This is a genomic window from Chryseobacterium sp. CH25 (assembly GCF_004119455.1).
Classification (GTDB): Bacteria; Bacteroidota; Bacteroidia; order Flavobacteriales; family Weeksellaceae; genus Chryseobacterium.
In genome coordinates, this window is record NZ_NRQT01000004.1 from 173,015 (window position 1) to 288,357 (window position 115,343).

The window sequence follows — 115,343 nt, forward strand, 5'->3', positions numbered from 1 at the left end:
TTATTTATAGAAGAAAATCTATGGGTACTTTAACCCAATTTTAACAAATAAAACTCTGTTTCTTAACATATAAAGGAATAATTTTGCAGGTAATGAATACTAAAACCATATTTTTATCGTTAATAGTTGCTTTCTCGTTCTCAGGCTTCATGTTTGGGCAGGAAAACTACAGAACTTTGGTTCATGAAGGCAATCAGAAATTTGACGGTAAAGACTATGATGGAGCGTCTTCCAAATATATGGAAGCTGTAAAATCCAATGATAAAGATTTTACGGCCCATTATAATATGGGGAATGCTCTGTATAAAAGTAAAAAGTATGAAGAAGCAAAAGCAGAGTTTGAAAAAGCACAACAGCTCTCACAGACTCTTCCAGATAAAGCGGCTGCCCTTCATAATTTAGGAAATACCTACATGCAGATGAATCAGCCGGAAAAAGCGGCAGATTATTATAAAAAATCGCTTAAACAAAATCCCTACAGCGAAGCTACCCGTAAGAATTATGAAATTGCCAAGCTAAAGGAAAAAGAAAAGCAGCAAAACAAAAACGATCAGAATAAATCCGGACAGGGCGGCGGTAGCGGTAATGATCAGAACAAAGGAGAAGATCAGAAAGGCGATAAAAAAGACCAAAAGCAGGATCAGGGAAATGGTCAGCAAAACGAAGGTAAAAGTGATCAGGGCAACCCTCAGAAGGATCAGAATAATGAAGGTAGAATGCCAAAGAATCTTGAAAATCAGCTCTTAGATAAAATAAACGAAAAAGAAAAAGAAACCGCCAGAAGAATTTTAAACAAAAATTCTTATTCGATGCCCGAAAGCAACGAGAAAGATTGGTGATGAAAGACAAATTGATTTACATATTGCTTACTTTAGCATCCGTAATTACTTACGGACAGGTAAATCTTTCTCTTGATGCTGATAAAAATGAATATGGAGGTAAGGATATTGTAAATCTTACCATTGTTCTTGAATTGAATGGAAGTGACCTTGTTCAGCAGACTGGTTTTCAGCTTCCGGACCTTTCTAAATTCAATATTATAGGTAGCGGATCTGTAACCAATACAGTGATTGATCCTGCAACCAATACGCTTATTACTCAAAAAGTATCCAGAATTGCCCTTGAACCTAAGAAAAAAGGAAAGATCAAAATTGGATCAGTACTGGTTACCGTCAATAACAAAATCTATAAAACCGAACCTTTCGACGTTAATATCCGTGATATTGTTGAGAAGAAATCCTTAGCCAGCAATACCTCCAGTGAGGTATATCTGAATATGGAAATAGAAGACAGGGATGTATATCAGGATCAGCCAACCATTGCTGTTCTGAAAGTATATTCCAGAAATATGGATAATCTCAGAAAAGTAAAGAATATCCGTCTTCCACAACAGGAAAACATCAACGTACATCCTATTAATTTCACTAAATCAGAAATTGATCCGTCTGATAACGGAAATATGGCATCCCAGGTATTGGCGATGTTTATGGTATTCCCGAATGAGGCAGGATATGTTGAGGTTCCAGGGGTATCTGCCTCTGTAAATTCCTATTCCAATAAAAATAAAATTGTTTCCAATAAAGTAAAGATTAATGTTAGAAAGCTTCCGGAAGGAGCTCCTGATGGTTTTACAAATGCAGTAGGAAATTTTAATGTAAGTGTTTATAATACCACCAAAGAAAAGCCTGAGGCGAAAAAACCATTAAATGTTGTAGTAAAGGTTACGGGAGAAGGAAACTTACCGGATTTGATACTGCCAAAAATTGCAGCCTCTCCGGATTATGAAGTTTTTGCACCAAAAATCACTTCAAAAGTTGCTCCGGGTACTTATGGAATAAAAGGAGAAGTTTTGGCCAACTATGTAGTAATTCCTAATAAATCAGGTGCAATTTCTATTAAAACGGAACCTTTTGCTTTCTTTAATCCTGAAAACAGAGAGTACGTGGATATGGGGCAGAAAATACTGGATGTAAATGCACTTTCTCATGATCAGGTAATGGAATCCCGCTCTACAGTAGAGAAGGTAAATGAATATACCAATAACCTTTTGGAGACCGTAGACACTCCGGTTTTAAAAACCACATCATTTAAAGTAAAAGAAAAAAGTAAATTCCACTGGAATATTCTTTTAGCCAATATTGCCATTCTTTTAGGCTTATTTGTTGTTTATCTGTTATTTAAGACTTGGCAAAAAAAACGTACATTAGTTAGGGAAACCGTATCTCAAAAACCTCTGGGTTCTGTGGCTGAAACAGAAAAGGAAATCAGAGAGTTGCTGAAAACGGATATCAACGATTATTTTGGTTATCTGGAAAATCTTAAAGATAATGGCGAGTATGAAAAGTTCTTTGTTACATTGGAAGAGCTGGATCAGGAAGTGAGAAACCAGTATTTTCAAGGTTCTATAGGGGAGTTTAAGACTTTTCTTGAAAAGCACAAAGGTTCTTCTGTTGCTGAACAATATGCAAGACTGCAGCAGAAAATTCAGATGGAGAAATATTCTCCTGTGAAATCTCATGATGGTATAGAAGAACTTTTGAAAACAATTGTTAATTTATATTCACAAATTAGCAAATAGTCAGTTTATTTTCATATTTTTGCGAAATTTTTAATTACAAAGAGATGGAAATTTTTGATGGTTTCTCTTTTAAAGAGATCGTTACCAGCTTTATGGTTCTTTTTGCCGTTATCGATATTATCGGCTCAGTTCCCATTATAGTAAGCCTTCAGCAGAAGTTCGGAAAGATAGAAGCGGGTAAGGCTGCTATTACTGCCGGAGCAATTATGATTGTTTTCCTGTTTGTAGGAAATAAAATTCTAAAGCTTATTGGAGTGGATGTAAATTCCTTTGCAATTGCCGGTGCATTTGTGATTTTTGTCATAGCACTGGAAATGATTTTGGGAATTGAAATCAATAAAACAACCGAAGCAAAGGCTGCGTCTATCGTACCCATCGCATTTCCACTGGTTGCAGGTGCCGGAACTTTAACAACAGCATTATCCCTCAGAGCTGAATTTCATGATATTAATATTATTTGCGGAATTATTCTTAATACAATTTTCGTATATTTGGTGCTGAAATCAGCGAAATGGTTGGAGCAGAAAATAGGAGATGCTACTTTGATGATTCTTCAGAAAGTTTTCGGTATTATCCTTTTAGCGATTTCAATTAAATTATTCACTGCAAATTTTGCCCAATTGGTGCTGAATTATGTTAATTTTAAAATTATGAAGAAGTTTTATAAAGTATTTTTAGTACTGTTCATCGTTTTCATCGCTATTAATTTATATGCTATCAACTGGCAGAATGATCTTATCGCTGATGAAGACAACATTAAGTTTGTATTTTCTGCATCAGCTGCTGCAATAGGTCTTATCCTGCTTTTTGTAATGGATACCTGGAGCCGAATTGGTGTAAAGAAGTAAATTAAATATTTATATAGATATAGCCTCTTTCTTTTTGAAGGAGGTTTTTTTATGGATAAAAGATAAAAGATAAAAGATAAAAGATAAAAGATATTGTCGTTAAATAACTATATTGATTATCTAATTATCCATTAGGACATCAACATCAATAGGGGTGGGCTTTAGCCCAGCCGGACCAATAAAACATCAAATTCTATTGGCTTTAGCCAAAACATATTATTGAAACACAAATAGCACCAATTGTTTCACAAATATCACAAAAATCAAAGCGTATAAAATGCATATTTTGTCATTCAGAACAAATCTAAATGCGATTTATCCTGTTATTTTTTCTAAATATGATAACCAAATACACTACAGAAATAGATCTGTGGTAAATAAAATCTTCTTAATTAAGAAACAACCAGGTTTTTTAAAATTGCTTCAGATTTCAGTTCCGTTTCTGTCCATTCCTTTTCCGGATTACTTTGAGCGGTAATACCACCGCCAACAAAAACATGTACGGAATCTTTATACAGTCTTGCACATCTAAGATTTACAAAATAAAGAATGCTATCTTCTGTTTCTACCTTGATATAACCGGCATAAAATTCACGGGGGAATTTCTCATATTTTCGGATATTTTCATTGCAGAAATCCTTAGGGATACCACAAACTGCCGGAGTAGGATGAAGATCCTGGATTAGGTTGTCAAGATCATCAGGTTTTATAGTTGTTTTAAAATCTGTACGGAGATGTTTGATATTCCCGGAAATATGGTCATACGTTTTAGATTGCAGCACTTTATCTGAATAGTTTTTAAGAATATTCTGAATGTAAGACGTAACAGGTTTCTGTTCTTCAATTTCTTTTTCCGTCCATTCTTCAGTTGTGGGAAGAGTTCCTGCCAGTGCCATGGTTTCAAACTCATGAGTTGTTTTATTAAACTTACCTAATACTTCCGAAAAAGCTCCCATCCACGCATTTTTCCCATCATTAAACAAGTATCTGAAAGCATTTGGATAAGTTTTACATAAGTTATCAAAACTTGCTGTATAATCTATTCTATCGAAGTCTGTAAAAATATTTCTTCTGGAATACACCAATTTGGGAAGATCATTTTCTTTAATAACTTCAATGACCTGTTGTAAAGTATTGCAATATTCTTCTTTGGTTTCAGCTCTGGAACCCGTTTTATCTTCTGTTAATGTTTCGTTGGTAATCGAAATATTATTAAACTTTGCAGGATCAATCCTGATGATATTTCCATTAAAGCTGATATGGCTCAGGCTGTCATAAGAATAAAATTTAACAGCGTTTTTATCAGTTGTTTCCTCTACAGTGTGCAATCCTTCGTTGAAGGGAAGTTTGAAATAAATCATGAGCTATGAACGGATTTTGAAAATCATTAACCTGAAATTATATAGGAAATTCCAAAGTTAATTTTCCTTTCTGCAAAGGTATTATTAGTCTTAAAGATGTCAAAATTATAGGAGCTGTTTTTTAAGGAAACATTGTTTTATAATACAGAAAATAAAAGGTTGCAGTAAGGATATAAAAAAAGCCCAAAAATTTTTTGAGCTTTTAGTTTTTATGGATGTTCAACCTATCTATTAATGATATTATTGGTCATTGTAGTATGGTTGATGAGTGTTCCTTTTTCATCTCTGATTTCAATTTCAGAAACGTGCATTGTTTTTCCTTTTCTGATGAAGCGTGCAGTAGCTGTTACTATTCCATCTTTTTTACTTCTTAGGTGATTGGAGTTGATATTGGTACCTACACCATAATATTTATCACCGTCAATAAAAATATTAGACAGGCTTGAACCAAGGGTTTCTGCCAATACGCAGCTTGCTCCTCCGTGCATGATTCCGAAAGGCTGGTGTGTTCTTGGTAATACAGGCATGGTAGCAGTAAGGGTTTCATTTTCAAGATCTATATCAATGAATTTGATTTCCATTGCTTTTGCCAGGGTTTCTCCACCCCAGTTATTGATGAATGCTAATATTTCTTCTTTTGTCTGACCTTTCATTTTTAAAATAGATAAGAGATGATTGATAAATGATGATGTAAAATATAAGTTATTTACTTTTATTATTCTCCAGTACCCATGATATTTGGATTCCAATTTTCAGGAACCTTAGGTACGATATCGTTTTTCACATAATAATCCTGAATTTCCTGCATGATTTCAGAAAACGGAACGGATGCTATTCTTTCATAAGGAATGGTATAGCCCAGGTATACGATATTTCTTTTGAAATCTCCTGCTGCCAGTACAATAGGTACTTTTGCAGCCATCGCCATATGATAGAATCCTTTTCTCCATTTCGGAACCCAGCTTCTTGTTCCTTCCGGAGTAATCACAAGACTGAAATCTTCTTTGGCAAATTGGTTGGCTACAAAATTCACAAGATCATTTTTCTGACTTCTGTCGATACCAATCCCCCCAAGTCCTTTTACAACACTGCCATACCATGCTTTGGTGTGGGCATCTTTAATGATGATCTTTAAAGGCTTATTCAGAGACCAGTAGGCAAAGTTTCCTAAAATGTATTCCATATTATGAGTATGTGGTGCTACCACCAGAATACATCTGTTCAGGACGTTAACATCGCCTTGTAGAACGACTTTCCATCCTAATAATTTTAACATCAGTTTGCCTATCAGCTTTTTCATAGATTCTTGGATTAAAAACAAAAAAGTATAACCAATTTGGTTATACTTTTACAAATATATTGAAAATATTATTGCTCTTAAAACAAACCGTTGATTAAATCTACGATTTTCATTACGAATTCCATTGCAAACTGTATCATAATAAGAGTGTTTTTAGTGTTGGTTGGTTATTAAATTTTAACGATACGAAATTAAAACAATTTTTCCATATGGGGAACTAAATGTTAAATTTTTTTCACTTTTCTGAGAGAAGAATGGTGTGAATTTCAAACGGTTGCTTTCCATTCACACCTTCTACCACTCTCTGTAGTTAATTATTTAGTTTGTATGGATATTTCGTTTTTTCCGTCTTTTATTTTGATGTCCACATCTTTGTTAATCTTTTTAATATCAGATGCTACGGAATCAATAACTTTCTTAGCCTGGTTATTAGGAACTTTTTTACCGTTAATGATAACACTGTCTTTATCATCAGAGTTGTATTCTATGCTGGAACCGTTTACTGTAATCTTATTTTTTTCGATTCTGATTCCGTTGTGGTTTTCATCTCTGTCCTGGTCGTCATCATTCATACCATCTCCGTTCAGGTCTCCGTCAAAATCAATTCTGTCTTTTTTAACAGGAATTACGATTGTACTTTGAGGAACTACAAGTTCATAATTTACTCTGTAATCTCTGAATCTGTGCTCATAAGGGTACTTAATGTAGTTTGGAAGCATTACTTTATTATCTATCACCTCTACCGGTACTGCTACCTGAATTGGGAAATTATAACCGTTTCCTTCTTTTTTGATGATTAAGTAAGGAGTCTTTACTTCCGGTTTTCTTGTTACTTCTACAGAGATATAATCTTCTTCATACACTGATTTTTTATCAGAATAAATGTCATCATCATAGGCTTTGTAACTTTGAGGAATACTTACCTGTTTTACATCTACATATACTGTATCTGATGTAGTATTGATGGCTACATTTTCAATGTCCTCCTTACTGCCTTTGTAGATCAGGTTTTTCTTAGCCATACTGATTCCGAAATAAGTTCCCAGTCCGATAAGAAGCAGGAATAATCCACCCACTACCCATCCAAGATTTCTCAGTTTTGTTTTTGGTGAGAATATCTTAATACTTAATAAGCTGAAAAGAATAGCAGGAATCAAGCTTCCTATAATCATGATGGCTGCCAGTACTTTATCCAGACCGTTGTCATCCATATAGAATCTGATCTGATTGGCTCCAGGGAAATCTGTATCCATTCCGAAAAGGGCAAATAATACAAATACTCCAATAATACTTCCTACAGCCATCAATACTGAGAATGCTCCGATAATATATTTGAATACATTCCAGATTCCACTTCCGGCATTGTCAATGTAAGGTTTGTTTTCGTTGTAGATTTCTCCGACCCTCTGAGTAGATTCATTGGCAAACTGTACCAATTTATTAGACTCATTCTTAAGATTGTCGAAGTTCATAGGCTTTCCCTGCATCTTCAGGAAATCTGAAGCGGTTTGTGCTTTTGGAAGTACCAGCCAAAGGATCAGATAAAGCAGTAGGATTACTAATGCGCTTCCTGCTGCAGGAATCATCACTAAGAAAACAACTACCCAGATAATTCTCATAGCAGTAATATCCATTCCTACGTAATGAGCTAAACCTGCACAAACACCCGCGATTTTCTGCTTTTCAGGATCACGGAATAATTGTTTTTTGTCTGAATAATTTCCACCTGTATTGGTATTCTTAGTTGTATTTTTTTCAGAAAAATAAGCTTCTTCCTGTTCTTCAATTTTCTCAGGAGTTCCGATCTGTGCGATTACCTTTTCTACATCGGTATCGTTAATTACTTCACGTTTTCCCAGTGAGTCTCTGAAGATCTCCACCATTCTTATTTCTATGTCATGCATTACCTCATCTGCTTCTGAAGCATCCAGTGAGCTTCTCAGAGCGTTCAGGTAATCGCTGAGCTTTATATATGCGTGTTCTTCTATTGTAAAAGAAAAACCTGCGAGTCCTATTGAGAGTGTCTTGTTCATAGCTTTGTTTTTTAATGTTGTTGAGTGATTTGGTTTACTGAAGCTGTAAGCTCATTCCACGTATTGAGAAGTTCATCCAGGAAAAGTTTTCCTTTTTCTGTGATCTGATAATATTTTCTGGGTGGTCCGCCTGTTGACTCTTCCCATCTGTAAGAGAGAAACTCTCCGTTTTTAAGTCTTGTGAGAAGAGGATAGAGGGTCCCTTCCACTACATCCAGTTTTCCTTTTTTCAGTTCGTCAATAAGATCAGAAACATACATTTCGCGATTATTGATGAGACTTAGAATACAGAATTCCAGAATTCCTTTTCGCATTTGCGCTTTGGTATTTTCAGTATTCATCTTTGATAAGTTTTGTTAATTAAGGTTATATTTTTAGAATGTTGCTCCTAGCTAGTTGAGCCTATTCTAATTTTACATTACAAAGATATGTAAATTAAATGGTATTATGCAATACAAAGTAGTGAAATTTTGAAAATAAAATAATTAATATATTGATAATCAGGTTAATAAATTTCAACTTAAATTTTTGATCATCTTGATTTAAGAGAAAGAAGCTTTGAAAAAGTTTAAAAAATTGATGAAATTTTGAAAATATGAGAGTAAAAAGACTAAAAATCAGGGTTCTTTTTAAAGTGAAAATTTTCAGGATGGATGGCAAAACAGAGAAAAAACATCCCGAGGCAAAATAATAGCTTAAGGCTATTGTGTTATTTGTGAAAAGCATTTGCACAATTAGTGTTTAAACCGAAAGTAGTTGGTCATAACTTCTTCTAGACTCATCATTTATTATGTTTCTAACCGCATTTGAGTTTTGAAATCGGTATTATGATTCGTATTTTTGTTTGGAAGTTTTTTATAAAACATTTGAATCCAATATTACTACGAACATGAATATTTTGAATTATTACAGGAGTTTATCCGCTTTTATATTACTAGGTCCATTATGCTTTGGGCAATATCAGTTTGAAGTGAAAGATGCCTCTAAAAATTATGATGCCATTATCAGTATAGACAATTGTTTTGATGACCAATGTATGGATAGAGGAACCGTGGAATTATTTAATAACAATAACAGCAAAGTACAGACTTTTACATCAGATAACTTGGTGCTGTATCTTGGAAAAGGACAGAGACTGGAGCGTGGGAAAGTAATCCCATTAGCAAAAGAACAGAGCCCTCTTATTTTTGGTGACTTTAATTTTGACGGAACCGAAGATCTTGCTATAAGAAACGGCAATATGGGAAATTACAGTTCCGCATCTTATGATGTGTATGTATTTAACAGTACCAGAATGGCTTTTGTTAAAAGTAAAGAACTTACAGAACTGGGATCGGATAATTTTGATTTTTTTGAAACAGATCCGGTTCGTAAACGTATTATTACTTCTGGAAAGGATGGGTGCTGCCGACTTTTCACCACAGAGTATGAAGTAATTCCTAATAAAGGACTTGATAGGGTTCTTGACAAAGAAGAAGACCTTACCAATGAAGATTATGTAAAAGTTACCATAAAAGAAAAGAAAAACAATAAATGGACAACCAGAACCAAGGTATATCCATCAGATCAATATAATAGAGAAAAGTAAGATGAAGATTCAGAAAGAGATCGATTTTATCCTGGCAGTTGATGCCCTGAAAAACGTACAGAGAAGAAATTACAATGCAGACGATTCCAGAAGAGAAAATACAGCAGAACACTCCTGGCAGATCGTTATTTTAGCTCAAATCCTTTATCCATATGCGAGAAACCGCGAGGAGATCAATTTATTGAGAGTGATTAGAATGCTTTCTATTCATGATCTTGTGGAGATTGAAGCTGGAGATACTTTCCTTTTTGATGAAGCTGCTATGGTAGGGAAGTTTGAAAGAGAAAAGATTTCTGCACAGAAGATTTTCGGAATTCTGGATGAACCATTACGTTCGGAATTTTTTAATCTATGGCTTGAATTTGAGGAAGAGGCTACTCCGGATGCTATTTTTGCGTGTTCTATCGACAGAATTATGCCATTCATTCTGAATTCTCATACTTCAGGAAAAAGCTGGACAGAAGCAGGGGTTACTGAAAAGCAGATCAGAAATATGTTGGAAAATGCCATTACCAGAGCTTCAGATGAAATGGGAGAGGCATTTGAAGAGTTGTTAAAAAGAAGCCTGGAAACTGGGAAGGTTGTAAAATAATGTAAGATATAAAGTTTCGGGCGGCCAAAGGCCGCCCGAAACTCTTCTATTTATAGTATCTGGATTGGTTTCTTGAATTCATCAATCGCTACAAAAGTAAAATCACCCACAATTGCTTTTTCTCTTTCGTAAGAGTACATTTGTTCCGTATAGATTTCAACGTTTACCTTCATACTGGTTTTTCCAACGTATGAAACTTTTCCGATCAGTTCTACGATAGTTCCTGCAGGAATAGGCTTTTTAAAATCGATTTTATCACTGCTTACTGTTACCACTCTTTTTCTTGCGAAACGGGTAGCAGCAATAAAGGCTACTTCATCCATCAGCTGCATGGCAGTACCTCCGAAAAGAGTATCGTAATGATTGGTTGTGTTAGGGAAAACCGCTTTGAAGATTCTGGTTTCGGCAGCTTCAATTCTTTCTTCTGTAGTCATATTTCATTATTAATTAAGGCGAAATGAAATAATATCAAAACAACAGAATAATGACAGGAACTTTGGAAATCCCTGAAACAATCCATCAGATCAATAAAACTTCAAATCGCGAAAGTTTCTTGTTTAAGAAATCGGCAGGTCTCCTGACTTGTAACATCTTTTACCTCCTTCCCATGCCTCGCACAGTGGATCTTTTGATAAAGACTTTAGTTACTTACAGTTGCGCGACAGTCCGTGATTTTCACACGGTTCCCTTTTAATCTGCGGTTATGCAGAACCAGTTTCTGTGATGAATAAGCGTAAACTTTTTCGGTGCAAAAATAATGAATTTATTCCGGATTATGATAAATAATCTGGCTGATTACTCTTCCCTTCTTGATCGTCCAAAGAGTAGTATATCTGTATTCCCCGGAACCATTGATCATATAAAGGAAAATGTTGTCATTGTCCAGAGAAGTTACTCCTATATTATTGAAGTCCATGGTTGGCTGGAACATATTTTTGATGGCCTCCCTCACAAAAACAGAACCTCTTCCAGGCTGCTGAAGTCTGATGGATTTAATTTCCGTCATCCCTTCAGGAAGATCATTTCCAATTCCCCAAGGTTTTACTTTATCAATGGTAAGAAGCTTTCCTTCGGCATCTTTTTCCTTTTTACGGTAACCGGCATTGGATGGATATACATCAATAACTACTTTACTTCTTTGAGCTGTAGGAATTTTAGGATCAGAATTATCTGTGAAGATAAGTGATCTTCCATTCTTAGACTTAGAAGGAGTATAGGCTGGCAGTTGATCCACAAAAGCAATACGTTCTTTATTTACCATTCCTTCTTTGTCAAGCGTTTCATAGCGTACAAATGGTTTGTCTTCATCCTGCTTTTCAGGATATTTGATCCAGATCCATTCCGTTTCTCCCGGAGCAGGTTTTACATAAACAAAAACATCTCCTTTACGCATACGGATTTTATCTACAATTTTTCTGTAATTATCTTTATGTACACGTACATTGGCATATCCTTCTTCAGCTTTTACAACCCCAAAAGGAACTTTATTCTGACCTTTAACGAAGGCTAAAGAAAAAAGACTGAATGCAGATAAGTAGAATGCTTTGTTTATTGAAATCATTATAACAGATTTTTAATCCCCCAAATATATAAATTAAATGCTTTTTGGATAAGTAAAATAAAAATGTATTTATTGAAAATTTTATGTATTCAAATCGCTGGGAATGAGAAAATGATTAAACTGAAGTTTATAAAAATAAAAAAAGAGCATTTGGATAAAACACTCTTTTTTATCTGTAAATACCTTCTTTTAAGGTTCTGTTCTTTGATTGGATGAATCATAAATTGCTCCCGGATCATTTTTAAGGTAATAAGAAAATACTCCATAAAATAAAAAGACCAGCAGGAATAAAGCACCACATACGTAAAAAGCGGTTCCAAAACCATAACTGATGGTCATGTTGCCTCCTAATCCCATTCCGACCTGATTGTTTCCTAATCCTTCCATTTTTGATTGGAAGGTTAAATAGAAAGTCAGTAAAGAGATCAGTCCTACTAAGGAAATAGCAATATGATACATGTATTTCTTTTTAATGCTTTTTATGACCTGAATGATAATCCCAACAATAGCTGCCAGAAAAGCAATGATAATAAGTGGACTTGGCGGAATATTTTCCTTGTCTTTTTTATTATTGGATTCGTTCAGTGGAGAGTATTCTGAGTCAGAATTGGAAGATTGATTGCCTGAATCATTTCCGAAAGCAGAGCCAAAAGGAGAACTCTTCTTCAGATTTTCCTTCATACGCTCATTCATGGCCTGTTTGGAAACACCTGTAACGAGATCAGTTCCTTTGATGGACATCAAAGTGGTATCACCGCATTTTATCAGGAAAAATGGGAAGAAAAAACATAGAATAATGACCGTATAACTTGGTATTGGAATAAGGTCTGATAATACTTTTAATGGTTTCATAAATTATTGTTTCTGTTAAAAATAGGAAAAATTATGATGATAATGTATAAAAGAAAAGAGAGCATCCTAAGACACTCTCTTCCATTATTGTATTCTGTTAATTTTCAAATTCTCAAATTAATCCATTTTCAAATTGATTAGATTCTCTCTAATTCATCTGCATCAATCGTCGTTTTGAAAGTTCCGTAATTAACAATCACCTTGTTTCTGGATATTTTTTCAATCGTTCCTACGCTGGTGCTTCCGGTAATTCGGACGCGTTGGCCTTCTTTCATCCAGATAGCACGGTCACTTTTACGTTTTTCTTCCAGCTTTTCATTGGTTTCAGCAATTTTTTCAATCACATCTTCCTTTTTAAGCTGTTGCGTAATTTTTCTTTTGACCACCTGAAGACGCTTGGTTTCATCCTTGTCAGCACCTAGCTTTCTGAACTTTTCCTGTTCAAGAAGTTTTACAAAATCCTTCACAACATCTTTTCTGGATTTTCCTTTCGTATAGCTGTCGATAAAAGCTTCAATCTTGTTTCCAAACTGAAGTTTACGATGTTCCTCTTCATAAAGCTTTTGGAAATTGAACAGTTTCTGCTGAAGCTGATCATTCAGTTTCTGAAGGTTATCACGTTTATCTTCTACAGATTCCTTTCTTTCTGCAAGATCGGTTTTCAGTTTTTCAACCTCAAATTTTTCCTGCTGCAGCTTTACAATTGTTTTATCCAGATTCACAATATCATGTTCTACCTTTTTCTTGGCAGAATGGATGATGAATCTTGGAATTTTGTTCTTTTCTGCAACTTCAAAAGTGAAGGAACTTCCTGCCTGTCCCACTTCCAGTTTATACATTGGTTCCAGCGTTTCTTCGTTGAAAAGCATTGCCGCATTCTGAGCGTTGGGAAGCTGTTCTATTACCAGTTTGATATTGGTGTAGTGCGTTGTAATGATTGCAAAACTCTTCTTGTCATAGAAAAACTCCATGAAACTTTCAGCCAAAGCACCTCCTAATTCAGGATCAGAACCTGTTCCGAACTCATCAATCAGTAAAAGCGTATCCGAATCAGCCTCACGAATGATTCCGGACATTTTCTTTAATCTTGATGAATAGGTGGATAGATGGTTTTCAATGGATTGATTATCACCAATATCAGTCATGATCTTCTCAAAGAAAAACATTTCAGATTTTGGATGAACAGGAACCAGAATACCGCTCTGAATCATCAGTTGCAGTAATCCTACAGTCTTCAATGTAATTGATTTTCCACCGGCATTAGGCCCAGAGATACAGATAATTCTGTTGTGCTCCGTTAAAGCCAGAGTCTGTGGGTGAATCGTTTTATTCTCTACCTTATTTCTTAACCATAACAAAGGATGGAAGGCATCTTTTAGCCTCAGTGTCTTATGACGGTTAATTTTAGGAAGAACACCATTGATAAGTTCTGCAAACTTAGCTTTAGCTCTTACAAGATCAAGGTCAAAAATATACACCTGATACCTCCAAAGCTGAGGTTGAAATTCTGCCAGCTCTGTGGTAAGCTGTCTTAAGACTTTATCAATTTCTTTTTTCTCTTCCTCTTCGTTTTCACGAAGCTTGAAATAATGCTTTACGACACTATCCGGCTGGATATAAGTGATAGAGCCGGTTTTTGAAATTCCCAGGGTTCTTCCCGGAACTCTTTTCTTAAATCCTGATTTTACCGCCAAAACCCTTTGGTCGTCAATAATGGTTTCCCGTATATCATCCAAAAAGTCGCTTTGTCCATACGTAGTCAGAGCACGGTTGAAATTTTCCTGAATGGCTTTTTTAGCATGCTGGATTTCTGTTCTTATCCCTTTTAATGCAGGAGAAGCCTCATTTTTCACCTCACCAAAACGGTTAAATACCTTATCAACCTTATCAATGATCTCTTTTCTGAATTCCAGTACGGAAACCTCTTCCAGTAAGGTAGGAAACGTTTCCGGCATGGTAGGGAAGAACTTCTGTAATCTTCCGATCTGTTCCGTGATGGTTTTTATTTTGATGAAAGCACTGTTTTCCAGACGGTAATTCTCAATCAGCATCAATTTCAGCTCACTTTCAATATCTTCATATTCATCAAACGGAATCGCATTTGAACTTTCAAAACTCGACAGATATTCTGACGTTTTTTTTAATGAAAGTTCCGCCTCGTCAATTTCCATCGGACGAAGTTGAAGAATTTTTTCTCTTGTTTTCGGAGAATACGCAAATGGGGAGATTTCCGCGAGCAATTGCGGAAACTCTAATTCGTCTAAATCTTCTTTATCTATATACACAGTGCAAATTTAGTGAGAATTTTGATTATTACGTATATTTGAGCGATTTACAAAATAGATTGATGAAAGAATTATTCCTTATTCTACATTTCTTCTCAGGGATTTAATGAAAATTTTTAATGAAAATATGAAACTGGAAACAGAAAGATTGCTCTTAAAAGAGATCAATGAAGGTCATACAGAAGATATTCTTCGTATCAGAAGCAATAAAGTTATCAATCAGTATGTAAAAAGGAATTCTCCAAAAAATAATTATGATGCCTTGGAATTTATTCTGCATATTAAAAGAAAAACCCAAGAGAAAGAGATCATTTTCTGGGGGATTTCATATAAAAACAGCTCCAGTCTTATCGGAACAATATGCTTGTGGAACTTTTCAGAAGACAGAAAAACTGCAGAAGTAGGGTATGAGCTGTTACCGGAATATCATAGAAAAGGGATTATGTCTGAAGCCTTAACAGCTGTTTTAGATTGTGGATTTAATGAGTTACAGTTGAAGGAGATTGTAGCTGTAACAAATAGGTTCAATGAAAACTCCGGACAGCTTCTTTTAAAACATCATTTTGTTCTTGAAGAAGATAAAAAAGACGAAGATTATCCGGATAATATTATTTTCAGCTTAAAAAAAGCAAATTACTGATAGATTTCCAGGTGTTTTTTCCTGACGTATTGTACCATTTTCTGATAAGTTATTCAAAAGAAAAGTGAAGATATTTCAACTGCGAATTATGCTTTTATTTTAATATTAATTACTTTTGCAGTATGACCTGGACAGAAATTTTAGCCCCGATAAAAAGTACGGAATATTTTACAACCCTTTGGGAAAAAGTAAAAAGCGAATATGCAACCACTAAGGTTTTTCCTCCGAAGAATCAAATCTTCAGAGCGTTGGAAATTACACCGTTTGATGATGTTGAAGTGGTAATTATCGGTCAGGATCCATATCATAATGATTATCAGGCTAATGGTTTGTGTTTTTCTGTATCTGAGCAGGTTACAGCGCCACCATCCCTTAAGAATATTTTCATCGAGTTAAAAGATGATCTTGGTGTAGTAAGAACTTCCAAAGAACTGGATGATTGGGGAAAACAGGGGGTTCTTCTGTTGAATGCAACTTTAACGGTTCGTGCCCATACCCCCAATTCTCATAAAGATCTTGGCTGGGAAACATTTACCAACTATATTATTAAAGAAATTTCGGATAAAAAAGAAAATGTAGTCTTCGTATTGTGGGGTGCTTTTGCCCAGAAAAAAGCCGAATTTATTGATCCGGCTAAGCATTTTATATTGAAATCGGCACACCCGTCACCATTTTCGGTGTACAGAGGTTTCTTTGGAAGTAAGCCTTTCTCAAAAATTAATGAATATCTTGTATCCAAAGGAAAGAAACCTATTTCGTGGTAGCATCTGATGAAGCTTCTGCTTTTTTGATATCAACAGCTATTTTATATTTTCCTTTTAACGCTTTGGCTCCTTCTGTTTTAGGATATGGAGTAACTTCCTTCAGTGTGATGGTGTAACCGTTGAAATCTGCAGACTGATGATAGTTTCTGCTTGGGAAGTCCATACTGGCAAGATTCAGAAGTACTGGTCTGGTTGCAATTCCCATCACTTCAACTTGAGCCATGGCAATTCCGGCCCACATGCAGTTTACGCCTTCAGGACAGCGGCTGTCTTCGGAAATTCCTTTGAAAGTAATATTCATCTGATAGTCTTTCAAAAATTTATTTTCTCCTTCACTCAGATAGATGATCCCTTTTTTCTGATCATCAGAGTTTGTATTAGTTGTCATTTCAGGAGTTTTTGATTCTGTTTTGGCTTTCTTTTGGGCATCGCATCCCGTTAATGCAAAAATTCCCAAACTGAATATGATGGCTTTATGAAGCATGATTTTTATTTTTTTTAAGTTAAATAATATCAAACATATTAAGAAGTACTACCAAAAACATTGCCACACCTACCACGAAACTGAATCCGGTACCATAAATAAACCCGATTAAAGCTCCTTTAGTAGACTGTAATGCCTTGTTCATATCTTTACTGTCATGAAGCATTTCTCCAATAAATACCCCTGCAAACATTCCGATAAGGAAACCTAATGGAATAGGAATAAAGATTCCAACAATAGTTCCTATTACTGAACCAATGCTTCCCCAACGGGTTCCACCGTATTTTCTGTTGGTTCTTGCAGGAATCACATAGCTTAAAACAACGGAAGCAGCTGTGAGGATTCCGAAAGCCCAGATATAGATCATCGGGAGATCAGCATCCGTCCCGAATTTATAGATCAGCAATCCGCAGATACTTAACAAAAGCCCCGGTAAAACGGGAAGAAATGTACCCAGTATTCCTACAAACAATAAAATAAGACAGAGAATATTAATAACAGTTGTATCCATTCTTTTAAATATAAACGAAGATATGAAACCTATATGATTCAACAAATAGGGCCAATTGTGAAAATGCAGATTTTACAGGTTTGAAAAATAAATTTATAAACAGTTTTTAAATTTGGGCTGAAAATTGATTGTGAATAGTAACATCATCATCCTTAATTTTATAAATTTGCCGTAATGAAAGATGAAATACAAGATACCAGAGATTTTCTGCAGAATATCAGTGATCAGATCCATTATTTTGTAAGGGATCATGTATATCCTGATCTGGCACTTCCGATTCAGATTATGCTGAAATTTATATTTCTGGCAGGGATGATTTATATTTTGGATTTTGTTTTTAAATTCATAGTCAATACTATTTTTAAATTCTTTTTTGATAAAGAAAAATACCCTGTTTTAAAATCAATCTATGATTCAAGAATTACCAATTCTGTAGTTCACTTAGGAGCGTTGAATTTTGCAGGATATGCATTGTTTTCGGTTTTCTATAGACATCCTAAAAGCTTTGCGTTACTGGAGATGATTGTAGGAGTAGCTACTATTTTTGTGATAGCAGGGCTGTTATTCCGAGCATTAACTGCTTTTAGAAATTATTTTGTGATTAAGCAGGATTTTTATAAGATTATGACGCTTAATGCTATTTCGGAAAGTGTAAAAATATTTGGGATTTTCGTGCTTTCTGTAATAGGAATCTGTCTGATTTTTGGAATTAAAGGGGGGACAATCTTAGGGAGCCTTGGGGCAATAACAGCAGTGTTGGTACTTGTTTTCAGAGATACCATTCTGGGATTTGTAACTGGTATTCACGTGGCTACATCTAAGAATTTGAAAGTAGGAGACTGGATCAGTATTCCAAAATATAGCATAGAAGGAAATATTACTGAAATAAGCCTTCTGACTACAAAAATCACGAATTTTGATAAAACGGTTTCTACCATTCCTACTTATGATTTTCTGACAACGGAAATCAAGAATATGCAGGTGATGTCTGAATCCAATAACAGAAGAATCAAGAAATCTATTTATTTTAATATCAATTCTTTTAAGTTTCTTACCGAAGAGGATATTGAACGTTTAAAAGAAATTAACCTTATTGCAGATTATCTTGAACAGAAAAGGGTTGAAATAAAAAGTGAAAAAGAAAGTCTGAGCAATAATGATAAAACCATTAATGGTAGACAGTTAACCAATATCGGGGTTTTCAGATATTATGCACAGAAATATATAGAAAATGATCCTGATGTAGAGAAAAATGCAACCAGAATGGTTCGCCAGCTGGAAATTACCCCGCAAGGACTTCCGCTTGAGATCTATTGTTTCGCCAATGATTCCAAATGGGAACATTTTGAACAGATTCAGGCTGATATTTTCGATCATTTGCTGGTAGCATCCAAAGAGTTTGAACTTCAGGTGATGCAGGTAAGTGTTAAAGTATAAAAAGAGAGTTAAGATCTCTAAAAAAATAAATTCAATTTAAGTGATAATGGAATTAGAACACCTTAAAGAGGTCGTAAGCCTGGATAAACTTCCAGCTTCTGCCTTCCATCTTCTAACTTCTGTTATCTAACATCTAAATATAAAAATGACAAAACTAAGCGTAAACATCAATAAGATTGCGACATTAAGAAATGCAAGAGGAAGTGAAACACCAAGTGTGACAGAAGCTGCTGTAAAGATTCAGGAATTCGGGGGACAGGGTATTACAATCCATCCAAGACCGGATGAGAGGCATATTACAAGAAAGGATGTCTATGATCTGAAGCCATTGGTGACGACTGAGTTTAATATCGAAGGAAATCCACATCAGTCCTTTATTGATATGGTACTGGAAGTAAAACCTGAGCAGGTAACTTTGGTTCCGGATGCTGATGATGCCATTACTTCCAATGCAGGATGGGATACCAAAAAACACCTGGATTATCTTACAGAAATCATTGCAGCATTTAAAAATGCAGGTATCCGTACATCTATTTTTCTTGATCCTTTACCTGAGTTGGTAGAATATGCAGCCAAGACAGGTGCAGACAGAATTGAGCTGTATACGGAAGCGTACGCAAAAAACTATTTGTCTAATAAGGAGCAGGCGATCAAACCTTACTATGATACTGCTGTTGTGGCTAATGAATTTGGTTTGGGAATCAATGCAGGACATGATCTTAGCCTTGAAAACCTTAAATATTTTGCCGATACTATTCCAAATTTATTAGAAGTGTCTATTGGGCATGCTCTAGTCTCAGAAGCTTTATATATGGGCCTAGAAAATACGGTTCAGTCTTATTTGAAGAGATTGGCAAAATGGTAAAATAGATGGCAGATGAAGGATTGGGACCTTACTGCAGTAGCTGGTCTCCATCCTCTGTAATCTGTATCTGAAATCTGTTATTTTAAAAATATGGAAATCTTAAACTCAAAAATATTTGGCGAAGGTTCAGCCGCTACGCCGCTTTTAGTATTTCACGGATTGTTTGGAATGCTTGATAACTGGGGAAGCTTCGGGAAAGATCTTGGAGAATATCTTCCGGTACACCTTATTGATCTTAGAAACCACGGAAGAAGTTTTCATTCTGATGATATGTCTCACGATGATCTTGCCGATGACATTGCCCGCTATATGGAGCATTACGGTATTCAGAAAGCTCATGTTTTAGGACATTCTCTGGGTGGGAAAGCTGTGATGCAGTTTGCTATAAAATATCCTGAGAAAGTGGAAAAGCTGATTGTCGTAGATATTTCACCAAAAGCTTATCCGCCACATCATCAGGGAATCATCAAAGCCCTTGAAACGGTAGATTTTAATACCGTAGGTTCAAGGAATGACGTGGAAGCTGTTTTGAATCAGTATATTCCTGAAAAATCAACAATACAGTTTCTAACAAAGAATCTGTATTGGGATGATAACAAAAAGCTGAACTGGAGATTCAATCTTAAAACACTGTCTGAAAAGTATAATGAATTCGTATCTAATGCTATTAAATTTGGTGTTTTTGAAGGAGAAACATTATTTATAGCAGGAGAAAAGTCTAATTATATTTTGCCGCAGGATGAATATGGGATCAAGCAGCAGTTTCCAAAAGCTAAGATTGTAACCGTTAAAAATGCAGGACATTGGGTTCAGGCTGAAAATCCTGTTGATTTTGCTGTTGTTGTTAAGCAATTCCTTGGTTTGGATTAATAATTTACTATGTGTTTTGATAATATGTTAAAATTATCTTAAAATATTGAAATATTTCTCCATAAGTTGAAAAGTTTGTATATTCGATTGTCAAATAAACAAACATATTAACTTATGGAAAACAAAAACTCAAAAAAGAAACCGTTTTTTGCAACATTTCTTGAGAAACAATTAAAAGATCCTGAAACAGTAAAAGGGGGTGGAGATATTACAATCCCAGAGAGGGATGTGATTACAAAGCCTATTTTAGACGATGCAACATCTAAATTAAATGATATGGAGCATACGATGAAATATCCGTCTGATGGTGATGATGATGCTATTTTACTATAAAATGATTATTTTAAAGTAATATATTAATAAAATTGTAACAAAAGGGGAAACTTAACATGTTAAGTTTCCTTTTTTAATAAAGTCGGCAAATGATTCTCTGTATTACTCATTCACAGGATTTTTATACCATTGATCGTTTCTTTCAGTACCTCTCTTCTAAAAATATTCCCTGTTTCAGATTGAACTCGGATCGTTTGAATCATCTTCAAAAAATAAGTATCAGTGAGAACTCATTTGAAATCACAGATGAATACGGAAATGTACTGCATTCAGATGATATTAAAGGCATATGGCACAGGAAAGCATGGCGGCTCAGTGTTCCTGAAGAATTGGACCGGGAGTATGAAAAAATATTTCTGAATGAATATGCCAGTCTCCGCTATAATCTGTTTACGCAATTAGAGCATCTTCCCTGGATTAATCCTTATGAAAATGAGAAGAAAATTGATGGAAATAAAATGCTTCAGCTGAAAATTGCCCAACAGAATCACTTGGTTATTCCACCCACAGTTTTTACGAATGACGAAGAGAAAGTAAAAGAATTTTTTGAAGAGCATTGCTCAGGAAAAGCCATTGCTAAACTTCATGGGGTAACTCGGAAAACAATGAGTGGCGAAAATCTGATTTCCACCATGGTGATTGAGCAGGAAACACTGGAGAATCTTTCTGATATTATCTATTGTCCTATGATTTTTCAGCCTTATATTGATAAAGAATATGAATTGAGGATCATGTATGTGGATGGAGAATTTTTTACAGGAAAGATTAATAACAGTGATCATGCAGATTGGAGAGTAAGTCATGAAGACTATTTTTGGACGGCGTATCAACTGCCTGATGATATCAAAATCAATCTGAGTGCTATGATGAAGGAAATGGGGTTGTACATGGGAGCTATTGATATGATCCGGGGAAAAGACGGAAAATATTATTTCCTGGAAGTTAATCCACAAGGTGAATGGGGGATGCTTCAAAAAGAGCTGGAGTTTCCTATTGCAGAAAGAATTGCCGATAATCTTATTAAAAGAACCAATACCCATGAATAAAATTCTAATTATAACACATACTGCAGATAATTTTTCCATTGAAAAAGTAACAGAATATATTAAAGAGAATAATTGTGAAGTCATTCGTTTTGACGTTGATCTGTATCCTTTACAGAATAAGCTGTCAACCGTTTTCGAGGATGGAAAATGGATGACAATGCTTGAAACATCAGAGAGGAAACACCGTTTGGATGATATTTCGGCAGTCTGGTACCGCCGGGCTTACAATATAGGAAAAGGACTGAAGGAGGAAATGGATGCTAAATTCTTTGGTGCAGCTATGGGAGAGATCCGTAATACCTTATTTGGATTTTTTGAATCTATTGATACCTATTCATTAGGGAAACCAAGTGTTTACAGAAGACTCGACAGTAAAGAAGAACAACTTAAAATAGCTCAGAAAATTGGACTTACCATTCCGGAAACCTGCCTTACTAATAATCCTGAAGAAGCAAAACAGTTTATTCTGAAACATCAGAATGTAGTTGCCAAGATGCAGACCGGTTTTGCCATCTATGAAAATGGAGTGGAAAATGTAGTCTTTACCAATGTGGTGAGTGAAGAAAAACTCGAAGAACTGGATTCATTACTGTATTGTCCGATGCAGTTTCAGAAAATGATCCAAAAGAAAAAAGAACTTCGGATAACCATTGTAGGGAGAGATGTTTATGCCTTTGAAGTAGATTCCCAACAGTTTGAAGATGCTAAAGTGGACTGGAGAAAAGATGGAGTTAATCTGCTTGATAAATGGACACAGACAGAATTACCGGCAGAGGTTGAAAAAAAGCTTCTGGAACTACTTGATATTTATAATGTAGACTATGGGGCAATAGATATGATCGTTTCTCCTGAAGATGACTATTATTTCATCGAGATCAATGCTGCAGGAGAATTTTTCTGGCTGGATAATCTTACGGAAGGAAACGTTATCTCCAAAAGTATTGCAGATGTCCTGTGCGATAAAGCTCCGAGAAGAGACAATATTGTGATGGTATAAATGATTAATTTTTTATATAGTGGCTCTGGAGGTTTTAAAGCTTTCGGGGCTTTTTTTTACCATTTCGTCAAATCTTTTAGTTGGTGTCTTTTGTGGTTAGGAGAATAAGAATCTCCGTTTGAGTTTAAAATTTTTGATTTTCAGAATGATAATATTGGTTAAATAAAGTTGAATTTTGCTTTAAAAATCGCAAATTTGCAAAAGTGGTTTTTTGGGTAACTTTTACAGGAACCTGAAGAATTGCCGGATAGAAAATATTGTCATATTTTAGTCAGCAATCAAGCAACATAATTAATGGTTTTTGTAACGGGTGCAACCGGAATTCTGGGAAGAATAATCGTGCTGGAGCTTCTTAAAAGAGGTAAAAACGTACGTGCTTCCAAAAGACCGGGCAGCAATTTAAACGAAGTAAGGCATTCATACAGCTTTTATACGGAGAATCCTGATGATTTTTTCAATAAGATCGAATGGGTTAATGTGGATTTTGATGATATTGATTCTCTAAAGGATGCACTGAGAGGAGTAGATGAGGTCTACCATTGTGCCGCAAAAGTAAGTTTTCATCCTAAAGATGAAAAAGAGATGTACCGTACCAATATTAAAGGTACCGAAAACCTGCTGTATGCCTGTGAAGGATCTGATGTTAAAAAATTTCTGCACGTAAGTTCTGTAGCCGTTTTAGATAATTATAACGAAAAAGGAGAGCTGGATGAAGAGTCTGATTTTAATCCGAAATTAGAACATTCTGCTTATGCTATTTCCAAACATTTATCCGAAATGGAAGCCTGGAGAGCCTCGGCTGAAGGAATGAACATAGTGATTATTAATCCGGGAATGATTGTAGGAAGCGGAAACTGGACACAAAGCAGTGGTGAGCTTTTTTCAACCTTTGAAGATAATAGTTTTACCTTTGCCGGAGGATCTGCTTATGTAGACGTAAGAGATGTTGCTAAAACCGCTATTGAACTGATGGAAAATAATATTTTCGGAGAACGTTTTATCATTGTTTCCGAAAATAACAGATATGCCGACCTGGCCCAACAGATCAGAACCCGATTAGGACTTAAAGAGGCAAGAATACTTTCAAGATCTATATTAAACATAGGAAAATGGGCCAATACTCTTTTCGGTTGGTTGATTCCAAAGCTGAAAATGGCTACAGAATCCAATATTGAAGCGATCTCTTCATTCAATACCATTTCCAATCACAAAGTCACGGAAAAACTGAATTATCAGTTTATTCCTATCAAAGAAAGCATAGACTTTCACCTGAACAATTATATTAACGACAAAAAGCTGAAGAAATGAATCTTGCAGAGGCAATAATCCTTAAAAATGTAGAAAAACATCCTATAAAAGCGGCTATCGGTTTTAAAAAGAAAGAAGAAGCCTGGAAAGAGCTGAGCTGGAAGAAATTCAGTGAAATTATTTTTAAAACAGCCAATGCGTTAAAAGAATCAGGTGTTCAGGAAAACGATAAAGTGGCTATTTATTCAGATAACTCTTCTGAGTGGATGATTGTTGATTTGGCTGCAATGGCGATGGGAGCAATTACGGTTCCTATTTACTCTACCAATAATGCTGAGCAGGCAGAATATATCATTAATGATTCGGGAGCTAAAGCAATCCTGGTGGGAAACCAGATGCAATATGATGCCTGTCTTGATATTTTACAAAAAGGAGATAATAGTCTTGAAACAATTATTGTTTCTAAAAAGGCTGTATGGATCAAGAAAGAATTCAGCAGCTTTTATCTAGAAGACTTTATAGCAAAAGCTTCTTCGGAGCTGGAGATTTATAAAAAAGAATATGATGATACTGCCACGTTGATCTATACTTCCGGAACTACGGGCACCCCAAAAGGAGTGATGCTTACTCATGGAAATTTCATCAAGGCATTCGATTCTCATTTTGAGTTTTTTAAATTTAAAACTTTGAAGAAGAGCTTTCACTGGCATTCTTACCCTTAAGCCATGTTTTTGAAAGAAGCTGGAGCCTATTATGTCTATATGGTGGAGCAAGAGTCTATTTTCTGGAAGATCCAAAAAATGTAGCCAAAGCATTGGAAGAAGTAAAACCTACTACCATGTGTGCGGTACCAAGGTTTTTTCAGAAAGTTTATGCCGGAGTTTTAGAAAAGGCAGAAGAAGGTTCGTCATTGAAGAAAAAAATCTTTAATTGGGCCTTAAAAACCGGATGGGAAACTGCTGAATTGAGAAGAAATGAAAGACCAATTCCTTTTGGATTAAAATTAAAAGAATCGGTTGCTGATAGCCTTGTCTTCAGTAAAATTAAAGATAAAATGGGTGGAAGATTATGGTTTCTACCTTGTGGTGGAGCATCCTTATCGCCGGAAGTAACACGATTCTTTGAGTCTGTTGGTATTCATGTTACTGTTGGGTATGGCTTAACGGAAACTACAGCTACTTTAACCCTTTTTCCTTTAACTCATTTTGAACATGCTACGAGCGGAAAGCCGTTACCGGGTGTAGAAATCCGTATCGGAGAAAGTGACGAGATCCAGGCCAGAGGAAACGGAATCATGAAAGGCTATTATAACAGACCTGAAGAAACTCAAAAAGTATTTACAGAAGATGGCTGGTTTAAAACCGGGGATGCAGGTAAATTAGATGATAAAGGCAATCTGATTATTACAGACAGGCTTAAAGACTTAATGAAAACCTCTAACGGAAAATACATTGCACCACAGCAGATTGAAAATCTTCTTACCAATAATAATTTCATTCAGCAGATTATGCTGGTAGCAGAAGGGAAACAGTTTGTATCTGCTTTAATTGTTCCAAACTTTGAGTTCTTACAGGACTACATTAAAAAGAATCATATTCCTTTCACCAATTGGGAAGAAGCAGTAAAAAATGAAAAGATAATCAGCTTTTATAAAGAAAAGATTAAAGAACTACAGAGTCACCTTGCTGACTATGAGAAAGTGAAAAAATTCACCTTAATGCCAGCCGAATTTGACATCAATACAGGAGAAATCACTCCAACATTGAAAGTAAAAAGAAACGTGGTTCTTAAAAAATATGCAGATATTATAGAGAAGATGTATTAGTTTCTAAGTCAAAGCTAATCTCAATTTACCCTATGCTTGAAATCGAATTTGAAGAACCTAATATTGGTATTTGTGACTGTTGCGGAGGAATCATAACAAAACTTATTCGGTATGTATATGCAGATAACATTGCTTATGCTGTATATTATGCAAGCTTTACGAAGGGACATGGGGAGAAAAGCGTTTTGGGGCTAATATCTCTTGGAGAATGGGGAACTGGTGATATTCCTGATTGCAGAACATCATTTCTTTTTAGATTAGGAGTTGAAAATGGTCAGTATAATGTTAGTATTTTAGATGGTAACGAATCTCCTTGGCAACATAAAATGTTAGGGAAAATACTACAAAGGGAAGAGGCTTTACAACATCCTTGGAAAGAAGATGTGTTCCATATTACAGATCATATTGTAAATGAAGATCAGGAAATAATTAAATATCTTAAGAATTAAGATTTTATAATAGAGAAATAAAATGCAACAACAATTTATAGGAAAAGAAAATTTCACGATTCATACACAAACGGTTTCAGAGAGCTGTCCGTCTAATATTGCTTTAATTAAATATTGGGGGAAATATGACAACCAGATTCCGGCCAATCCAAGTATCAGTTATACTTTAAATCATTGTAAAACGAATACGGCCATGGAGTTTTTGGCAGATGAACCATTTTCTGTGCAGACGTTTTTATCAGGAAATGAAGAGGTGAAGTTTGCTGAAAAGATTGAAAAATACTTCAAAAATATTGAACAGTATCTTCCATGGATTTTGAAGGGGAAATATATCATCAGAACAGAAAATACATTCCCACATAGTTCAGGAATTGCAAGTTCTGCTTCAGGGTTCGGAGCTATAGCCAAATGTCTGATGGCATTGGATGAAGCATTTACAGGAAAAACTTCTGATGAAGAATCCTTAAGAAAAGCTTCATTTTTAGCCAGATTAGGAAGTGGAAGTGCATGCAGAAGTTTATATAATGGATTGATCGTATGGGGAGAAACGGAAGAGGTAGAAGGAAGTTCTGATCTATTTGCAGTAGCTTATCCTGAAACTGAAATTCATGAAGTATTTAAAAGCTTCAATGATTGGGTTCTGTTAATCCATGAAGGGCAGAAAAGTGTTTCTTCAACAGTTGGGCATGGTTTGATGAATACCAATCCGTATGCAGAAAGAAGATTTCAGGAAGCAAGAGAGAATTTTGTTCCGATGAAGGAAATTCTGAAAAGTGGAGATATGGAACGTTTTATCAAATTGGTAGAACACGAGGCACTTACTCTTCATGCTATGATGATGATGAGCGATCCGGCTTTTATTCTGATGAAAACAGGAACATTAGAAGTGATCAATAAAATCTGGGATTTCAGAAGAGAAACAGGTTTACCGTTATTCTTTACTCTGGATGCAGGTGCAAACGTACACCTTTTATTCCCAAATGATGCTTCAGAAGAACAGATAAAAATATTCATCGAAGCAGAATTGCTGCAGCATACTCAAAAGAATGGTGTAGTTAAGGATGTGATGAGGTTTTAAAAACAAAGACAATATTCAAGAGAAGTAGTTTTTTGTTTGCTCAAATTAATGAAAGAATAAAATATACACAGTCATCTGTGAAAATCTGTGCAATCTGTGGTTATTTAATAATCTTAAACTACGTTTTGTCGTTAACAATATTTAATAGAGGTGGGCTAAAGCCCACCTTTTTATAATGAATAAATTCCAATGGCTTTAGCCAAAACATATTTTTCCTTATTTTTATTCTATAAATCAACCCCATGAATAAAATCTCAGCAATTCTCTTCGTATTCAGTAGTTTCTGTTTTGCACAACAGAATCAGGAAATTGAAAAGCCTATCCGAAATCTGTTCCTCGGAATGAAAAATGCTGATCCTGAGCTTGTGAAAACATCTTTTGCTGAAAATGTTGTTCTACAGACCATCACAAAAGAAGGTACAGTAAAAAGTGACAGTATACAGGAGTTCATAGCAACTGTTTCTAAGTTTAAGCAAGGTGATCTGGATGAAAGGATTATGATTGAAGCTGTTCATACAGATGGAAATCTGGCAAGTGTATTTACCCCTTATAGCTTTTATCTGAAAGGGAAATTATCCCATTGTGGTGCAAATAGCTTTCAGTTAGTTAAGCAGAATAATGAATGGAAGATTCAGTATATTATTGATACCCGAAGAAAGGAAAACTGTAAAGAAATAAAATAAAAAACAGAGTATTTAAAAGAAATGAAAATTCATCATATTGCTATTATTGGTTCAGATTACGAAGTATCAAAAAAATTCTATACAGAAGTTTTAGGTTTACAGATCGTTCGTGAGGTCTATCGCGAAGAAAGGCAGTCCTATAAACTTGATCTTGCTATTGGAGAACATTATGTGATTGAACTGTTTTCTTTCCCCAATCCACCAGCACGCCCATCGCGTCCTGAAGCTTGCGGATTAAGACATCTTGCTTTTTCAGTTGAAAATGTAACGGAAAAACGAAACGAATTAATAGGGAAGGGGTTGGATTGTGAAGAAATCCGTATAGACGAATTCACAGGGAAAGAATTTTTCTTTACCCAGGATCCAGACCAGTTGCCATTGGAGTTTTATGAAATGTAATTAGTGCGCATAACCGGCAAAGAAACTCACAGCCATAATTGCTAAAACTACTGAAGAAATGAATACATACACGTAATCTTTTTCTTTTAAATAGCCTATTAAAGCAAAGATAATCCTCATCAGAGGAGTGAAGATCAGCAAAAGGATTCCCAGCTGAATAATAGCCATTCCTTCTCCTTTGCATAAAGATTCCCAGAAGTGGCTCCATACTTTATCAGAAGAAGTTCCTACCACAAGGCTGGTATATTTTTTAGGCATTTCAAAACCTTCGGTAAACAGTTTAATAAAACCGATCAGTGAAGTAGCCACAGATAGAATGACGCCCAGTCTCAGGAGATTTCCTACGGAGCGGTTCAGATCTACATCTGTAAAATTCTTTTTCATTATCTGAAGCTTTTGTTGATACCGTTATACATCATATATACAGACAGGATTGTAATCACAATCGCAAAAAATACCTTTAGCTTTTTGGTTTTGGATACCATTAAGGTTTTAGAACCTATAAAACTTCCAATTACTACCCCAATTAATACAGGAGCAGCAATTACCGGGATAATTTCTCCTCTCTGGAAATAGATCAGTGCACTGGCAACAGCCGTTACTCCAATCATAAAATTACTGGTGGTAGTAGAAACTTTAAATGGGAGTTTCATCATATTGTCCATTGCCAATACCTTCAATGCCCCTGAACCAATTCCTAAAAGTCCGGACATTGCTCCGGCAAACATCATCATTAAAAATCCTGGAACTGTATTTCTCGCAGAATAGTTTTTTAATACCCCTTTATCCGGAAAAGTTCCATAGAGTTTCAGCTTTTCTTCCAGACTGCCATGAATTAAAGGTTCCTGATGGTCAGGTTTCCCTTTTAAATTTAAAGCAACCGTCAGAAGAAGGATACTTGCGAAAATAATTCCGATGGTATTCGGATTAAGCATTCCTGAAACCAAGGCTCCTACAATAGCTCCGGCAGTGGTGGCTATTTCGAGAAACATCCCGATTCTCATATTGGTAAAACCTTCTTTTACGAAAGCTACCGCAGCACCGGAAGAGGTACCAATTACGGAAATAAGAGAAGCACCGATGGCATAATGCATTGGAACGCCGAATCCCAGCGTTAATAAAGGAATAATGATAACCCCTCCTCCCAGCCCAGTAAGGGAACCCAAAAGGCCCGCTGAAATGGCACCAAAGAAGAGTATGATGATTTCTGACATACTACAATTAATATTACAAATATAAAATTATTGTAGTAGTCTGCCAAACATTTGAAAAAGATAAATTTAACGTATTTTTGTATGCATGAAAAGTGAAATGAAATTATTTTATGTGATCCTTGGGGCTACTCCCAAAGGTAGAAACATTGAGCAACATGACGTATTCTTTGGGATTGCTGAAAGTCTGAAGGATCTGGTTCCGGATATGAAAGCCTTTTGGAAAGAGGCTGAAGGAAAGATTCATCTGGACTGTTATCAGGAAGTGAAGTTTGCAGACGGTTATGAAGTGAAGATCGTTGAAAGGGGTGAAACTCCATCAGAAAATCAGTTGTTCTTTCTTAATTTAGGAGGGTATAAGCCTGGTTTTTTTGAAGAATTTCATGAGCAGCATCTGATGGTAGGGCAATCTATGGGTGAAATTGTAAAAAGAGCAAAAGCTACGGAATTCTATAAGACAATGGGATTTGAAGGAGCTGTAAGCCATATTGATGACAAGCATGGAGTAGATATTGATGATATCTTCAATGTAAGTGATATCCTTCCGGCAGCCATGAAAGAAAAATATTCTATTGTTCTTACAAAATCTGATGCTGAAAATCAGGTGAACCCAATGGGGCTTGGATATTTAAAAATTGATAAAGTTCAATAAGCATAAATCTAATAAAAATAAAAAATGAAAATAGGAATTCTGGGAGGCGGACAGCTGGGAAGAATGTTGATACAAAGCGCTCTGAAGTATGATGATGAGTTTTATACTCTGGATCCGGCTTCTGATGCACCATGTCATAATATCTCGTATTTTACGCAGGGAAATTTCAATGATTATGAAACCGTTCTGAATTTTGGAAAAGATAAAGACGTGGTAACCATTGAAATAGAGCACGTAAATGCAGATGCTTTGGCTGAGCTTGAAAAACAGGGAATCAGAGTGGTTCCTAATGCAAGCATCATCAAAACCATTCAGCAAAAGATCCTTCAAAAGGAATTTTATAAAGCTCACAATATTCCAAGCCCTGAATTTCAGGTGGTATGGAATAGTGATGAAAAGATTACGATGTCTTTACCTTTCGTTCAGAAAATGAATACTGGCGGATATGATGGAAAAGGAGTACAGGTTATTAAAACAGAAGAAGACTTCCAGAATCTATGGAAAGAAGCATCTGTGATCGAAAACATGGTTGATATAGATAAAGAACTTTCTGTAATTGTAGCCAGAAATGGAAAAGGAGAAACCAATACATTTCCGGTAACAGAAATGGTGGCAGATCCTAAGCTTAATCTTTTGGACTTCAATGTATGCCCGGTTTTATTAACCGAAGATGTTCAGCAGCAGATTGATGCCATTACAGAGAAATTCTTGAATGTAATAAATTCTCCGGGGCTTTTTGCTATCGAATTATTCCTGGATAAAGAAGGAAAAGTATGGGTAAATGAAACCGCTCCGAGACTGCATAATTCGGGACATCAGAGCCAGGAAGGAAATACCAATTCACAGTTTGAACAGATGTACCGTGTAGTAAAAGATCTTCCTTTGGCAGATACAGATGCTATTACCTACAGCGGAATGCTGAATCTGGTAGGTGCAGAGGGCTACTCTGGAAAGGTAGTATACGAAGGAATGGAAGACGTTCTGAAGTTACCGGAAACCTATGTACACTTATACGGAAAAACAGAAACCAAACCCGGAAGAAAAATGGGTCACATCAATGTTCTTGCAGATTGCAGGGAAGAACTGATGGAAAAGCTTATAAAAGTAAAGGGAATGGTGAGAGTGATTTCTGAATAATTCAAAAAATATAAAAAAGGTAGCTGTATAATAGCTGCCTTTTTACTTTTTTAAAAATGGGAGATCCTTTTAAAAAGGAATCTTTAAAATTCTTTCTTTATATACTCCTTTTACAATTTTAAAAAGAGCAACATAAGCACCTGCACCATCAGAATTAAGCATGGTAAGATATATTGTATCATTTTTACGATCAAAATAACATGCTGTAAACTGGTTGCTGACATTAAAAAGGTTTTCAATCTCTTTATTAGGGATCTGAACTTTTTTATCACCAATCTGTACTGTAATAGATTTGTAATGAGTTTGAGGAACTGTTCCGTCTGTTCCCCATATCTGCTGATTTTTATATCTGTCTTCTATTTTTTGCCCATTATAGTTGGATGAAGAAAAGAATTTTTTATTCTCTTTATAATTAAACTTTTCAGAAATGACATCAATTTTAATATTTCCGGATTTGAAAACAACCTTATTTTCATCCTTAGTTGCAGGAAGTATTGCTTCATAGGATTCTATAAGTTTAAGTTTTGAAGTAGAAATGTAACCGGTCGTTTTATCATCGTAATAAATATTCATCCAGTTCTTGTTCGTTTCATCAGCACCAAAACCATATACAATTTCATCAGATTTGATCTTTCCTATAATCTTACTTTTTGCATTTGCACTTTCTCTAAGATTTACATATCCGTCCTTATCTACAATTTTAGCAAACTGGGCAAAAGATAACTGTACACTTAAAAATGCTGTTAAAAGGAATATTTTCTTTGTTTTCAATAGTGTTGGGTAATTTAAATTTTAATAAAAGATTAAAAAGGGATTTCCAAAGTTCTTCCTTTGTATTCACCTTTTTCTATGGTAAAAAGAGCAACGTACGTACCAGCACCATCAGAATTTAACATGGAGATATATAAAGTATCATTAGGACGGTCGTAATAACAGGTCGTAGATTTATTATTAATTTGAAACAGGTTTTCAAACTCCTTGGCAGGAATCTGAATGGTTTTGTCCCCAATCTGTGCAGTAATAGAAAGGTAATGAGTCTTAGGAACTGTTCCATCTATTCCCCATACCTGCTGTTCTTTGTAGAAATCTCCGCTCAGTGTTGATGTAAAATCTTTTTCGTTTTCCTTAAAATTGAATTTTCCGGATACGATGTTTACCTTAATATTTCCTGATTTAAAACTTACCTTATTGGCATCCCGTACTGTGGCCGGAATTGCCTGGTAAGTCTTTATATATTTCAGTCTTGAATTATGAACATAGCCACTGCTTAGATTAGCCCAGTTTTTATGAGCAGGATCAGATTCAAATACATAAACGATCTCATCGGAATTCACTTTCCCAATGACCAAGCTGTTTTCATCTGCATTTTCCCTTATATTCACATAGCCATCTTTGTCTACAACCTTTGCAAACTGAGCTAATGATAACTGCACACTTAAAATTGCTGTTAAAAGGAATATCTTCTTTGTTTTCAATGAATTTTAATTTTGAACAAAAATAGGTAAAAAGACAGGAAGCGTAGGATGGATGAGGCTGAAAGTTATTTAAAGATGAATGACCGTGGACTGCTTTTTAAGAGAATAGATCAATTAAATTGTAGTCCTTTATCATACTCAATACCTTTCAGCTCCAGGCTTCCTGTCTTCTTTATTTAAATATTTTCTGAATTACATTTCCGATTTCCACAAAATCTCCATGATTGCCTACAGACCGTATTTCCGGGCTGTTCTTATCATACTCAGAGAATGGGAAAATCAAGAGATAGTTATTATCATTAAGGTATCTGTTTAGGAGCTCAGGAATAAGTCTCATTCTTGGAATATAGGACTGCATTCCGCGTTTAGCCATAAAAATGATAAGAGCTTCATCATCTTTCAGCTGAGTTGCTGTTCTTTCACCATCCTGCCATGTATTCATGATGATAAATTCGGCCTCTATATTGGCTTTTTTAATGATTTTCTGAAGGATGTCCAGAATGTTTTCAGGTGCATAGAAAACAACTGTAGCTCCTGAATTTCTTGCGATATTCCAAACCCTTAAAAGAGCGTGGAAGAATCCTGCTTCTTTATGAGCATTTTCAGGAATCATCACAGCATATTTCTTAATGGTAGAAAGCGGTTGGGCAGCATGATATACCAATACGTTTACATCATCGTTCTGAAGATAACCGTTATAAAGGTTGTAGACAAAAGAAGGAGAAAATCCTTTTTCATCCTCTAATCCAATGATAAGGTCTGTAATTTTCTGTTCTTTAATAACGTTGTTTACTCCATTGATAACATCGTTGTCATATCTTTTTAGCGACTGTAACTTTACATCAGCAGCGGCAGCTGTATCAGCAGCCTGATGAAGAAGTTTTTCGGCATTCTTTACAGATGATTCGTTTTTATCTTCATTGATGACGTTTAGTGCAAAAAGATCTTCCGTATTGGAATGTGCTTTAATCAGAATTCCAAGGTTTACCATTCTCTCTACAGTTTCTTCATGATTAATCGCCAGTAGAATATTTTCCTCTTCATGACTGGTTCCGGAAACCGTGTCTTCATTATCACTTTCTGCAATCTTTTGAGCGCTCGCCATGGAGATAAAGGATGAAATAGTACAGGAAATAAGAATTAATAAAATACTTCCGTTCAGCACGTGTTCATTCAATAATCTTACAGGTTCCCCGGTTTCAGTTTCGGAAAGGATAATGTTGTAACCAACCATTACAGAGGCAAGGGTTGCCGCAGCAGAGGCAGAGCTCAATCCAAAGATAAGTTTTCCTTCTTCTTTAGTCAGTCTGAAAGTCTTTTGAGTAGCTATTGCAGAGAGATATTTCCCACCAATGGACGCCACAAGCATAATTCCTGCCACTTCAAGAGTTTCCCAGCTTTTGAAAAATACTTTGAAGTCAATCAGCATTCCCACACTGATCAGGAAGAAAGGAATAAAAATCGCATTTCCTACAAATTCCACCCTGTTCATTAAGGAAGAAGTATGTGGAATCAATCTGTTTAATGCCAATCCGGCAAAGAATGCTCCAATAATGGCTTCCACTCCGGCAAGTTCGGCAAGCATAGCAGCCAGATAAATCATCACCAATACGAAAATATACTGGGAGATCTTATCATCAACTCTTTTGAAGAACCAACGGCCAATAATAGGAAAGACGATAAGTACAATTAATGCAAAAAGAATGAATGAAACAGATAATTTTACCCAGAACTCAGTTCCTACATCTCCCTGAGACATTCCCACAATGATGGCAAGGACCAATAATGCAAGAATATCCGTAATCATTGTTCCGCCAACGGTAATATTAACCGCTTTGTTTTTGGCTATTCCCAGTTTACTTACCAATGGATAGGCAATAAGAGTGTGGGATGAAAAAAGACTTGCAAATAAGATGGAAGTAAGCATTGAAAAGTGAAGGATGTAATATCCGCCCAGGTATCCCAATACAAAAGGTACAATGAAAGTATAAAGCCCGAAAGTGAGACTTTTCCATTTGTTTTTCTTAAAATCTCCCATGTCAATCTCCAGTCCTGCTAGGAACATGATGTAGAGAAGTCCGGTAGTTCCGGTTACTACAATACTGCTGTCTCTGGATAATACGTTAAATCCATTGGGACCAATAATGGCTCCGGCAATGATAAGACCCAGAAGGTGGGGAACTTTAATTTTATTTAATAATAATGGAGCCGCAAGGATGATAACCAGTACCAATAGGAACTTTAGTACCGGATCCTCTATAGGAAGGCTCAGATTGTGTATACTCAGTAAAATCATAGGTGTTTATTTGGTGGAACGTACTAATTCAACAGAAAATTTAGCTGTACAGCCATCAGAAGTAATAGTTCTTGTTCCTTTGATCTTGTTGTCAGAAATATCATTAAGCAGAACGTTCATTTCTACATTCTTTTTAGCCGTGGAATCTGTTTTGAAGGAAAGCCTGATTTCATTATTCTCAAACTTGCCGGAATATAATCTTACCAGATTGTTATTATTGATAATTTTGGTGATGGGTTGGGTAGAATCATTATCAAATTCCCAAAGGTCTGTACGCTGATCACCTACCGCATAATCACTGCAGTTGGATTCCGTACAGATGACCTTCCCGTTCCAAGGGCCGGAGATTTCTGTAGGCCATGTGGCAATCACCATTGAATCTTTTGAATCCTTTTTAGCAAAAATACTGTCTCTCATTTTTAAAAGCGACTGGTATTCAGATTCTTTTTTGGCGAATGTTTTTTCTTTTTCCAATAATTGTTTTTCTCTGTCCGTAAGGTTCTTTTCCTTTTCCTTGTAGTCACAGCTTACCAAGATAAAAGAAACCGCAAGAAGTACAAAAAATGTGTTTTTAAGCATGTTGTATAGGTTGAGTATACAATATAAGGAAAAAATAAAAACGAGGCAAATTAGGATGGTATGAAGGCTGTAGGACTGCTTACTTTTATTAATGAATTTATGAATGATTTTAAAATTTCTTTTTCATATTTTTACTATGTTTCTATCTGATAAAAAAATAAACTACATAGAAACATAGATTTTACACGTAATAAAAAATCGTGAATTTTATAGCATTTAAATATACCGTATGAAATTTTATCGCAGATAAAATTCTTGCGCCTTAAAGCATTATACATAAAACTTTATTTGCGTCTTTGCGTCATCCAACAATAAAAGAAATTATGCAACTTTCTGCCTTCTGAACATTTCCGGTTTATAGTTGATGATAAACACCCCACAAATAATTAATGCAGCCGCAAGAATAAATTTCATTGAAATCTGTTCATCCATAATCAGCCAGCCCAGGAAGATTGCAATAATGGTATTGATGTAAGCCAATATGGAAACCTGTACCGGAGAAATTTTAGTTAGCGCATAATGGAAAGCAAAAAAGGCAGCCACAGAACCGAAAACAGACAGATACAGCATTGCGGAGATACTTTTGATAGTCCAGTTTCCAAAATTATAATTCTCTGAAAACAGGAAGGCAAGGATAACCTGAACGATTCCTGCAAATAAGAACTGATAAAATAAATTCAGAGTTATATTTCCACTTTGGATATTCAGTTTCTTTGTAAAAATAGTTCCTGAAGCCCATCCCGTAATTGCACAAAACATGAAAATCATTCCCATTCTGTAATCAGGGTTGGCAAGATCCTGCAGGCCGTCCCAGAAAATAAAGAGAATTCCGCTGAAGCAGAGTAAAACACCGAGAAAGGCTCTGATACTGAATTTTTGTAAACCAACAGCCACACTTCCCAAAAATACAAGAATAGGAGAGCAGGCACTGATGAGTGATGCAAGACTGCTTGAAACCGTTTCTTCAGCAACCGTCGTCATACCGTTAGCTATCACCAACATTAAAGAGGCAAAAACAATCTGATAGCCCAGACTTTTCCAGCCAATCCATTTGAATTCCTTTCTTGAAAGAAGGATAATAAGCATAATGATGGAAGCAAGAAACTGACGGATACCGGCTACAAACCATGCCGGAATGGTTTCTACAGCCACACGGATGGCTAAAAACGTAGTTCCCCAGACAAAAGCAACGGTGAGAACAGCGAAAATAAGTTTATAATCTTTCAAAGTAAATTGAGTGTAACAAACAAATGTAGCAGTTTTTTTACAAGTTGAAAGGGTACAGTTGAGATGATTTTTGATGATACAGATGGAAAGGAGGGAAGCTGGAGAATGGAAGGGGGAAGTTATAACGGTCTTTAGAGAGATTGTAGTATGAGATATAATTAAAGAGGTGTGTTGTTGAGGTAATTGATAATATATGTGGGAGGGAAATTGAAGGATGGAAAAGAGGAGTTATGGCGGTATTTATATAGATTGCAGTATGAAATGAATAGATAGTATGTTGTTTGGAATAAACTTCCAGCTTTATTTTTTATCTTTGAACATCTAATAAAATTGAAGATGGTAGGTATTATTATGGGCAGTCAGAGTGATCTGCCGATCATGGAACAGGCTGCAAATTTCCTTAAAAGTCTGAATATTCCTTATGAATTAACTGTAGTTTCAGCACACAGAACACCGGAAAGAATGTTTGATTATGCAAAGACAGCTCAGGAGAGAGGTCTTAAAGTAATTGTTGCCGGAGCAGGTGGAGCGGCTCATCTTCCGGGAATGGTAGCAAGCTGTACAACACTTCCTGTAATTGGAGTTCCAATCTTGTCCAGTAACTCTATTGACGGATGGGATTCTGTTCTTTCAATTCTTCAGATGCCAGGTGGTATTCCAGTAGCAACTGTAGCATTAAACGGAGCTCTGAATGCAGGTATTTTAGCTGCTAAAATCATCGGAAGCGGAAATGAAGAAGTGGCGGGAAAGCTTCAACAATATCAGGATTCTCTAAAAGATAAGGTCTTGGGAACTGTGGAAGACATCAAAGCACAACATCCTAATCATTTCGATAAATAGTTTTAAACTTACATCAATATAAAGCCTCAATATTTCAGTGAGGCTTTCTTATTTTATTTTTTTATAAACTTAAAAGTATGACTTTTGCCTTGTGTAATAATGTGTAATATATAATTTCCTGAAGGTAAAGACTCAATTGAAATTGTATTGCTATGTAAAAAGTCTTTTGTAATCATTCTTCCACTGATGTCATGGATCGTATAATTTTCAGGATTTTGAATGTTTTTAAGGTAAATGATATCTGTCGCCGGATTAGGATAGATACTTATTTTGTTATCCGTTTTTATATCGGAAGTTCCAAGTTGGGATGCACATTCTCCATCATAGATATCTCCGGTAATAGTCCAGCCTTTATCGTTTATCAGATAATTTCTTGCAGTTACCGCTCCTGAGTGTGAATAAACAAGAGGGGAGACTGATGAAATATTAATGTTACTGGGCAGGGAGGTGTTCTGGCTCCAGCCATAAAGAGTGTTATCATAATTTTCACAGGTTAGCGCTGTATTTTTAAGAATATTACTGGCCAATTGTAAAGAATTAAGTCTCCATTTTCCTAAATTTTGATTGAATTTTTTGGCTCCGCTAAACATGTAGGACATATCTTTTACCTTACTTACATTCCAGTTGGAGAGATCGCCATTGAATTGCTCAGCCCCGGAAAACATATTATTCATATTTTGTACATTACCCGTATCCCAGCTGCTAATATCCTGATTGAAGTTTTTCGCATTGTTGAACATAGACATCATATCGTTAATCTGTGAGGTATTCCAATTTCCTAAGGGCTGGTTAAATTGAGTGGCATTGAAAAACATAAATTTAGATTCAATGTTACGAGACATATCCCAACTTTCTATAGGCTGATTAAATTTAGAAGCATTCAGAAACATAGAGGCTGTAGAGGTTACTTTGGAAGTATTCCAGCTGGCTAATGGCTGATTGAATTTCCTTGCAGACATAAACATAATTGCCATTGAAGTAGCATTAGAGGTATTCCAGTTTTCTAAAGGCTGGTCGAATTCATAGCAAGTGAGAAAGGTTTCTGATAAGTTGGTAACATTGGATATATTCCAGTTTCCGATAGGCTGGTTGAATAAAAAGCATCCTGCAAAAGCTCTCTTCAAATTGGTGATGTTGGAGGTGTTCCAGTTCCCTACAGGTTGGTTAAATAAATAACAGTTGTAAAAGATTCCTTCTAAGTTGGTAATATTGGATATATTCCAGTTATCGATGGTTGGATTTGAAATAAAGTTTTTACAGTCTAAAAACATATAAGACATGTCAGTTGCCTCAGAAAGGTCAGGAATATCTGTAGCAGCAACATCCAAATTAACACAAGATGAAAATGCATAATTCATAGAAGACCACTTGATATTTCCCCATTGCTCAATATTTACTATTTTATTTACATCTCCTACTATTCCTATGGGTTGATTTCCGGTATTTGTCTGCTGACTCAAAAATTGGATTTGGTGAAAATTTCCAATTCCATTACTTATTTTAACCCGATAGGTGGCATTGTTTGGAACAGGGTTTAATGGTGTTCCAAAATCTATGAGTACCTGGAAGTCAGAAGATATATTCTGCATTGTATTATGATGTGAAGGATAACCAATTTCCTCCCAATAGATGGTGTAATTCGTTCCTTTTCCCGGAAGCCAGGCCTGATGTTCATTAGAGTTATTGGGAATTCCTAAAGAAGTAGAGGAAGGAAGACTTGGTTTCCAAATAGTGATAAACTCATTTTGAGCTTTAATGATTTGAAAAAATACAATAAAAAGAATACATGGTAAAAGTTTTTTAAGCATATCAATATTTTGTGAAATAAATGTAGTAAAAATAAATTAAATGTTTATTTTATCAACTATTTATGTGAATTTGATATGTTTTATGAAGAAAAGGATTTGAAAATAAAAAACTCTCCGATTTTGGAGAGTTTCTGTATTATTCCTGAAGCATATTATCTCTGGTATTCTTTTGAACGGCAATAGCGCCAAAAAGTGCCAGAAGGAAGGCAAAGGCATAAAACCCTTTTTCACTTGGAAGGATGGTGGCATTCCAAAGCCCAATGGCAAGTAATACAATGGATGACAGGGTAGCAAACCAACAGATCCCATAGTAAATGTCAGTTACCTGAATGTTTTCCAATTTATCACGAACCGCCTTCTGTAAAGAAACAACGGCAAATAAACCATATAATAAGATTGTAAAATAGTAACCTTTCTCATTCAGCAGCATTTCTGCTCTTGCAAGACCTACAATATAACCAATCATTCCTGCTCCCAATGCGACCCAAGAGGCTGCGACAAATGCATTTGATACTCTTTGTTTTTTCATGAATTTAATGTTTTGTTTACGTGGCTAAATATATTCATTTTTTGTTAACATTATCCCCGTTATGAGAAAATATGGGTAAAATACGGAGTTGTGAAAATTGAACTATATTTTATTTATCAGCTAGAAATCAGCTTTAAAAAAATAAAACTTTCCTAACGTGGAACACTTGTATATTGTTTTTTCAAAGTAATATATTCGTAATTATACTCTATAAAAAGATTACCATTGGCGTCTTTTCCAATAATCTTAGATGGTAATTGAGCATTATTGTATTGAATTTCATAGGTTATATTTTGAATCTGAACCCAATTTCCTGCACTATCCATACGGCTTACTTTTTCTGACGTATAATTATTTTGACTTAAAAATTGTGTATCAGCTAAATACGTTCTAAAGTATGCACTGGTCAGAGAATAAGGATTGATCTTGTTATCGTAAGAAAACTCTCTTTTAATAGTAGATGGACCACCTATATTATCACTGAATAAAATTTCTGTTGAAACATTATCACCATTGTAAGTATACGAAGATGTAGAGGGTATTGTACAATTTAATGAATAACAAAGGGAAGTACCAGTGATTTTATCGTTGTTATAGGTATAAACCTTTGTTGTATTATCATTAGAATCTGGATAGATTGATTTAATTGCAGCTAGCTGGCTTCCATTATAAGTCCAGGTCGTATAAAAAGCAATTGCTCCATCCGTATTATAATAATTTGTTTTTGAAAGTTTTCCGGCAGTATCATATTCAAAACTTGTTGATCCACCTTGTGATGAAACTTTGATTAATTGTTTCTGGCTGTTGTAATTATAAGTTATTACACTTGTATTTGGATTAGTAGGATTAGAATAATAAACACTTGTAACTTTGCTTAACAATATTTTAGGTTCAGGATTATTGGTTGTATCATTTTCATCATTACCGCTGCAGCTGTTTAAGAATAAGACTGAGCTTAAGGCTCCAAGAAATAAGTAAGTTTTCATAGTATTTTTTGCGCTCAAAAATAGAAAATGTTTAATAATCCACATAAAAAAATCCCACTATTTCAAAATAGTGGGATTTTATCATGTTTTTATGAATCTTAGTATCTGTAGTATTCAGGCTTGAATGGCCCTTTTACGTCTACTCCGATGTACTCAGCCTGCTCAGGAGAAAGTGTTTCAAGCTCTACGCTTAATTTCTTAAGGTGTAAAGCTGCTACTTTTTCATCTAGGTGCTTAGGTAACATATATACTTCGTTTCCGTAAGCTGCAGAGTTGTTCCATAGTTCGATCTGAGCCAAAGTCTGGTTAGAGAAAGAGTTAGACATTACAAAACTTGGGTGACCTGTTGCACATCCAAGGTTTACCAATCTTCCTTCTGCAAGGATGATTACTTCTTTTCCTTCAATAGTATAGATATCTACCTGAGGCTTCACTTCAGATTTAGTCTGACCATAGTTTTGGTTTAACCAAGCCATATCGATTTCATTATCGAAGTGACCGATGTTACAAACGATAGCCTTATCTTTCATCTTCAGGAAGTGCTCTCCTCTTACGATATTGAAGTTACCTGTTGTAGTAATGATGATATCAGCATTATCTACTACAGTATCTAATCTTTTTACTTCATACCCGTCCATTGCAGCCTGAAGCGCACAGATTGGGTCAATTTCAGTAACAGTAACAATAGAACCAGCTCCTCTGAAAGAAGCAGCAGTACCTTTACCTACGTCTCCGTATCCGCAAACTACCACTCTTTTTCCTGCTAACATTACGTCAGTAGCTCTTCTTACAGCATCTACTGCAGATTCTTTACATCCGTATTTGTTGTCGAATTTAGATTTAGTTACAGAGTCGTTTACGTTGATAGCAGGCATTACTAAAGTTCCGTTTTTCATTCTTTCGTAAAGTCTGTGAACTCCGGTAGTGGTTTCTTCAGAAAGTCCTTTGATATCTTTTGTGAATTCAGGGTATTTATCAAAAACCATGTTTGTTAAATCTCCACCATCGTCAAGGATCATGTTCAATGGCTTTCTGTCTTCACCAAAGAATAAAGTCTGCTCAATACACCAGTCAAATTCTTCCTCATTTAAACCTTTCCAGGCATAAACAGGGATTCCAGCAGCAGCAATAGCCGCAGCAGCGTGATCCTGTGTAGAGAAAATATTACAAGATGACCAGGTAACATCAGCTCCTAAAGCTACCAAAGTCTCGATAAGCACAGCCGTTTGGATCGTCATGTGAAGACATCCTGCGATTCTTGCTCCTTTAAGCGGTTGAGATGGTCCGTACTCTTCACGGATAGCCATCAAACCTGGCATTTCTGCTTCTGCAAGGGTAATTTCTTTTCTTCCCCATTCTGCAAGGGAGATATCCTTAACTTTATAAGGAACGTATTGTGTTGTTGTACTCATATGTAATGAATATATTTAAATTCAGTTGATAACGAAAGGCAAAATTACAATTTATAATTAAGATAAAAAAACGGCAGATCAATTTCAGTTTCATGAGATTAAACATGACTTAAAATTATTTAGTCTTAATATAAATAACTACTTTTATCTAACAAATACTATATTATGAATACTACCCATACAGAGAAAAAAGCAAAGCCTGTTACGCCAAAAGTAAAGGAGTTGATTGAAAGATCAAAAAGTGTAATTCTTGCTACTGTAGATGCAGAAGGAAATCCTAATTCCAGTTATGCACCGTTTGTACAGCTTGACAATACTTTTTATATTCTGGTTTCATTTATGGCAAGGCATACTAAAAATCTTTCGGAAGGAAGAAAAACCTCATCATGTTTATAGAAGATGAGTCTGCTACGAAACAGATTTATGCAAGAGAGCGTTTAACAATGGAAGCTGCAACGTCCCAGATTGAAAGAGATTCTGAAACATGGAATACCGTGGTAGCAAAATTAAAAGAAGCTCACGGAAAAGTAGTGGATGTGATTTCTGAAATGGGCGATTTTATTTTAATTGCTTTAGAACCTACAAAAGGGTCTTATGTAAACGGATTTGGAAGTGCTTATTTTGTAGATTCTAATCTGGAAATTATTGAGCATAGAAATGATGTAAATCATCAGTCTAAATAAATAAACTGTAAGGTGATTATACCCTTGTCAAGGTTTAAAACTTTGACAAGGGTATTTTTTTGTATGGATTTTCTAAACAAGTTTGCCATTGTTTTTATCAACAAATAGAAACTTCCATCTTCCTGCTCCCATCTTCCATCCTTTTTCCTTATTTTTACCCAATAAAAAAAGAATGCCCCTTTACAGAGATTTTTCAGATGATAATGCCACGATTCTGGTTTGGAAATATGATGAAAGTGAAACACTTGATATCAATGAATTGCTGGAGCCGGAAAATGCTGAAAAAGTAAAGGATTACCATCCTAAAAAACTATTGGAAGTCCTCATGGTCCGTAAGCTCTTGAAAGGGTTAAAACCAGACTCTAAGATTCTATATAGAGAAAGAGAACCTTTTCTTTCTCCCAATGATGCGGAAATTTCCATTACTCATTCTTATCCATTTGCAGCGATTGCTATTTCTAAAAACAAAATAGGAATAGATGTTGAAAAATTCAATCCTAAGATTTTAAGAGTGATTGATAAGTTCACATATGAAAATGAAAGAGGATTTATTCCAGAGGATAAAGCAGATACTTTTTATACTATTATATGGAGTGTAAAAGAAAGTATGTATAAAATTCACCATTCCAAATATTGGTCTCTGAAGAAAAATTATGAAGTAAAGCCTTTTGAACTGAAACATCTTCATAAAATCAGCTGCCGTGTATATGACGAACAGTTTTCAGATGAATTTAAGGCCAGAGTGGAATTTTTTGATGATTACTGCTTTACGATTGTGGAGGAGTAGCATGCTTCTCACTTCTGTATTTTTCAATCACCTTTCTTTGCTCTTTTGCAACATCATAGATCAGTTCCAGAATATCATGGATATTTTTAAGCTCTGTTAAATGGGAGATTTTATCAGGATCTCTTCGGTCAATGATTTCGTTTTCCTCAATTTCTGTTTTTCTTTTCAAAAGCATGTCTTCAATGGAAGAATCTTCTGGCTCCAGACGGCTTTCCATTCTGAGGGCTTCAGTGATATCATCTCCGTTGAGTAACGTTGAGGTTTGCTGCATCTCTGCTTCAATTTTTCTGCTCCAGCTTTCAGCGTCTATTTCAGGATACTGCTCATTACTTTTAGAGTATTGAGACAAGGAAGCTGTATAAGCCGTAATAAGATGTGAGGTAGCCACAAACTGATGAACCACTTCCAGTTTTTTCTGCTGATTTTTAGGATCCGAAATCATTCTCTGAAAATTATCAGAGAGGTTAGCCAGTGAAATGATGGCATTTTTTCGTTTTACTTTATAGTCTTCAAGATCAAAATTTCCTTGTAAAAATTTAGACATTACACTTTGAAAATAGATGAGGTTATCTGCTGCAGACTTTTTCATCAGATCTAGATTCTGTGTATGTTCCCAAACTGGCAATACAATATAAGATACTGCAAATGCAATAATTCCTGCAATAGCTGTATCCAGAACTCTGTCTTTGAAAATGATATTGACTTTTCCCGGATTTAAAAAATTAAAACTCAGGAAAACATAGATCGTCATGAAAAGCACGGCCCAAAAATACCGTCCTTTCAAAAAGCTGAAACACATAATCATGCTGATGAGCAAGATCGCAAATAAAACACCATTGATGTGTATGAAATGCAGAATGATATAAGCAATCGTAGCTCCGGTTACCGTTCCGTAGAGACGCAGCAGGTTCCGTTGTTTGGTGATGGAGTAGGCCGGTTTTAGAATCGCTGTAATGGTAATTAAAATCCAGTACGTATGTCCTAATCCCAGAAAATCAAACATGGAAAAGAGATACCCTAGTAATAAAGCTGTTGTAATTCTTATCGCATGTCGGAAATGAGAAGAGGATAATGAAATATTATTCCTAAGGACCTTAGAGTTAAGTTTCGGCTCATTAGGCATAAACTTTCTTAGGTCTAGTCCGGTAGATAAACTTTTTGCCAGTTTTACGTCTTGTGAAAACACTTTATAAATCTCATTGATCTCTTTGGTGATTTCATTGATACGCATCAGAATCTGTCGCAGAACCATGAAGTTTTCCAAACTGTCAGGAGACAGTTGTTTATTTCTAAGTTCAAAATAATTAAAGTTGAGATTCTTCAATTCCAGTTCAAGATTAAACATCGGTTTTGCCCTTGTTCCACTTTGGAGCGCAATCCCGATATTGGTGATCTCTTCAGCCAATAGATTCAGATAATCGTGGATGTTAACCAGAATCATACTGTCTTCAAAGCTTTGCTGGAGCTTCTGGTAATCACTTTCAGAAGTCATTAGCTTTTCATGAAGGTCCATGGAGTTCAGGAACATCAGCATCAGTAAACGACTTGTGGTTGTGGATTCGTTAACGATGGTTCTTGTTTTAAAAACGGTTTCTCTGGTGTCTTCCTGAAGGTTTTTTATTTCAATCTGCTTGGCAATAACCTGAGTAGTCAGTTTATCAAAATCAGGATTCTTCTGATAATAATTGGCTTTGATTTTTAAAAACTCTGCCAATTGAAGATAGTTTTCACCAATCATCTGACCTGCCAGTTTGTATGGTCGAATGGTAGTTACCACAAGAAAGATAAGTAAAAACCAGATACAGCCACAAGCAAATATCAGTAAGCTTTTAAAAATATTGGCTCCTGTAAGATGCCCATCAATAAAGATGGCGAGTACAACAAGTGATAATGAACCTACTGCAGCCAGTCTCTGGCCATACACTCCAATTAAGGAGAAGAACATCCCAAAGACTATGATTTCCAATAATACCAGTAGCTTAAAATTCATCACCAGGCTGGCAATTAATGCTACAAAAACAAAACAGCAAATGGCAAATGCCAGTGCATTTCTTCTTCTGATGAAAGGTCCGGGTTGATCGGTAAGAGCTACAAAGCTGGTTCCGAGAGGGAAGAGGAAGTATTCTTTTAATATTCCAAAGTGAGCAAGAACTAAACAAGGGAGAACAGTAGCTAATGTAATTCTGATTGCAGAATACAGATACTGACTGGTTACAAATTTTTTTAGCTCCGCCGAATAGTTCATACTACAAAAATAGCTATTGAATTTAACAAAATCGCCATAAAGGATAGACTTTTGTAAACTTAAATGTTATATTTTTTTAATAGAGGCAATAGGCTGTATGGTTAGAAGTGAATTTTTGCTTCACAAAGTAAAATATGAATGTTTTCGGAGAAGAAATTAGTGATTCACCATTCGTTACTTCATCTTTTCAAATATCATATTCAATCATTCTATCCTGCCAGTCTTTTTTATACCCTATAAGTTTGTTTCCTTTGAGCTGTAATCGGAAGCCATTTAAAAAGTTACTTTCGGGAATTTTGGATGAATAGGAAAGAGTGATTTTACCTGCCGGATCTATTTTCCATTTTGCCTGGATACGGGATGTAACATTCTCACTACAGCTGTTTACATTTTTTTCAGTAAAAGCAACATCATGATCCCGGAAATTGAGAACGAGATGAATCATATGACTGGCGCAAGGATTGTACTCATTGGTTTCTGCACAAACATTTCCGATAAGGGCTTTGAAGTTTTTCCCTTCTAAAACATTCTGAGAAAAGCAGAACTGGGAGCTGGCCAGAAGGATGGGAAAACAGAGTAAGTATTTTTTCATATTTGTGTAATGGCTATTAAAAAAGCCTCACGCAAAATGGATGAGGCTTTTGTATTGTTGTTAAATATATTAACGGTCGTTGTTGGATGTTTCTTCACCAATGTTCCAGGTAAGTCCGAAACGAAGGGTATTATCTAATGCCGTATTCACTTTAGACATATTAATCAGATAAGAAAGATCCAGTCCGAAAGAACGGTATTTTAATCCGATACCTGCCGTAGCAAACTGTCTAGCTCCCTGTTCTTCACTTTCATGGAAGTAACCTCCTCTTACAGAGAATGCATTGTCATAAGAGTACTCTAAAGCACCACTGTACATGATACTGTTTGGATTTTTGAATGATTTTCCGATACCGGCAATTGGACCTACGTTTGGAATTTCATATTTAGGTCTTCTGTAAGCATCTACTCCTACATATTCAGATCCCGGAACCAAAAGTTTTGAACCTTCAAAAGAAAGCCCGATTCTGTTCAGGTCATCCAGATACATATCATAGCCAACCCCTAATCTTGCCATGGTAGGAAGATAAGATCTTGATTCTTCATTTCCTGTATAATCCAGTTTTGGACCCAGGTTCTGTATTGCTAAACCTGCATTCAATTTACCGTCATATCCTCCGAAACTTGAGAATCTTTCAGAGGTATAGTATGCTGAAATATCTACAGCAAAAGAGTTTGCTGCTTTTAATGTATTATCTGTGTTGAATCCACCGGCTAAGTCTGAACGGATAAATCTACCGGTTACCGCCATGGAATAAGAGTCAGAAAGTTTCAAACCGTAAGCTACATCAATGGAGAATTCATTAGGTTTTGATACTCCATTTGAAGTAACATCATTACCTACTAATTGAGTAAGTTCCACTTCTCCCATGTTGAAGTAATAGATACTCGCGGAAATAGTGGATCTTTCATCCTGCCCAAGAAATTTATGGAATGCTCCGTATAATAAGAATACATCATTGGTAAGTTTTCCCATATAGGGTGTATAGGTAAGACCTACGGAAGAACTTGTTCTGCTAAAAGGATATTTAGCTGCATTCCAGAATTGTGAAAATGCATCAGGAGAGGTTACTACCCCTTGATCTCCCATACCTCCCGATCTTGCGTCTGGCGCAATTCTCAGGAAGGGAGCTCCGGTAAGTACAGGGTTTGATTGTGAATAGCCCAGAAAACCAGCACTTAACCCAAGTCCTAAAAGCAGTTTAGTAGTTAAATTCATATGTTGTCTTTTATATATTATCAGTTTTTTATAATTTTTATTGTCTAATGTGTTGTTCAATTATTTCAAAAGTACCATTTTTTCTACAGCTGTGGCACTTCCTTTGCATTTTTCTTGGTTTTGACTTTTTGCAAATATCTTAAAAATATATGTACCTTTTGCAACTGTAGCTCCAAAATCATCTCTTCCATCCCATTCTATCGCCTGACGCGGGGTTCTGAAGCCCTGAAGGAACGGTTCTGCAACTACCGGCTGAGACAGTGTTTTTACCAATCTTCCGGTTATGGTATAAATCTGTACATTCACATCCAGGATATCATCACAATTGTGCTCAAACTGAATATAGGTTTTATTGGTGAATGGATTTGGCCAGTTTAACGGACGGTTGATCGTCAGATGCTGGTCAGCTTCATCTTTAACCTCAAAATTTAACGTAGCAGTTGTCGAATTATTGTTTATGTCCCAAACTTTAAATGTCAATTGGTGTTGGCCTACTGCTAAATTCTTAAAAGGGAAAGTGACATTTCCTTTTTGGTATTCAGCAAGACTAGGGTTTAAACATCCGTTTCCTTCTCCCGGATTATAGAAATCATTTAATATTTGAGTATTGATAATCTGACCATCTAAATAGGTGGTAATATCATGTCCTACACCGGATCCGGTAGAATTAATTCCTGTATCATCAGTAAGACAGGCCAGAAGCATTGGATTCTGATTGGTAATCCCACCATCTGCAAAGTTGGTGTTATTCATATACAGTTTTACCTTTGGCGGCTGGTTGTCATTAATTCCATTAGGGTTGATGTCTCCAACCTGAACAGACTGGTTATTGAATACATCAGTTGTCTTATTATCAGCATATCCTAATATTCTTCCTTCACCCACTGTATAATTGATGTCTTTAGGAACATAGAATTCTGCTGTGAAAACACCGTTTACTGCTACTCCGGAAGCTTTTACAATAGCACTTCCTTCTTCAGTATAATTTAATACAGGATATGACCAGTTATTATTATTCAGGGTCTTTTTATTCAGCCTTTTATCAAAAATATTGATGGCAACTCTTCCGTTGAAAGTAGTATTCAGAGTTCCGTTAGGATTGTTGATATGTCCTTTTACTTTAACAAAGTCAAGACCTCTTATTAATCCCGGAACAGGTGTTTCAATATTATCAATAGCCAGTAGTCTTTGAGGTCTGCTCAGTTTCATAGCCGGATCCCCCAATACATTTACTCTTAAGTGATTCGCATTTACTCCTTTTTCTTTTTTTGCATTTAAATGAGCATAACCTAAGGTGTTAAAGTCATCATTTGTTAATTTGAAAATATTTCTGGTGAAAATATCAGTGAAATCACGTCCATAATCAATTGCGATAGCACGGCTTGAGGTGATCATTGTAGCAGGACCTCCCTGTTTAAGTTTCATAAACTGCTCTCCGGCAGAATTGGTAGAAGGTTCATCCCATAATGTAAACTCGCAGGTTATTGTAGATACAAACGGAAATCTGCTGTACACATTAGAAAAGTTATTGGAATTCTGGATTTCGGTACTTGTCAGTACTCTTTCCTGGGCCCAGCCATTAATTCCTCCATGTCCAAAGTAGAACAGGTATAAACTGTTTCCTATACTGTTAGAGATAGACTGGTTTACCTGCGGGTATCTCGGTCCTCCAGCTGTACTCTGTACTGTAAAGGCATCCTGGTATGTTTTTTTACATTATACTCCTTTAATGTTGTTACTCCGGGCTGTTCAAATACATTTACCAATGCCTTGTTCATTACATTATGGAAAGGGTCTCCGTTCTCAGTATTATCATCCACCACAAAATCAAGTCTCATTCTCCAGTCTCCAAAAGGGCTGGATTGTCCTGGAAGTGCATTATAATACGCCAGAGTTTTGTCTATCATGTTAGCTGCCTCTGTACTATTGGCTGCCGGGATTCTTCCAACCGGAAGGTTAGGTAAATTATAGGTTATACTGGAGGCAGTCTGGGGCTGAGTCATTACAATATAGTCATCTGTAACAAATGACTGTACATAATCTGAAGAATGTTCACTCTGATAGGCAGAAACAACATTGCTGTTATTGGAGATTCTGTTCTTATAATCATAAGAAGCATCTCCCAGAATGAATACATATTTAAGTCTTCCTTCAGGAGTATTTAATTTGGTAACAAAATCTCTTACTGCTGTAAGGTCTTTGCTTCCGTTTCCAAATTCTTCATAAACCTTATTAACATCTACAATTTCTACCTTGTAATTATTTTTTGTCTGATGGTAGTTTGCCAGTCTTTGTGCCTGTCCCATCAGTTCTGGTACAGTAAGGATCAGATAATCTATATTGCTGATTGCTGAAAGATTCTGATTGGCAATTCTTCCTACAAACTGTGGCGTAAAGGCCGCATCTGCACGAAAAGCTACAAATTCATTGTTGAAATTCTGATCAGCAGCCGTATAGGCAAAATTAAAAGATCCGGCTCCTGCTTTATTTACTCTTCTGTTAACATTAGTAATGTCTGTAACATCCCATACCTGTTCCAGGCTGGATGCATTGGAAATACTGAATCCATAATCTGTATTACTTCCACTTACAATAGAGTAGTCTCTGAAGTTCATCTGAGAACCGTTGAAGGCAAGATTTTCTTTATACTGTACTTCAAGGTAGTCAAAGTAGAAGGCTCCATTAGGGTTTTTAGAAATGTCAGGATTATATTTCAGGGTAATCTGATTTCCTGTCTGATTGGTAATCGTTCCGTTATATCTCATAGGATAGAAGATATACGAATAAGTAGGATCATCAGTAGGAACGCTGTCATTGTACGGATTCAGTCCGTTGATTTTAATATCAATAGAATTCTGTTGTGATCTGTATCCTATTACCTGTGATCTGTATTTTATAACATCCGTTGGTTGTATAGTAGAATTAGTGGTAAGTGTGATTGTCTTTTCAGTAGTGAAAGGAGCTTCTTCCACCCAAATTCTTCCTACTTTCAATAAATTAGTCTGATCATTGTTGATGACCTGGTAACTATCATACCTTGTAATCATCTGAGCGGGTAAGTTCCCGTCTACAGTACCGACTCTTTTTCCTGTACCTTTATCAAAATTGATATAATAATAGGAAAAGTCATCATATATATTTTTGAGGTTATTACTGGTATCTGATCTCGTTTCCTTTCTTTTAAACCCCTGCCCATTATTGGTATCATAGATGTTATATCCATTCGGACCCTGTGCATAGAATAAAGCGTAGTCGTTGTCATTCCATACTCCGTCATCTTCGCCTACTACCTGAATTGCGTTTTCCTGTAAAGAATTATAGCGGGGATCCTGATTGAATTCTGGAAGCATAATTCCGCCATTTCCATAAATCCTCAGATTTTTTGGATTTACAGAACCCGGATTGATTCCGTTATCTCTTAAAAACTGTGCTGTAATTTTAAATACTCCGGATTTGTCAACTTTTATTTTGTAAAAATTTCCACTGGCAAGAGGATTGCCTGTAGTTCCTATTTTATTTACACTACCGAAAGTATTAACTGGAGTAGAGGCTTCCGAAACATTAAATGAAGACAGTCTCAGAACACCGGCTTTTGTCTTTTTAAATAAACCAACACTGATGCTGGCATATCTTTCTCCGTCTAAGGTATAATAGGTAACTTCTGCAATATCACGATCAGGAAGTCCACCTTTATCTAATTCAAATAAATCCTGGTTGGAAATTCCATCCCATGCAAGATCAGAAATTTTCAGCTCCTTTTCTCCGATTTTTTGCTTTGTTACTATAAAAACGTTATTTTGGCTGAAGGAAAAACCTTCATTTTTAAAATTGGGAAGATTTAATTTTGTATCACCAAAATCCTGAATTTTAGAACCATTCCATTCTATAGTGTTTCTTTGGGCGTAAAGTGTTGATGCAAAAGCGATTAAAGATAAAAGCGTGATTTTTCGTCTCATGTTTATTATTGAAATTGCTAAATTACAAAATAAATGAAAATTTTAGAATTAAATTGTAATACAATAAAATTAATTTGTTATCGTTGTTCAAAAAAATCAAATCTTTATTTGATTTATTGAATAATTTATTTTTCTTTGTACTCTTGAAAATATTTATATCGACTATGAAAAAACTAAAGTTGTTTTCATTAATAGCATTAAGTTCTACACTTGCATTAACCAGCTGTGGCGGATCAGGGACCAGCAAAGGTGGCGGTACCAAAAAATTTGTCAGTAAAACGGGTTGGAAACCAAACGAAAAACAGGGTTGGTTTTTTGCAGGAAAGCAACAGAAGCAGAAGGGTTGGCCGGGAATGGTATATGTAGAAGGTGGAACTTTTACAATGGGATTAGTGAAAGATGATGTTATGCACGATTGGAATAACACACCACGCAGAATGCAGGTGAGTTCATTCTTCATCGGAGAAACAGAAATTACTAACTACGAATACCGCGAATACCTTACATGGTTGAAGTATGTATTCCCACCAAGTGACCCTAGTTTTAAGGAGATCTATAACGGTGCTTTACCGGATACCTTATTATGGGACAACAAATTATCTAGAAACGATTATAATGAAACCTATCTACGTTCTCCGGAATTCGATTACTATCCGGTAGTAGGTGTTTCCTGGACACAAGCAAACAGATACTGTGAATGGTTGACAGACAGAGCCAACGAAAAAGCTTTGATGCAGGCAGGTGTTATTGCTAAGGATTTATATATCAATGAATCTAATAACCAGGGAGGAACAGCATTTAACATGGATAAATTCAAAGCGAATGATCCTGAAATGCAGGGATATATCAACGAAAAAAGATTGCAGCAGAAATCTGGTATGAAAACTACCAACCAGAGATTACTGTCTGCAAACAGAGCTCCTAATGGCGCAATGGTTCAGAAATTCAGACTTCCTACTGAAGTTGAATGGGAATATGCAGCTCTAGGAATGGCAAAAAACAGAGAATACAACCAATACCTTGGTAAAAAACCAGAGATCGAAAGATTAAGAGGTACTAAAGGAAAAGAAAGAGGAATGTTCCTTGAAAACTTTAAAATGGGTAAAGGAGATTACTCTGGTATTGCTGGATGGAAAAACGATGGATCTGCACAAACTTCAGATGTAAGACAATATCCGTCTAACGACCTTGGAATTTATGGTATGTATGGTAACGTTTCAGAATGGACAGCTGATGTTTACAGACCTATCATTGATGAAGATTATAACGACTTCAACTACTACAGAGGAAATATGCCTCAGGCTATCGTAAGAAACGGTGACGGAACTTACAAAATGATAGACGAGGGTACCATTAAGTATGATACTTTGGCTGACGGTAGATTAGTATACAAAGGACTTCCTGGACAATTCGAAAGAGAAACAATTGCTGATTACAGAAACTACAGAGATGGTGACAGACAATCTTCTTTAGAGTATAGAAGAGAATCAGACTCAGCTGCTGGATTTGATATGTATAATGCACCTAGAAAGAGCTTTGTTGTAGATGCAAGCGGTAGAGTTAAAATGCTTAAGGATACCAAAGACAGAACATCTGGAATTTCTAACGATGTTAGAGTAGTAAAAGGAGGTTCTTGGCAGGATACTGCATACTGGTTGGATCCGGGACAAAGAAGATATAAAAATCAAGGTAGAGCTTATGGCTGGATTGGTTTCCGTGTTGCACAGGATGCCAGAACTAGCGATAAGAGCAGAACAAGAAGATAATATTTATCAAAATACTTTTAAAAAACCTTCCGGATTTTCGGAAGGTTTTTTATTTTTGAACTGTGAAACCGCTTCGCTGAAAAAACTCAAAAATACTGAGGTAGACTGAGCGGTTACTATTAGAAAAAATATATATTTCCACATGAATATAGAACAGTTTTATCCTTTATTTTTACAGGCTGATAAAGTAACAATCGATAGCCGAAAAATAGCCAAAAATGACATCTTTTTTGCCTTTTCAGGCGATAACTTTAATGCCGCAACGCTGGCGGAAAAAGCCATAGAAGATGGTGCTTTGGCTGTTATTGTTGAACAGCCTGAATTTGAGAATAAGGAGAAGAATATTTTCTATGTTCCATCTACTCTTGAATTTCTGCAACAATTGGCAGTTTATCATAGAAGTCGGCTTCATATTCCTTTTATTGGTCTTACAGGAAGTAATGGGAAAACAACCACTAAAGAGTTGATTCATGCTGTACTTTCTGAAAAGTTTAATGTTCAGTATACCTATGGAAACCTGAATAATCACATCGGAGTTCCGCTGACGATTCTTTCCATTAAACCTGAGCATGAAATGGCTGTAATTGAAATGGGAGCCAATCATCAGAAAGAAATAGAATTTCTCTGTACCATTTCACAGCCGGATTTCGGATATATTACCAACTTTGGAAAAGCACACCTGGAAGGTTTCGGTGGCTTTGAAGGAGTGATTAAAGGGAAGTCTGAGCTTTATGATTACCTTAAAGGAAATCATAAGACCATTATTGTTAACGAAAATGATCCTGTTCAGGTTGAAAAAACAGAAAGCTATTCACCTAAAATTACTTTTGGAAAAGCAGAGTCAGATTACAATTTTGAAGCTTTTTCAGAAGATCATTTTGTAGGACTTATTTATCAGGGACAAAAAACCGTATCTAAGCTTACCGGAGAATATAACTTTACCAACCTTTGCGCTGCGGCAAGCCTTGGACTTCACTTCGGAATCAGTTTTGAAAAAATAAAGCATGCAGTAGAGCAGTACACCCCAACCAATATGCGTTCGCAGGTAGTGAAAAAAGAAAACAGAACACTGGTGCTGGATACTTATAATGCCAACCCAAGTTCAATGACTGCTTCATTACATAATTTTATCACATTTGAAGGCCGTAAAACCATTATAATTGGTGATATGCTGGAATTGGGTGCCGATAGTGAGAAAGAGCATCAGAACATCTTAGAATTGGCTAAAATGCTTGGGTTTGATACCATCATCACTGTTGGGAAACATTTTAAAGGAGTTAATTCCTCAGAACTTGCTTTTGAAAATACAGCTGAACTTACAGAATATTTACAGCAACATAAAATTCAGTCAGAAAATATACTGCTGAAAGGATCAAGAGGAATAGCGCTGGAAAAGGTAATCGATTTTATTTAGCCTTTAAAGCCCAGAATTCTTTTACAATAAGTTTAATATTCTTGAATGTGCTTGGGAAAACTTCATCTTCAATCTGAGTGGTGTTTTTCCAGGCAACTTCAGTAATACCTTCTTCAATCTGTGGCTTTGAAGTATCTTCACCATTGAAGTTCATTTCAAACCAATGGGTACACTTCAGTATCTTTTCGCCGTTTCTTTCAATATAGATATGATAAGTGGTGTTGATGAACTGTACAAGCTCTACATCTCTTAAACCAGTTTCTTCTTCAATTTCTCTTACTGCAGATTCTTCCCTGGATTCTCCTTTTTCCATTTTACCCTTTGGAAGATCCCATTTACCTAATCTTCTGATGAAAAGCATTTCACCTTCGGGTTTAAGAACAAGCCCACCGGCTGCTTCTATAATTCTGAACAGCTTTTGGAACTCCTGCCAGATTTCGTCAATATTTTCACCATAAACATTAAGTTCGTTTACAGAGGTGTTCTCTAAAAGATCCAATGCAATCTCTAAAGTAGTGAAACTTTCATATCCCAATTTTTTTTCAAGTTCTTCGGGATGTTTAGATATCAATAATTTTTTTCGTTCACAAAAACTTTATACATCGCAGATAGTTATAGTTAGTATTGATCCTTAGAAGGTAATGGTTTTAAAAGAGGAGAAAAAAGGTTGTTTTTATCACACTTTTTACCATAATTTATACGCAAATATATCAAATTATAGCAACAAAATAAACCAATTCATGTCCTTTATTTTTCTTAATGAGAACAATTCTTGGGTTTAGTTTACTTCGGATAATGTTCTTCCAATAAGATAATGTTGATCATTGTACCTGGTCTTATTTCTGATTTCGAAGCTTTATAGTATTGAGTATCCCTGGTAATAAATTTGTTATATCACAAAATTCATTCACGATGAATTCCCATTCAGCAAGAGAATTCAGTCTTTAAAAGTATGCTTTGGATAGCGTCTTTGTAGAATTTTTTTATAATTTTGTTGTTATCGTAAATATAAAGAACCTTATCTTTATAATAATTTAAATACAAAATAAAAAAATGAATTTAGAAGGACGAAAAATTATTGTCAATAAATCATCTAAGGAGTTAAGTGAATTGCTGAAAACTCCTGAAAATTACAAAGATTTCATGCCGGATGGTCTTCAGAAATTTGAAACAAGAGATAATGGTTTCAAATTCGGATTACAGGGAATGCCGGAAATTGCACTGAAAATAGATGAAGTAACAGATCAGAAAGCCGTATTGAAATCTGCAAGTTCAAGCTTAGATTTCTCTTTAACTGCTACATTAAACCCGATCAGTGAGAACCAGACTGAAGTTCAGATGCTGTTTGAAGGGAAATTCAATCCGTTCATCAAAATGATGGTTGAAAAACCATTACAGAACTTTATCAATACATTGACAGATAAAATCGAAGCCTACAAATAAAGCATAAAAAAAACCTTCAGAAATGAAGTTTTTTATGTTATATTCTATATACAAAACTTTAAGCAATTACTCCGGAACAATGGTCTGTGGTACTTCCTGTGGCAGAAGAAAGAACATTGATCTCATTATTCATTTTTAAAACTCCCATAAAAGCAAAGATTAAAGCTTCTTTATGTTCAATAATTTCTTTTTCAGGAATAATGATTTCGGAATCTGTTTTTGCTTTTATTTTATCAATTAAAAAGGTGTTATAAGCACCACCTCCGGTTATCAGTATGTTTTTTATATTATTCTCGTTGATAATCTTAGAGATTTGTTCGGCAATATGCTCTGTAAACGTAGCCAGAGCTTCCAGCGGAGTTATAGCTTCCAGCTTTGGAAATATATGTTTATGGCACCATTCCACACCTAATGATTTGGGATGAGCCTGTTGGTAAAATTCTAAGGAATTAAGTTCATTCAGTAAAGCTTCATTTATTTTCCCTTTTCTTGCCAGATTACCATTTCGTCAAAACTTTCATTGAGTTGCTGAGCCAGATGATTCAGAACAATATTTACAGGAGCAATATCAAAAGCAATTCTTTTATTTTTTGATTTTAAGGAAATATTTGAGAATCCACCCAGGTTAAGACAGGCATTATATTGAGAAAAAAGGAGTTCATCACCTATAGGAACAAGAGGAGCCCCGTTTCCTTTCATGAGAACATCCTGACTTCTGAAGTCATAGACTACAGGTACAGGGATTCCTGTATTTAATTTAACAGCTCTGCCATCTCCAATCTGAAGGGTAAATTTTCTTTGAGGCTGATGAAAAACGGTATGCCCGTGAGAGGCAATCAGGTCAATATTTTCAAGCTGATGTCTTTCAATAAATTCTTTAACTTTTTGCCCCAGATAAAATCCGTAATCAGAATGCAGCTCTAAAAGATCTGTCACAGAAAGATGGATGGAATTTCTAAGCTTATTTTCCCAATCAGTAGAATAGGGAAGGGTTTCCGATTTCAGGATCTTAAAATGCCATTTGTCCTTTTTCTCAAATTCAGCAAGACAGATATCCAAACCGTCTAAACTTGTTCCGGACATCAGTCCAATGGCAAGCGTTTTCATGGTAACAGAAACTATTTTTTATTCTCAGAAAGTCTTTTAGAATTAAAGTCTCCTGAGTTGTTATAGAAAGTATATTCCGAAAAATCATCCTTGGCAGTCATCCCATTGGCTCCCACTAATGTAGAACCGTCCTCCATTGTTACATACACAGTATCTTTGGTATAGATTCTTTTTTTAATCTGATCCCAATACACACTCTGCATAGCAAATTTCTGCCCTTCGTTGGTTGTAATCCTTACATTACCCTTTGCTTCGTAAAACTTTTTGTAATCGAAAAACTTAGCATACTTGGCTTTGATTGTTCCCGGCATTTTAGGCTTTTTCTTGTCAAAAAACTCAATGTCAATACCCTTTCTGGCAACAGTATAAGGACTGTCAATCAGCTCGTATTTTTCAATAATAGGAGCCTTGGCCTTAAGAATTACAAATCCAGAATCACGTTGTATGATATTCGCGTTATTAATGATCTGTGAAGGGAAGTTCTTGCTGTTATTGCCATTCTTTTTGGTAAGATCCTCTTCACAGGATGTCAATATAAAAAATATAGCACAACTAAAAAGGTATGCTATATTTTTATATACTATTTTTTTTGAAAAATTCATTCTAGTTATAAAGAGACTTTCTGAACCATTTATCAGCAAAATTGAAGCCGACTTTCAGGTTGATAAAGTTCTGGTTGATAAGATTGTTCTGAAGAGTACCTCTCTTACCTAATTCTACCCCAATTTCTAAACCACTCATTCTTGTAATGCTGCTGTTTTTGAATGGAAGCATTACCCCTGCAGAGATACCAAATTTATTGATGCTGTTACCTTCCAGTTTAAGGTTTCCTCTTTCATAGAAGGCACCGTATCTGTAGATTACTCTTGAGAAGTAGCTTCTGAAGTTATTATAGTTAGGTAAGTACCATCCACCGGCAGAAATTCTGTAGCTATCCTGTAAGTTGAAAGATTTTCCGAAATAAGCAATATCTTCTCCTTTTTTATAATCAATCTGTCCGGAAAGGAACCAGTGGTTTTCGCTTCCATATCCAACCCCTACGGATGCCTGTAATGGAATCAGGTTTTTGGATTTGGTTTCCATATGGTCAATGGTTGTGATATCTGATTTAGTCCCTGCAGCATCAACATATCTGTAAGTACTGTTGGTGTACTCAGTAGTTGTATTCCCCATATTTCCGAAAGTTGCCGTTGCTCCAATCGTTAATTTCTTATCAGTACGGGTATTCAGTTTCTGATAACTTGTACCTAAAGTAAAGTTGAAATTTCTTACTCTGTTTTTTGTTTCATAACCTGTAAGATATTCTGAATTTTTAGCACTGAATTCAGTAAGATCAAAAAGATCTCCAAAATATAAGTTAGCTCTTGCCCCTACAGAGAATTCCTGATTAATCTTATAAGATACAGCTACTGCAGCAGTATTTAAAGTACCACTACCTTTAAATTGATTTCGGTAGAGAACACTTCCGTCTGTATCTGTCTGATCACTTAGGATATCATAGCTCTTTGAGCTGTATGGCTGATAGGTAAGTCCCATTTTAACCTTTGAGGAAATAGGGAATGCTAGTGAAATATTAGAAAGATACGTAGAATGCTTTGTAGCTTTCATATCGTTATAGTTCGATTTGAAATAGTTGTTTTCGTTGGTAGCTTCCAGTTTGATACTTGTAAGTTCGAAATTAGCGTTGTTTGCAGGGTTTGCAAAATTGAAATTACTGGTGAAATCACTTATAAAAGCAGTAGAGATACCTCCCATGGAAGCAGTTTCGATCGTATTATCATATTTTACATCTCCAATTCCATATTTTGCATACGGAGAGTTACTTAGACTCTGTGCATTCAGAAAATATCCAACTGATATGAATGATACTACAAAGATTTTTTTCATTCTTTATTTTTAAAACAATGCGCAAATATCTTAAATATTAATGAATTGTAAAAATTATATGTGGTTAAAGTTTGTTAAGGGCTCTATAATGGGGAATTTTTAATCTTTATATATTATTGGTGTCAATTGTGAATCATGAGTTTACTTTGTTTAACAATTTGTATAATTATTTGTTATAATTCACTATTTACGTTGGTATGAATGATAAATAGCCTCCAAATTTGGTGCTGAATTTCTTTTATTACCTGTTCACTTTGCGAAGCAAAAATTCACCATTCATAAATTTAACTCTGAATTCTTATCCAGTTTTTTTATCTTTGAAACATGAATTGGGAGAATATCGCAGGACAGGAAAATCTGAAAAAACTTCTTAGAGAAAGCATTGCTGAAAACAGAGTGAGCCATGCCCAGCTTTTCGTAGGAAAGGAAGGTTACGGAACATTACCCATGGTATTGGCCTATGCAAAGGAAATTCTAAGTCAGGAAAATGAACATGCCGCTTCAAAAGTAGAACATCTTAATCACTTAGACCTGCATTTCAGTTTTCCCGTATTTACAGATAACAAAAATTCTTTAAGCAAAAATAAATTTGAAGAGTTCAGAGAAATGATTCAGGCTTCTCCATATGCAAGCTATGATGACTGGACTGCTTTTCTGGAGTCTGAGAATAAACAGCTTTTTATTTCTGCAGATGAAATTGATGATCAGAACCAGAAGTTTTCATTAAAAAGTTTTGAAGGCGGAACCAAAATTCTGATTGTCTGGAGAGCTGATAAAATGAATATTGCCGCTTCCAATAAATTTCTGAAATTTCTTGAAGAACCACCGGCTAAAACGATTATTCTTCTTACAGCAGAAAGTACCAATGATATTTTACCAACCATACTTTCCCGTACTCAGGTTGTAGAAATTCCCAGGGTTCATGATGAGGATATTGAAGCGTATTTAAAAAAGAATTTCTCTGTTTCTGAAGAAAAGATAAGAGAAATTGTTCACGAAGCACAAGGGAACCTTAATGAAGCGATCAAACTTCTGAATTCAGGAGACAAAAGCAATGAATTTGAAAAACTTTTTGTACAATGGGTTCGTGATGCCTTTATGGTGAAGAAAAAACCGGAATATCTGAGAAGTATAATTTCCTGGGCAAGAGAAATCGCTGGCTGGAACAGAGAAAAGCAGAAGAACTTTTTAAATTACTGTTCTGAGATTTTCAGATTGGCTCTTCTTCAGAATTATCAGTCAGAAAATCTGGTGTATAAAAAAATTGATGCCAATGGTTTCAACTGGGCAGGTTTTTCAAAATTTATCAGTGGAGCCAATATTGAAAGTATTCTGGAAGAGATTAATACTGCGGATCTGCATCTCACCCGAAACGGAAACCCTAAAATAGTCTGGACAGATCTTGGAATAAAATTGTCAAGATATATCCATAAAAGTACATAAAACAAAACTCCGGAATTTTTTCCGGAGTTTTTATTTTTAGCTGTATTATGATTTAAGCTGCCTTGTTTTCTTTTGCAGTCTTTTTATCTTTTGAAGTGTTATCAGCTGTTTTTGTTTTAGTATCACATCCTTTATGATGAGTGTCTGAACATGCTTTTTTATCCTTTACAGAACATTCTTTTTTGTCTTTTCCGGCACAGCAGCCTCCTTCTTTAGGCTTTTCCTGAGCATAGTTGAATGTAAATAAACCAATGGCAAGAATTGAGATGATTTTTTTCATGATCTAAAATTTTTAAGTGGCTAAATGTAATGCTTTTTTGCTGACTCTATATATTTTTTAAAGATGTCTGGAATTCCTGAAGTTCTTTTTCCATAAAATCTGGACTGTTGAGTTGTTTTCTCACAGATTTAATATTACCAATGGTACTTTCAAGAGCTGTTCTAAACCACGGGAATTCCTGGCTTAAAGAAGTAAGTTTTGCTAGGGCTCTCATAGGGTTTTCACTTTGGGCCAGCAGTACGGCATGCTCGTATCTGAAAACAGGACAATAATAGTATTCTTCAGCAACATAATCCCAGGTATCATTGTCTGCCTCAGCATTCATCAGGTAAAGCATAGCAAAAATAGAAGAATCTGTATAGCCTTCAGAAAATCTGAAACAATCGAAAACAGATTCTGTATCATTCCTTTGGATCTTTTTATCTAATACCTCATTAAATAGCTGGTGAGAAAGCTCTTTTTCAGAGTGATTTCCTATGATATGCAAAACAGTTGCGTATTCTACTTTTACAGCATCATCCTCAGGGTGATCGTGATAGGCTGTTTCAATATATTCCTTTGCTATAGGATTATTCAGTAATACCCTATGGAGTTTTGAAAGGGCAACCAGCTCTTCCTTGATAAAATGCCTTTTATCAGACATTTTTTCCTCAAAGTATTGTAATGCTTTTTTAGGATAACGGTCTTTTACAAACCTTTCAATCACCTGCCAATCTTCAAGCTTATCAAATTGGGACTGGTCCCAGAACTGATAGAGTAAAGACATGCGGTCCCATTTTGACTGGATACCTTGCCATTCATTGAAAAGTTCTGTGTAAGCCTGATGGGAATTAATAAGATTGCCATTGTCATCTTTGATTTCAATCTCAATACCAAGACTTGGATCAGAATGATACCTTTTGAAGGCTTCCACAATTTCAAGATCAAAACGACGGCCGTCTTCATTGATGGGTGGAGTAGTAGTTTCTTCTGCAACAGGAGTCTCTTCCTCCGGAATAATATTGGTTTCTTCGGTTATTGGAGTAAAGGTCTCTTCTAAAGGAACGGATATTTCTTCATTAACTGGAGCTATGGTCTCTTCAACTGGAGTCTCATTTTTAAAAGTTACTTCATTTGTCTGTTTTTTTTTCTTAAACAGATTAGTAAGGAAATCGAATAGGCCCATAGAATTTGTTTTTTGTAAATATAAATTAAATCTACATTAAAAAATCAATCAATCGTTTGATTTTATGAAAAACTTATGTAAATTTGCCCCCTGAAAAAATGGAAGTGATATGATTTCAAAAGAAGAAAATATATTATTTGCTGCTGAGAAACTCTTTGCTGAAAAGGGTTTCGATGGAACTTCAACCCGTGAAATCTCCAAAGCAGCGAATGTGAATATCTCGATGATCTCCTACTATTTTGGATCAAAAGAAAAGCTTTATGAGAAATTGGTTGAATACAGAATGAATGAAGGACAGTTTTTCTCAAGAGATATTGTAGAAAGAACAGATCTTAATGACTGGCAGAAGATTGAAAAAATAATAGACCAGTTTTCCAACAGAATAAGAACTCAGAAATGCTTTTACAGGATCATGCAGCGGGAGCAGCTTCATACCAGCAATCCGCAGATCGTAGAGTTTTTAAAAGAAACCAAAATGTCATTCTTATCTATGTATTCCCGAATACTGGAAAGTGGATTAAAGAGTGGTGTATTTACAAAGAATCCTCCTATTTATCTGCTTCATTCTACCATAAGCGGAACTTTATTTTATGCATTCAATGCCAAAGAAATGTATAAAGAATTCCTGAATGATACAGATGATGAGGAAGTTTTTGACGAAAAATTTTATACAGAACTTAATAGACACATAAAACATTTACTAAAAGACCTTTTAGGTTATGAAGAGAATAAATAACTCAGTGATTGCATTATCACTATTCGTAGGAATAGCAAATGCAAATGCTCAGGAGAAAAAGAATCTTTCTCTTGACGAAGCTGTGCAGCTGGGAATCCAGAACAGCAAGAATCTCAAGATCGATGCAGCCAAGATCGAGGAGGCTACCGCTGATCTTTTGGAAGCTAAAAACAGACAGCTTCCGGAATTGAAGGTTTCAGGAAGCTATATGTATCTTCCAATAAAACCGAATGTTGACATTAAACTTGGCGGCAGTGCTTCAGGAGCAGCAGGTGGTCCGGAAATTCATCAGGTAGTGTACGGTTCAGCTAACCTTAGCGTTCCGATTTACAGCGGTGGAAGAATCAAATACGGAATTCAGTCTGCAAAATATCTGGTAGAGGCATCTAAATTAAGTACAGAAAACGATAAGACGGCCATTGCTTATAATGTTGCCCAGGCTTATAATAACCTGTTTAAAGCCAACCAGTCAATCAAAGTTTTTGAAGAAAATCTGAATGCTTCCCAAAAGAGAGATGAAACTTTCCTTAAAATGGAAAATAACGGATTAATCGCCAGAAATGACAGGTTAAAAGCGAACCTTCAGACCTCCAACATCGAACTTCAGCTGCTTGAAGCTAAAAACAATTACAATATTGCCAACATCAATATGGACTTGTTATTGGGGCTTCCGGAAACTACAGAAATTGAGGTAGACCAGAACTATATTGAAGAAGGTTCAGAGGTAAAACCTGTTGATTTTTATGTAAACGAAGCCAGAGAAAACCGTAAAGATCTTCAGGCTTTGGTTCAGCAGAGAAAAGCAGCAGAATTGGGAACAAAGGCAGCTAAAGCAGAAAACCTTCCGTCAATAGCATTCACAGGAGGATATGTAGCAGCAGATATTCCGAAGTTTCTTACCGTATACAATGCGATTAATGTAGGAGTCGGAATCTCTTATAACTTATCCAATATCTGGAAAGAAAATTCATCATTAAGACAGTCTCAGGCAAGAGAAAAGCAATTGGCTGCTACAGATGAGTTACTGAATGATAATATTAAGCTTGATGTAAACAGAGAGTATCAGAATACAGACTTTTCTAAAAAGAGAATTGCTGTTTTTGAAAAATCTGCAGAACAGGCCAATGAAAACTTCAGAATTACAAAAAACAAATATGACAACGGTCTTGCAACCATGACGGAATTACTGGATGCAGACGCTGCTCAGATTGCCGCTAACGTTGGCGTAATCAATGCAAAGGCAGATGCTGCTTTGGCATACAGAAAACTATTGCAAACAACAGGAACTTTAACAATTAAATAATCAGATCGAAACCAAAATGGAAAATAATAATACACAGGCAGCTGAACCTAAAAAGAAAAAAAGTTTAGTTTTTCCTATCATTTTAGCAGCCGTAGTAATCGGAGGAGGAATCTACGGTTACAGAGCATATAGCTACGGGCAGTATCATGAAGAGACAGATGATGCTCAGATTGCTTCCAATATGGCACCGGTAATTTCTAAAATATCAGGATATGTAGCTGAGGTAAAAGTAAAAGATAACCAGTTCGTAAAGAAAGGGGATACTCTTGTGATTTTAGATAACAGAGATCAGAAAATGGCTCTGGATCAGTCGCAGGCAGCTTTAACAACAGCAAAAAGTAATATTTCTACCGCAGAAGCTACAACCACTGCTACTTCTAAGAACATCAACAGTTCTGAAGCAGCTGTAGCAACAGCTAACGCACAGATTGAAGCAGCAAAAGTAAATGTTTGGAAAACGTCTCAGGACTTAAAAAGATATGCAAATCTTGTAAAGGATCACTCTATTACAGAACAGCAATATGAGCAGGCTCTGGCAGCAAAACAATCTGCAGATAAACAACTTCAGGTATTGGTAGAGCAAAGAAACCAAATTGCTCAGCAGACTACAATTGCCTCTTCTCAGACGGCAGCAAGTTCTCAGCAGATCAGTGTTGCAAGTTCAGTAGCGAAGCAAAGAGAAGTAGATGTAGAAAATGCTAAATTAAATTTATCATACACGGTAATTCTGGCTCCGGAAGACGGATATGTTGGAAAAGTACCTACGCAGGCAGGTCAGTATCTTCAGGCAGGAGCTCAGCTATTTGCTTTGGTTAAAAATGATCAGAAATGGGTAGTGGCGAACTTTAAAGAAACGCAGGTAGATAAAATGGTAGAAGGACAGAAAGTGAAAATTGAGATTGATGCATTCCCTGATAAAGAATTTGATGGGGTAGTAAGCTCATTCTCTCCGGCTACTGGTGCTACGTTCTCTATTCTTCCTCCTGATAATGCAAGTGGAAACTTCGTAAAAGTAGTGCAGAGACTTCCTGTAAAAATCGATTTTGTAAATCTTGATAAGAACATTGCGAAAAGATTAAGAACAGGAATGAATGTGAAGGCTGAGGTTTCATTGAAATAACATTTAAAATTGTTAAAAACCAATGGTCAGTTTTGTAAACCAATTAAACAAAATTAACCATTGACTTTTTAACATCGTAAAAAACTTATGCAAGATTCATTAGTAGAATATGGAGCCCGAAGAGTGATTATTACAATCACAGCTATTCTTTGTGCTCTGCTTGAGATTGTGGACTCCACGATTGTGAATGTTGCCCTTAATGAAATGAAGGGGAACCTGGGAGCTACACTTTCAGAAGTGGGCTGGGTGATTACTGCCTATGCCATCGGAAACGTAATTATCGTGCCGATGACCAGCTGGCTTTCTCAGCAATTCGGGCGTAGAAATTACTTTGCAGCTTCCATTATCATATTTACCATCTTTTCATTCCTCTGCGGTAATGCAACGAATATCTGGGAACTGGTATTTTTCAGGCTGATGCAGGGAATTGGTGGGGGAGCCCTTCTGGTAACATCACAAACGATTATCACGGAATCTTATCCGATAGAAAAGAGAAGTATGGCTCAGGCCATCTATGGATTAGGGGTAATTATTGGTCCTACTTTGGGCCCACCATTGGGAGGATATATCGTTGACAACTACAGCTGGCCATATATTTTCTATATCAATATTCCAATCGGGATTGCGGCGACATTAATGACGCTTCAGTTTGTGAGAAGTCCAAAATATGCTGAAAAACGTAGGGTATCGGATGTAGACTGGATAGGAATTGCTTTGTTGGCCATAACAGTAGGTTCATTGCAGTTCATTCTGGAAAGAGGTCATGAAGAAGACTGGTTTGAAAGTGGAATGATTGTAGCCTTCACCGTAGCAGCCATTTTAGGATTTATATTATTCCTCTGGCGGGAGCTTACCTTCAAATATCCGATTGTGGAACTCAGGGTACTGAAAAACGGAAACCTGAGGATCGGAACCGTTATGTCCTTTGTCTTAGGATTCGGACTATATGGATCTACCTTTATTGTTCCGTTGTATACGCAGAGTATTTTGGGATGGACGGCTCTTCAGTCGGGAGCTTTAATGATCCCCGCAGCTTTAACCACTGCCTTTATGATGCCAATTATTGGAAAATTACTTACAAAAGGGGCAAAACAGCAGATATTGGTTTCCCTGGGGTTATTCATCTTCTTTATTTACAGTTTCTGGGGCTACAAAATTCTGACTCCGGATACGAGTAAAGAAGCTTTCTTCTGGATGCTGATTGTGAGAGGAGCCGGATTAGGATTATTGTTTATCCCGATTACGTCCCTGTCATTAAGTACGCTTAAAGGTCAGGAGATTGGTCAAGGGGCTGCCTTCACCGGAATGATGAGACAGTTGGGTGGATCTTTTGGGATTGCCGCTATTACTACTTTCATTGCCAATGCAGGCCAGACCTACAGGAATAATCTGATTTCCCATTTAGATGTAAACAGTTTTGATGTTCAGCAGAGACTGGCATCATTAAAGGCCAATTTCATCGCAAAAGGGATGACTCCTGATGCCGCAATGAATGCCGCTTATAAAATGCTTGACCTATCTGTCACCAAACAGGCAACAGTATTGTCTTATATGGATGTATTTCTTTACCTCGGTGTAATATTTTTAATATGTATTCCGTTTATCTTATTTATAAAAGAAAGAAAGAGTAAAGAAAAAATAGATTTGAGTGAAGCCATGCACTAAATTTTAATTAAAACCTTCGGATTTTCCGGAGGTTTTTTTGTTTAAAAGTAGAGGTGAAAAACAACACAATTGATACATTTTCTAAGGGGAATATCTCCCATGTTCAAGCCTTCAACTTCCTATCTTTTAAGTTCATTACTCATTTTGTTAAAAATAAAATCACTTATTGGAGAATTTATTTATTTTTTTTAGCTTTACACTACCAAATGAAAAAATATGAATACATTCCCTCACCTCAAGAATTCCTCTTCAGGAGGTAAAATCAGGAATACTTTTTCCTGATGCATACGGATCTGTTTCCCGCATCTTTATAGAGTTTTAATGCCTTTTGCTTTTGAAAAGCTGAAGATATGATGAATTGAACATAGATCATTGTGAAATACTTTCCCGATAATGGTTTTTAATTATCCAATCTTTTTAAAACAATAATGTATCCCATATTTACCAACTGATAACCTTAAACTTAACGTTAATATGAACCAGATACAATTGCCGGAAACCTTTATGGCATTATCAGACTTCAGGAAACATGATGTTTACCATTCTGAAATGGATCAGAATCAGATCATCACAGACTTTTTTCCTGCAACGTTTACAGAACTTACCCAACGCCTTTCAGATATTACAGGAGCTTTTTATGGCGGATTATTGAAACAGGCAGGTAAGCTTTATGGAGAAGAGAAAGTGAATGAACTTTCTACTGCTTTCATGTATGATCTTGGATCAAGAATGGCCGTGAAAAATATAGAAACCAAACCTAATCTGCAGCCAGGAATTCCGGCAGTAGCTAAAATAGTAATAGGAGCAGTTTTTACATCCAGTCCCGAATATAATTTTGATTTCAAAGAATTAAATGACCACAGAGTTGAACTACTGATTAAAGGAGTAGACCGTTACTACAAAATCACACAAAGTCTCCATATCGCAGGACTGCTGAAGTGGCCGGTTATAGAACCTTTTATCCAGGGAGTATGCGATACTATGGGACTGGATGTTTTATTTGAAATGAAAGTACTGAAACTCGATCCGGACAGCTCATGTGTATATGAAGTGGTTGTGGCGGAGAAATAAGTTTATAAAAGATAAAAGATAAAAGATAAAAGATAAAAGATAAAAGATTAAAGATTAAAGATTAAAGATTAAAGATTAAAGATTAAAGATTAAAGATTAAAGATTAAAGATTAAAGATTAAAGATTAAAGATTAAAGATTAAAGATTATTTCGTTAAACAACTATTGTGTTTATGCATATCCATCCGGATATCAACATCAATAGGGGTGGGCTTTAGCCCAGCCATTTATTAAACGCCAATTTTCCATATCAATATCAATATCAATATCAATATCAATATCAATATCAATATCAATATCAATATCAATATCAATATCAATATCAATAGGAGCGGGCTTTAGCCCGCTCTCATTATAAATAAACACTCATCTGGCTTTAGCCAAAACCTAAAAAATATTCGAAATATTCTGTTGAAAGACTATATAAAGCAGATGTATGGCCCATAAATCAATACCACGAACCTCGTATCACGTTTCCCGGTATCATGTTGCTCTAATTCATTTATTTGATACTTCCTGTCCATTCAATTCCACTAATGTCTATCAGTTTTAAAGTATGAACAGCATCCTTTTGAAGAATATCATCAATTCCAATACTGAGATCTGCTTTAGCTCCCAATGGAATAATAAGACTGTGTTTTCCTGGTTTTACTTTAGCTACATAATGATTTTGAATATGATCTTTAGAAAACTTTGAAAGCTCTTTATGATCAATTTCCTTTAAAATATTCCCGTTTTTATCCAGAATATGAATTCCGATGAGGAAAGAGCCATATACATCAGCACCTTCTGTTCTGTAAACTTCAAATTTTAAATCTGAATGAGTGTGAGAAATATTGGAAATTTCCAGTTTGGGTTTTACAGACTTGTTATGTAGAGTTCCCCAAACACCACCATGAAAATATTGATTGGTATAAAGCGTAAGTCCAAAAATAAGAAGGGAACCTGTGAGCACAAAAATCTTTGGACTGGAAACAGGTAGTACTCCGGAACCCAGCCACTGAAACCATTTTTTCTGAGTGAAATCTTTGTTTTTCTTTATAAAATAGTCATCAAGAGAGTAAGATCCGCTTCCGGTAAGGAATAGAACGAAGCCACCCGCAACTCCCAGAACTCCAATTTGCCATTCATCCAGACAGGTTGTTCCCAGCCATCCTGAACCTAGGAGAATACCTAGTGCAAGGCTGAAAATTCCTATACTCATTAATCGGGTAAAGAGTCCGAGAATGATAAATAAGCCTACAATAGCTTCAATGATCGTAAAAATCATCATTGATCTCTGTAAGGCATCTGGATGAGTAACCAGATATTCTATAATAGGCTTAATGCCTAAGGCATTCGGTAAAAAATGGTTGAATTTTTCCCCAATGTATCCTTTTTCATCAGGAATAAGTTTGTTTTCAAGGATAAGTCTGCGCCAGAAGGCTGAAAAGTAGGTCCATCCGATAACCATTCGAAGGGATAAAGTATATAATCCGGCCAGGTCATAAGACTGGCTGTTTGTAGTATGTTTCATTGAATTTATATTGTATTGTAAAAAACTGATTGTTCTGGATTAAAAAGTTTTAAACCAGATTCAGTTTCAGTCTTTTAAATAAAATATACTTCGGAGGGCTGTTTCCTGTAGTATGCCCTGAATATTCATTGAGAAATGGATTTTCTTCCTCCGCACTTCTCGAACCTACGTTAAAATCCAGAAAAGATTTTTTTTGCTTAATCTTAGCATCTGTTTTGGAAATGGAAATCTTTGAAGAAGTGGAAGATATATCGCAGTTTGTGGAAAGTCCGGATGTGGTTTTTACTTTATTTAAACCACTGATATATTGAATATCAAAAATATCAAGAACATCTCTTTTAACAGGACATGGTGATAATGAAAACACCAAAATAAGCATCGTAATGACTGCTTTATAAGTCCTGATATGGATTCCGGTGTCTGGCATTCTTACAAAACTACACTTTATTTTAATTTTAGCTCAATAAATTTTAAAAATTCAGCTTGCTGATCTACAAATAAATAGTGGGAACAGTTATCAATAAGCTTAAAATTATTTTTTCCAACGATGCTTCTAAGCTTGTTGAGTTGTTTTTCTGAGAATATTCCATCATTTTTTCCATATACAGCAAAAAGAGGAATACTTTTTCTTTTGATCTCTTTCAAAACGGCTGTATTGTCAAGATTATTCAATGGTTCATTCTGATAAAATTTAATAGGAGAGTTATGGTTTCTGATATTATTTTTATAGAATTCACTGACCTCATATTCTGCTCTAAGGTTTTTACTTTCCTGGGTAGGACTGGGCATCGTGAAGAAATTGAGTTTACTGGCCACTTCGTAACACCTTTTTCGGTAAGCAGCTGAGTTTTTATCCAAGTTTTCTATTTCAGCAATTTCCTGCAGCTGAGCAGGATCATTTTTAAAATGTTCTTTGGCTTTCTTTAAAATATGGTCATAGGTTTCCTGTTGGGTAAATAAAGCTCCGGCAAGGGTAAGGGTCTTTACTTTTCCGGAAACTTACTGGTAAACAGAGTGCCGATGATTCCACCGAAGCTGTGTGCCAGAATATGGGCTTTCTGGATATGATAAGTATGGTAAAGCTGATTCAGATCTTCAAAACTTTCTTTGAAGGTCATGGTGGCATTTTCATCTTTGGAACGTCCTTCACCGCGTCTGTCATATACAATTACGTAGAAGCCTTTATCAGCTAGTTTTTGAGCAGTAGTTCCTTCAAATAATGTAGCATTTCCACTTGGTCCGCCATGAATAAAAATCACGACAGGATTCTGTTGGTTTCCATAGTTTTTTGAATAGATGGTCTGAGCATATATGGAAACTGAAAATAAATACAACAAAAGGGAAAATATTAATTTCATGGATGTTTTTTGGATTGCTAATCTAGTTAATATTTTTAAGGTATTGAAAAGAGCTGTTGATGGGAATGTTATAAACCATCCCGTCAAAAATTATTTAAATTTTTGCCACCCCTCCAGAGGAAGTGAATTTTAGTACTTTTAATTGTGATGTTATGGATAGAGTAGATGTCTATTTGTTAAAAGACTTTGAAAGATTTTTCAAACCAAAAAACTTCCATCTTCCTTTCTTCAAAAAAATACACTACTGACTAACAGTTGTCACAACCTTGCCTTATCTTTATCCCGTTAAACCAAAACAGATACTTCAATGAGTTATTGCTTAGCCATAGACGGAATGCAGCCTGAGAGCAGAAAAGAATTGCATAAAAATTATCACGATAACTATTATGGATTCCCTATTCATGATGATAATGAATTGTTTGGGAGATTGATTCTGGAAATCAATCAGGCAGGTTTAAGCTGGGAAACGGTTTTAAAGAAAGAAGAAAGTTTCAGAAAGGCCTATGACAATTTTGATATCAAAAAATAGCATCTTATACTGAGGAAGACAGGGAAAGACTTTTAAGTGACAGTGGAATTATCCGAAATAAACTGAAAGTAAATGCAGCCATTGAAAATGCAAAAACCATCATAGAGCTGCAAAAAGAGTTTGGTTCCTTTGAGAAATGGCTGGAGCATCATCATCCTAAAACATTACCAGAATGGATGAAACTGTTTAAGAAAACATTCAAGTTTACAGGTGGTGAAATTGTAAATGAATTTCTGATGAGCACCGGTTATCTGAAAGGGTCACATCATGAAACCTGTCCCATTTATGCAAAAGTTTTAGATCAGAAACCTTTATGGAACAAAGGCGAGAAAAACTAAAAACAATTGAATCTTTAGTAAAAAATATCATGCCAACACAAATTTGTTGGCATGAAGAATTATTTTAAACTTCTTACAGTAACATCTGGTTTTTCGCCTTGAGGAACAATAAAAATGGCATTATCACTGATGATGTCGCCCGGATCGAAATAATAACTTCCGGTTACGGGAATCGTACTGGTTGTAAATTTTCCGGATTGGTCATAAGCAGAATAGGTTACATTGAGCATCTGTGCTTTCATTTTCAGTTCCATTTTTTTAGAAGTGAGTCTTGCTCCGGTAGCATTAATACAGTCCAATTCTATAAGACCAATATTGCTTACGATCTGTGGAAAAGCAGACAATCTGATGTTGTACGCTTTATCCGATTTATTTTTTACTGATGCCGAGACTTTATAACGGTCATATTGCTTCCCACCAGATTCAACACTTTCTTTATTGAGAATATTGAAGGTAACATCCATACCGTTAACTTCTAAAGTCTGACCATCAGAAATCTTTTGTGCATTTGTAAAGGAGTGACAAAGAATTGTTGTTGTGAGGGATAATAAGAATATTAGATTTTTCATGATATTATTTTGTGTATAAATTGGTAATTAAATTTACATAAAATAATAAAATGAAGTATAAATTACTTTTTAACTGTTGTTCTTGTTGAATTTATTTTATTCATTTTCAGGAGGGTTTTCGATTACCTGTCTGTGCTCTATTCCCCATTTTTCAAACTCCAGAATAATAGGTTTCAGTTTATAACCGATTTCTGTCAGTTCATATTCTACCCGTGGTGGCACTTCAGCATAAACTGTTCTCGTAATAATCTTATCTTCCTCCAGCCTGCGAAGTTGGAGCGTAAGCATACGTTCAGTAATATTCTGAAGACGTTTCTTAAGTTCGCCAAATCTCATTTTACCATTGATGAGGTAGCAGCAGATCGCAAGTGCCCATTGCCCACCGATGATATTGGATGCGTAAACCTCCGGACATTCATCCGAAAGCGCTTTTTTATTGGAGAAATTGGTTGACGTTTCCTTTATTTTAGTCATTACTTACATTTTTTATAGTACCCTACAATTGGTAGCTAATGTACGAAATGTAAGTAAAGTGTTGTATTTTTGTTATAGAAATTTAAACATAATGAAGACGTTAATTATTGTTACCCATCCTGAAATTGAAACATCTGTCATCAATAAAAGATGGATTGAAGAATTGGAAAAAAATCCCGAAAAATATACAGTACATCAATTATACAAAGCATATCCCGATGGAAAAATTAATGTAGCAAAAGAACAGGAGCTGATGGAGTCTCATGATAATATCGTATTTCAGTTTCCTTTCTACTGGTTCAGCAGCCCGCCACTTTTGAAACAATGGCTGGATGAGGTTATTTTATATGGTTGGGCATATGGAAGCAACAGTGGATTTAAACTTGCTGGGAAAAAAATGGCTTTAGCTGTTACTGCCGGAATTGATGAAGACGTATACTCTGCTTCAGGAAAATATAAATATACGATGAAGGAACTTCTCAGACCTTATGAGTTAACCTTTGAATATATTAAGGCACAATATGAAGATCCTTTTGTTTATTATGGTATAGAGCGTAATCCTTCAGAGGAATGGATTGAGAGAAGTGTTCCTATGTATCTTGAGTTTTTGGAGGCTCTTTCAGGTCAAGGTAAATTGGCCCTTGATAGCTGCCAGGACTCTCTTTAATACTTGTCAATATATTTGTTCTTGTAAATTGTAGACATGGAGCTATATTTTTGTATAGTAAGGTTATATTTAACTGATATATTTTGTATTAAATTGATCCAGATCCATGGCTTGCTCCTGAAAATATTCTTTAAATGTATTGGACAGTTTCTCGTCTTTAAATTTTACAAGAGTATATCCACTATCAAAAGCAATAATTTCCAGAATACCTTCCTGAATTAAAAAATGATTGGATTTCCAAACATTTATATCTTCTGCAGATAATGTAGAAAGTAGGGAGGTATCTGTTTCAATATGATTGGGTACAGCTGATATTATCCCCCAAATGATCTCACATATGTATTTCATTGTAATGAGCTAAGGTATGTCTTCGTAGAAATTATCTAGTTTTAAGTCTAAAATTCTCGGAAATTCTTTAACAATATTGGTGTAATTGTTTTGATCTAGTATAAATTGGTAACCAAGATTTTGATATTCCTTTTCCATTAAAACTATTTTACCCGAGTATTTTTGATCATTTTTGAGTGGAAGATAAAGTGAAATTAAATAAGGTTTATCTTTTAGCGCAAATTCTATCTGTATAAAATTAGGATTTTCACCACGATCTAGTGGCTGATTGAAAATATTTACAGATTCATATTTTGACTTAGACAGATCTGAAAAAATGTTTTCAATAATTGATTTAATGCCTGTTTTTTTTAATTTTTCAGCATCTCCTTGAATGACAAAATAACCAATCTCATTTTTAAATTTTGTTTTCTTATCTTTTCCTTCATCATAGTAAATCCTAAAGTTTTTTATATCATCAATATTAAATTGGAAACTTTCAATCTGTTTGATATTAGGTCTGTAGTTTCCTGAATTTAGAGGTTTTTCCTTAAGGTGTAATCCTATAATTTTATCAGTTCCATAATTTTTTGAAAAACTGAATATTAAAGATTTTGACGACTTGTAATTATAATTAATATTATTGAGGAAAAGTGTATCTTTTCCTTTAACACTGGCGTGCAAAGAAGGTGTGATATCTCTTTTGTCTGTTGGTATTCCTTCAGTTTTAAAAAGATTGTTAAGCTGGACTATAAGTTGCTTTATCTGTGAATCTGTGATGTTTTTCTTTATATCATCTGCAAATAAATTTTTAAAATCCTCAGATTTGCTCTCCTGAATCAATTTAATTGCTTTATTAGTAGTGATTAGCATTTTATCTTCAGAAAGGATTTCATTTTTATAATCTTCAATGTTTTTTTGAGCCTGTAAATGGTGAATTGATAATGTAACTAAAAATAGGAGTAATGAAAATTTTCTTAAAGTAATCATTAGTGTTATACTTTTTTTGCTAAAATACTTAAAAATCCTTATCCCACCGTAGGTGTGTCCTCTTCCTTTAGTATTTTTTTCTCCTTCATGGTAAGCATCATACGTTCATATTTGTACTTCTCCCAATCAAATTGGTTAAGGAAGTCAAGTGCTGCTTGAAAACCTCTGTTGAAAAGATCTTCTTTCTCTTCCTTTTTCATAAAGAAATTAAGCCAGCTGCTGTTTCCACAGTTAACAGTCTGTATACTGTAAAGACGATAAAAACTATGTTTGGTAAGAAAAACTTTGTCATTGAACCCCTGTAAAGTACTGATGATATTTCCTGCATAGCTGAAGGGGGTTTTGAGAATCTCCTCACTGGTTTTTCCCTTTTCAGAAAGAAGATCAGAATCGCTTGTTAACTGTACAGCAAAAAGAGGCATTCTCGGATAAAAAACTTCATCTGCGTGAAACAGATCAATAGGAAAATTGGAAATACTGCCACCATCAATGAAAACTCCAACAGGGTTGATGTTTTCCTTTTTGGTATTCAGCCAAAACTTCCAGGCATATTTCACTGAATCTTCATCTCTGTTAATTCTTTTCTGAAAAGGTTCAAAGAAAAATGGGACAGACATGGAAGCTCTTACAAATTCTGCCGGGCTGATGTGTTTCAGTTCCTCTTCAGACCAGTATAAATTAGCCATAGTAGGCAGTTCCACCTTTATTTTAGCATTGATATCTGTAGTAATCACAACATATTCAGACCGGAGAAGATAAAATGGGTTGTTTTTATAATAATCATTATTCACAGTGCTGTCATAGAAAATCTTATACCTTGTCTGATCGATATGTTCCAGATTTTTAGCCCTGATTTTCTCAATATTGGCCAAAGTGAGGTTGTAATATTCCTGTCCGTTTCCATAACGATAGTTGAGGTTAAGATCCCGCTCCTTTTGTATAAATTTCTCATTGAGATTGGCTACTGTTTTAATTCCAAAATTATCCAGAGCTGTTTTCATTGTATTCAGAAAAACATTTCCCGGATTAAGGCCGCTGTTTTCTTTTCTGAAATTGTTGTAGAGTTTTTTATGCATAAAAACAGGATAACTGCGGGAATCAAGGGAATTAGAAACATCAGTTTAGCATTCAGAATACTTCCTGAAGGAGCTGCAAAAGGAATACTTATGAGAATAATGAACAGAATGGCTGCAATAACAGCATTGATTTTAAAGAAATTCTTATTGTTCAACATTCCATGTAGGGTTGTCTTTACATACGTTTTCCCATCCATAAAATCTGCAAAATTCCAGCTGAACAAAATGTCTTTAATAAGTTCACTTTTCGGTTCTTCTTTTGTTTTACAAGCTGCAATAAGCATAGTATTAATGGCCCCGGCACTGGTTCCTGCCACTTTCAGGAAGCGGATTCCGAAGATTTCCAATCCATAAAGATAACCTACCAAAGCACTTCCCCAAACACCGCCGCCTTCCTGTACAAATTCTATATACTGATTGCCTTGCGCATCCAAAAGATCAGAAAATTCTTTAGCAGAAATATTCTCATGCAAAGCAATAAGCTTATCTTTAGACGCTTGTGAAAGAGAATCATCTTTCAGAACTGTATTTAGGTTTTCAGTTTTCATTGTCACTGGTTTTTTGTCATTGTGAACCGTAGGTGAAGCAATCTCTAAATTACTATTTATTCATAAACCAAAAGATTATTTTAGATTAAATATTGATAGTGTACTTAGATGTATTGCAACGACAAAAAATCAGAAACTTTCATAAGAATATTATGAGATTAATTTCTCGCAGATTTCACAGATTAAGCAGATTTTCATCATCTGTGTAATTTGTGAAATCTGTGGGAAATAAAATTAAGTAGTATCAGATTACCACTGTCTGCGCCTTACATAGATAAACGTGCTGATTACAACCAATGCCATACCGCCTATTGTAAAGTAATAGCCATATTTATGATGAAGTTCAGGCATATTATCAAAGTTCATCCCATACACTCCGGCAATAAAAGTGATCGGTAAGAAATACACAGAATAAATAGCCAAAACTTTCATCACCTGATTGGCTTTCTGATCAGAAAGAGCAAGGAACATCGAAATAAGGTTGGTAATCTGGGTATTCAGATGGTCAAAATCGGCTACTACGTCCTTATGTTTATCCTTTAAATCCACAATTTCGGAGTCCTGTAGATTCAATAATTTAAACTTATCGATGGCATCTGTGGAAATAACCAAAACTCTTGAATTCAACCCGGATTTTCTTTTCAGTTTGTAGAGTCTTCTGATTTGGCTGGTATGGTTGGTATTTTTAAGAAAAATCTCGTTTTCAATATTGTCCATAGTTTCCAGCAAGCTCACCGATTCATCATCAAAGCTTTTCATAATCAATATGGCGATCATTAAAGCTATTTTCTGGGGAGTTACTTCTTCCTGGGTAAGGGAAAGTTTTTTCTTTGTCTCGGAAATACTTCTGGTTTTCATTCTGTGGATGGTGATAATGGTTTTATCCAGAATGAAAATTGCAATCTTTGTACTGATATCGCTGATGGTATTCAGGTTTTTTCTTTCCAGTTCTGTACTTTCACGGAGAAGAAAGAATTTTACATTCCCGTCTTCTTCATATTTTGGAAGGTGATTGGGATCTATGGTGTCTTCCAGAAGAAGATTATTAATTTCGTATCGTTCATGAAGAAATTTCAGGTCTTCTGCAGTAGGAGCCTCTACATCTACCCATTCGCAGTGGGTGCTTCTGTATATCGTATCAATTGGCATAAAGTAAAAATACTAATATTTTGAAAAACTATGTGTTAAATAAGTTTTATCTTTGCCAAAATTATTAAAACTATATGATTAAAAGTACAATAAAAGGTGTGGGATTTTATGTTCCAGATAACGTTGTTACAATGATGATTTAGCCAAACTAATGACTACCAATGATGAATGGATTACAGAAAGAACAGGCATCAAGGAAAGAAGACACAGAAAAAACAGAAACGATTCTCAGGAAACTGCTGCATATTTAGGATTCAAGGCATCAGAAAAAGCTATTGAAAATGCAGGGTTAACCGCTAAAGATATTGACTATATTGTGTTTGCAACCCTTTCTCCGGATTACTATTTTCCGGGATGTGGAGTTTTACTTCAGGATATGCTTGGGTGTGATACCATAGGAGCACTAGATGTAAGAAACCAGTGTTCAGGATTTGTATATTCTATGAGTGTTGCTAATGCTTTCATTAAGTCTGGAACGTATAAGAATATCTTGGTTGTAGGAGCAGAAGTTCATTCTTTCGGACTGGATTTTTCTGATGAAGGAAGAGGGGTTTCTGTTATTTTCGGAGATGGGGCAGGAGCGGTTGTACTTTCCGCAACAGAAGATGAAAATGCAGGAGATGTTTTAGCGGTAAATATGCATTCTGAAGGAAAATACGCAGATGAATTGTGTACACAGTTCCCAGGTTCTAAATTCGGATGGAGTGACAGAATGAGAAAAGAGCCGGAAAATGTAACGAACAAAGAAGTATATCCTATCATGAACGGAAACTTCGTGTTCAAGCATGCAGTAACAAGATTCCCGGAAACGATGATGGAAGCTTTAAACAAAGCAGGAAAAACTGTAGAAGATCTTGATATGTTTATTCCTCACCAGGCTAATCTTAGAATTGCTCAGTTTGTTCAGCAGAAGTTCGGATTGCCGGATGAGAAGATCTTCAATAACATTCAGAAATACGGAAATACTACAGCAGCATCTATTCCAATTGCTTTAAGTGAAGCCATTGAACAAGGAAAAATTAAAAGAGGAGATTTAGTACTTCTTTCAGCTTTCGGAAGCGGATTTACATGGGGAAGTGTTCTTTTTGAATATTAATGATTTAAAAATTTGAATGTTTTCAACATCCATTAACAGAACAATTGAAAACGTAATCATTCCCTTCCTTCGGAGAAGTGTCAAAAATTCTTTGGGTGGTACTCATCCAATAAAAACATAAAAAAACCGCAGAACATTCTGCGGTTTTTTATTTTATATTTCTGCCTGTATATTAAAGACTTTTCAGTAATTTCTCAGTATCAGAAAAGTCCTGTCCTTCACTTTTTGCCAGTTCAATGGCTTTTTCAGCCCACATTTTTGCGTTCTTTTTATCTCCGATCTTATTGTAAAGATTAGCCAGTGTATCCGTAGTTGCAAAGCTTTCGCTCTTTTTTACAGACTCCTGAGACCATGCTACAGCCTTTTCTAGGGATGCTTTATTGCTTACATTCTCAAAAAAGTTCCATGCTGCAGAATTTAATTCATTAGCACCTGCTTTAGTGTAGTCCTGGTATACCTCTAATGTCAGTTTTTCAAAAAGGGCAATATCTTTGTTTTTTAAAGCTTTGCCTGCTTTTAGTTTTTTTAATAATCTTTCTGCATTTTCTTTGCTTACCAGTTTCTGAGCTTCTGTAATAAAATATTGGTCATTCCAGGTTTTAGTGTCAGCATTATACGCCTTTTTAGTGATCGTATTCATTTGGAAGCTCTGATTAAACCTGTCATATCTGTCATCAGGAAAAAGCTTTACAATCTCTGCTTTTTTATCCTGAAAGATCTTATATAAAGGACTTTCTGTTGTTTGTATACCGGAAATAAGCAATTGTGCATCTTCCGCATCCATTGCAGGCTTCACCTGAAAATAACGGTTCAGTACTTTTTCGGCAAACTCCCCATCGTTATAAATAGTAAGTTCAGCAAGATTTTTTAAAAATGCAGGATCTTTTTCCCCTTTTTCAAATTGTTGCTTTAAAGAAGTCAGTCTTTTGCTTGGGTCATTAGCATCCATTGCAAACTGAATGAAGTCTTTTTCTTCAACATATCCCAATGTTCTGTGTATTGCTTCCCCATTTCCATCAATAAAAAGGTAAGTAGGGAAGGCTTTTACATTGTATTTTTTTGCTAGTTCAATTCCTTCTCCTTTTTCCATATCAATTTTAGCATTGATAAAATGAGAATTATAATAATCACCCACATTTTTAAGAGGGAAAATATTTTTAACCATCAGTTTACATGGTCCGCACCAGGATGCATAAGCGTCTACAAAGATCAGTTTGTTTTCTTTTTTAGCTTTGGCAAGAATAGAGGCAAAGTTGCCATCTTCAAATTTAATGCCCTGTGCCCATGCAAGTGCACCTATAAATAGAGTGGAAAGGATCACTATCTTTTTCATAAAAAACGTTTTGTTTCCTGCAAATGTAATAAATATGATGACATTTAAGTTATTCACATTGAAAATAATTATTGGAGAACTTTATTTTTAATACAGGTATAGGCTTATATGAAAGAAAAACATCCATTGTTTTAGACTTATTATTAAAATTAATGTAAATGGTTGTTTTAGTTAAATGATTAAATTTCAATAGAATATTTTAATAAAAAGCAAAATATTACTAATTTTGTAAAAAAACAAAAAGACACCCGTGAGAAAATGATGAATTATTATAAGAATAATAATTTGTTTTTTTATGTCTAATAATCTATTGAAACTTTTGTTCTTGCTGGTAACAGCAATCTCCATATCTGCCCAGAAAAAAACGATTTCGATCAAGCGTGCGAAAGGGTTTCCGCTATAACAGCTTATAAAGATTTACCTAAAGCGATTAATACTGCCGATTCACTGTATTTGGCTGCCCATGAGCCATTAGATAAAGTAAAAAGTCTGATGATCTCTTCAGATCTGTATCATCATGGCGGAGATATTAAAAAAGCACTGTGCTATAGCGAAAATGCCCATTCATTAATTGAACAGACGGATGATAAAGAATGGATGGCCCGTGTATGTAAATTATTATCGAAACAGTATAGACAGGTAGGGTTATACGAAAGAGCTAAAAAATATATTGCTAAAGGCCTGGGAGCTTCCAGACAAATTTCCGATTTCCAGAAAAGCAATGAAGCTGAAGGAATACTGAATCAGGAAATGGCTTTCTATGAAATGGAGGTAGGCAATTATGCAAACGCTATACAATACATTGAATTTTCCCTGAAAAATTTTGAAAAAATAAACACCCAAAATGAAAACAGAACTCAGGCTATTTCATATCAATTGTTGGGAGATGTTTATTTTAAACTTAATGATTATGCCGTTTCTGAAGATTATTACAGAAAAGCTGAAAATTTGCTGAAAGCAGGAAGTTGTACACTTGGACTGGTCTATAATGGGCTTGGGGGAATCCGTATAAAGCAGAAGAACTGGAAAGATGCAGAAGTATACCTTAAAAAAGCTGAGAAAATTGCTGATACTTCCCGAAGTCTGAAACTTAAGAAAGCTGTTTACTCCAATATCAATGATTACTATGAAGGAATAGGAGATAATCTTAAAGCATCCTTATATGCTGTAAAATATGTGAAAGCCTATGATAGTATTGCTATCCGTAATCAGGGATTTTCAGGAAAAGCTAAAGATACAGTAACTAAAACCAATAAAGGAAGTGGGCAAATGAATGTGGCTAAAAATGCAGCTATTATTATATTGTTTGTTTCGCTGGTTGGTATCATTATCTTTTTCAGAACGAGGCAGAAAAAACAATTTACAAGACTGAGAAGTATTATAAGAACCCAAATGAGTGTAGCAAACAGCTATAAGGGATCTTTGCTGAGACAACCTGTAAATTCTGAATTTTCAAATATATCTGTAGAAGAAATAGATGAGAAAGATTCTGAAGCAGACCGAAAGAGAAATGATTCCTTAATGACTTCTGAAACTGAAACCAAACTTCTTGAACTTCTTGATGAGTTTGAAAAAGGAGATCTTTATAACAATAAAGGAATGTCTCTTTCATTTTTAGCAGGAGAGCTGAATACCAATACCAAATATCTTTCTTACGTTATCAATCAGCATAAAAGTTCAGACTTTAAAACTTATGTTAATAGGTTAAGAATTAATTATATTGTAGATAAACTTATCAATGATGAGAAGTACAGACAATACAAGATCAGTATTCTTGCCGATGAATGTGGCTTTTCTTCACACAGTAAATTTGCTGCAGTATTCAAAGCAGTTACAGACTTCTCACCATCAGCCTATATTAAACATCTTGATACTGAAAGTCAGTTAGATAAAGATGTTCATTTCGCGAAAATAGTTAAAGATAAATACCATTCTGTATTCTGTCTTACTATTTTCATGAAAATGGATAACCTATTGTTTTTTGGACAACTACTCCTGGTATATCTTTGCGGCAGTGTTACGGGAATGACTACAATCATATTACATCTCATCTATTTTATTTTCGAAGGCATTATCCTTTTTCTGAAATAGAATATATTCCCTGCAACAATTTAAACCATGAAACTTTAGATATGGAACACGTGTATATTTTGTTTTCATAAAATAGCCACTGTTCCTCTTTTGATCTATAAAAAGTATATTCTGATTAGAATATGATTATACAATATAATCGGGGTTGATTGCCCGGTTTTTTTTCAGTCAAGTTTTTTTAAGTGCAAATCCACAGATATTCTGTGGATTTGCGATTTTATTTAGTTTTGACACTGTCGGTTTTTACTTTTGAGGTATCCGGAGTTACCGTTGATGACTCAGAATTAGCCACAGCAGAATCACCCATTTTATTGAGTAAAGAGTCTTTGTTGTGAGCATCTTTAAATTCCTCTCTTTTTTCTTTATTTTGAGCACAGCTTCCAAGGAAAAGAAGTCCAAGAACTGCTCCAATCCATAGTTTTTTCATAATAATACCCTTTTATGATTGGTGTTACTCAAATATAATGATTTTATGGTAGATAAAAGATAAAAGATAAAAGATAAAAGATCTTTTCGTTAAACAACTATAGCTGTTACCATAGCCATTATCCATATGGATATCAACATCAATAGGGGCGGGCTTTACGGCCAAATTAAAGTTACCCTAGTTCAATGGCTTTAGCCAAAACCTAAAATCTCGAATCCCGAATCCCGAATCCCGAATCCCGAATCCCATACCTCGTAACACTCCACAAAAAAGCCCCGAAACCGAAATTCCGAGGCTATATTGAAAGAACAGGCAACAATTACTCATCACCTATTACTCATTACTTATATTACCCTAGGTATGGGTATTTGTAGTCTTTTGGAGAAACAAAAGTTTCTTTCACACTTCTTACAGATGTCCATCTAAGAAGGTTCATTTTAGAACCAGCTTTATCGTTAGTTCCTGAAGCTCTACCACCACCGAAAGGCTGTTGTCCTACTACGGCACCAGTTGGTTTGTCGTTGATGTAGAAGTTACCTGATGCATTTTCTAATGCTTTGTAAGCCTCAGCAATTGCATAACGGTCTTGTGAGAATACAGAACCTGTTAATGAATATGGAGAAGAAGAATCAACTACTTTAAGAGTTTCTTTCCAGTCTGCATCTTCGTAAACAAATACAGATAAGATTGGGCCGAAGATCTCTTCTACCATACTTTCGTATTGAGGGTTTGTAGTTTCAATTACAGTTGGGTGTACGAACCATCCTTTAGAATCATCACATGTACCACCAATTGCTACAGTAGCTTCAGAAGATTCGTTAGCTCTTGTGATATATCCTTTACATTTTTCGAAAGAATTTTTATCAATTACAGCGTTTACGAAGTTAGATGGATCTTCCGGAGAACCGATTTTGATAGTAGCCATCTGAGCTTCCATTACTTTTTTCACATCAGCCCAAAGAGACTTAGGAACATAAGCTCTTGAAGCCGCAGAACACTTCTGTCCCTGGTATTCGAAAGCACCTCTTACTAAAGCAGTAGCTACAGCTTCTACGTTTGCAGAAGGGTGAGCAATTACAAAGTCTTTACCACCAGTTTCTCCAACGATTCTTGGATATGTTCTGTAGTTGTGGATATTATCACCAATCATTTTCCACATTCCCTGGAATACTTTTGTAGAACCTGTGAAGTGAAGACCTGCAAAATCTTTGTGAGCCAATACTTTTTCAGCAGTTTCTTTACCATCTGTAAAGATCATGTTGATAACTCCAGCAGGAAGACCAGCTTCAATTAATACATCCATGATTACTTTTGCAGAATAAACCTGCTTGTCAGAAGGCTTCCATACTACAACGTTTCCTAGCATTGCCATACAAGTAGGAAGGTTTCCTGAAATTGCTGTAAAGTTGAATGGAGTTACTGCAAAGCAGAACCCTTCTAATGGTCTGTACTCTACACGGTTCCAGATTCCGTTGTCAGAAACCGGCTGCTCAGAATACATTTCAGTCATGAATTCTACGTTGAATCTTAAGAAGTCGATGAACTCACAAGCAGAATCAATTTCAGCCTGGTGAACATTCTTAGATTGTCCGATCATTGTAGCTGCATTAATAACATCTCTGTAAGGACCTGCCAATAGATCAGCTGCCTTTAAGAAAATTGCTGCACGTTGTTCCCAACCTAATGCATTCCATGCTTCTTTAGCTGCCAATGCCGCGTTGATAGCGTCATCCACATGCTGCATACCACCTTGGTAATAAAATCCGAAGTCGTGAGCATGATCCTGAGGAGACTGAAGCTGTACTTTTGTATCAGTTTTTACTTCCTTTCCGTTGATAACCATTGGAATTTCTATCTTCTCAGCCCACATCTTTTTATAAGTGTCGATAAGGCTTTTAACTTCCGGAGATCCCGGTACATAAGAATTTACCGGCTCATTTACCGCTAATGGTACTTGCGAAATTGCTTTTGACATATTACGTTTTATTATTTTTATTAAATTAAATAAGTATGTGTATACAAATTTACGATAATTATAAGGAAAGAAAAAAATCTCACCTGCTTTTATGGAATAAACCTTAGTGTCCGATAATTATTAATATATAACCTTTTTTAAGACTTAAATTTTAAAAATATTCAATGTATTGATTTAATCTTTTGTAGATAAGAAAAATATGAGTAGATCTGTTGTAATGATGATAATAAGGACAATAAAATATTTGTTATAGTTAATGAACTGTCTTTAAATATTGTAAATAAGGGTTTTATGAATAAATGTTAAATTAATATAAAATTATGTTTGTTGCGATTTTGAACATTTTAAATAATTTTTTTGATAGCCTGTTTTTTAAGATTACTCTAATTTTACATCATTATTAATCAGGTATGAAAAAAAGAGTCATATTCTTCTCTTTTGTATTGTTTTTCTCCGCTTTATGTGCAGGTCTTTTAGCGCATAAAGGGAAGACTGAATCATACTCTGATCTCTTATCAAAAATTAATCTCCTTCAGCAAAAATCGGATCAGCAGACGCAGCCTGAAATGTACAGTTTTTCAGATGTGCAGGATGCACAGGACTCCAATGATTGGGAGAAAGTAAAATTCGATTATTCAATACTTGCTCAGCAGTGGTTGCATTATTTCTTTGCAGGTTATACTTATAATACACGGGTTGCGGCCGTTCAAAACCGTATTTATATCACAGCACCACGGTACATTCTGTATCATGCCTTGCAGATAGCGGGCTGCTAATCTCGTTTTTACAATTTTTAATGATTCATTATGGTCCGTATTCTATAATACAGATCGGTAAGTATCGTTTCCCCTTTTTACATTTTTTGAACATTTCTATTTGCCTTTTCAGAAAGGTGAACAGGATATCGTTTGTCCAATTTTAACTAAAAAATACTATGCACTTAACACCGAGAGAAACGGAAAAGCTTATGCTATTTCTGGCAGGAGAACTCGCTCTAAAAAGAAAGGCGAGAGGCCTTAAATTAAACTATCCAGAATCAATCGCCTTAATCAGTCATTTTTTGCTTGAAGGTGCAAGAGATGGAAAAAAGTAGCTGAGCTGATGCAGGAAGGCGCTAATCTTTTAACTAAAGATGATGTAATGCCTGGTGTATCAGAAATGATCCACGATGTTCAGATTGAAGCTACATTCCCAGATGGAACCAAGCTTGTAACCGTACATAATCCAATCCGTTAATTCCTATTTATTATGATACCAGGAGAAATTTTTGTAAAAGAAGGCATTATTATCTGCAATGAAGGCAGAGAAACTGTCAAAATAAAAGTAACAAACACAGGAGACCGTCCGATCCAGGTAGGTTCACACTTCCACTTTTTCGAGGTAAATAAGGCAATGAGCTTTGACCGTGAAAAAGCTTTCGGAAAGAGACTGAATATTGTAGCAAGTACTGCAGTTCGTTTTGAACCAGGAGAAGAAAAAGAAGTGGAATTGGTAGAGATAGGAGGAACCAAAAAAGCAATGGGCTTCAATAATCTTGTTGATGGACAGGTAGATTCTGAAGATCAGAAAAAAGTAAGCCTTGCAAAAGTTGAAGAGTTAAACTTTAAAAATCACTAAGATGAGCTTAAACGTAGACAGAAAACAATATGCCAATATATTAGGACCTACAGCCGGAGATAAAATCAGACTGGGAGATACTGAAATTATTATTGAAATCGAAAAAGATTTCACCCATTACGGAGATGAAGCCGTTTTCGGAGGAGGAAAAACTGTACGTGATGGTATGGGACAGAACGTAACTGCAAAAAGAGACGAAGGAGTTCTTGATCTTTGCATCACAGGTGCGGTAATCATCGATCACTGGGGAATTGTAAAGGGTGATATCGGTATTAAAGATGGTAAAATCGTAGGAATTGGTAAAGCAGGAAATCCTGATACGATGGATGGGGTAACCCCTAACATGATTATCGGTGCTTCTACTGAAGTTCATGGCGGAAAAGGATATATCGTAACTGCCGGAGGAATTGATACCCACATTCACTACATCTGCCCACAACAGATTGAAACCTCTCTATACAGCGGTATTACTACAATGATTGGAGGAGGAACAGGTCCTAACGATGGAACAAATGCTACCACGGTAACTCCAGGAAAATTCAATATGCAGAAAATGCTTGAAGCAGCAGAAGAATATCCAATGAACTTAGGGTTCTTCGGAAAAGGAAACTGTTCTGCAGAAGAGCCTATCGAAGAGCAGGTTGAAGCAGGAGCATTAGGAGTAAAAATCCACGAAGACTGGGGAGCAACGCCTGCAACCATTGATGCGGCTTTAAAAGTTGCAGATAAATATGACGTTCAGGTTGCAATCCACACGGATACCTTAAATGAAGGAGGTTTCCTTGAAGATACCATGAGAGCGATCAATGGAAGAGTAATTCATACTTTCCACACGGAAGGAGCAGGTGGAGGTCATGCACCGGACATCATTAAAGCTGCGATGTATCCAAACGTATTACCAGCGTCTACCAACCCAACCCGTCCTTACACCGTAAATACAATCGACGAGCACTTGGATATGCTGATGGTTTGCCACCACTTGAGTAAAAACATCCCTGAAGACGTAGCATTTGCAGATTCACGTATCCGTCCTGAAACCATTGCTGCAGAAGATATTCTTCATGATATGGGAGTTTTCAGTATTATGAGTTCTGACTCTCAGGCAATGGGTAGACCGGGTGAAGTCATCACAAGAACTTGGCAGACAGCAAGTAAAATGAAAGAGCAGAGGGGTGATTTAGCGGAAGATCAGAATAGTGGAAACGATAACTACCGTGCTAAAAGATATGTCGCCAAATATACCATTAACCCGGCAATTGCACACGGTATATCAGAATATGTAGGATCTGTTGAAGAAGGTAAATTAGCAGATTTAGTAATCTGGAAGCCTGCTTTATTCGGAGTGAAACCTGAAATGATAGTAAAAGGAGGGTTTGTAATCGCTGCTAAAATGGGAGATCCGAATGCTTCTATTCCAACACCACAGCCAATCATCTACAGAAATATGTTTGGAGCTCACGGAAAAGCTAAGTATGGTATTTGTGCCAACTTCGTTTCTCAAATCTCTATAGATAACGGAACTATCGCTTCTTATGGATTGGAGAAAATGATTCTTCCGGTGAAAAACTGCAGAAATATTGGTAAAAAAGACCTTATTCACAATGATAAGACTCCTTTAATTGAAGTGAACCCTGAAAACTATAAAGTAACGGTAGATGGTGAGTATATCACTTGTGAACCGGCAGAAACACTTCCTTTAACACAGTTGTATTACTTGTTCTAAGATAAACCTTAAAGCAGAGTGTCAGAATGACAAAAGCCAAATAATTTGAATTTTCAGACACTCTCTTTATTCAAGATTTATCCCAATAGAATGTAAAACAATTAATTATAGAACTCAGTTTAGAATGAAATATTTAAATAAAACAGTTTTTTCTCTTGCTGTAGCCGGGATGTCTTTATTTTCCGGTAAGGTAAGCGCTCAGTTTTTGGGAGGGCACAGGCTGAAGAGTGATGAAGATGGGCCAAAAGGTCAGTTTATGATGTACGGTTCATTGGATTACTCAAAGGTTACAACTCCTACCAACAGTAGCAGTACTGTTTCCAGTGCACCATTGGGAGTAGGATATTTTATCAATAATAATGACCTTATCGGGGTTAATTATGCTTACTCCCAAAATTCTGTTAATCATAATGTGGTATACAAACAGAATGAGGCTGGAATCTGGTATAGCCCGTCATTAATGCTTGGGAAATACTTCGTATTGATCGGGCAGGTAGATGCACACTACGTTTGGGGACAACAGCAGGCTGCAACAGCCGATGCGATGCAGAATTTTAACGGATTCCGTCTTCGTGCATATCCTTTGATTGGGGTCTTATTAGGCGGAGGTTGGGCACTGAAATTCAAATTTGCTGAACTTTCAATGCTTCAGACTAAAACCAAAGAAGAGGGTTGGACAAAAAGCTATGTAGCAGGAATCAGTGGTTCAACTTTCGGGGTAGGCATTTCTAAAAACTTTGACTTCAGAAAAAAAACAGCTAAAAATGATAATTAATCAAACCATAGGCAATCTCACCGAAAATCCTACAGAGAAAACCATAGATTATCTGGATCTGGAATGGTTTGAAACCACCAAAAGAATCCAGCGCAAAAGAACCAGAAACGGGGTAGATATTGCTATCAAATTTTTAAAAGAAGGGCAGCGCTTGCGTGAAGGTGATATTCTTTTTGAGGATACAGAAAAAGTAATAGCGATCAATGTTCTGGAAACAGATGCGATTGTAATGGTTCCCGGATCTTTATTGGAAATGGGAACCGTATGCTATGAAATCGGAAACAAGCATATTCCACTTTTTATTCAGGATGATAAAGTACTGCTTCCATTTGAAATGCCCATGTTCAGATGGCTGGAAGCAAGTGGTTTTAAACCGGAAAAACAATCCGTAAAACTATTGAATCTTCTAAAATCGAATGTAGAACCTCACGGGCATGGAAGCCTTGGCTCTACCATTTTTACTAAAATTTTAAAAATGGCTGCTCCAAAAGATGAATAATACGATGAACATCAAATTTTTATCAGGGCTCCTTCATTTAGCAGATCCCACACTTCCTATTGGTGGTTATACCCATTCTAACGGACTTGAAACCTATGTGCAGGAAAGGATTGTTCATAATGTAGAAACTGCAAAGGAATTTGTGCAGAATATGCTTCAGTACAACCTTAAATTCAATGACGGAGCTTTTGTAAAACTGGCCTATCAGGCAGCAGAAAGAGGAGATTTGCAGACTCTTTTGAATCTTGACAATGAGTGTAATGCTATAAAATGTCCGAAGGAAATTCGCCAGGCAAGCCAAAAATTAGGATTAAGGCTCATCAAAATCTTCAAAAGAAGAGAAAGCTTTCCGCTGATGGAAACTTTTGAAAAAGCTATTCAGAACAAAGAAGCCAATTCTCATTACTGTATTGTCTTCGGAGTTTATGCTTATTTAATGGAGATTCCTTTATATGAAGCATTATTAGGGTTCTATTATACCTCAGTTGCCGGAATGATTACCAATGCTGTAAAGCTGGTACCATTAGGACAACTAGACGGGCAGGACATTTTATTCTCTTTATATCCTGTCATGGAAAAAACAGTTGGAGAAACAATAGAATTGGACAGAGATCTGGTAGGACTTTGTAATACAGCCTTTGACATCCGATGTATGCAGCATGAAAGATTGTATTCAAGACTTTATATGTCGTAGAAAAGTAAATAATCTAAATGAATGGAGATATCCTTGCTGAGTGTAACGCCCTTGCGAACGAAAAATCTTCACAATCAATAAAAAACCTTAGCGCTATCCGCGTTAAAAAAACAAAAACAAACAAAGCAAAATTTAGAAAAAATGGAAAACAGAAAATATATAAAAGTAGGAGTTGCAGGCCCTGTAGGATCAGGAAAAACCGCATTATTAGAACGTTTAAGCAGAAAACTATTTGGAACTTACGATCTTGGAGTAATTACCAATGATATCTATACCAAAGAAGATGCAGAATTTATGGCTAAAAACAGTCTTCTTCCTCACGACAGAATTATCGGAGTAGAAACAGGTGGCTGTCCTCACACTGCCATCCGTGAAGATGCCAGTATGAACCTTGAAGCAGTAGATGAACTGGCAGCACGTTTCCCGGAAATTGAACTGGTGCTTATCGAAAGTGGAGGTGACAACCTTTCAGCGACATTCAGCCCGGACCTTGCAGACGTTACCATTTTCATTATTGACGTTGCAGAAGGAGAGAAAATTCCAAGAAAAGGAGGTCCTGGTATTACAAGATCAGACTTATTAATTATCAATAAAATTGACCTTGCGCCTTATGTTGGAGCCAGTCTTGAAGTGATGGAAAACGATGCCAGAAGAATGAGAAAAGGAAATCCTTTTGTTTTCACCAACCTTAAAACAGATGAAGGACTGGATAAAGTAATCGGATGGATCAAAAAATATGCTCTTTTAGAAGAAATTGAAGAACCGAACTTAGTAAGATAAATGGACAGTCGTTTAAAAATTATTGCAGGATTTAAGGGAGGAGAATCATATGTGAAGGATCTTTACGTTTCACTGCCTTTCAGAGTAGTTTCTGTAGGGCAGAGAAAAAGTGATAAGAAACTGTATCAGATGGTGATGAGCTCCTCTCCTGGAATCCTGGATGGAGACCATTATCACCTGGATGTAGCCCTTGAAAAAGGATCTTCTCTTCAATTACAATCACAGTCGTATCAGAGACTTTTCAATATGGAAGATAAGGCTGTTCAGGAATTGAATGTAATCATGGATGACGAAACCTCTTTTGCTTACGTTCCGCATCCTATTGTTCCCCACGAAGATTCTAATTTTAAAAGTAAAGCGAATATTCATATCGGGAAAAACAGCCAGATCATCATCAGTGAAATCATTACCTGCGGAAGAAAGCATTATGGGGAGGTTTTTAAGCTGAGACGTTTCCAGAACCTTATGGAAATCTATCATAACAATAAGCTTGTTGTAAAAGACAATGTGGTGATTCAGCCAGATATGATTCCGATCAGTAGTATTGGCAATTTGGAGCAGTATACCCATCAGGGAACCTTGATCTTCTACAGTACAAAGGAAAATGTAGATAAAAACGGGCTGATTGAAGAGATTGTAGAAGCAGCAGCCCAGCATATTGAAGAGATGGAAGTAGGAGTTTCAGCGATGGAAGATAATGGGTTTGTAGTAAGAGCTTTAGGGCACGGCGGAGAATTGATGTACAATTTTTTCCTGTATGTTCAGGAGATTCTTTGGTCGTTGGAGTAAAAAGAGCCTTGTCAAGGCTGAGACGAAAATTTTTTCCAAAATCTCCGAGAGTAATATTCAATAGAAGTGGGCTTTGGCCCGTATAAATAAAGGAAATTTTCCAGTGGCTTTAGCCAAAATTTAAAAAAAGGAATTAAAAATAGAAAATGGACAGTACAGTTTGGGCATTACTTTTAAGTGCCGTTTCAATAAGTTTTATACATACCGCCTCAGGGCCGGATCATTACCTGCCTTTCATTGTAATTTCAAAATCCAAGAAATGGAGCGGAATGAAAACTGCAATATTAACCGTGGTTTGTGGACTTGGGCACGTTCTGAGTTCCCTTATCCTTGGCTTTATCGGGGTATTTCTGGGCTGGCAGCTGAATAAAATCTCCTGGTTTCAGGATATCAGAGGCAATTTTTCAGGATGGGCATTGCTGATCTTCGGAGGAGTTTATCTGGTATACGGTCTTATTCAGGCAATCAGAAATAAACCGCATAAACATTTTGATGTGATGGGCGACGATGTTTACGTATATGAACACAATCACAGTGAGGTGGTAATGCCTCAAACAAGAATAAAAGTAACACCGCTTGTCCTTTTTATGATCTTCGTAATGGGGCCTAGTGAACCTTTAATCCCTTTATTATTCTACTCGGGAGTAAAACATTCTATGTCTGAAATTGCAGTTCTGGTAACTTCATTCACTGTGACTACCGTCTTAACGATGCTTGGAATGGTTCTTTTAGGCCGGTATGGTTATTCAACTTTATTCAATACTGAGAAATTAGAAAGATATATGGGTGTGGTAAGTGGTGCTGTGGTAACAGTCTGCGGAGTTGGAATGGTCTTTCTGGGATGGTAGGCGAGATGCGAGATGCAGGTTTCGAGGTTAGGGAGTTTGAGTGTTAGAGAGCGAGGATGTTTAAAGTTTAAGGTTTAAAGTTGTCTACCTTTTACTAATGATTGATAAATTCATTACTATTCACTTGTGAAGCAAAACTGACTATTGAAATTCAAAACTAAAATATCTCTCATCTCTTCGTCTATTATCTCTCATCTATATGTCTTTATTTCCAATCAATATTACAATTAAAAAAACTATGAACGAATTTTTCAAAAAACTACCTTTTCTAGACAATATTTTAAAAGGAATCGGACAGATTATGCTTCAGGAAAACAGATGGACAGGGCTTCTTTTTCTGATAGGAATCTTTATGGGAAGCTGGCAGTGTGGAGTGGCTGTTTTGCTTTCAACAGCAGCCGGAACCTTTACCGCTATGAAGCTTAAGTATGATCCATCTGAAATTAATGCCGGATTGTATGGCTTCAGTGCTGCATTGGTAGGAGTAGCATTGGCTTTTCTGTTTGAAACAACAATTCTGATCTGGGTTCTTATTATATTAGGCGGAGCATTGGCTGCTGTTATTCAGCATTTCTTTATCCAGAAGAAAATTCCGGTGTTTACTTTTCCTTTTATTATCATTACATGGATATTGGTATTTGCATTACACCATTTTACTCATATTCCACCATCTGCAGTGCTGAGTGCTGAGGTTGTCCCTTCCAAATATGATGATTTTCTTACCTGTACCAATGGGTTTGGTGAAGTTATATTTCAAGGGGGAGTTCTTTCGGGAATCATTTTCTTCGTCGCTGTTTTCATCAGTTCACCAATAGCGGCTTTGTATGGATTAGCTGCTTCTATTCTTGGTGCCGGATTATCACAGTTTAATGGAGAGCCTATTAAAGAAATTCACATGGGTTTATTTGGATTCAATGCAGTACTTTCAGCTATTGTATTCTCAGGAGTTAAAAAAACAGATGGTTTATGGGTACTTATTGCTGTTCTTATAACGATTGCTATTGACGATCTTTTAATCGATAATCATTGTCTGGATGCAGTAGGTGGGGTCTTTACTTTCCCTTTTGTAGCCGGAACATGGATCACTCTTTTAATTCAAAAAATATTTATAAAAACTAAAGCGTAGACTTAAGTTTGAGAGTGGTAGAGTTTTAGAGTGGAGAGGGTGAATGTTCAAGGTTTAATGTTTAAAGTTCAAGGTTGTTGTACTTTCACTGGTGGCTGGCAATTCACTATTCACTTGCGAAGCAAAATTGACTATTGAAATTTAAAACTAAAATATCTCTCATCTCTTCGTCTATTATCTTTTCTCTCTCTTCTAATTTAATTAAAACAAAAAAATGAAAATAACTAAAATTGCCGCTGTCTTTCTGATCATGACATTCGGTGGAAAAATGATGGCGCAGGAAACAGAAAAACAGTTGTCAATTAAAGATGCTGAGGATAAATTTCCAATCGCAGACGTATTGGTAAAATATAATCATGGTAATAGCCATACTCATACAGGAGCAGACGGTACTTTTGCGATTCCTGTTCAATCACTTCCTGATACATTAGTGGTGAGCCGCCAGGGATATGATGAGGTGAAATGGGTGGTTACCAATGATGATGATAAAAACAAGGTGATCTTTTTACAGCATAAACCCTTTCAGATTTCGGAAGTAGCTATTAATCACAGTTCTTTTTTATCTGCTATTACCAAGGTTGATCTTAATAAATTCCCTGTTAATTCAGCACAGGATTTATTAAGAAAAGTGCCGGGATTATTCATAGCACAACACGCTGGAGGAGGAAAAGCAGAACAGCTTTTTTTAAGAGGATTTGATGCTGACCACGGAACAGATGTAAGCGTAAATGTAGATGGAATGCCTGTGAATATTGTATCTCATGCCCATGGACAGGGATATTCTGATCTTCACTTTGTGATCCCTGAAACGGTAAATAATATTGATTTCGGAAAAGGATCTTATTATATGGATCGTGGAGATTTCAATACGGCTGGTTATGTCGATTTTCAAACTTATGGAGGGCTGAAAAATAGTATGATTAAACTTGAAGGTGGTTCTTTCAACTCCAAAAGAGTATTGGGAATGTTCAATATTCTGCACGATGATCTGGGAAGGAAAAACGCCTATATCGCTACTGAATATAACTATACAGACGGACCTTTTGATGTAAAACAGAACTTTAACAGGGTTAATATTTTCGGAAAGTATAACCAATGGCTTACGGATAACGATTACTTCAATATCCAATTTTCAACATTTAATTCCTCATGGAATGCTTCCGGACAGATTCCTGAACGTGCAGTAGATGAAGGAATCATCGGCAGATGGGGAAGTATAGATCCTACCGAGGGTGGGAAAACTTCAAGAACCAACCTTCAGATGAATTTTAAGCATATCATTTCTTCTTCTGAACAGATTGATGCAATGGCCTTCTATTCAAAATATAATTTCAACCTGTACTCTGATTTTACGTTTTATTTAAAAGATAAAGATCACGGGGATGAAATTCAGCAGACAGACGGAAGAAATATCTATGGAGCAGAAGTAAAATATACCAAAAGTTTTTCGCTTCCTAGCAGTTCCTTAAACTGGATTTCAGGAATCGGATTAAGAAATGATGACATCAATACTTTACAACTGAATCATGTTTATCACAGAGATGTGCTGCTTGACAGGCTTTCTGATGTAAACGGAACGGAAACCAATCTTCATGCCTATTCAGGTCTGGTTTGGAAAACTGGGAAATGGACCATCAATCCGGCTGTAAGAGTAGATCATTTCATCTTTAATATGCATAATCTGCTGGATGCAGAACAATTACCTTCAGGACAATCAAAAGAAGCCACCAGAGTAAGTCCTAAACTGAATTTCTCCTATGCGCAGAGTGATAATGTAATGTGGTTCCTAAAAACCGGGATGGGATTCCATTCCAATGATATGAGGGTAGTAGTGACGAATAAGAATGAAAATACCCTTCCATATTCTATCGGAGCTGACTTTGGAGTAAGGCTACACCCATTCAAATCATTAATTATTACGCCTGCTGTATGGTATATGGATCTGCAACAGGAGTTTGTTTATGTAGGAGATGATGCTGTAGTAGAACCATCCGGAAAATCAAGACGCTTTGGAGCTGACTTGGGAATCCGTTTTCAGCCATTGGAAAACTTCTATCTGAATGCAGACATCAACTATTCTCATGCAAGATTTATTGAAGAAGAAAAAGGACAGGATTATATTCCATTAGCACCGGTAGTTACGAGTACAGGATCTGTAAACTGGGATTTCCTGAACGGATTTTCTTTAGGACTTCAGTACCGTTATCTTGGAGAAAGACCAGCTGTGGAAGATAATAGCATCAAGACGAAAGCTTACTTCGTTAATGATCTGGTATTGTCTTACAACCGTCAGAAATGGGGAGCCAATATTCAGGTTAACAACCTGTTCAATGTAAAATGGAATGAAGCTCAGTTTGCCACAGAAACTCAATTGAAAGGAGAAGCAGAACCTATCACAGATCTTACGTATACACCGGGAAGCCCGTTTGGAGTAAGAGTGGGAGTGTATTATAAGTTTTAGAGTGAGAGAATTTGAGGGTTTGAGAGCTGGGGAGTAAAGTTATTTTCAAATTAGCTCATTCTCAAATTTTCAAATTCTCTTCTTTCTACATTACAAATTTTGTCTAACTTTAATTTATCATAATATCGGATATGGAAGTATTATCCAATTTTCAGTATAAAAAACTTTTTCTGCCGAATATCACGGAGAAAATATTAGCCAATAATGCAGATATACAGCTTTACCGGATAGAGAATTACCTCAAAGGGATTTTGATGCCGGTGATTCCATACCGTACAACCTTTAACTTCATCATTTTTGTTACCAACGGACATATCAAACAGTATCTTGAAAATAAAGAATACCATGCTGAAAAAGGCGGTGTCATCTTTATTAAACAAGGAACAATTACTGCTACCGTAGAACTTTCAGATGATATTGAAGGCTTTTTCCTGGCTTATGAAAATAATATTTTGTCTGAACAGGAATTACCCAAACATAAGAGCAGTATTTTCTTTATGACTCCTTTTCTGAATTTGGATAGCCTTACTTACGGGACTATTACCCAACTTCTTCCCATCATGGAACAGGAATTATGGCTGAATAATCTGAATATAAATGATGTTGTAGTCACTATGCTGCATCTTATTCTCATCAAAATGCTGAGCACAGATTCAGATACCCATCATAAATCCGCCACACGTCCTATGGAATTATCCCTTCAGTTCCGGGATCTTTTATTTAAATATCATGTAGTGGAAAAACGGGTGGCATTCTTTGCCAATAAGTTATCTGTAACAGAAAGTTACCTGAATAAATGTGTAAAAAGTGTTACTCAAAAATCACCGAAGCAATGGATCAATGAGATTGATATTAATTACAGCAAAGCTTTGCTGCATTCCAGTAAAGATATTGCTGAAATTGCCTATGAACTGAATTTTCATACTGCATCTCATTTTACCCAGCTTTTTAAGAAAATTGCCGGAGTTACTCCTAAAGAATATAGAATACAGTTTCTGAACAACAGAACTACGGTTTAATTTGAGAATAAGTATAGGAAGATTTATCCTTCAATATTTTTTATATCCCTGTAAAAATACTTCTGTTTTTACAGGGATATTATTTTACTCATTAGATTCTAAGGTGATCAGGCTTCCATTTTTTAATAGATCTTTTGATCTCATCTCCTGAAATATTTTGGTGAAGTGCCCTGTACAAAAGCTCTTTGAATTCATCGTCATACGCAAACCACAAAGCTGCAATCTGGTCAAATCTTAATTTTTCAACCGTTTCATCAGATCTTCTGTTAAAAATCTCGAAATACCGTTGCTTAAATTCAAAGATGATCATACGGTTTTGAAGTCCCAGTGCATAATGCTGTCTGGTCATAAAAGCCAGATAGAAAAGTAGAAAAATTACAATTGAAAATAAAATCCAAACCAATTGATTACTGGAATCATCCCAGATTTTATAGATTCCTAAGATCTCCAATACAATTAATAAAGGAAGATAAATAAAATGATGAGGTGGGTAAAACTTCCTGTGGTTATTATAGTTTTGCTGTTTCATGGGAGAAATGTAGTAATAATTTTCTCAAAATTTGCATTTGTAATAATAATTAATGTTTTATGGAGTAAATTTGATCTTATTTTAGCTGAAATATTAATAATTTAAAAGTTTTTTTAGAAGATTTCAAAAGAGATATGCTATGAAAAATATTGTATTTGCTATGTGTACATTATTCTTTACAACAACCTCTCTTGTTGCTCAGAATCATAAGAAAGAGATAATGGGATATCTGAAAAGAGAGATGAAGGAGCAGAAAATTCCAGGACTACAGATTGCTGTTATTAAAAATAATAAGGTGTTATTTTCAGAATCCCTTGGAATAGCCAATGTTGAATTTACTGTTCCTGTAACTCATACAACGAAATTTTCTATCAATTCTATTGCTAAAATATTCACTGCGGTTACCATTATGCAGCTTGTTGAAAAGGGAAACCTGCGAATTGAAGATCCAATCTCAGATTATTTAGATCCTTTACCTGAAAATTGGGGCAACATTACAGTGAAACAGCTATTAAGTCATACTTCAGGTTTACCGGACATAGAAAATGAAAGAGGAGATGGATTGATTAGTGATAAAGGACAGGATTCTGCGTGGGTAAAAGTACAGACTTTACCAATGTTATCCGAACCTGGAGAGAAATTTAATTATAATGCTACTAATTATCTTCTGTTACAGAAAATCATTGAAAAAGTGAGCCAATTTCCTTTTGAAAAATTAGTAGAGATACAACAGTTGAAGCCAGCTGGAATGAGTAATACAAAATATGCCAATTCGTATGATATTCTTGGGAATAAATCTCCCACATACAGTTTTTATCATCTGGATAAAGCAACGGGAAACCATATTAAAGTTGATAAGCTGACTGAAATATATGAAGATTTTCCCACCAATTTCAGAACAGATGCCGGTGTATTTACCAATGCTGATGATATGGCTAAATGGATCATTGCATTGCAAAAAGGAATGTTCTTACAGCAGAGAGAAAGTATTACTACAATTTGGACTCCTGTCTCATTAAACAATGGTAGTTATGATGGTTTTGGGGGAATTCTAAATGCTTATGCATTAGGTTGGCCAATCATAAAAAGAACATCACATATTGCTGCTGCTGCACTTGGTGGTGGCCGTGCGTCAGTTCATATTTATCCGAATGATGATCTGGCTATTATTTTACTGACAAACCTTACCGGGGTAGAAACCTATACCATAGTGGAAAATGTTTCAAAATATTATTTTAAAGACTAGTTTTATCTTCCAGTAAAATCCGGGATTAAAAATATAAAGATTTAAAACTGTTGAAGAATACTTTTTAACCCAGATTTTTATACTTATATTGATACAGTGTTTTAAACAAAATTGATAAGCAAATATTCACTAGTATTCATACGCTTTATAAAATCGTGCATCTGTGACATTGAAAAATTCATGTTCTTTGCACCCTCTATCAGAATTCATGAAAAAATAATATATCATTAGGAAAATAGGGGCTTTATTTGATCCTCTGACTTCAAATTTTTCGTAACTTTCGGTGTTTAAAAATGAAAAGAATGACTTCAAAGGAAAAAGTTGCTGCGCTTCGTGAAGAAATGCAGAAAAATAATGTTGATGCATTTATCGTATATTCTGCAGATCCGCATATGAGTGAGTACCTTCCTGAAGAATGGCAGGAAAGAGCATGGCTGTCAGGATTTTTAGGTTCTGCCGGTTTTGTGGTAGTTACGAAAGATAAAGCAGGTCTTTGGACAGACGGAAGATACTTTACACAGGCTGCTATTGAGCTGGATGGTTCAGGAATTGACCTTTTCAAAGATGGTATAGAAGGAACTCCCAATTATATTGATTGGATCATTTCCGAAATTCCGGCTGGAGGTAAGGTAGCTGTAAATGCTTTAGCTGCTTCCAATGCCAATTGGGAACTGCTTTCTCAAAAATTTAATTCAAAAAATATTACCCTTGCAGATATTCCACTTCTAAAAGAGGTTTGGAAAGAAAGAGGAACACCGTCTGCTAACCCAATTTTTGTGCAGCCCGTAGAAAGAGCCGGGAAATCTGTAGCAGATAAACTTTCTGCGATTCGTCAGAAAATGGAAGAGCAGGAAGCAACTGTTCACATCATTTCAAGTCTTGATGATGTGGCATGGACATCTAACCTGAGAGGAAGTGATGTACAGAGCAATCCTGTATTTTTAGGATATATTGTCATTACAAAAAATGATGCTGTTCTATTCACAGGGTTAGAGAAACTTGAAGTAGAAGCAAGAAAACAAATGGATGATTCTTTCGTAAAAATGATGCCTTACGAAGAATTTTATAACTATCTGAAAGCATTCAAAAATGAAAAAGTACTGGTTTCTCCAAACAGCAACCAGCAGATTTTTGAAACCCTAAAAGCAGATAATCAATTTATCAAAGCTCCCGTACCAGGAAACCTGATGAAAGCTCAGAAAAATGAAACTGAGTTGGAAGGTTTCAGAACCGTAATGGTAAGAGACGGTGTAGCAATGGTAAAATTCCTTTACTGGCTGACTCACAACGCAGGAAAAGAAGCCATGAATGAGTATTCCATCGGTGAAAAACTGAGAGGTTTCCGTGCTGAAGGGAAGAATTTTGTAGGTGAGAGCTTTGGTTCCATCATAGGATATAAAGATAACGGAGCTATTATGCACTATTCTGCCAAAGAAGAAGGCAGCAAAGAAGTAACCAATGAAGATACAATCCTTGTAGATTCAGGAGGTCAGTATCTTGAAGGAACTACAGATATTACAAGAACTTTTGCATTAGGAACTCCTTCTGAGGAATTCAAGAGAAACTCTACATTGGTATTACAGGGATTAATCCGTTTATCAATGGTAAAATTCCCTAAAGGAACAAGAGGAGTACAGCTTGATGCTATTGCAAGACTTCCGTTGTGGATGGAAGCTAAAGACTTCAACCACGGAACAGGACATGGAGTAGGAAGCTTTATGAATGTTCACGAAGGTCCGCAAAATATCAGAAAAGACTTGAATCCTCAGGAACTTCTTCCGGGAATGGTGTTATCCAACGAACCTGGATACTATCTTGAAGGACATTACGGAATCCGTCATGAGAACCTTATTGCAGTAAAAGAAGCAGAGAAAACAATTCACGGAACATTCTATGAATTTGAAACATTAACATTCTGCCCGTTCTTTAAAGATACTGTAGTGAAGGAAATTCTTTCAGAAAATGAGATCGCATGGCTGAATGATTACCATAAAACATGCGAAGGAAAACTGGCTCCTTATTTAGAAGGAGAAGTTAAAGAATGGTTCTTAGAATTGGTAAGCCCATTATAGTAAAAATAAAGTTGATGTTGCAGAACATTACACTTTAAAATATTAAACAAAATAATTGTTAGATCAGTAAAAGTCCTGTAAGTTTTCTTGCAGGGCTTTTTTGTTTATGCAACCGTATTTTTACGGATAAAACTCTAGTGATTCTCCTGATGTAGGGGATTAAAGAGCTCTCTATATTTGCATCAGCAAACACATCATTTCATATTTCATATAATAACAATTGGTACGATCATCCCGCTCTGGGATGATTTTTTTATGATTTCCGGTTAAGGAGATTTCCAGATTCTTTTAATGCTAAGGTTTTTAATCAAGTATGAAAAGAGTTTCGTTCGCTGAGGTATTATATTTAGCAAAGACATTTTCTGCTTCCTTGCTGAGTGAAACGCCTTTGCGATCTTAAAAAAATGAACACTCCGGGAAAAACCTTGCGCACTATTGCGTGATAATAATATAAACCTTTATTTTCGCTGTATTAAGAAAACCTCCCAATGGTACATGATTTTTTTCGAAGTTTTGACTTGTTTTCAGAAAATGAAATTGAAGAATTTTTACAACTTTTTGAAATCAGAAAAGTCAGTAAGAACGAATATTTTATACAGGAAGGCGAGAAATGTAAGGAAGTGGCATTTATCCAATCCGGGATCTTTCGCTCTTTCTATCTTTCCGATGATGGAAAAGACATGACATATTGTTTCAGGTTTCCTAATACCATGATGGCGGCCTATTCATCATTCATTTCCGGATGTCTCAGCAAAGAAAGTATGCAGGCTATTACAGATGCCGAATTATTGATTTTAAAAAAGGAAAAAATGGACGCCTTAGTACAGGATAAACTTAATTGGATGAAATTTCTAAAGATCATCGCCGAACAGGAATATCTTGAATTGGAAAACAGATTTTTTCAGCTTCAGAGAGATACTGCCAGTCAGCGTTATGAAGCACTTCTTAAAAACTATCCGGATTATATTCAGAAAATTCCATTGCAGTATCTGGCTTCCTATCTTGGTATTACTCAAAGACATTTAAGCCGTATCAGAAAGGAGATTTCTTTTTAGACATTTGTCCTGTTTATTGGCTGATGGGCTCTATAATTTTGTCAAAAAAAATAAATGGAGCACAATATTCTTATTATCGGCGGCAATGGATTGGTGGGTAAAACAATTGCCCGTATTTTACAGAAGAGAAACCCTCATCTCAATATTTTTATTGGTGGACGTAGAGGAGGAAATACTGATAGAAGTTTAAAGATTGATCTTACTGATCCCAATTCTTTTCATGCGATTACAGATCACAAAATAGAACTGATTATTCTTTCAGTGAATGATAAGTCAGATCATGTTCTTCAGTTTGCTATAAAGAATCATATCGATTATCTGGATATTACAAAACCTACTCCTGACCTGATGAAGGCCTATGATATTGCAAAGAAATCAGATGTCAGCAGCCGAATTGTTTTCAGCTCCGGATGGATGGGAGGAATAGTACCTGGTCTGGTGAATGTTCTTTCAAAAGATACTGATGATATTCAGGCTGTGAAACTCTTTGTGTACTATTCGGTTAAAGATCTGGCAGGAGAAAGCTCGGCCCATTTTATGGCAGAAAATGTGGCAGTTCCTTTTCATGATTATAAAAATGATAAACCCAATCCAGTCAGACATTTTTTGAATACCGAACCTTATGAATTTTCTTTCGGAATAGGAAAAAGAGATGCCTATAATTTTGATGTTCCTGATCTGTATATCCTGAACAGAGTTGAAAGAATCCCTAATGTAAGCGTAAAAATGACTTATAATTCTAAATTTATTACCTGGCTTTTAGGAAGTTTTCAATATCTGAGAATTTACAATATTCTTTCTTTAAAAGAAAGGAAAATGATTTTCGGATCAAGCGGAAATGGGGATCAGGCCGTCTTTGAAGTACTAGTGCAGGATAAAAATGGGCACAAAAAATTAAGCCTGCAAAGTACAAAAGGGCAGGCCGAGCTTACTGCTTTATCAGCTGTTTTACATACAGAAGAATTGTTGAGAAATCCTCATGAGAACAATGTTTATTTCAGTCACCAACTGCATGAACCTTTATCGTTACTGGCTCAGCTTGATGCCTATGAAACGATTAATACCCATATAGCATCATGAAAAAAATAGCCATTATCAACGGTCATCCCAATAAAGAATCATTTAATTTTGGTATTGCAGAGGCCTATAAAAACGGAGCCATAGAGGCAGGAGCAGAAATCAAAGAAATTTTGATTGCAGATCTGAACTTTAATCCCAATTTACAGTTTGGCTATCAAAAAAGAATGGAGCTGGAACCAGATTTGTTAAAAGCGTGGGAAATGATCCAATGGGCAGATCATCTGGTTTGGATACATCCGGTCTGGTGGGGAGGATTGCCTGCTTTAATGAAAGGTTTTATAGATCGGCTTTTTCTTCCTGGATTGGCCTATAGATACCGTGAAAATTCAGTTTGGTGGGATAAACTTTTAAAAGGTAAAACAGCCCATATTATCACAACAATTGATCAACCGGGTTGGTATTATTGGCTGATGTATGGAAGGCCAAGCGTCAATCAACTTAAGAAATCAACACTGGAATTCTGTGGAATAAAACCGGTGAAAGTTACGTATCTGGGTATTATCCGGACTTCTAGCAAGGAGCAGCGGGAAATATGGCTGAAGAAAGTGAGATCATTGGGACAAAAACTAAGATAATATCAAATAAAAAGACCGGAAGTTGGAAATTCTTATAACTTATCAGTATCATTTCCAGCTTCCGGTCTTTTACAATCCTTTTTTTCCTTCTATCCAATAGGCCTGGGATCTTATACATTTGGAAGAAACTCCTTTAGCCTTTAGGTATTTCTTTATCAGTGACATTCGGTCTCCGTTTCCTGTAAGGTAAAAAACGGCATTATCATTATAAATGGCTTCCTTTTCTTCCCTCAGAAAATCAGTTAAGGCTTCTATGATTCTCATTGTACTGTTTTTGGGACTGTGATAACCATATAAATTGAGGCTTTCCAGAGTCTGAGATTCTTCCAGCTCATGAAGACAGATAAATAATGAGCCTGCCTCTTCCACAGCTTCTTTAATGGAAAGAGAGCTTCCTAATGAAGTTTCATCTCCTATAGAGAAATGAATTTTGGCTCCAGGCTCAAAGAATCGTTTGCCTCTGGGCATTAATATTTTTATAGAATCCCCAACGGATAATTGGGTCGCAAAACAGCTTCCCACAGCTGAATCATCATGAATATGAAATAAAACTTCAAACGTTCCCGCTTCTCTGTTAAAATTGAACGGAGAATAATTACGAAAATCCCTGTCGTTAATTCTTATTCCAATAGCATAAGCAGGTTCATACTGGATATCCGCTAAATCTGCTTCAAAACGTACAAGACGAAGATTTCCGGAAATAGTTTCTATATCAATAACTTTACAATCTTTGAATTTTGAGGACCATACATTTTCTACCGTATCGTTGATCCATTTAGGTAAACTTGGCATGAGTAATTTTTATTGCAAAGGAAGCTGCAAAATGTAAATGTTACGATAGCTGTTCCATGGGAATGATTGGACAATTCGTGGTTGAGAGTGTATAAGAAAAGTGAGTGTGATGGACGTTTTTATTCTGTTTTTGAACTACCTGTTTGAGTTTCTGAACTCTGAAGGCGACTGGTTTTCCTGCTTTGAAAATAAGCGGCTAAAATAAGTATGATCATTATATCCCAACTCATAGGCAATTTCCTTTACTGTAAGTTGAGTAAAAGCAAGTAAACGTTTAGCTTCAATTAAAATTTCCTGATGAATCCAATGTTGAGCAGGCTTACCAGTCACTTCACGGATAGCTTCTGTAAGATATCCTCTTGAGATGTTGAGCTTGTCAGCATATTCGGATGGACTTTTCATGGTTTTGTAGCTTTGTCTCACCATGATTTTGAACTCCCGCGTCAATTGTAAAGCACGATTTTCGCCAATAGTGTGAGAATCGTTCTCTTTTGAATAGATGAAAGCAAACATCCCTATAAAAGTATTGAGTAGAGATTGAATCACTAAGAAACCTTCTTTGGATGCCAGCATCTCCTCTGTATAAAAAGAATGGAGTATTGCAGCTGCATTATTGAATTTTTCCACCCATATTTTCTCTACTGCCAGAGGCTGTATTCCTTCCAGAGACTCCTCAAAAACTGAACGTACAGCATCCGGTACCAAATCAGATTTTATGGCAATAAACCATCCGTTCACTTTGTTCATTAAAAGCCCCTGATGAACCTGCCCTGGTAATACGCAGAAAATAGTGGGATCTTTAGCTTCTATAATATTGAAGTCAACCATCATTTTTACATGTCCGCTTTCCATGAAGGTAAATATATAATGACTGTCACGATGTATTCCTTTATCTATAAGGATTGTCTCCGTATGATAGGTACGCTGATCCATCCTTTTTATATGGAAACGATGCTTGGAAATATCACTTAAATCGTAAGTAGGAATGGTATGCTTCATCTTGTTGAAACTGCTTTTACAAAGCTACAATAATATGGAGGATCGATACATAAAAAAATCTCCTGTGGTGACAGAAGATTCTAAATTGTTATTTTGCTTTAGAAAAAGCCATTTTTACTGCCAGGTAAGTCAAAACACTTGCCATAAACCACTTTTGTACTTTAATCCAGGCAGGATTATTACTGAAAAATAGAGCAACTCTTGCAGCAGTTAATACAATTAAGAAATTAACACTGAAGCTTACCAGTACCTGAACAACCCCAAGTTCCAGACTCTGAGTTAACACAGAACCATACTCAGGTTTGATGAACTGCGGGAAAAATGACAGATAAAAAACGGCTACTTTCGGATTGAGAACATTCGTTAAAAAACCAATGGTGAATAGCTTTTTAGGACCATCGTACGTTGTATTTTTATCAACATCAAAAATATTTTTGCTGTTAGGTTTAATAGCTTGATACGCCAGATATAAAAGATATATCGTTCCCAGGGTTTTAAGAACGGTATAGGCAAATGGAACAGCCAATAACACAGCCGTTAAGCCAAAAGAAACCATAATGATGTGAAACATAAAGCCACACACAACTCCCATTAAAGAAATAAAGCCGGATTTTTTTCCCTGTGTTATTGATTTTGAAATCAGGTAAATCATATTAGGTCCCGGACTAATGACTAAGATGAGTGCTGCCAGAATAAAGAATGAAAGATCTTGAAGTGGGATCATTAATTTTTATACAAATGTCTTATTTCTTGGAGTTATATACAATACATCAATGAAAATTACTGGAAAAAGATAAATTATAGATTTTGTTTTATTGCGTTCAAATACCCACTAATTCGTGATATAAAAACAAATGTAAATACTTTTTTTTGTAAATTTCAGAAAATAAAACATTTACTATTTACAAATGATTAATGTTATGACTATTGAAGATATTTATCATGCCTTAAGAAAGTGGAAAACTTTAATTGATGCTTATATGAGCGGAAATAAAGACAGTAAGAGCGAAATTATGAAATATCTGAATCAGGGAACTCATTTTTCCGTTGATGAATCTGATATTGAAGAATGGAAAAAACTTCTGAAAGATACAGAAGATGAAAGAAAGGCCATCCATGCTTATGTGGGAATAGATGAAGATCAGCTTAAGTTTTTTCTGATTGATTCCTGCAGTGATCTGTATGCCGATTTTGAGCATATTTTTGTGAAACAGTTTTCTCATAGATCTCCGGATATTACCATAGAGAAAGTTCCGATAGTTACTTCCTATCCCCCTATTAGTTCTGAATCAGCAATCAGCAGAAATTTTACATTTAATATGTATTGCAGTGACTGGGTAGATGCTCAAAAAGGAGGTGATTTTTTTCAGTTGATTAAGATCCCCTTTAGTGATTATGATAAACTTGATCTTAAGAAAGGAGAATCCTGTGTGTGTTTTTTGGGTTTAACCAATAAAGTTCTCAATAATACACCAATTTCTGATTATCATATAGAAATTATTACAGTAAAGGATATAGGAATAGGGCAGATGAGTCAGTTTGCTGAAGACTATTCCACGCCTAGGCCACCATTTACCAATGATTCTATTGAATATCAACTTTTACAGAAAAGCAATGCTTACATATAATACTTTGTCATTTTATTTGCAATTTGTTATCAATTTGACCTTACTTACCGGTTGGGTTATACTGTTAACAAAAGATATAAGATCAAATGTATTACTAGTGGTATTTTTTTTCGGGGAACTTCTGTTGGAGCTATCCGATTTTGTAGACCGTGTTCTGGATTTGCATACCATCAATATTTTTAATTATCCACTAAGCCAGTTTTTTGGTTTACTGATGATCACGGCCATTTATGATCGGTATTTTTTTCAATAGGAAAGCTATTGAAGTTAGTGATCAGTATTTTTGCTGTTGTATTGTTGGTATTCAACCTTATGTATATGCAGAATATTCATTCAGCTACTTTTTATTCCAATGTGGTGATGAGTATTATCCTGTGCAGTTTTGCGGCCTATTATTTTCTGTATATTCTTAAAAAAGGAAATACTCATAAAATATTATTTGTGACTAATATCCTGGTCTTTCTATTTTTTTCTGTTGAATGCCTGATTTCTACAACATTTAACTTTCTGATCAATAATTATCTTAAATGGGTTGCTCCCATTTGGTTATTCAGAGGGATTTTGCTGCTTTCTTTTTACATTTCTTTTATCAATCTTGGATGCTATACCCGGAAAATGAAAGTACCATAGTATCATGGATATGGATTGGTATTGGAATCTTATTCTTAACTACAGCCTTTATTATTTTATTGGTTACACATTATTTTGAGCAGATTAGAAAGAATAAAAGAAAAATGATACAGTTGGTTCGGAATGCAGAAACTGAATGTTGGGAAAGTATTCATTATTTACAGGAAAGGGATAGAGAAAGGCTATCAGAAGAGCTTCATGATAATATAATCTCCCAGTTGAATATAATCCGGTTGAATATTAATACTAGAAATGGCAAAGAATTGAATTCTGATTTAAAAAGATCCATGCAGTTGGTAAGGGAGTTATCTCATAACCTTACTCCCCCGGATCTGAACGGAATAGAACTGTCTGATTTTATTTCCGATTATCTGGTGCAGATCAGTAAAGAGGTTGAGGTTTTGTATGTTAATCATACAGAACAGGATATTTTAATCAGCGGTACAATTAAACTGAATCTTTTCAGAATTGTACAGGAGTTGATTACTAATATCCTTAAGCATGCTTTTGCTACTGAAATTACAGTTCTTCTGAGAGTTTCAGTGAAATATCTGAGTCTGGTTGTAAAAGATAATGGACGTGGATTTCCAATGGAAAAATATAACAAAGGAATTGGCATGAAAAATATACAATCGCGAAGCAGAAAGATTAATGCGGTTTATAAATTTAAAACTAAACCAGAAAAAGGAACAAGATGTATTGTTTTTTTAACGTTAAACAACACTAAAATATAGCCCATGAAAATTAAGATAGGAATAGTAGATGATGATTTACTTTTTGTACAGCTTTTAAAAAATTATCTTGAGAATAATGCCCATTACGAGGTGGTACTCACTTCAAAAAGCGGTAATACATTTCTTCAGGAAGCTAGTGTTTTCTTAGATGTTCTTATTTTGGATTTGAGAATGAACGATGGAGATGGTTTGGAGGTTTTATCAGCATTACCTTCATTTCAGGATGAGATCAAAACCATTGTGCTTTCAAGTTTTTACAGGCGTTCTTTTATGGGGCAGATGCTGAAAATGGGAGCTCATGCTTTTTTGCCAAAAGAAATTGAACTGGAAGAGCTGTCTGTTGTCATTCATACTGTATATCATAATGGACATTATTTTTCCAGTGAGCAGATTGATGTGATGAGAGGCCAGCTGTCTAATAAACTTCCCCAGTTTCATGCTTATTCAAAGGATGATCTTACAGAAAGGGAAGTGGAAATTATCAGGTTGATCTGTCAGCAGCAAAGCACCAGGGAAATTGCTGATAATCTTTTTATTTCTCCTAAAACGGTAGAAACACATAAGACGAATCTGATGATCAAAATTAATGTGAAAAATATGGCAGGGCTGGTCATTTATGCTGTTCAGAATAATATTGTGGATGCTGCCGAGATTGTTTTGCTGGATAAATAAATTATTTTTAGAGCTTATTTTTTCTTAAAAACTTATTAATTCCATGCTCTATTAAATTTTGGAAGACAAATTTTCCCAATATATTATTTGCCATAGCGAAATTTCCTGTTCCTACTCCTTTTACTTTAACATAGATTTTATCTTCTTTTCTGAATATATTGATGGTAACTGTACCTGGATTGTCAGGATCATGCAATAAATGACCACTTTGAGTGGTATTTACAATAGTGAATGATTCTGAATAATTTTCCGTTTTTACCTTTCCCAGAATAAAAGCATTGGCAATTCCACCGTGTTCCCTGTTTGCAAAAAATACATTATCTTTTCCTTTGAAGGCTAATGGGACAGTAGCACCTACGCTTTCTTCTTCTGCAAAAAAATTAAAGACATTTTTTTCTGTGATTATTTCGGTTACACTTCCAACCAGTAAAGTAAATTCATATTCATGTTCCTGAGCATCAATTTTACAATCCATTACCATCCATATATGGCGAATCCATCGGGCTACAATAAAACCTCTTTCCTCTTCTTTATCATGGATTATGTAATGTAAAATAATATGAAGTAGATCCTGTAACAGACTCTTGAACATTTTTTTTTGTGAATAGGCTGAGCTGGATTGATCATTAATTTTTTCATACGATGCTTTTTTATGGTCAGAAATGAAGAATTGATTTTTTTTTGGAATTAAATCAGTAAGCATTTTCTTATTCTGCTCCGGAAAAAGATTAGGACGAATATCTTTTTCTTTGTCTTCAGGCGGCTGGATTCCTGTGGAAAAACCTCTTGTTATGAAAAGAGATCTATGAGTAGTACCGACGCGAGGTATAAAGGAAGATTGCTTTGAAATAATATAACGAAACATATGATAATTTTTTAGAGATGAACGTATTGGTTAATCTGAAAGAAAAAGAGGGAGAACCCTAATGTATTCTCCCATTGAAAAACTTAAAAAAAACATTAAGAAGCACTAAGCATTTTTGCAATCGCAATCGCATCGGATACGGTATCAATGCTGTAGATCTGCATCACTCCCTGGGTAGTGGCTGCCTGTCCTAAAATATTTTGTTGATTTTGTGCATTTACTGCATTTTCAAACATAATTCCTGTAGAATGGGCTGCGGATTGATAAACATTCCCTAAAGCCATTGCTGGTGACTCTGCTACTACTTTTACATTAGCTTGCGTCACTGCATCTGTGATTTGTTGGTTAACTGTTTGTGCCATGTTATTAATTTTTTTGAGGGATTTCTCCCGTTAATACTTTTATCAATAAGGTGCTGCTTTATTTTTCAAAATAATCCCGGAACTGGGTTAAGATGCTCCTAACATTTTAGCAATTGAAATTGCATCTGCAATAGTGTCAATGCTATAGATTTGCATCACTCCTTGGGTAGTGGCTGCCTGTCCTAAAATATTTTGTTGATTTTGAGCATTTACTGCATTTTCAAACATAATTCCTGTAGAGTGAGCGGCGGATTGATAAACATTTCCTAAAGCCATTGCAGGAGCTTCTCCTACCACTTTTACATTAGACTGAGTAACTGCATCTGTAATTTGTTCATTAACTGTTTGTGCCATGGTGTAAGATTTTTTAATTTATATTAACGTAATTGATTGGTTAAAAAACAATCGGGTGATTACCCGATTGTAATTCTTTGTTTTTGTTCTCAATACTGATTATGAAGCGCTGAGCATTTTTGCAATCGCAATCGCATCGGATACGGTATCAATGCTATAGATCTGCATCACTCCCTGAGTAGTAGCTGCCTGCCCTAAGATATTTTGTTGATTTTGAGCATTTACTGCATTTTCAAACATAATTCCTGTGGAATGGGCTGCGGATTGATAAACATTCCCTAAAGCCATTGCTGGTGCTTCTGCAACAACTTTTACATTGGATTGGGTAACTGCATCTGTGATTTGTTCGTTGACTGTTTGTGCCATGATTTTAATTTTTTATGATTTGATGGATAGATGGCCAGGCTTTCTGGTCACCCTTTTTTTGTAATGAAAGTATTTCTATTAAGAAGCACTTAGCATTTTAGCAATGGAAATAGCATCTGCTACGGTATCCATGCTGTAAATCTGCATGATTCCCTGGGTAGTGGCTGCCTGTCCCAATATGTTCTGCTGATTTTGAGCATTTACTGCATTTTCAAACATAATTCCTGTGGAATGGGCTGCAGATTGGTATACATTTCCTAAGGCTATTGCGGGAGCTTCTCCTACTACCTTTACGTTAGATTGTGTTACAGCATCAGTGATTTGCTGGTTAACTGTTTGTGACATAATTTTTAGTTTTTTATGAGATTATATCTCGGTTAATAAATATGTTGATCTTTATTTTGTGTTATGGTGTTTAAGAAAAGGATGTGGTTGTACCAGAAATAGATAAGCGTAATTTATTTTGGGCTTATAAAATATTGGCAAGTTCTATTTCTCCAGGTTAAGGCTAAAAGTGAAATAAGTGTGACTAAAAAACCATGTATATAGATTGTATCTGGTTTTAGAGTAGAACCACATCCATATATTATATTTTAAGGGTTGTTTTTTTATAGAATATCAAACCTGCTTTTTCTAAAAGCTACAGTTTCTTTATATCTTAATCTTTTCTCTGCCAGTTTTTTTAAACCTGCAACAGCATTACCTGTACTGATTTGAAAATCTTTTTGTTGATTCAGTACTGTCTGTTCATACATGATTCCGACAGAATGTGCATTTACTTGCATAGAAATAGCAGAAGGTACTGTTGATGACATGGTTATAACACCTGTGTTGTTGATTTCATTTTGATTGGGTTCCATAAATATCTGGTTTTTGAGGTTATTATACTCATTTACGAATGTTGGCCAACTTTGCTTGTAATTTGCTCAGCCTTTCAGCAACTTTTATTTCCTGTGCTTTCACTTTTTCCTTCGAAATCTCCTGTAGATTCTTCAGTTGTTCATCATAATTGATAACAGATGTGGTAGAAGGCTGTGATGGGGTTATCTGCTGTTGCTGTTTTACGGCTTCTTCCAGTTTCTCAAGCAGTGGTGCAAGGGATTTGAGAGTCTCTTTAGTGGCTTTATCTTTGATGTACTGAATAATTTCATCTTCGCGGGAAAGAATATCCGGAAAAGGTACCTGATTTTGTTGATCTGCATCAGAATTGGAAGCCTGTGCCTCAGCCTGAAGCTTACTTGATTCATCGTCTGTACTCATCATCTTAATTTTTTATGATTAATAATAGAATTCTTGTAGATCTGCTAAAGAAGATAGTCTATAAAAGAACTTGCTCCTATCCAGTCTTTATTCAGATTTCTGATAACATTGCTACCTACAATTTCAAGAGCAATATTTCCTGAAATAACATTGGCAGAAAGCAACTCTTTTAGTGAATTAAGGGGTAACTGCAATACATAATCTTCAGAAAGCATCGGAATTGTATTGTTGCTTGTAGAGTTTTCATTGATCACAATATCAATAATTTCCTGGCAATAATGAGCAATGAGTTTTGCTCCCTGGAACTCCAGTTCCCTTTTTAACTCTATCATTTCTGCTGAGGTAATGAGGTCTGAAATAGCATTTACATCTACTTCATGTGTAGAATACAAAGCCTCCCCTGTATTGGATGGGTTAATCGTAATATCAGTTTTTAAAAGATAATTCGCTTTTTCAAGATTGACGGTAAGGAGTGGAGAATCTGCTTCTTTGTCGGCTACATCATTCAAAGTATTGAGTGGCAGAATTCTCATATTACAATAGAATGTTTTCTGGTCATCCAGCTTAATCATGATAATTGCTATACCTGTTGATTTATCTTTTGTTTCTATAGCAAATGACTGGTAAAGCGGGTATTTTTTATTTTTGTTGACACAATTTACAAGTCGTATTGTAGGAGTGACATTAATATCAGAGGTTTGAAGATTGAATACCACTCGGTTGATGTTATTCTCAGGCTTTTTTATACTAAAGTAAGCTGTATCGTTATCCCTTTGGAGGTAAAAACTTTCATTGAGCTCTTCTAATGATCTTAAATTGAATATTTGAGCAGGTTTGCTGTCATTTGAATAATTCATATCGTATTAATTTTAATTGTATTGAATAGCTTTGATATCAGATTTTTCTTAATTTCAGGAGCTTTACTTTCTCCGGTGGGAAATTCAGGTTCATTATAAATTGGTTTTTCAGGCTCCTCATTTTTTATATCAGAGTTTAGATTTTTTTTTTGAGGATCTTCTTCTGAAAGATCATTGAAACAGCTGGGGAAGATGGGGTTGTATTATTGCTGGCAACAGGTAAGGGAGCAGGAATGCTAAGAGTAGTTATTTTAGTTTTCACTTCAGCATAATCACTGATGATTTTGAAAAGATCTTTCATAACTTCATTTCCCTTTCCAACATCTTGAAAATCATTTTCAGAAGATTTCTCTTTATGGGTAGCATCGGGGTCGTGGTAATATTTTCCATAAGTTAACATATTATTAGCCAGCCTGCTGACTGCAATTAAGCTTAGTTGCTCAAATCCCTTCAGGAAAGATTGAAGATCCTGCATCATCATTCCGGTAGCCTGATCTGTCATAATCTTTGAAGCTCCTGTCATTGGGGTAGCCGTTGGTGGAGTCAATACCTCACTGTTTACAAAGACTACAGATTCCTCAAAAGGGGTATTAGTCTGTACATCTGTATTTTGGGTTGTATCCATATCCTTTCATTTTTTGGAATTATCCTTTTAATATTTTAATGGCATCAGCAATAATTACAGGATTTAACTGGTTCAGATTCTGTTGATTGGTTACTGAATTCTGGATGGAAATTCCACTTGCATGGCTTGCCATCTGATAGAGCATACTCATGGCCTGAGCGGGTGATTCTCCAAGCACTGTCACATTGGTTTGTGTTACCGCATCTGTAGTCTGGCTGTTTACTTTATCTGACATATACTTTATTTAAATGGTTATTATTATTTTAACTTTAAGACTCTTTTTTCAAAACTTTTTCTCATGCCCCAATTCTTACTGTGAAGTTGGATAACTGTGAATATGAGATTGTTTTTTCCCTTTTGTCTAATACAAATTTCTCTAATTAAAATAAATCAACCGTAAGGGAAAAAACTGAATTTTAAAAATTAAGGGAATTCTCCTATTTGTGAATTGATGAAAGGTTACCATAAAGATAAATGCGAGGAATAAGGTTAACATACAAGTATAAATTATGAAGGCCGTATCAACTTTATAAGAAATATAAATAGATTTTTAAATAATATTTAAGACAGGTCTTTATAGAACATGGTGGTTGAAATAGTCTTTTGTTATCCCTGTAAAAAAAATGTAAATTAGCCCATACAATCAAAACCAATTCTTTCTACATAACCCATGTCTAAATTAAGAGCTGCAAGAGAACAGAAGAACCTCACCCAGGAAGAGCTTTCAGAGAAATCCAGAATTTCTGTAAGAACTATTCAAAGGATCGAAGCAGGTACAGAACCGAAAGGACATACCTTAAGGGCATTGGCTAAAGCATTAGAGATAGAAGAAGCTTCATTGCAGGATACCATTATAATTCCTGAGGCAGAAGAGGAGATAATCCATGAAATAATTCCGGAAGTGAATGAAGAACAGAAGCCAGAGGGTAATTATTCGCTGATCAAAATCATCAATCTTTCTTCTTTGTTATTTACTTTATTGCCCCCTTTAAATATTTTAGTTCCCCTTATTCTGATGTTTACCATGAAACAGAGAAACAGACTGGTGAGAGAAATTATTTCAGTTCAGATAATATGGACGGTGATGGCACCTATTGTATTCATGTTGGGAATCTTTTTAAAGCTCGGAAGACAGTTTACTCTGGTTCTTATGATTACAATTGTACTCTCCAATATCTTTCTTATTCTT

The 115,343-nt window shown here is 35.6% G+C and carries 115 protein-coding genes, 7 pseudogenes and 1 riboswitch (1 of these 123 cut by a window edge); of the genes and pseudogenes, 61 read left to right on the forward strand and 61 right to left on the reverse strand.

Annotated elements, in window-relative coordinates:
* Positions 1–92: 92 nt before the first annotated feature.
* The 3 genes and pseudogenes from BOQ64_RS11535 to BOQ64_RS11545 all read left to right on the forward strand — a co-directional run.
* Positions 93–839 carry a tetratricopeptide repeat protein gene (locus tag BOQ64_RS11535; protein WP_129055391.1) on the forward strand — a complete coding sequence of 249 codons (747 nt, stop codon included), beginning with the start codon at positions 93–95 and terminating at the stop codon, positions 837–839.
* The gene (locus tag BOQ64_RS11540) at positions 839–2,578 is read left to right on the forward strand and encodes a BatD family protein (RefSeq protein WP_129055393.1); all 1,740 of its coding nucleotides are present in this window, start codon (positions 839–841) and stop codon (positions 2,576–2,578) included. Before BOQ64_RS11535 ends, BOQ64_RS11540 begins: the two co-directional genes overlap by 1 nt.
* A 44-nt stretch (positions 2,579–2,622) precedes the next feature.
* A pseudogene (locus BOQ64_RS11545) lies at positions 2,623–3,219 on the forward strand (MarC family protein); the annotation flags it as partial.
* Between the two features lie 599 nt (positions 3,220–3,818).
* Here the strand turns inward: BOQ64_RS11545 and BOQ64_RS11550 are convergent.
* From BOQ64_RS11550 to BOQ64_RS11570, 5 genes are all read right to left on the reverse strand, one after another.
* Complete coding sequence (locus BOQ64_RS11550; RefSeq protein ID WP_129055397.1) at positions 3,819–4,787, reverse strand: chorismate-binding protein; 969 nt, start codon at positions 4,785–4,787, stop codon at positions 3,819–3,821.
* Positions 4,788–5,011: 224 nt separating this feature from the next.
* Positions 5,012–5,440, reverse strand: coding sequence for a PaaI family thioesterase (locus tag BOQ64_RS11555; protein ID WP_089737210.1), 429 nt, complete (start codon positions 5,438–5,440; stop codon positions 5,012–5,014).
* 62 nt (positions 5,441–5,502) lie between these two features.
* Positions 5,503–6,087, reverse strand: coding sequence for a 1-acyl-sn-glycerol-3-phosphate acyltransferase (locus tag BOQ64_RS11560; RefSeq protein ID WP_129055399.1), 585 nt, complete (start codon positions 6,085–6,087; stop codon positions 5,503–5,505).
* 314 nt (positions 6,088–6,401) lie between these two features.
* Positions 6,402–8,120: a PspC domain-containing protein gene (locus tag BOQ64_RS11565; RefSeq protein WP_129055401.1), complete on the reverse strand. Its 1,719-nt coding sequence runs from the start codon at positions 8,118–8,120 to the stop codon at positions 6,402–6,404.
* A gap of 11 nt (positions 8,121–8,131) precedes the next feature.
* Positions 8,132–8,461 (reverse strand): PadR family transcriptional regulator, encoded by a 330-nt coding sequence (locus BOQ64_RS11570; RefSeq protein WP_068944173.1) that lies wholly within the window; start codon positions 8,459–8,461, stop codon positions 8,132–8,134.
* 548 nt (positions 8,462–9,009) lie between these two features.
* Between BOQ64_RS11570 and BOQ64_RS11575 the strand changes: the two genes are divergently transcribed.
* On the forward strand, positions 9,010–9,708 hold the full coding sequence (locus BOQ64_RS11575) for an XAC2610-related protein (protein WP_129055403.1): 699 nt from the start codon (positions 9,010–9,012) through the stop codon (positions 9,706–9,708).
* Between the two features lies 1 nt (position 9,709).
* A complete protein-coding gene (locus tag BOQ64_RS11580) occupies positions 9,710–10,300 on the forward strand; it encodes an HD domain-containing protein (protein ID WP_129055405.1) in 591 nt (196 codons plus the stop codon).
* 50 nt (positions 10,301–10,350) lie between these two features.
* Here the strand turns inward: BOQ64_RS11580 and BOQ64_RS11585 are convergent, their stop codons facing one another.
* The 4 genes from BOQ64_RS11585 to BOQ64_RS11600 form a co-directional block, all read right to left on the reverse strand.
* On the reverse strand, positions 10,351–10,734 hold the full coding sequence (locus tag BOQ64_RS11585; RefSeq protein WP_045499671.1) for an acyl-CoA thioesterase: 384 nt from the start codon (positions 10,732–10,734) through the stop codon (positions 10,351–10,353).
* 115 nt (positions 10,735–10,849) lie between these two features.
* A riboswitch (cobalamin riboswitch) is annotated at positions 10,850–11,031 on the reverse strand.
* A gap of 32 nt (positions 11,032–11,063) precedes the next feature.
* Entirely contained in the window at positions 11,064–11,861 is a 798-nt protein-coding gene (locus BOQ64_RS11590; protein WP_228448332.1) for a hypothetical protein, read from the reverse strand.
* A 189-nt stretch (positions 11,862–12,050) separates the two neighbouring features.
* Complete coding sequence (locus BOQ64_RS11595; RefSeq protein ID WP_129055408.1) at positions 12,051–12,713, reverse strand: hypothetical protein; 663 nt, start codon at positions 12,711–12,713, stop codon at positions 12,051–12,053.
* A 137-nt stretch (positions 12,714–12,850) separates the two neighbouring features.
* Positions 12,851–14,998: an endonuclease MutS2 gene (locus BOQ64_RS11600; protein ID WP_129055410.1), complete on the reverse strand. Its 2,148-nt coding sequence runs from the start codon at positions 14,996–14,998 to the stop codon at positions 12,851–12,853.
* A gap of 127 nt (positions 14,999–15,125) precedes the next feature.
* On the opposite strand from BOQ64_RS11600, the gene BOQ64_RS11605 reads away from it, so the two are divergent.
* Positions 15,126–15,638: a GNAT family N-acetyltransferase gene (locus BOQ64_RS11605; protein WP_129055412.1), complete on the forward strand. Its 513-nt coding sequence runs from the start codon at positions 15,126–15,128 to the stop codon at positions 15,636–15,638.
* Positions 15,639–15,760: 122 nt separating this feature from the next.
* Complete coding sequence (locus tag BOQ64_RS11610) at positions 15,761–16,402, forward strand: uracil-DNA glycosylase (protein ID WP_129055414.1); 642 nt, start codon at positions 15,761–15,763, stop codon at positions 16,400–16,402.
* Here BOQ64_RS11610 and BOQ64_RS11615 read toward each other — a convergent pair.
* Positions 16,389–16,886 carry a hypothetical protein gene (locus tag BOQ64_RS11615; RefSeq protein WP_129055416.1) on the reverse strand — a complete coding sequence of 166 codons (498 nt, stop codon included), beginning with the start codon at positions 16,884–16,886 and terminating at the stop codon, positions 16,389–16,391. The genes BOQ64_RS11610 and BOQ64_RS11615 overlap by 14 nt on opposite strands.
* A gap of 19 nt (positions 16,887–16,905) precedes the next feature.
* The gene (locus tag BOQ64_RS11620) at positions 16,906–17,397 is read right to left on the reverse strand and encodes a DUF456 domain-containing protein (protein ID WP_123872277.1); all 492 of its coding nucleotides are present in this window, start codon (positions 17,395–17,397) and stop codon (positions 16,906–16,908) included.
* A 174-nt stretch (positions 17,398–17,571) separates the two neighbouring features.
* Between BOQ64_RS11620 and BOQ64_RS11625 the strand changes: the two genes are divergently transcribed.
* The 12 genes and pseudogenes from BOQ64_RS11625 to BOQ64_RS11680 all read left to right on the forward strand — a co-directional run bounded on the left by BOQ64_RS11625 (position 17,572) and on the right by BOQ64_RS11680 (position 28,627).
* Complete coding sequence (locus BOQ64_RS11625; RefSeq protein WP_129055418.1) at positions 17,572–18,834, forward strand: mechanosensitive ion channel family protein; 1,263 nt, start codon at positions 17,572–17,574, stop codon at positions 18,832–18,834.
* Between the two features lie 145 nt (positions 18,835–18,979).
* Positions 18,980–19,699 (forward strand): pyridoxine 5'-phosphate synthase, encoded by a 720-nt coding sequence (locus tag BOQ64_RS11630; protein ID WP_129055420.1) that lies wholly within the window; start codon positions 18,980–18,982, stop codon positions 19,697–19,699.
* A gap of 90 nt (positions 19,700–19,789) precedes the next feature.
* Positions 19,790–20,569 carry an alpha/beta fold hydrolase gene (locus tag BOQ64_RS11635; RefSeq protein ID WP_129055422.1) on the forward strand — a complete coding sequence of 260 codons (780 nt, stop codon included), beginning with the start codon at positions 19,790–19,792 and terminating at the stop codon, positions 20,567–20,569.
* 114 nt (positions 20,570–20,683) lie between these two features.
* Entirely contained in the window at positions 20,684–20,902 is a 219-nt protein-coding gene (locus BOQ64_RS11640; protein ID WP_129055424.1) for a microviridin/marinostatin family tricyclic proteinase inhibitor, read from the forward strand.
* 89 nt (positions 20,903–20,991) lie between these two features.
* Positions 20,992–21,948: an MvdC/MvdD family ATP grasp protein gene (locus BOQ64_RS11645; RefSeq protein ID WP_129055426.1), complete on the forward strand. Its 957-nt coding sequence runs from the start codon at positions 20,992–20,994 to the stop codon at positions 21,946–21,948.
* Positions 21,941–22,945, forward strand: a complete 1,005-nt coding sequence (locus BOQ64_RS11650; protein WP_129055428.1) for an MvdD family ATP-grasp ribosomal peptide maturase — start codon at positions 21,941–21,943, stop codon at positions 22,943–22,945. The genes BOQ64_RS11645 and BOQ64_RS11650 overlap by 8 nt, the downstream gene beginning before the upstream one ends.
* 294 nt (positions 22,946–23,239) lie before the next feature.
* Positions 23,240–24,253: an NAD-dependent epimerase/dehydratase family protein gene (locus BOQ64_RS11655; protein ID WP_129055429.1), complete on the forward strand. Its 1,014-nt coding sequence runs from the start codon at positions 23,240–23,242 to the stop codon at positions 24,251–24,253.
* A pseudogene (locus BOQ64_RS11660) lies at positions 24,250–26,018 on the forward strand (AMP-dependent synthetase/ligase). The gene BOQ64_RS11655 and the pseudogene BOQ64_RS11660 overlap by 4 nt, the downstream one beginning before the upstream one ends.
* 32 nt (positions 26,019–26,050) lie before the next feature.
* A complete protein-coding gene (locus BOQ64_RS11665; protein WP_129055431.1) occupies positions 26,051–26,467 on the forward strand; it encodes a hypothetical protein in 417 nt (138 codons plus the stop codon).
* 22 nt (positions 26,468–26,489) lie between these two features.
* The gene (locus BOQ64_RS11670) at positions 26,490–27,545 is read left to right on the forward strand and encodes a diphosphomevalonate/mevalonate 3,5-bisphosphate decarboxylase family protein (RefSeq protein ID WP_129055433.1); all 1,056 of its coding nucleotides are present in this window, start codon (positions 26,490–26,492) and stop codon (positions 27,543–27,545) included.
* A gap of 242 nt (positions 27,546–27,787) precedes the next feature.
* The gene (locus BOQ64_RS11675) at positions 27,788–28,228 is read left to right on the forward strand and encodes a nuclear transport factor 2 family protein (RefSeq protein WP_129055435.1); all 441 of its coding nucleotides are present in this window, start codon (positions 27,788–27,790) and stop codon (positions 28,226–28,228) included.
* A gap of 21 nt (positions 28,229–28,249) precedes the next feature.
* Positions 28,250–28,627, forward strand: a complete 378-nt coding sequence (locus BOQ64_RS11680; RefSeq protein WP_129055437.1) for a VOC family protein — start codon at positions 28,250–28,252, stop codon at positions 28,625–28,627.
* On the opposite strand, the gene BOQ64_RS11685 is transcribed toward BOQ64_RS11680, so the two are convergent.
* Positions 28,628–29,011 carry a DUF1634 domain-containing protein gene (locus tag BOQ64_RS11685; protein WP_129055439.1) on the reverse strand — a complete coding sequence of 128 codons (384 nt, stop codon included), beginning with the start codon at positions 29,009–29,011 and terminating at the stop codon, positions 28,628–28,630.
* Positions 29,011–29,841 carry a sulfite exporter TauE/SafE family protein gene (locus tag BOQ64_RS11690; protein WP_045499599.1) on the reverse strand — a complete coding sequence of 277 codons (831 nt, stop codon included), beginning with the start codon at positions 29,839–29,841 and terminating at the stop codon, positions 29,011–29,013. The genes BOQ64_RS11685 and BOQ64_RS11690 overlap by 1 nt, the downstream gene beginning before the upstream one ends.
* A gap of 97 nt (positions 29,842–29,938) precedes the next feature.
* Between BOQ64_RS11690 and BOQ64_RS11695 the strand changes: the two genes are divergently transcribed.
* Both BOQ64_RS11695 and BOQ64_RS11700 read left to right on the forward strand, forming a co-directional pair.
* Entirely contained in the window at positions 29,939–30,490 is a 552-nt protein-coding gene (locus BOQ64_RS11695) for a DUF1543 domain-containing protein (protein WP_129055441.1), read from the forward strand.
* A 24-nt stretch (positions 30,491–30,514) separates the two neighbouring features.
* Positions 30,515–31,627, forward strand: coding sequence for a 5-(carboxyamino)imidazole ribonucleotide synthase (locus tag BOQ64_RS11700; RefSeq protein WP_129055443.1), 1,113 nt, complete (start codon positions 30,515–30,517; stop codon positions 31,625–31,627).
* Positions 31,628–31,696: 69 nt separating this feature from the next.
* On the opposite strand, the gene BOQ64_RS11705 is transcribed toward BOQ64_RS11700, so the two are convergent.
* The 5 genes from BOQ64_RS11705 to BOQ64_RS11725 all read right to left on the reverse strand — a co-directional run bounded on the left by BOQ64_RS11705 (position 31,697) and on the right by BOQ64_RS11725 (position 37,204).
* Positions 31,697–32,398: an SH3 domain-containing protein gene (locus BOQ64_RS11705; protein ID WP_129055445.1), complete on the reverse strand. Its 702-nt coding sequence runs from the start codon at positions 32,396–32,398 to the stop codon at positions 31,697–31,699.
* A gap of 32 nt (positions 32,399–32,430) precedes the next feature.
* Complete coding sequence (locus BOQ64_RS11710) at positions 32,431–33,102, reverse strand: SH3 domain-containing protein (protein ID WP_129055447.1); 672 nt, start codon at positions 33,100–33,102, stop codon at positions 32,431–32,433.
* Positions 33,103–33,274: 172 nt separating this feature from the next.
* Positions 33,275–35,398 (reverse strand): cation:proton antiporter, encoded by a 2,124-nt coding sequence (locus tag BOQ64_RS11715; RefSeq protein WP_129055449.1) that lies wholly within the window; start codon positions 35,396–35,398, stop codon positions 33,275–33,277.
* A 6-nt stretch (positions 35,399–35,404) separates the two neighbouring features.
* Positions 35,405–35,977 (reverse strand): hypothetical protein, encoded by a 573-nt coding sequence (locus BOQ64_RS11720; protein WP_129055451.1) that lies wholly within the window; start codon positions 35,975–35,977, stop codon positions 35,405–35,407.
* Positions 35,978–36,298: 321 nt separating this feature from the next.
* Positions 36,299–37,204 (reverse strand): DMT family transporter, encoded by a 906-nt coding sequence (locus BOQ64_RS11725; protein WP_129055453.1) that lies wholly within the window; start codon positions 37,202–37,204, stop codon positions 36,299–36,301.
* A 336-nt stretch (positions 37,205–37,540) separates the two neighbouring features.
* Between BOQ64_RS11725 and purE the strand changes: the two genes are divergently transcribed.
* The gene (gene purE, locus BOQ64_RS11730; RefSeq protein ID WP_129055455.1) at positions 37,541–38,044 is read left to right on the forward strand and encodes a 5-(carboxyamino)imidazole ribonucleotide mutase; all 504 of its coding nucleotides are present in this window, start codon (positions 37,541–37,543) and stop codon (positions 38,042–38,044) included.
* A 53-nt stretch (positions 38,045–38,097) separates the two neighbouring features.
* Here purE and BOQ64_RS11735 read toward each other — a convergent pair whose 3' ends face one another.
* The 4 genes from BOQ64_RS11735 to ahcY all read right to left on the reverse strand — a co-directional run bounded on the left by BOQ64_RS11735 (position 38,098) and on the right by ahcY (position 42,779).
* A complete protein-coding gene (locus tag BOQ64_RS11735; RefSeq protein WP_129055456.1) occupies positions 38,098–39,852 on the reverse strand; it encodes a BspA family leucine-rich repeat surface protein in 1,755 nt (584 codons plus the stop codon).
* Between the two features lie 136 nt (positions 39,853–39,988).
* Entirely contained in the window at positions 39,989–40,381 is a 393-nt protein-coding gene (yiaA, locus tag BOQ64_RS11740; protein ID WP_089737179.1) for an inner membrane protein YiaA, read from the reverse strand.
* A 152-nt stretch (positions 40,382–40,533) separates the two neighbouring features.
* Complete coding sequence (locus BOQ64_RS11745) at positions 40,534–41,367, reverse strand: hypothetical protein (RefSeq protein ID WP_129055458.1); 834 nt, start codon at positions 41,365–41,367, stop codon at positions 40,534–40,536.
* Between the two features lie 98 nt (positions 41,368–41,465).
* The gene (gene ahcY, locus BOQ64_RS11750) at positions 41,466–42,779 is read right to left on the reverse strand and encodes an adenosylhomocysteinase (RefSeq protein ID WP_129055460.1); all 1,314 of its coding nucleotides are present in this window, start codon (positions 42,777–42,779) and stop codon (positions 41,466–41,468) included.
* A 165-nt stretch (positions 42,780–42,944) separates the two neighbouring features.
* On the opposite strand from ahcY, the gene BOQ64_RS23890 reads away from it, so the two are divergent.
* The 3 genes from BOQ64_RS23890 (at position 42,945) to BOQ64_RS11760 (ending at position 44,249) form a co-directional block, all read left to right on the forward strand.
* The gene (locus tag BOQ64_RS23890; RefSeq protein ID WP_228448333.1) at positions 42,945–43,175 is read left to right on the forward strand and encodes a pyridoxamine 5'-phosphate oxidase family protein; all 231 of its coding nucleotides are present in this window, start codon (positions 42,945–42,947) and stop codon (positions 43,173–43,175) included.
* The gene (locus BOQ64_RS23895) at positions 43,166–43,462 is read left to right on the forward strand and encodes a hypothetical protein (protein ID WP_228448334.1); all 297 of its coding nucleotides are present in this window, start codon (positions 43,166–43,168) and stop codon (positions 43,460–43,462) included. The genes BOQ64_RS23890 and BOQ64_RS23895 overlap by 10 nt, the downstream gene beginning before the upstream one ends.
* A gap of 88 nt (positions 43,463–43,550) precedes the next feature.
* A complete protein-coding gene (locus BOQ64_RS11760; RefSeq protein WP_228448335.1) occupies positions 43,551–44,249 on the forward strand; it encodes a 4'-phosphopantetheinyl transferase family protein in 699 nt (232 codons plus the stop codon).
* Here BOQ64_RS11760 and BOQ64_RS11765 read toward each other — a convergent pair.
* From BOQ64_RS11765 to porU, 4 genes and pseudogenes are all read right to left on the reverse strand, one after another.
* Positions 44,230–46,494 carry an FUSC family protein gene (locus BOQ64_RS11765; RefSeq protein WP_129055464.1) on the reverse strand — a complete coding sequence of 755 codons (2,265 nt, stop codon included), beginning with the start codon at positions 46,492–46,494 and terminating at the stop codon, positions 44,230–44,232. The two genes, BOQ64_RS11760 and BOQ64_RS11765, sit on opposite strands and share 20 nt — an antisense overlap.
* Positions 46,495–46,681: 187 nt before the next feature.
* Complete coding sequence (locus tag BOQ64_RS11770; RefSeq protein ID WP_129055466.1) at positions 46,682–47,086, reverse strand: hypothetical protein; 405 nt, start codon at positions 47,084–47,086, stop codon at positions 46,682–46,684.
* Between the two features lie 69 nt (positions 47,087–47,155).
* Positions 47,156–48,304, reverse strand: coding sequence for a type IX secretion system outer membrane channel protein PorV (gene porV, locus BOQ64_RS11775; RefSeq protein WP_129055468.1), 1,149 nt, complete (start codon positions 48,302–48,304; stop codon positions 47,156–47,158).
* A gap of 60 nt (positions 48,305–48,364) precedes the next feature.
* Positions 48,365–52,260: pseudogene (gene porU / locus BOQ64_RS24865) on the reverse strand (type IX secretion system sortase PorU).
* 164 nt (positions 52,261–52,424) lie between these two features.
* Between porU and gldJ the strand changes: the two are divergent.
* Both gldJ and BOQ64_RS11790 read left to right on the forward strand, forming a co-directional pair.
* Positions 52,425–54,026 carry a gliding motility lipoprotein GldJ gene (gldJ, locus tag BOQ64_RS11785; RefSeq protein ID WP_129055470.1) on the forward strand — a complete coding sequence of 534 codons (1,602 nt, stop codon included), beginning with the start codon at positions 52,425–52,427 and terminating at the stop codon, positions 54,024–54,026.
* Between the two features lie 142 nt (positions 54,027–54,168).
* A complete protein-coding gene (locus BOQ64_RS11790) occupies positions 54,169–55,440 on the forward strand; it encodes a UDP-N-acetylmuramoyl-tripeptide--D-alanyl-D-alanine ligase (RefSeq protein ID WP_129055472.1) in 1,272 nt (423 codons plus the stop codon).
* On the opposite strand, the gene BOQ64_RS11795 is transcribed toward BOQ64_RS11790, so the two are convergent.
* On the reverse strand, positions 55,433–56,011 hold the full coding sequence (locus BOQ64_RS11795) for an NUDIX hydrolase (protein WP_228448336.1): 579 nt from the start codon (positions 56,009–56,011) through the stop codon (positions 55,433–55,435). The two genes, BOQ64_RS11790 and BOQ64_RS11795, sit on opposite strands and share 8 nt — an antisense overlap.
* Before the next feature lie 482 nt (positions 56,012–56,493).
* On the opposite strand from BOQ64_RS11795, the gene BOQ64_RS11800 reads away from it, so the two are divergent.
* Positions 56,494–56,883, forward strand: coding sequence for an SRPBCC family protein (locus tag BOQ64_RS11800; RefSeq protein ID WP_129055476.1), 390 nt, complete (start codon positions 56,494–56,496; stop codon positions 56,881–56,883).
* Positions 56,884–56,941: 58 nt separating this feature from the next.
* Here BOQ64_RS11800 and BOQ64_RS24870 read toward each other — a convergent pair.
* The 3 genes and pseudogenes from BOQ64_RS24870 to BOQ64_RS11815 form a co-directional block, all read right to left on the reverse strand.
* Positions 56,942–57,990: pseudogene (locus BOQ64_RS24870) on the reverse strand (anhydro-N-acetylmuramic acid kinase).
* An 11-nt stretch (positions 57,991–58,001) separates the two neighbouring features.
* The gene (lptC, locus tag BOQ64_RS11810) at positions 58,002–58,592 is read right to left on the reverse strand and encodes an LPS export ABC transporter periplasmic protein LptC (RefSeq protein ID WP_123910724.1); all 591 of its coding nucleotides are present in this window, start codon (positions 58,590–58,592) and stop codon (positions 58,002–58,004) included.
* A gap of 1 nt (position 58,593) precedes the next feature.
* Positions 58,594–59,877, reverse strand: a complete 1,284-nt coding sequence (locus BOQ64_RS11815; protein ID WP_129055482.1) for a hypothetical protein — start codon at positions 59,875–59,877, stop codon at positions 58,594–58,596.
* A gap of 324 nt (positions 59,878–60,201) precedes the next feature.
* On the opposite strand from BOQ64_RS11815, the gene BOQ64_RS11820 reads away from it, so the two are divergent.
* Positions 60,202–61,320: an ATP-binding protein gene (locus BOQ64_RS11820; protein ID WP_129055484.1), complete on the forward strand. Its 1,119-nt coding sequence runs from the start codon at positions 60,202–60,204 to the stop codon at positions 61,318–61,320.
* 52 nt (positions 61,321–61,372) lie between these two features.
* Here BOQ64_RS11820 and BOQ64_RS11825 read toward each other — a convergent pair whose 3' ends face one another.
* Together BOQ64_RS11825 and BOQ64_RS11830 are read right to left on the reverse strand one after the other, a co-directional pair.
* Positions 61,373–61,600, reverse strand: coding sequence for a hypothetical protein (locus tag BOQ64_RS11825; protein ID WP_129055485.1), 228 nt, complete (start codon positions 61,598–61,600; stop codon positions 61,373–61,375).
* Between the two features lie 46 nt (positions 61,601–61,646).
* Positions 61,647–62,765: a hypothetical protein gene (locus BOQ64_RS11830; RefSeq protein WP_129059717.1), complete on the reverse strand. Its 1,119-nt coding sequence runs from the start codon at positions 62,763–62,765 to the stop codon at positions 61,647–61,649.
* Between the two features lie 109 nt (positions 62,766–62,874).
* Here BOQ64_RS11830 and BOQ64_RS11835 point away from each other — a divergent pair, with 109 nt between their 5' ends.
* The 5 genes from BOQ64_RS11835 to BOQ64_RS11855 all read left to right on the forward strand — a co-directional run bounded on the left by BOQ64_RS11835 (position 62,875) and on the right by BOQ64_RS11855 (position 68,660).
* Entirely contained in the window at positions 62,875–63,501 is a 627-nt protein-coding gene (locus tag BOQ64_RS11835) for a TetR/AcrR family transcriptional regulator (protein ID WP_129055491.1), read from the forward strand.
* Positions 63,485–64,804, forward strand: coding sequence for a TolC family protein (locus BOQ64_RS11840; RefSeq protein ID WP_129055493.1), 1,320 nt, complete (start codon positions 63,485–63,487; stop codon positions 64,802–64,804). Before BOQ64_RS11835 ends, BOQ64_RS11840 begins: the two co-directional genes overlap by 17 nt.
* 16 nt (positions 64,805–64,820) lie before the next feature.
* Positions 64,821–65,924: an HlyD family secretion protein gene (locus tag BOQ64_RS11845; RefSeq protein WP_129055495.1), complete on the forward strand. Its 1,104-nt coding sequence runs from the start codon at positions 64,821–64,823 to the stop codon at positions 65,922–65,924.
* Positions 65,925–66,011: 87 nt separating this feature from the next.
* On the forward strand, positions 66,012–67,589 hold the full coding sequence (locus tag BOQ64_RS11850; protein WP_129055497.1) for a DHA2 family efflux MFS transporter permease subunit: 1,578 nt from the start codon (positions 66,012–66,014) through the stop codon (positions 67,587–67,589).
* Between the two features lie 474 nt (positions 67,590–68,063).
* A complete protein-coding gene (locus BOQ64_RS11855; protein WP_129055499.1) occupies positions 68,064–68,660 on the forward strand; it encodes a hypothetical protein in 597 nt (198 codons plus the stop codon).
* A 197-nt stretch (positions 68,661–68,857) separates the two neighbouring features.
* Here the strand turns inward: BOQ64_RS11855 and BOQ64_RS23090 are convergent, their stop codons facing one another.
* The 5 genes from BOQ64_RS23090 to BOQ64_RS23905 form a co-directional block, all read right to left on the reverse strand.
* Positions 68,858–69,025 carry a hypothetical protein gene (locus BOQ64_RS23090; protein ID WP_164975794.1) on the reverse strand — a complete coding sequence of 56 codons (168 nt, stop codon included), beginning with the start codon at positions 69,023–69,025 and terminating at the stop codon, positions 68,858–68,860.
* 136 nt (positions 69,026–69,161) lie between these two features.
* Positions 69,162–70,175, reverse strand: coding sequence for a TQO small subunit DoxD (locus BOQ64_RS11860; RefSeq protein ID WP_129055501.1), 1,014 nt, complete (start codon positions 70,173–70,175; stop codon positions 69,162–69,164).
* Between the two features lie 49 nt (positions 70,176–70,224).
* Positions 70,225–70,602 (reverse strand): hypothetical protein, encoded by a 378-nt coding sequence (locus tag BOQ64_RS11865; RefSeq protein WP_129055503.1) that lies wholly within the window; start codon positions 70,600–70,602, stop codon positions 70,225–70,227.
* Between the two features lie 17 nt (positions 70,603–70,619).
* Positions 70,620–71,033 carry an alpha/beta fold hydrolase gene (locus BOQ64_RS23900; RefSeq protein ID WP_228448337.1) on the reverse strand — a complete coding sequence of 138 codons (414 nt, stop codon included), beginning with the start codon at positions 71,031–71,033 and terminating at the stop codon, positions 70,620–70,622.
* Between the two features lie 125 nt (positions 71,034–71,158).
* Entirely contained in the window at positions 71,159–71,533 is a 375-nt protein-coding gene (locus BOQ64_RS23905) for an alpha/beta fold hydrolase (RefSeq protein ID WP_228448338.1), read from the reverse strand.
* A gap of 307 nt (positions 71,534–71,840) precedes the next feature.
* Here BOQ64_RS23905 and BOQ64_RS11875 point away from each other — a divergent pair.
* Positions 71,841–72,400: pseudogene (locus tag BOQ64_RS11875) on the forward strand (DNA-3-methyladenine glycosylase I).
* A gap of 59 nt (positions 72,401–72,459) precedes the next feature.
* On the opposite strand, the gene BOQ64_RS11880 reads toward BOQ64_RS11875, so the two are convergent.
* A complete protein-coding gene (locus tag BOQ64_RS11880; protein WP_129055504.1) occupies positions 72,460–72,969 on the reverse strand; it encodes a hypothetical protein in 510 nt (169 codons plus the stop codon).
* A 96-nt stretch (positions 72,970–73,065) separates the two neighbouring features.
* On the reverse strand, positions 73,066–73,443 hold the full coding sequence (locus tag BOQ64_RS11885; protein WP_129055506.1) for a winged helix-turn-helix transcriptional regulator: 378 nt from the start codon (positions 73,441–73,443) through the stop codon (positions 73,066–73,068).
* A gap of 91 nt (positions 73,444–73,534) precedes the next feature.
* Here BOQ64_RS11885 and BOQ64_RS11890 point away from each other — a divergent pair, with 91 nt between their 5' ends.
* On the forward strand, positions 73,535–74,110 hold the full coding sequence (locus tag BOQ64_RS11890) for an NAD(P)H-dependent oxidoreductase (protein WP_129059718.1): 576 nt from the start codon (positions 73,535–73,537) through the stop codon (positions 74,108–74,110).
* A gap of 69 nt (positions 74,111–74,179) precedes the next feature.
* On the opposite strand, the gene BOQ64_RS11895 is transcribed toward BOQ64_RS11890, so the two are convergent.
* The 5 genes from BOQ64_RS11895 to BOQ64_RS11910 form a co-directional block, all read right to left on the reverse strand.
* Positions 74,180–74,458 carry a hypothetical protein gene (locus tag BOQ64_RS11895; protein WP_129055508.1) on the reverse strand — a complete coding sequence of 93 codons (279 nt, stop codon included), beginning with the start codon at positions 74,456–74,458 and terminating at the stop codon, positions 74,180–74,182.
* A gap of 9 nt (positions 74,459–74,467) precedes the next feature.
* A complete protein-coding gene (locus BOQ64_RS11900) occupies positions 74,468–75,427 on the reverse strand; it encodes a hypothetical protein (protein WP_129059719.1) in 960 nt (319 codons plus the stop codon).
* Between the two features lie 38 nt (positions 75,428–75,465).
* A complete protein-coding gene (locus BOQ64_RS11905) occupies positions 75,466–76,503 on the reverse strand; it encodes a hypothetical protein (RefSeq protein ID WP_228448339.1) in 1,038 nt (345 codons plus the stop codon).
* Positions 76,434–77,051, reverse strand: coding sequence for a patatin-like phospholipase family protein (locus BOQ64_RS23910; protein WP_228448340.1), 618 nt, complete (start codon positions 77,049–77,051; stop codon positions 76,434–76,436). The genes BOQ64_RS11905 and BOQ64_RS23910 overlap by 70 nt, the downstream gene beginning before the upstream one ends.
* 249 nt (positions 77,052–77,300) lie before the next feature.
* A complete protein-coding gene (locus tag BOQ64_RS11910; RefSeq protein ID WP_129055512.1) occupies positions 77,301–78,200 on the reverse strand; it encodes a CorA family divalent cation transporter in 900 nt (299 codons plus the stop codon).
* Positions 78,201–78,274: 74 nt separating this feature from the next.
* On the opposite strand from BOQ64_RS11910, the pseudogene BOQ64_RS11915 reads away from it, so the two are divergent.
* A pseudogene (locus BOQ64_RS11915) lies at positions 78,275–79,296 on the forward strand (3-oxoacyl-ACP synthase III family protein).
* Between the two features lie 172 nt (positions 79,297–79,468).
* Here the strand turns inward: BOQ64_RS11915 and BOQ64_RS11920 are convergent.
* Positions 79,469–80,629 (reverse strand): thioredoxin family protein, encoded by a 1,161-nt coding sequence (locus tag BOQ64_RS11920; protein ID WP_129055515.1) that lies wholly within the window; start codon positions 80,627–80,629, stop codon positions 79,469–79,471.
* Positions 80,630–81,082: 453 nt separating this feature from the next.
* Between BOQ64_RS11920 and BOQ64_RS11925 the strand changes: the two genes are divergently transcribed.
* The gene (locus BOQ64_RS11925; RefSeq protein ID WP_129059720.1) at positions 81,083–82,720 is read left to right on the forward strand and encodes a tetratricopeptide repeat protein; all 1,638 of its coding nucleotides are present in this window, start codon (positions 81,083–81,085) and stop codon (positions 82,718–82,720) included.
* A 217-nt stretch (positions 82,721–82,937) separates the two neighbouring features.
* Here BOQ64_RS11925 and BOQ64_RS11930 read toward each other — a convergent pair whose 3' ends face one another.
* Positions 82,938–83,147, reverse strand: coding sequence for a hypothetical protein (locus BOQ64_RS11930; RefSeq protein WP_129055519.1), 210 nt, complete (start codon positions 83,145–83,147; stop codon positions 82,938–82,940).
* Between the two features lie 349 nt (positions 83,148–83,496).
* The gene (gene pruA / locus BOQ64_RS11935) at positions 83,497–85,122 is read right to left on the reverse strand and encodes an L-glutamate gamma-semialdehyde dehydrogenase (RefSeq protein ID WP_129055521.1); all 1,626 of its coding nucleotides are present in this window, start codon (positions 85,120–85,122) and stop codon (positions 83,497–83,499) included.
* A gap of 410 nt (positions 85,123–85,532) precedes the next feature.
* Here pruA and BOQ64_RS11940 point away from each other — a divergent pair, with 410 nt between their 5' ends.
* From BOQ64_RS11940 to BOQ64_RS12000, 13 genes and pseudogenes are all read left to right on the forward strand, one after another.
* On the forward strand, positions 85,533–85,898 hold the full coding sequence (locus BOQ64_RS11940; protein ID WP_129055523.1) for a hypothetical protein: 366 nt from the start codon (positions 85,533–85,535) through the stop codon (positions 85,896–85,898).
* A gap of 158 nt (positions 85,899–86,056) precedes the next feature.
* Positions 86,057–86,358: pseudogene (gene ureA, locus BOQ64_RS11945) on the forward strand (urease subunit gamma).
* Positions 86,359–86,370: 12 nt separating this feature from the next.
* Positions 86,371–86,739, forward strand: coding sequence for an urease subunit beta (gene ureB / locus BOQ64_RS11950; RefSeq protein WP_129055525.1), 369 nt, complete (start codon positions 86,371–86,373; stop codon positions 86,737–86,739).
* Position 86,740: 1 nt separating this feature from the next.
* On the forward strand, positions 86,741–88,462 hold the full coding sequence (gene ureC, locus BOQ64_RS11955) for an urease subunit alpha (protein WP_129055526.1): 1,722 nt from the start codon (positions 86,741–86,743) through the stop codon (positions 88,460–88,462).
* 124 nt (positions 88,463–88,586) lie between these two features.
* Entirely contained in the window at positions 88,587–89,237 is a 651-nt protein-coding gene (locus BOQ64_RS11960; protein ID WP_129055528.1) for a hypothetical protein, read from the forward strand.
* Positions 89,227–89,736 carry an urease accessory protein UreE gene (ureE, locus tag BOQ64_RS11965; RefSeq protein ID WP_129055530.1) on the forward strand — a complete coding sequence of 170 codons (510 nt, stop codon included), beginning with the start codon at positions 89,227–89,229 and terminating at the stop codon, positions 89,734–89,736. The genes BOQ64_RS11960 and ureE overlap by 11 nt, the downstream gene beginning before the upstream one ends.
* 4 nt (positions 89,737–89,740) lie before the next feature.
* Positions 89,741–90,430, forward strand: coding sequence for an urease accessory protein UreF (locus tag BOQ64_RS11970; RefSeq protein ID WP_129055532.1), 690 nt, complete (start codon positions 89,741–89,743; stop codon positions 90,428–90,430).
* 141 nt (positions 90,431–90,571) lie between these two features.
* On the forward strand, positions 90,572–91,210 hold the full coding sequence (gene ureG, locus BOQ64_RS11975) for an urease accessory protein UreG (RefSeq protein WP_047094673.1): 639 nt from the start codon (positions 90,572–90,574) through the stop codon (positions 91,208–91,210).
* On the forward strand, positions 91,211–91,999 hold the full coding sequence (locus tag BOQ64_RS11980) for an urease accessory protein UreD (RefSeq protein WP_129055533.1): 789 nt from the start codon (positions 91,211–91,213) through the stop codon (positions 91,997–91,999).
* Positions 92,000–92,145: 146 nt separating this feature from the next.
* Complete coding sequence (locus BOQ64_RS11985) at positions 92,146–92,847, forward strand: membrane protein (protein WP_045499427.1); 702 nt, start codon at positions 92,146–92,148, stop codon at positions 92,845–92,847.
* Between the two features lie 238 nt (positions 92,848–93,085).
* Entirely contained in the window at positions 93,086–93,973 is an 888-nt protein-coding gene (locus BOQ64_RS11990; protein ID WP_129055535.1) for an urea transporter, read from the forward strand.
* 214 nt (positions 93,974–94,187) lie between these two features.
* Positions 94,188–96,434, forward strand: coding sequence for a TonB-dependent receptor (locus tag BOQ64_RS11995; protein ID WP_129055537.1), 2,247 nt, complete (start codon positions 94,188–94,190; stop codon positions 96,432–96,434).
* Positions 96,435–96,565: 131 nt separating this feature from the next.
* A complete protein-coding gene (locus tag BOQ64_RS12000) occupies positions 96,566–97,453 on the forward strand; it encodes a helix-turn-helix domain-containing protein (protein ID WP_129055539.1) in 888 nt (295 codons plus the stop codon).
* 91 nt (positions 97,454–97,544) lie between these two features.
* Here the strand turns inward: BOQ64_RS12000 and BOQ64_RS12005 are convergent, their stop codons facing one another.
* The gene (locus BOQ64_RS12005) at positions 97,545–97,982 is read right to left on the reverse strand and encodes a DUF6526 family protein (protein ID WP_129055540.1); all 438 of its coding nucleotides are present in this window, start codon (positions 97,980–97,982) and stop codon (positions 97,545–97,547) included.
* Positions 97,983–98,121: 139 nt separating this feature from the next.
* Between BOQ64_RS12005 and BOQ64_RS12010 the strand changes: the two genes are divergently transcribed.
* The 5 genes from BOQ64_RS12010 to BOQ64_RS12030 all read left to right on the forward strand — a co-directional run bounded on the left by BOQ64_RS12010 (position 98,122) and on the right by BOQ64_RS12030 (position 104,010).
* Positions 98,122–99,228, forward strand: a complete 1,107-nt coding sequence (locus BOQ64_RS12010; RefSeq protein WP_129055542.1) for a serine hydrolase domain-containing protein — start codon at positions 98,122–98,124, stop codon at positions 99,226–99,228.
* Between the two features lie 302 nt (positions 99,229–99,530).
* Positions 99,531–101,300, forward strand: a complete 1,770-nt coding sequence (locus tag BOQ64_RS12015) for an aminopeptidase P family protein (RefSeq protein ID WP_129055544.1) — start codon at positions 99,531–99,533, stop codon at positions 101,298–101,300.
* A gap of 488 nt (positions 101,301–101,788) precedes the next feature.
* Positions 101,789–102,355, forward strand: coding sequence for a Crp/Fnr family transcriptional regulator (locus BOQ64_RS12020; protein ID WP_129055546.1), 567 nt, complete (start codon positions 101,789–101,791; stop codon positions 102,353–102,355).
* A gap of 54 nt (positions 102,356–102,409) precedes the next feature.
* Positions 102,410–103,435, forward strand: a complete 1,026-nt coding sequence (locus BOQ64_RS12025; RefSeq protein WP_129055548.1) for an NAD-dependent epimerase/dehydratase family protein — start codon at positions 102,410–102,412, stop codon at positions 103,433–103,435.
* Positions 103,432–104,010 carry an NAD(P)H-dependent oxidoreductase gene (locus tag BOQ64_RS12030; RefSeq protein WP_129055550.1) on the forward strand — a complete coding sequence of 193 codons (579 nt, stop codon included), beginning with the start codon at positions 103,432–103,434 and terminating at the stop codon, positions 104,008–104,010. The genes BOQ64_RS12025 and BOQ64_RS12030 overlap by 4 nt, the downstream gene beginning before the upstream one ends.
* A 69-nt stretch (positions 104,011–104,079) precedes the next feature.
* Here BOQ64_RS12030 and BOQ64_RS12035 read toward each other — a convergent pair whose 3' ends face one another.
* The 3 genes from BOQ64_RS12035 to BOQ64_RS12045 form a co-directional block, all read right to left on the reverse strand.
* Complete coding sequence (locus tag BOQ64_RS12035) at positions 104,080–104,802, reverse strand: siderophore-interacting protein (protein ID WP_129055552.1); 723 nt, start codon at positions 104,800–104,802, stop codon at positions 104,080–104,082.
* 135 nt (positions 104,803–104,937) lie between these two features.
* Positions 104,938–105,801 carry a helix-turn-helix domain-containing protein gene (locus BOQ64_RS12040; RefSeq protein WP_129055554.1) on the reverse strand — a complete coding sequence of 288 codons (864 nt, stop codon included), beginning with the start codon at positions 105,799–105,801 and terminating at the stop codon, positions 104,938–104,940.
* Between the two features lie 88 nt (positions 105,802–105,889).
* A complete protein-coding gene (locus tag BOQ64_RS12045; RefSeq protein WP_129055556.1) occupies positions 105,890–106,525 on the reverse strand; it encodes a LysE family translocator in 636 nt (211 codons plus the stop codon).
* A gap of 184 nt (positions 106,526–106,709) precedes the next feature.
* On the opposite strand from BOQ64_RS12045, the gene BOQ64_RS12050 reads away from it, so the two are divergent.
* The 4 genes from BOQ64_RS12050 (at position 106,710) to BOQ64_RS12060 (ending at position 109,465) form a co-directional block, all read left to right on the forward strand.
* The gene (locus BOQ64_RS12050) at positions 106,710–107,429 is read left to right on the forward strand and encodes a hypothetical protein (RefSeq protein ID WP_228448341.1); all 720 of its coding nucleotides are present in this window, start codon (positions 106,710–106,712) and stop codon (positions 107,427–107,429) included.
* A gap of 261 nt (positions 107,430–107,690) precedes the next feature.
* Complete coding sequence (locus BOQ64_RS23095; RefSeq protein ID WP_164975795.1) at positions 107,691–108,059, forward strand: hypothetical protein; 369 nt, start codon at positions 107,691–107,693, stop codon at positions 108,057–108,059.
* Positions 108,029–108,793: a sensor histidine kinase gene (locus BOQ64_RS12055; RefSeq protein ID WP_164975796.1), complete on the forward strand. Its 765-nt coding sequence runs from the start codon at positions 108,029–108,031 to the stop codon at positions 108,791–108,793. Before BOQ64_RS23095 ends, BOQ64_RS12055 begins: the two co-directional genes overlap by 31 nt.
* 3 nt (positions 108,794–108,796) lie before the next feature.
* Positions 108,797–109,465 carry a response regulator transcription factor gene (locus BOQ64_RS12060; protein WP_129059722.1) on the forward strand — a complete coding sequence of 223 codons (669 nt, stop codon included), beginning with the start codon at positions 108,797–108,799 and terminating at the stop codon, positions 109,463–109,465.
* A gap of 7 nt (positions 109,466–109,472) precedes the next feature.
* Here BOQ64_RS12060 and BOQ64_RS12065 read toward each other — a convergent pair whose 3' ends face one another.
* The 10 genes from BOQ64_RS12065 to BOQ64_RS12110 form a co-directional block, all read right to left on the reverse strand.
* Positions 109,473–110,330 carry a hypothetical protein gene (locus tag BOQ64_RS12065; protein WP_129055563.1) on the reverse strand — a complete coding sequence of 286 codons (858 nt, stop codon included), beginning with the start codon at positions 110,328–110,330 and terminating at the stop codon, positions 109,473–109,475.
* 95 nt (positions 110,331–110,425) lie between these two features.
* Positions 110,426–110,692: a RebB family R body protein gene (locus BOQ64_RS12070; RefSeq protein WP_129055565.1), complete on the reverse strand. Its 267-nt coding sequence runs from the start codon at positions 110,690–110,692 to the stop codon at positions 110,426–110,428.
* Positions 110,693–110,779: 87 nt separating this feature from the next.
* Entirely contained in the window at positions 110,780–111,046 is a 267-nt protein-coding gene (locus BOQ64_RS12075) for a RebB family R body protein (protein ID WP_054509885.1), read from the reverse strand.
* A 99-nt stretch (positions 111,047–111,145) separates the two neighbouring features.
* Positions 111,146–111,412 (reverse strand): RebB family R body protein, encoded by a 267-nt coding sequence (locus BOQ64_RS12080; protein WP_129055567.1) that lies wholly within the window; start codon positions 111,410–111,412, stop codon positions 111,146–111,148.
* Positions 111,413–111,490: 78 nt separating this feature from the next.
* Positions 111,491–111,757, reverse strand: a complete 267-nt coding sequence (locus BOQ64_RS12085; protein ID WP_129055569.1) for a RebB family R body protein — start codon at positions 111,755–111,757, stop codon at positions 111,491–111,493.
* Between the two features lie 263 nt (positions 111,758–112,020).
* A complete protein-coding gene (locus BOQ64_RS12090; protein WP_129055571.1) occupies positions 112,021–112,272 on the reverse strand; it encodes a hypothetical protein in 252 nt (83 codons plus the stop codon).
* Between the two features lie 28 nt (positions 112,273–112,300).
* Positions 112,301–112,675: a hypothetical protein gene (locus BOQ64_RS12095; protein WP_129055573.1), complete on the reverse strand. Its 375-nt coding sequence runs from the start codon at positions 112,673–112,675 to the stop codon at positions 112,301–112,303.
* A gap of 41 nt (positions 112,676–112,716) precedes the next feature.
* Positions 112,717–113,529 carry a hypothetical protein gene (locus tag BOQ64_RS12100; protein ID WP_129055575.1) on the reverse strand — a complete coding sequence of 271 codons (813 nt, stop codon included), beginning with the start codon at positions 113,527–113,529 and terminating at the stop codon, positions 112,717–112,719.
* 136 nt (positions 113,530–113,665) lie between these two features.
* Positions 113,666–114,154: a hypothetical protein gene (locus BOQ64_RS12105; protein ID WP_129059723.1), complete on the reverse strand. Its 489-nt coding sequence runs from the start codon at positions 114,152–114,154 to the stop codon at positions 113,666–113,668.
* A gap of 19 nt (positions 114,155–114,173) precedes the next feature.
* The gene (locus BOQ64_RS12110) at positions 114,174–114,389 is read right to left on the reverse strand and encodes a RebB family R body protein (protein ID WP_129055578.1); all 216 of its coding nucleotides are present in this window, start codon (positions 114,387–114,389) and stop codon (positions 114,174–114,176) included.
* 435 nt (positions 114,390–114,824) lie between these two features.
* Here BOQ64_RS12110 and BOQ64_RS12115 point away from each other — a divergent pair, with 435 nt between their 5' ends.
* On the forward strand, positions 114,825–115,343 hold the 5' portion of the coding sequence (locus BOQ64_RS12115) for a helix-turn-helix domain-containing protein (RefSeq protein ID WP_129055580.1). 66 nt of this gene lie beyond the right edge of the window; only the first 519 of its 585 coding nucleotides appear in the window; the start codon lies at positions 114,825–114,827; its stop codon lies beyond the right edge, outside the window.

What these genes read in the sequence shown, in the direction of transcription:
- BOQ64_RS12035 (WP_129055552.1), bottom strand. Translation starts at nt 104,802, where the DNA reads ATGCCAAGTTTACCTAAATGGATCAACGATACGGTAGAAAATGTATGG.
- BOQ64_RS11890 (WP_129059718.1), top strand. Translation starts at nt 73,535, where the DNA reads ATGAAGACGTTAATTATTGTTACCCATCCTGAAATTGAAACATCTGTC.
- BOQ64_RS11815 (WP_129055482.1), bottom strand. Translation starts at nt 59,877, where the DNA reads ATGAAAAAAATCTTTGTAGTATCATTCATATCAGTTGGATATTTTCTG.
- BOQ64_RS11680 (WP_129055437.1), top strand. Translation starts at nt 28,250, where the DNA reads ATGAAAATTCATCATATTGCTATTATTGGTTCAGATTACGAAGTATCA.
- BOQ64_RS11770 (WP_129055466.1), bottom strand. Translation starts at nt 47,086, where the DNA reads ATGAAAAAATACTTACTCTGTTTTCCCATCCTTCTGGCCAGCTCCCAG.
- BOQ64_RS12070 (WP_129055565.1), bottom strand. Translation starts at nt 110,692, where the DNA reads ATGGCACAAACAGTTAACCAACAAATCACAGATGCAGTGACGCAAGCT.
- ureC (WP_129055526.1), top strand. Translation starts at nt 86,741, where the DNA reads ATGAGCTTAAACGTAGACAGAAAACAATATGCCAATATATTAGGACCT.
- BOQ64_RS23905 (WP_228448338.1), bottom strand. Translation starts at nt 71,533, where the DNA reads ATGAAATTAATATTTTCCCTTTTGTTGTATTTATTTTCAGTTTCCATA.
- BOQ64_RS11690 (WP_045499599.1), bottom strand. Translation starts at nt 29,841, where the DNA reads ATGTCAGAAATCATCATACTCTTCTTTGGTGCCATTTCAGCGGGCCTT.
- BOQ64_RS12105 (WP_129059723.1), bottom strand. Translation starts at nt 114,154, where the DNA reads ATGGATACAACCCAAAATACAGATGTACAGACTAATACCCCTTTTGAG.
- BOQ64_RS11700 (WP_129055443.1), top strand. Translation starts at nt 30,515, where the DNA reads ATGAAAATAGGAATTCTGGGAGGCGGACAGCTGGGAAGAATGTTGATA.
- BOQ64_RS11720 (WP_129055451.1), bottom strand. Translation starts at nt 35,977, where the DNA reads ATGCTTAAAAACACATTTTTTGTACTTCTTGCGGTTTCTTTTATCTTG.
- BOQ64_RS11605 (WP_129055412.1), top strand. Translation starts at nt 15,126, where the DNA reads ATGAAACTGGAAACAGAAAGATTGCTCTTAAAAGAGATCAATGAAGGT.
- BOQ64_RS11960 (WP_129055528.1), top strand. Translation starts at nt 88,587, where the DNA reads ATGAAATATTTAAATAAAACAGTTTTTTCTCTTGCTGTAGCCGGGATG.
- BOQ64_RS11615 (WP_129055416.1), bottom strand. Translation starts at nt 16,886, where the DNA reads ATGCTTCATAAAGCCATCATATTCAGTTTGGGAATTTTTGCATTAACG.
- BOQ64_RS11550 (WP_129055397.1), bottom strand. Translation starts at nt 4,787, where the DNA reads ATGATTTATTTCAAACTTCCCTTCAACGAAGGATTGCACACTGTAGAG.
- BOQ64_RS11565 (WP_129055401.1), bottom strand. Translation starts at nt 8,120, where the DNA reads ATGAACAAGACACTCTCAATAGGACTCGCAGGTTTTTCTTTTACAATA.
- BOQ64_RS11905 (WP_228448339.1), bottom strand. Translation starts at nt 76,503, where the DNA reads ATGCATAAAAAACTCTACAACAATTTCAGAAAAGAAAACAGCGGCCTT.
- gldJ (WP_129055470.1), top strand. Translation starts at nt 52,425, where the DNA reads ATGAAAAAACTAAAGTTGTTTTCATTAATAGCATTAAGTTCTACACTT.
- BOQ64_RS11845 (WP_129055495.1), top strand. Translation starts at nt 64,821, where the DNA reads ATGGAAAATAATAATACACAGGCAGCTGAACCTAAAAAGAAAAAAAGT.
- BOQ64_RS11880 (WP_129055504.1), bottom strand. Translation starts at nt 72,969, where the DNA reads ATGAAAAATCTAATATTCTTATTATCCCTCACAACAACAATTCTTTGT.
- yiaA (WP_089737179.1), bottom strand. Translation starts at nt 40,381, where the DNA reads ATGAAAAAACAAAGAGTATCAAATGCATTTGTCGCAGCCTCTTGGGTC.
- BOQ64_RS11715 (WP_129055449.1), bottom strand. Translation starts at nt 35,398, where the DNA reads ATGATTTTACTGAGTATACACAATCTGAGCCTTCCTATAGAGGATCCG.
- BOQ64_RS11865 (WP_129055503.1), bottom strand. Translation starts at nt 70,602, where the DNA reads ATGCCAGACACCGGAATCCATATCAGGACTTATAAAGCAGTCATTACG.
- BOQ64_RS11980 (WP_129055533.1), top strand. Translation starts at nt 91,211, where the DNA reads ATGGACAGTCGTTTAAAAATTATTGCAGGATTTAAGGGAGGAGAATCA.
- BOQ64_RS11855 (WP_129055499.1), top strand. Translation starts at nt 68,064, where the DNA reads ATGAACCAGATACAATTGCCGGAAACCTTTATGGCATTATCAGACTTC.
- ureG (WP_047094673.1), top strand. Translation starts at nt 90,572, where the DNA reads ATGGAAAACAGAAAATATATAAAAGTAGGAGTTGCAGGCCCTGTAGGA.
- BOQ64_RS11790 (WP_129055472.1), top strand. Translation starts at nt 54,169, where the DNA reads ATGAATATAGAACAGTTTTATCCTTTATTTTTACAGGCTGATAAAGTA.
- BOQ64_RS11765 (WP_129055464.1), bottom strand. Translation starts at nt 46,494, where the DNA reads ATGAACTATTCGGCGGAGCTAAAAAAATTTGTAACCAGTCAGTATCTG.
- BOQ64_RS11585 (WP_045499671.1), bottom strand. Translation starts at nt 10,734, where the DNA reads ATGACTACAGAAGAAAGAATTGAAGCTGCCGAAACCAGAATCTTCAAA.
- BOQ64_RS12065 (WP_129055563.1), bottom strand. Translation starts at nt 110,330, where the DNA reads ATGTTTCGTTATATTATTTCAAAGCAATCTTCCTTTATACCTCGCGTC.
- BOQ64_RS11985 (WP_045499427.1), top strand. Translation starts at nt 92,146, where the DNA reads ATGGACAGTACAGTTTGGGCATTACTTTTAAGTGCCGTTTCAATAAGT.
- BOQ64_RS12020 (WP_129055546.1), top strand. Translation starts at nt 101,789, where the DNA reads ATGGTACATGATTTTTTTCGAAGTTTTGACTTGTTTTCAGAAAATGAA.
- BOQ64_RS11635 (WP_129055422.1), top strand. Translation starts at nt 19,790, where the DNA reads ATGGAAATCTTAAACTCAAAAATATTTGGCGAAGGTTCAGCCGCTACG.
- BOQ64_RS12085 (WP_129055569.1), bottom strand. Translation starts at nt 111,757, where the DNA reads ATGTCACAAACAGTTAACCAGCAAATCACTGATGCTGTAACACAATCT.
- BOQ64_RS11820 (WP_129055484.1), top strand. Translation starts at nt 60,202, where the DNA reads ATGAATTGGGAGAATATCGCAGGACAGGAAAATCTGAAAAAACTTCTT.
- BOQ64_RS11535 (WP_129055391.1), top strand. Translation starts at nt 93, where the DNA reads ATGAATACTAAAACCATATTTTTATCGTTAATAGTTGCTTTCTCGTTC.
- porV (WP_129055468.1), bottom strand. Translation starts at nt 48,304, where the DNA reads ATGAATTTAACTACTAAACTGCTTTTAGGACTTGGGTTAAGTGCTGGT.
- BOQ64_RS23910 (WP_228448340.1), bottom strand. Translation starts at nt 77,051, where the DNA reads ATGAAAACTGAAAACCTAAATACAGTTCTGAAAGATGATTCTCTTTCA.
- BOQ64_RS11610 (WP_129055414.1), top strand. Translation starts at nt 15,761, where the DNA reads ATGACCTGGACAGAAATTTTAGCCCCGATAAAAAGTACGGAATATTTT.
- BOQ64_RS12110 (WP_129055578.1), bottom strand. Translation starts at nt 114,389, where the DNA reads ATGTCAGATAAAGTAAACAGCCAGACTACAGATGCGGTAACACAAACC.
- BOQ64_RS11595 (WP_129055408.1), bottom strand. Translation starts at nt 12,713, where the DNA reads ATGAAACCATTAAAAGTATTATCAGACCTTATTCCAATACCAAGTTAT.
- BOQ64_RS11860 (WP_129055501.1), bottom strand. Translation starts at nt 70,175, where the DNA reads ATGAAACATACTACAAACAGCCAGTCTTATGACCTGGCCGGATTATAT.
- BOQ64_RS11900 (WP_129059719.1), bottom strand. Translation starts at nt 75,427, where the DNA reads ATGATTACTTTAAGAAAATTTTCATTACTCCTATTTTTAGTTACATTA.
- ahcY (WP_129055460.1), bottom strand. Translation starts at nt 42,779, where the DNA reads ATGAGTACAACAACACAATACGTTCCTTATAAAGTTAAGGATATCTCC.
- BOQ64_RS11670 (WP_129055433.1), top strand. Translation starts at nt 26,490, where the DNA reads ATGCAACAACAATTTATAGGAAAAGAAAATTTCACGATTCATACACAA.
- BOQ64_RS12095 (WP_129055573.1), bottom strand. Translation starts at nt 112,675, where the DNA reads ATGATGAGTACAGACGATGAATCAAGTAAGCTTCAGGCTGAGGCACAG.
- BOQ64_RS11575 (WP_129055403.1), top strand. Translation starts at nt 9,010, where the DNA reads ATGAATATTTTGAATTATTACAGGAGTTTATCCGCTTTTATATTACTA.
- BOQ64_RS23895 (WP_228448334.1), top strand. Translation starts at nt 43,166, where the DNA reads ATGTTTATAGAAGATGAGTCTGCTACGAAACAGATTTATGCAAGAGAG.
- BOQ64_RS12040 (WP_129055554.1), bottom strand. Translation starts at nt 105,801, where the DNA reads ATGAAGCATACCATTCCTACTTACGATTTAAGTGATATTTCCAAGCAT.
- BOQ64_RS11560 (WP_129055399.1), bottom strand. Translation starts at nt 6,087, where the DNA reads ATGAAAAAGCTGATAGGCAAACTGATGTTAAAATTATTAGGATGGAAA.
- ureB (WP_129055525.1), top strand. Translation starts at nt 86,371, where the DNA reads ATGATACCAGGAGAAATTTTTGTAAAAGAAGGCATTATTATCTGCAAT.
- BOQ64_RS11540 (WP_129055393.1), top strand. Translation starts at nt 839, where the DNA reads ATGAAAGACAAATTGATTTACATATTGCTTACTTTAGCATCCGTAATT.
- BOQ64_RS12005 (WP_129055540.1), bottom strand. Translation starts at nt 97,982, where the DNA reads ATGAAACAGCAAAACTATAATAACCACAGGAAGTTTTACCCACCTCAT.
- BOQ64_RS12050 (WP_228448341.1), top strand. Translation starts at nt 106,710, where the DNA reads ATGATTAATGTTATGACTATTGAAGATATTTATCATGCCTTAAGAAAG.
- BOQ64_RS11620 (WP_123872277.1), bottom strand. Translation starts at nt 17,397, where the DNA reads ATGGATACAACTGTTATTAATATTCTCTGTCTTATTTTATTGTTTGTA.
- BOQ64_RS11555 (WP_089737210.1), bottom strand. Translation starts at nt 5,440, where the DNA reads ATGAAAGGTCAGACAAAAGAAGAAATATTAGCATTCATCAATAACTGG.
- pruA (WP_129055521.1), bottom strand. Translation starts at nt 85,122, where the DNA reads ATGTCAAAAGCAATTTCGCAAGTACCATTAGCGGTAAATGAGCCGGTA.
- BOQ64_RS11885 (WP_129055506.1), bottom strand. Translation starts at nt 73,443, where the DNA reads ATGACTAAAATAAAGGAAACGTCAACCAATTTCTCCAATAAAAAAGCG.
- BOQ64_RS12045 (WP_129055556.1), bottom strand. Translation starts at nt 106,525, where the DNA reads ATGATCCCACTTCAAGATCTTTCATTCTTTATTCTGGCAGCACTCATC.
- BOQ64_RS11650 (WP_129055428.1), top strand. Translation starts at nt 21,941, where the DNA reads ATGAATAAAATTCTAATTATAACACATACTGCAGATAATTTTTCCATT.
- BOQ64_RS11685 (WP_129055439.1), bottom strand. Translation starts at nt 29,011, where the DNA reads ATGAAAAAGAATTTTACAGATGTAGATCTGAACCGCTCCGTAGGAAAT.
- BOQ64_RS11895 (WP_129055508.1), bottom strand. Translation starts at nt 74,458, where the DNA reads ATGAAATACATATGTGAGATCATTTGGGGGATAATATCAGCTGTACCC.
- BOQ64_RS11930 (WP_129055519.1), bottom strand. Translation starts at nt 83,147, where the DNA reads ATGAAAAAACTATGGATTGGAGCAGTTCTTGGACTTCTTTTCCTTGGA.
- BOQ64_RS11580 (WP_129055405.1), top strand. Translation starts at nt 9,710, where the DNA reads ATGAAGATTCAGAAAGAGATCGATTTTATCCTGGCAGTTGATGCCCTG.
- BOQ64_RS11645 (WP_129055426.1), top strand. Translation starts at nt 20,992, where the DNA reads ATGATTCTCTGTATTACTCATTCACAGGATTTTTATACCATTGATCGT.
- BOQ64_RS11665 (WP_129055431.1), top strand. Translation starts at nt 26,051, where the DNA reads ATGCTTGAAATCGAATTTGAAGAACCTAATATTGGTATTTGTGACTGT.
- BOQ64_RS23890 (WP_228448333.1), top strand. Translation starts at nt 42,945, where the DNA reads ATGAATACTACCCATACAGAGAAAAAAGCAAAGCCTGTTACGCCAAAA.
- BOQ64_RS12080 (WP_129055567.1), bottom strand. Translation starts at nt 111,412, where the DNA reads ATGGCACAAACAGTCAACGAACAAATCACAGATGCAGTTACCCAATCC.
- BOQ64_RS12010 (WP_129055542.1), top strand. Translation starts at nt 98,122, where the DNA reads ATGAAAAATATTGTATTTGCTATGTGTACATTATTCTTTACAACAACC.
- BOQ64_RS11840 (WP_129055493.1), top strand. Translation starts at nt 63,485, where the DNA reads ATGAAGAGAATAAATAACTCAGTGATTGCATTATCACTATTCGTAGGA.
- BOQ64_RS11655 (WP_129055429.1), top strand. Translation starts at nt 23,240, where the DNA reads ATGGTTTTTGTAACGGGTGCAACCGGAATTCTGGGAAGAATAATCGTG.
- BOQ64_RS11735 (WP_129055456.1), bottom strand. Translation starts at nt 39,852, where the DNA reads ATGCTTAAAAAACTTTTACCATGTATTCTTTTTATTGTATTTTTTCAA.
- BOQ64_RS12055 (WP_164975796.1), top strand. Translation starts at nt 108,029, where the DNA reads ATGCTATACCCGGAAAATGAAAGTACCATAGTATCATGGATATGGATT.
- BOQ64_RS12025 (WP_129055548.1), top strand. Translation starts at nt 102,410, where the DNA reads ATGGAGCACAATATTCTTATTATCGGCGGCAATGGATTGGTGGGTAAA.
- BOQ64_RS12030 (WP_129055550.1), top strand. Translation starts at nt 103,432, where the DNA reads ATGAAAAAAATAGCCATTATCAACGGTCATCCCAATAAAGAATCATTT.
- BOQ64_RS11675 (WP_129055435.1), top strand. Translation starts at nt 27,788, where the DNA reads ATGAATAAAATCTCAGCAATTCTCTTCGTATTCAGTAGTTTCTGTTTT.
- BOQ64_RS11910 (WP_129055512.1), bottom strand. Translation starts at nt 78,200, where the DNA reads ATGCCAATTGATACGATATACAGAAGCACCCACTGCGAATGGGTAGAT.
- BOQ64_RS11570 (WP_068944173.1), bottom strand. Translation starts at nt 8,461, where the DNA reads ATGAATACTGAAAATACCAAAGCGCAAATGCGAAAAGGAATTCTGGAA.
- BOQ64_RS11590 (WP_228448332.1), bottom strand. Translation starts at nt 11,861, where the DNA reads ATGATTTCAATAAACAAAGCATTCTACTTATCTGCATTCAGTCTTTTT.
- BOQ64_RS12000 (WP_129055539.1), top strand. Translation starts at nt 96,566, where the DNA reads ATGGAAGTATTATCCAATTTTCAGTATAAAAAACTTTTTCTGCCGAAT.
- BOQ64_RS11940 (WP_129055523.1), top strand. Translation starts at nt 85,533, where the DNA reads ATGAAAAAAAGAGTCATATTCTTCTCTTTTGTATTGTTTTTCTCCGCT.
- BOQ64_RS12075 (WP_054509885.1), bottom strand. Translation starts at nt 111,046, where the DNA reads ATGGCACAAACAGTTAATGAACAAATTACAGATGCAGTTACTCAGTCT.
- lptC (WP_123910724.1), bottom strand. Translation starts at nt 58,592, where the DNA reads ATGAATTTTTCAAAAAAAATAGTATATAAAAATATAGCATACCTTTTT.
- BOQ64_RS11920 (WP_129055515.1), bottom strand. Translation starts at nt 80,629, where the DNA reads ATGAAAAAGATAGTGATCCTTTCCACTCTATTTATAGGTGCACTTGCA.
- BOQ64_RS11745 (WP_129055458.1), bottom strand. Translation starts at nt 41,367, where the DNA reads ATGAAAACTTACTTATTTCTTGGAGCCTTAAGCTCAGTCTTATTCTTA.
- BOQ64_RS11830 (WP_129059717.1), bottom strand. Translation starts at nt 62,765, where the DNA reads ATGGGCCTATTCGATTTCCTTACTAATCTGTTTAAGAAAAAAAAACAG.
- BOQ64_RS11630 (WP_129055420.1), top strand. Translation starts at nt 18,980, where the DNA reads ATGACAAAACTAAGCGTAAACATCAATAAGATTGCGACATTAAGAAAT.
- BOQ64_RS11695 (WP_129055441.1), top strand. Translation starts at nt 29,939, where the DNA reads ATGAAATTATTTTATGTGATCCTTGGGGCTACTCCCAAAGGTAGAAAC.
- BOQ64_RS12060 (WP_129059722.1), top strand. Translation starts at nt 108,797, where the DNA reads ATGAAAATTAAGATAGGAATAGTAGATGATGATTTACTTTTTGTACAG.
- BOQ64_RS11970 (WP_129055532.1), top strand. Translation starts at nt 89,741, where the DNA reads ATGAACATCAAATTTTTATCAGGGCTCCTTCATTTAGCAGATCCCACA.
- BOQ64_RS12100 (WP_129055575.1), bottom strand. Translation starts at nt 113,529, where the DNA reads ATGAATTATTCAAATGACAGCAAACCTGCTCAAATATTCAATTTAAGA.
- purE (WP_129055455.1), top strand. Translation starts at nt 37,541, where the DNA reads ATGGTAGGTATTATTATGGGCAGTCAGAGTGATCTGCCGATCATGGAA.
- BOQ64_RS11825 (WP_129055485.1), bottom strand. Translation starts at nt 61,600, where the DNA reads ATGAAAAAAATCATCTCAATTCTTGCCATTGGTTTATTTACATTCAAC.
- BOQ64_RS11850 (WP_129055497.1), top strand. Translation starts at nt 66,012, where the DNA reads ATGCAAGATTCATTAGTAGAATATGGAGCCCGAAGAGTGATTATTACA.
- BOQ64_RS11800 (WP_129055476.1), top strand. Translation starts at nt 56,494, where the DNA reads ATGAATTTAGAAGGACGAAAAATTATTGTCAATAAATCATCTAAGGAG.
- BOQ64_RS12015 (WP_129055544.1), top strand. Translation starts at nt 99,531, where the DNA reads ATGACTTCAAAGGAAAAAGTTGCTGCGCTTCGTGAAGAAATGCAGAAA.
- BOQ64_RS11990 (WP_129055535.1), top strand. Translation starts at nt 93,086, where the DNA reads ATGAACGAATTTTTCAAAAAACTACCTTTTCTAGACAATATTTTAAAA.
- BOQ64_RS11640 (WP_129055424.1), top strand. Translation starts at nt 20,684, where the DNA reads ATGGAAAACAAAAACTCAAAAAAGAAACCGTTTTTTGCAACATTTCTT.
- BOQ64_RS11995 (WP_129055537.1), top strand. Translation starts at nt 94,188, where the DNA reads ATGAAAATAACTAAAATTGCCGCTGTCTTTCTGATCATGACATTCGGT.
- BOQ64_RS11835 (WP_129055491.1), top strand. Translation starts at nt 62,875, where the DNA reads ATGATTTCAAAAGAAGAAAATATATTATTTGCTGCTGAGAAACTCTTT.
- BOQ64_RS12090 (WP_129055571.1), bottom strand. Translation starts at nt 112,272, where the DNA reads ATGGAACCCAATCAAAATGAAATCAACAACACAGGTGTTATAACCATG.
- ureE (WP_129055530.1), top strand. Translation starts at nt 89,227, where the DNA reads ATGATAATTAATCAAACCATAGGCAATCTCACCGAAAATCCTACAGAG.
- BOQ64_RS11625 (WP_129055418.1), top strand. Translation starts at nt 17,572, where the DNA reads ATGAAAGATGAAATACAAGATACCAGAGATTTTCTGCAGAATATCAGT.